107 protein-coding genes, 1 rRNA gene and 1 pseudogene (1 of these 109 cut by a window edge) are annotated in these 113866 nt (G+C 59.6%); 64 read left to right on the top strand and 45 right to left on the bottom strand.

Features of this window, described 5'->3' with window-relative positions; translation table 11 throughout:
* The 7 genes from AC1DVE_RS15010 to AC1DVE_RS14980 all read right to left on the bottom strand — a co-directional run.
* Positions 1–876: the 5' portion of a 2-aminoadipate transaminase gene (locus AC1DVE_RS15010; protein ID WP_223534443.1), read on the bottom strand. 375 nt of this gene lie to the left of the window's left edge; 876 of the gene's 1251 nt are visible here — the first part of the coding sequence; the start codon lies at positions 874–876; its stop codon lies off the left edge, out of view.
* A 247-nt stretch (positions 877–1123) separates the two neighbouring features.
* On the bottom strand, positions 1124–1462 hold the full coding sequence (locus AC1DVE_RS15005) for a HopJ type III effector protein (protein WP_223455604.1): 339 nt from the start codon (positions 1460–1462) through the stop codon (positions 1124–1126).
* Positions 1455–1751, bottom strand: a complete 297-nt coding sequence (locus tag AC1DVE_RS15000; RefSeq protein WP_223534441.1) for a DUF1244 domain-containing protein — start codon at positions 1749–1751, stop codon at positions 1455–1457. Before AC1DVE_RS15000 ends, AC1DVE_RS15005 begins: the two co-directional genes overlap by 8 nt.
* Before the next feature lie 96 nt (positions 1752–1847).
* The gene (gene folX / locus AC1DVE_RS14995) at positions 1848–2219 is read right to left on the bottom strand and encodes a dihydroneopterin triphosphate 2'-epimerase (RefSeq protein ID WP_007970304.1); all 372 of its coding nucleotides are present in this window, start codon (positions 2217–2219) and stop codon (positions 1848–1850) included.
* Positions 2220–2221: 2 nt separating this feature from the next.
* Positions 2222–2782 (bottom strand): GTP cyclohydrolase I FolE, encoded by a 561-nt coding sequence (gene folE, locus AC1DVE_RS14990; protein ID WP_223455605.1) that lies wholly within the window; start codon positions 2780–2782, stop codon positions 2222–2224.
* A 19-nt stretch (positions 2783–2801) separates the two neighbouring features.
* Positions 2802–3512, bottom strand: a complete 711-nt coding sequence (gene folM, locus AC1DVE_RS14985; protein WP_223455606.1) for a dihydromonapterin reductase — start codon at positions 3510–3512, stop codon at positions 2802–2804.
* Positions 3513–3617: 105 nt separating this feature from the next.
* Positions 3618–4187, bottom strand: coding sequence for an antibiotic biosynthesis monooxygenase (locus tag AC1DVE_RS14980; protein WP_223455607.1), 570 nt, complete (start codon positions 4185–4187; stop codon positions 3618–3620).
* 223 nt (positions 4188–4410) lie between these two features.
* On the opposite strand from AC1DVE_RS14980, the gene AC1DVE_RS14975 reads away from it, so the two are divergent.
* Complete coding sequence (locus AC1DVE_RS14975) at positions 4411–5370, top strand: MerR family transcriptional regulator (RefSeq protein ID WP_223534439.1); 960 nt, start codon at positions 4411–4413, stop codon at positions 5368–5370.
* A 3-nt stretch (positions 5371–5373) separates the two neighbouring features.
* Here the strand turns inward: AC1DVE_RS14975 and AC1DVE_RS14970 are convergent, their stop codons facing one another.
* Positions 5374–5979: a hypothetical protein gene (locus tag AC1DVE_RS14970; RefSeq protein ID WP_150727404.1), complete on the bottom strand. Its 606-nt coding sequence runs from the start codon at positions 5977–5979 to the stop codon at positions 5374–5376.
* Positions 5980–6033: 54 nt separating this feature from the next.
* Positions 6034–6510, bottom strand: a complete 477-nt coding sequence (locus AC1DVE_RS14965) for a PAS domain S-box protein (protein ID WP_223532675.1) — start codon at positions 6508–6510, stop codon at positions 6034–6036.
* Between the two features lie 102 nt (positions 6511–6612).
* On the opposite strand from AC1DVE_RS14965, the gene AC1DVE_RS14960 reads away from it, so the two are divergent.
* The 4 genes from AC1DVE_RS14960 (at position 6613) to AC1DVE_RS14945 (ending at position 10062) form a co-directional block, all read left to right on the top strand.
* Positions 6613–7068 (top strand): flavodoxin, encoded by a 456-nt coding sequence (locus tag AC1DVE_RS14960; protein WP_223455610.1) that lies wholly within the window; start codon positions 6613–6615, stop codon positions 7066–7068.
* Positions 7069–7293: 225 nt separating this feature from the next.
* Positions 7294–8076 (top strand): class II aldolase/adducin family protein, encoded by a 783-nt coding sequence (locus tag AC1DVE_RS14955; RefSeq protein ID WP_102701466.1) that lies wholly within the window; start codon positions 7294–7296, stop codon positions 8074–8076.
* Entirely contained in the window at positions 8076–8978 is a 903-nt protein-coding gene (locus AC1DVE_RS14950; protein WP_223455611.1) for an alpha/beta fold hydrolase, read from the top strand. The genes AC1DVE_RS14955 and AC1DVE_RS14950 overlap by 1 nt, the downstream gene beginning before the upstream one ends.
* 172 nt (positions 8979–9150) lie before the next feature.
* Positions 9151–10062, top strand: coding sequence for an SDR family oxidoreductase (locus AC1DVE_RS14945; RefSeq protein WP_223455612.1), 912 nt, complete (start codon positions 9151–9153; stop codon positions 10060–10062).
* Positions 10063–10135: 73 nt separating this feature from the next.
* On the opposite strand, the gene AC1DVE_RS14940 is transcribed toward AC1DVE_RS14945, so the two are convergent.
* Positions 10136–10906: an N-acetylmuramoyl-L-alanine amidase gene (locus tag AC1DVE_RS14940; protein WP_223455613.1), complete on the bottom strand. Its 771-nt coding sequence runs from the start codon at positions 10904–10906 to the stop codon at positions 10136–10138.
* Between the two features lie 570 nt (positions 10907–11476).
* On the opposite strand from AC1DVE_RS14940, the gene AC1DVE_RS14935 reads away from it, so the two are divergent.
* From AC1DVE_RS14935 to AC1DVE_RS14915, 5 genes are all read left to right on the top strand, one after another.
* Positions 11477–13270, top strand: coding sequence for a DUF1302 domain-containing protein (locus AC1DVE_RS14935; protein ID WP_223455614.1), 1794 nt, complete (start codon positions 11477–11479; stop codon positions 13268–13270).
* Between the two features lie 23 nt (positions 13271–13293).
* Complete coding sequence (locus AC1DVE_RS14930; RefSeq protein ID WP_223455615.1) at positions 13294–14664, top strand: DUF1329 domain-containing protein; 1371 nt, start codon at positions 13294–13296, stop codon at positions 14662–14664.
* A gap of 141 nt (positions 14665–14805) precedes the next feature.
* Complete coding sequence (locus AC1DVE_RS14925) at positions 14806–17352, top strand: LuxR C-terminal-related transcriptional regulator (protein ID WP_223532673.1); 2547 nt, start codon at positions 14806–14808, stop codon at positions 17350–17352.
* A 171-nt stretch (positions 17353–17523) separates the two neighbouring features.
* Positions 17524–18213, top strand: coding sequence for a hypothetical protein (locus AC1DVE_RS14920; protein ID WP_223455617.1), 690 nt, complete (start codon positions 17524–17526; stop codon positions 18211–18213).
* A 45-nt stretch (positions 18214–18258) separates the two neighbouring features.
* On the top strand, positions 18259–18570 hold the full coding sequence (locus tag AC1DVE_RS14915; RefSeq protein WP_223532671.1) for a hypothetical protein: 312 nt from the start codon (positions 18259–18261) through the stop codon (positions 18568–18570).
* Between the two features lie 56 nt (positions 18571–18626).
* Here the strand turns inward: AC1DVE_RS14915 and AC1DVE_RS14910 are convergent, their stop codons facing one another.
* Positions 18627–19424: an IclR family transcriptional regulator gene (locus tag AC1DVE_RS14910; RefSeq protein ID WP_223455619.1), complete on the bottom strand. Its 798-nt coding sequence runs from the start codon at positions 19422–19424 to the stop codon at positions 18627–18629.
* Between the two features lie 163 nt (positions 19425–19587).
* Between AC1DVE_RS14910 and hmgA the strand changes: the two genes are divergently transcribed.
* Genes hmgA through maiA form a run of 3 tightly spaced genes read left to right on the top strand, consistent with a single transcriptional unit; the run spans position 19588 to position 22848 of the window.
* Entirely contained in the window at positions 19588–20892 is a 1305-nt protein-coding gene (gene hmgA / locus AC1DVE_RS14905) for a homogentisate 1,2-dioxygenase (protein ID WP_223532669.1), read from the top strand.
* A gap of 3 nt (positions 20893–20895) precedes the next feature.
* Positions 20896–22200: a fumarylacetoacetase gene (gene fahA, locus AC1DVE_RS14900; protein WP_477784011.1), complete on the top strand. Its 1305-nt coding sequence runs from the start codon at positions 20896–20898 to the stop codon at positions 22198–22200.
* A gap of 12 nt (positions 22201–22212) precedes the next feature.
* A complete protein-coding gene (maiA, locus tag AC1DVE_RS14895) occupies positions 22213–22848 on the top strand; it encodes a maleylacetoacetate isomerase (RefSeq protein ID WP_223455622.1) in 636 nt (211 codons plus the stop codon).
* Positions 22849–22964: 116 nt separating this feature from the next.
* Here the strand turns inward: maiA and AC1DVE_RS14890 are convergent, their stop codons facing one another.
* Complete coding sequence (locus AC1DVE_RS14890) at positions 22965–23768, bottom strand: SirB1 family protein (RefSeq protein WP_223455623.1); 804 nt, start codon at positions 23766–23768, stop codon at positions 22965–22967.
* A gap of 183 nt (positions 23769–23951) precedes the next feature.
* Here AC1DVE_RS14890 and AC1DVE_RS14885 point away from each other — a divergent pair, with 183 nt between their 5' ends.
* A complete protein-coding gene (locus AC1DVE_RS14885) occupies positions 23952–24971 on the top strand; it encodes a Glu/Leu/Phe/Val dehydrogenase family protein (RefSeq protein ID WP_223455624.1) in 1020 nt (339 codons plus the stop codon).
* A 186-nt stretch (positions 24972–25157) separates the two neighbouring features.
* On the opposite strand, the pseudogene AC1DVE_RS14880 reads toward AC1DVE_RS14885, so the two are convergent.
* Positions 25158–25397 (bottom strand): annotated as a pseudogene (locus tag AC1DVE_RS14880) (YebG family protein); the annotation flags it as partial.
* 276 nt (positions 25398–25673) lie between these two features.
* Between AC1DVE_RS14880 and AC1DVE_RS14875 the strand changes: the two are divergent.
* Entirely contained in the window at positions 25674–26174 is a 501-nt protein-coding gene (locus AC1DVE_RS14875; protein WP_008000650.1) for a phosphate-starvation-inducible protein PsiE, read from the top strand.
* Here the strand turns inward: AC1DVE_RS14875 and AC1DVE_RS14870 are convergent.
* Positions 26171–26488, bottom strand: a complete 318-nt coding sequence (locus tag AC1DVE_RS14870) for a DUF3509 domain-containing protein (protein ID WP_223455625.1) — start codon at positions 26486–26488, stop codon at positions 26171–26173. The two genes, AC1DVE_RS14875 and AC1DVE_RS14870, sit on opposite strands and share 4 nt — an antisense overlap.
* 309 nt (positions 26489–26797) lie before the next feature.
* Entirely contained in the window at positions 26798–28174 is a 1377-nt protein-coding gene (locus tag AC1DVE_RS14865; protein ID WP_223455626.1) for an L-serine ammonia-lyase, read from the bottom strand.
* Positions 28175–28309: 135 nt separating this feature from the next.
* Between AC1DVE_RS14865 and AC1DVE_RS14860 the strand changes: the two genes are divergently transcribed.
* The 5 genes from AC1DVE_RS14860 (at position 28310) to AC1DVE_RS14840 (ending at position 34335) form a co-directional block, all read left to right on the top strand.
* The gene (locus tag AC1DVE_RS14860) at positions 28310–29257 is read left to right on the top strand and encodes a LysR substrate-binding domain-containing protein (protein ID WP_008046773.1); all 948 of its coding nucleotides are present in this window, start codon (positions 28310–28312) and stop codon (positions 29255–29257) included.
* Positions 29258–29470: 213 nt separating this feature from the next.
* On the top strand, positions 29471–29878 hold the full coding sequence (locus tag AC1DVE_RS14855; RefSeq protein WP_007970346.1) for an HPF/RaiA family ribosome-associated protein: 408 nt from the start codon (positions 29471–29473) through the stop codon (positions 29876–29878).
* Positions 29879–30130: 252 nt separating this feature from the next.
* The gene (locus tag AC1DVE_RS14850) at positions 30131–30703 is read left to right on the top strand and encodes an RNA polymerase sigma factor (RefSeq protein WP_223455627.1); all 573 of its coding nucleotides are present in this window, start codon (positions 30131–30133) and stop codon (positions 30701–30703) included.
* Complete coding sequence (locus tag AC1DVE_RS14845) at positions 30700–31689, top strand: FecR family protein (protein ID WP_223455628.1); 990 nt, start codon at positions 30700–30702, stop codon at positions 31687–31689. The genes AC1DVE_RS14850 and AC1DVE_RS14845 overlap by 4 nt, the downstream gene beginning before the upstream one ends.
* A gap of 216 nt (positions 31690–31905) precedes the next feature.
* Positions 31906–34335 (top strand): TonB-dependent siderophore receptor, encoded by a 2430-nt coding sequence (locus AC1DVE_RS14840; RefSeq protein WP_223459140.1) that lies wholly within the window; start codon positions 31906–31908, stop codon positions 34333–34335.
* Between the two features lie 55 nt (positions 34336–34390).
* Here AC1DVE_RS14840 and AC1DVE_RS14835 read toward each other — a convergent pair whose 3' ends face one another.
* The gene (locus AC1DVE_RS14835) at positions 34391–35266 is read right to left on the bottom strand and encodes a helix-turn-helix domain-containing protein (protein ID WP_223459138.1); all 876 of its coding nucleotides are present in this window, start codon (positions 35264–35266) and stop codon (positions 34391–34393) included.
* A 151-nt stretch (positions 35267–35417) separates the two neighbouring features.
* Here AC1DVE_RS14835 and AC1DVE_RS14830 point away from each other — a divergent pair, with 151 nt between their 5' ends.
* Positions 35418–36320, top strand: coding sequence for a DMT family transporter (locus AC1DVE_RS14830; RefSeq protein WP_223459136.1), 903 nt, complete (start codon positions 35418–35420; stop codon positions 36318–36320).
* A 26-nt stretch (positions 36321–36346) separates the two neighbouring features.
* On the opposite strand, the gene AC1DVE_RS14825 is transcribed toward AC1DVE_RS14830, so the two are convergent.
* Together AC1DVE_RS14825 and AC1DVE_RS14820 are read right to left on the bottom strand one after the other, a co-directional pair.
* Positions 36347–36856, bottom strand: a complete 510-nt coding sequence (locus tag AC1DVE_RS14825; RefSeq protein ID WP_223459134.1) for a DUF2165 domain-containing protein — start codon at positions 36854–36856, stop codon at positions 36347–36349.
* Between the two features lie 188 nt (positions 36857–37044).
* Positions 37045–38019: a 2-hydroxyacid dehydrogenase gene (locus tag AC1DVE_RS14820; RefSeq protein WP_223459132.1), complete on the bottom strand. Its 975-nt coding sequence runs from the start codon at positions 38017–38019 to the stop codon at positions 37045–37047.
* A 194-nt stretch (positions 38020–38213) separates the two neighbouring features.
* Here AC1DVE_RS14820 and AC1DVE_RS14815 point away from each other — a divergent pair, with 194 nt between their 5' ends.
* Positions 38214–38471, top strand: coding sequence for a hypothetical protein (locus tag AC1DVE_RS14815; protein ID WP_223459130.1), 258 nt, complete (start codon positions 38214–38216; stop codon positions 38469–38471).
* A 69-nt stretch (positions 38472–38540) separates the two neighbouring features.
* Here the strand turns inward: AC1DVE_RS14815 and AC1DVE_RS14810 are convergent, their stop codons facing one another.
* The 5 genes from AC1DVE_RS14810 to norR form a co-directional block, all read right to left on the bottom strand.
* Entirely contained in the window at positions 38541–39290 is a 750-nt protein-coding gene (locus AC1DVE_RS14810; RefSeq protein ID WP_223459128.1) for a YkgJ family cysteine cluster protein, read from the bottom strand.
* Between the two features lie 83 nt (positions 39291–39373).
* Entirely contained in the window at positions 39374–39700 is a 327-nt protein-coding gene (locus AC1DVE_RS14805; RefSeq protein WP_223459126.1) for a hypothetical protein, read from the bottom strand.
* 175 nt (positions 39701–39875) lie between these two features.
* Positions 39876–40361 (bottom strand): GNAT family N-acetyltransferase, encoded by a 486-nt coding sequence (locus AC1DVE_RS14800; RefSeq protein ID WP_223459125.1) that lies wholly within the window; start codon positions 40359–40361, stop codon positions 39876–39878.
* A complete protein-coding gene (locus AC1DVE_RS14795) occupies positions 40362–41264 on the bottom strand; it encodes a chemotaxis protein CheV (protein ID WP_223532662.1) in 903 nt (300 codons plus the stop codon). It abuts the gene before it with no gap.
* A gap of 223 nt (positions 41265–41487) precedes the next feature.
* On the bottom strand, positions 41488–43038 hold the full coding sequence (gene norR / locus AC1DVE_RS14790; RefSeq protein ID WP_223459121.1) for a nitric oxide reductase transcriptional regulator NorR: 1551 nt from the start codon (positions 43036–43038) through the stop codon (positions 41488–41490).
* 156 nt (positions 43039–43194) lie between these two features.
* On the opposite strand from norR, the gene hmpA reads away from it, so the two are divergent.
* Together hmpA and AC1DVE_RS14780 are read left to right on the top strand one after the other, a co-directional pair.
* Positions 43195–44376 (top strand): NO-inducible flavohemoprotein, encoded by a 1182-nt coding sequence (gene hmpA, locus AC1DVE_RS14785; RefSeq protein WP_223459119.1) that lies wholly within the window; start codon positions 43195–43197, stop codon positions 44374–44376.
* A 303-nt stretch (positions 44377–44679) separates the two neighbouring features.
* Entirely contained in the window at positions 44680–45189 is a 510-nt protein-coding gene (locus AC1DVE_RS14780) for a disulfide bond formation protein B (RefSeq protein ID WP_223459117.1), read from the top strand.
* Positions 45190–45740: 551 nt separating this feature from the next.
* Here the strand turns inward: AC1DVE_RS14780 and AC1DVE_RS14775 are convergent.
* Positions 45741–46001 carry a hypothetical protein gene (locus AC1DVE_RS14775; protein WP_223459115.1) on the bottom strand — a complete coding sequence of 87 codons (261 nt, stop codon included), beginning with the start codon at positions 45999–46001 and terminating at the stop codon, positions 45741–45743.
* Between the two features lie 27 nt (positions 46002–46028).
* Here AC1DVE_RS14775 and cyoA point away from each other — a divergent pair, with 27 nt between their 5' ends.
* The 7 genes from cyoA (at position 46029) to AC1DVE_RS14740 (ending at position 52888) form a co-directional block, all read left to right on the top strand.
* Positions 46029–46973 (top strand): ubiquinol oxidase subunit II, encoded by a 945-nt coding sequence (gene cyoA / locus AC1DVE_RS14770; RefSeq protein WP_223459113.1) that lies wholly within the window; start codon positions 46029–46031, stop codon positions 46971–46973.
* A 3-nt stretch (positions 46974–46976) separates the two neighbouring features.
* Positions 46977–49007 (top strand): cytochrome o ubiquinol oxidase subunit I, encoded by a 2031-nt coding sequence (gene cyoB, locus AC1DVE_RS14765; protein ID WP_223459111.1) that lies wholly within the window; start codon positions 46977–46979, stop codon positions 49005–49007.
* A 3-nt stretch (positions 49008–49010) separates the two neighbouring features.
* The gene (locus tag AC1DVE_RS14760; protein ID WP_477784010.1) at positions 49011–49637 is read left to right on the top strand and encodes a cytochrome o ubiquinol oxidase subunit III; all 627 of its coding nucleotides are present in this window, start codon (positions 49011–49013) and stop codon (positions 49635–49637) included.
* Positions 49638–49985, top strand: coding sequence for a cytochrome o ubiquinol oxidase subunit IV (cyoD, locus tag AC1DVE_RS14755; RefSeq protein WP_223459110.1), 348 nt, complete (start codon positions 49638–49640; stop codon positions 49983–49985).
* Between the two features lie 11 nt (positions 49986–49996).
* Entirely contained in the window at positions 49997–50884 is an 888-nt protein-coding gene (cyoE, locus tag AC1DVE_RS14750) for a heme o synthase (RefSeq protein WP_223459108.1), read from the top strand.
* Positions 50885–51106: 222 nt separating this feature from the next.
* Positions 51107–51298: a hypothetical protein gene (locus tag AC1DVE_RS14745; RefSeq protein ID WP_223459107.1), complete on the top strand. Its 192-nt coding sequence runs from the start codon at positions 51107–51109 to the stop codon at positions 51296–51298.
* 78 nt (positions 51299–51376) lie between these two features.
* Positions 51377–52888 carry a Fic family protein gene (locus AC1DVE_RS14740; RefSeq protein ID WP_223532690.1) on the top strand — a complete coding sequence of 504 codons (1512 nt, stop codon included), beginning with the start codon at positions 51377–51379 and terminating at the stop codon, positions 52886–52888.
* Positions 52889–52979: 91 nt separating this feature from the next.
* On the opposite strand, the gene AC1DVE_RS14735 is transcribed toward AC1DVE_RS14740, so the two are convergent.
* Together AC1DVE_RS14735 and AC1DVE_RS14730 are read right to left on the bottom strand one after the other, a co-directional pair.
* The gene (locus tag AC1DVE_RS14735) at positions 52980–53258 is read right to left on the bottom strand and encodes a DUF3077 domain-containing protein (RefSeq protein ID WP_015093561.1); all 279 of its coding nucleotides are present in this window, start codon (positions 53256–53258) and stop codon (positions 52980–52982) included.
* Between the two features lie 500 nt (positions 53259–53758).
* The gene (locus AC1DVE_RS14730; RefSeq protein WP_223459105.1) at positions 53759–55177 is read right to left on the bottom strand and encodes an aminotransferase-like domain-containing protein; all 1419 of its coding nucleotides are present in this window, start codon (positions 55175–55177) and stop codon (positions 53759–53761) included.
* Positions 55178–55325: 148 nt separating this feature from the next.
* Between AC1DVE_RS14730 and AC1DVE_RS14725 the strand changes: the two genes are divergently transcribed.
* From AC1DVE_RS14725 to AC1DVE_RS14680, 10 genes are all read left to right on the top strand, one after another.
* A complete protein-coding gene (locus AC1DVE_RS14725; protein WP_223459103.1) occupies positions 55326–56426 on the top strand; it encodes an MFS transporter in 1101 nt (366 codons plus the stop codon).
* Between the two features lie 42 nt (positions 56427–56468).
* Positions 56469–57749, top strand: a complete 1281-nt coding sequence (locus AC1DVE_RS14720) for an ATP-grasp domain-containing protein (RefSeq protein ID WP_223459102.1) — start codon at positions 56469–56471, stop codon at positions 57747–57749.
* Between the two features lie 48 nt (positions 57750–57797).
* Positions 57798–58292 (top strand): RidA family protein, encoded by a 495-nt coding sequence (locus tag AC1DVE_RS14715; protein ID WP_150727357.1) that lies wholly within the window; start codon positions 57798–57800, stop codon positions 58290–58292.
* Between the two features lie 83 nt (positions 58293–58375).
* Positions 58376–58861 (top strand): cupin domain-containing protein, encoded by a 486-nt coding sequence (locus tag AC1DVE_RS14710; protein ID WP_223459099.1) that lies wholly within the window; start codon positions 58376–58378, stop codon positions 58859–58861.
* 243 nt (positions 58862–59104) lie between these two features.
* Positions 59105–59749, top strand: coding sequence for a glutathione transferase (yfcF, locus tag AC1DVE_RS14705; RefSeq protein WP_223459097.1), 645 nt, complete (start codon positions 59105–59107; stop codon positions 59747–59749).
* A 32-nt stretch (positions 59750–59781) separates the two neighbouring features.
* The gene (locus AC1DVE_RS14700) at positions 59782–61122 is read left to right on the top strand and encodes a KamA family radical SAM protein (protein ID WP_223459095.1); all 1341 of its coding nucleotides are present in this window, start codon (positions 59782–59784) and stop codon (positions 61120–61122) included.
* A 31-nt stretch (positions 61123–61153) separates the two neighbouring features.
* Positions 61154–62026: a branched-chain amino acid aminotransferase gene (locus AC1DVE_RS14695; RefSeq protein ID WP_223534422.1), complete on the top strand. Its 873-nt coding sequence runs from the start codon at positions 61154–61156 to the stop codon at positions 62024–62026.
* A 21-nt stretch (positions 62027–62047) separates the two neighbouring features.
* Positions 62048–62806, top strand: coding sequence for a TauD/TfdA family dioxygenase (locus AC1DVE_RS14690; protein WP_223459092.1), 759 nt, complete (start codon positions 62048–62050; stop codon positions 62804–62806).
* Positions 62807–62873: 67 nt separating this feature from the next.
* Positions 62874–63833 carry a diiron oxygenase gene (locus AC1DVE_RS14685; protein WP_223459091.1) on the top strand — a complete coding sequence of 320 codons (960 nt, stop codon included), beginning with the start codon at positions 62874–62876 and terminating at the stop codon, positions 63831–63833.
* Positions 63834–63847: 14 nt separating this feature from the next.
* The gene (locus tag AC1DVE_RS14680) at positions 63848–64648 is read left to right on the top strand and encodes an N-acyl homoserine lactonase family protein (RefSeq protein WP_223459089.1); all 801 of its coding nucleotides are present in this window, start codon (positions 63848–63850) and stop codon (positions 64646–64648) included.
* Between the two features lie 24 nt (positions 64649–64672).
* On the opposite strand, the gene AC1DVE_RS14675 is transcribed toward AC1DVE_RS14680, so the two are convergent.
* The 4 genes from AC1DVE_RS14675 to AC1DVE_RS14660 all read right to left on the bottom strand — a co-directional run bounded on the left by AC1DVE_RS14675 (position 64673) and on the right by AC1DVE_RS14660 (position 69596).
* Positions 64673–66103 carry an aminotransferase-like domain-containing protein gene (locus tag AC1DVE_RS14675; RefSeq protein WP_477784009.1) on the bottom strand — a complete coding sequence of 477 codons (1431 nt, stop codon included), beginning with the start codon at positions 66101–66103 and terminating at the stop codon, positions 64673–64675.
* Positions 66104–66470: 367 nt separating this feature from the next.
* Positions 66471–67175, bottom strand: a complete 705-nt coding sequence (locus AC1DVE_RS14670; RefSeq protein WP_223459086.1) for a hypothetical protein — start codon at positions 67173–67175, stop codon at positions 66471–66473.
* 184 nt (positions 67176–67359) lie between these two features.
* Positions 67360–68880, bottom strand: coding sequence for a sensor histidine kinase (locus tag AC1DVE_RS14665; RefSeq protein ID WP_223538279.1), 1521 nt, complete (start codon positions 68878–68880; stop codon positions 67360–67362).
* Positions 68877–69596, bottom strand: a complete 720-nt coding sequence (locus AC1DVE_RS14660) for a response regulator transcription factor (protein ID WP_008000098.1) — start codon at positions 69594–69596, stop codon at positions 68877–68879. The genes AC1DVE_RS14665 and AC1DVE_RS14660 overlap by 4 nt, the downstream gene beginning before the upstream one ends.
* 151 nt (positions 69597–69747) lie before the next feature.
* On the opposite strand from AC1DVE_RS14660, the gene msrB reads away from it, so the two are divergent.
* From msrB to msrA, 3 genes are read left to right on the top strand one after another with little or no spacing between them, the layout of a single operon-like run.
* Positions 69748–70266, top strand: a complete 519-nt coding sequence (gene msrB / locus AC1DVE_RS14655; RefSeq protein ID WP_223459081.1) for a peptide-methionine (R)-S-oxide reductase MsrB — start codon at positions 69748–69750, stop codon at positions 70264–70266.
* Between the two features lie 33 nt (positions 70267–70299).
* Complete coding sequence (locus AC1DVE_RS14650) at positions 70300–72075, top strand: cytochrome c biogenesis protein DipZ (protein WP_477784008.1); 1776 nt, start codon at positions 70300–70302, stop codon at positions 72073–72075.
* A 29-nt stretch (positions 72076–72104) separates the two neighbouring features.
* Positions 72105–72812, top strand: coding sequence for a peptide-methionine (S)-S-oxide reductase MsrA (msrA, locus tag AC1DVE_RS14645; protein ID WP_223532656.1), 708 nt, complete (start codon positions 72105–72107; stop codon positions 72810–72812).
* 9 nt (positions 72813–72821) lie between these two features.
* Here msrA and AC1DVE_RS14640 read toward each other — a convergent pair whose 3' ends face one another.
* Entirely contained in the window at positions 72822–73739 is a 918-nt protein-coding gene (locus AC1DVE_RS14640) for a LysR family transcriptional regulator (RefSeq protein WP_223543384.1), read from the bottom strand.
* A 102-nt stretch (positions 73740–73841) separates the two neighbouring features.
* Between AC1DVE_RS14640 and AC1DVE_RS14635 the strand changes: the two genes are divergently transcribed.
* Positions 73842–75017, top strand: a complete 1176-nt coding sequence (locus AC1DVE_RS14635) for an aspartate aminotransferase family protein (RefSeq protein ID WP_223543383.1) — start codon at positions 73842–73844, stop codon at positions 75015–75017.
* A gap of 8 nt (positions 75018–75025) precedes the next feature.
* Here AC1DVE_RS14635 and AC1DVE_RS14630 read toward each other — a convergent pair whose 3' ends face one another.
* From AC1DVE_RS14630 to AC1DVE_RS14615, 4 genes are all read right to left on the bottom strand, one after another.
* The gene (locus AC1DVE_RS14630) at positions 75026–75280 is read right to left on the bottom strand and encodes a Txe/YoeB family addiction module toxin (RefSeq protein WP_015093589.1); all 255 of its coding nucleotides are present in this window, start codon (positions 75278–75280) and stop codon (positions 75026–75028) included.
* Positions 75277–75531: a type II toxin-antitoxin system prevent-host-death family antitoxin gene (locus AC1DVE_RS14625; RefSeq protein ID WP_223459208.1), complete on the bottom strand. Its 255-nt coding sequence runs from the start codon at positions 75529–75531 to the stop codon at positions 75277–75279. The genes AC1DVE_RS14630 and AC1DVE_RS14625 overlap by 4 nt, the downstream gene beginning before the upstream one ends.
* A gap of 206 nt (positions 75532–75737) precedes the next feature.
* Positions 75738–76229, bottom strand: coding sequence for a P-loop NTPase family protein (locus tag AC1DVE_RS14620; protein WP_223459210.1), 492 nt, complete (start codon positions 76227–76229; stop codon positions 75738–75740).
* Positions 76230–76424: 195 nt separating this feature from the next.
* Positions 76425–77408, bottom strand: a complete 984-nt coding sequence (locus tag AC1DVE_RS14615; protein WP_223533762.1) for a CgnE/CgnB domain-containing protein — start codon at positions 77406–77408, stop codon at positions 76425–76427.
* A gap of 465 nt (positions 77409–77873) precedes the next feature.
* Between AC1DVE_RS14615 and srmL the strand changes: the two genes are divergently transcribed.
* Positions 77874–79022 carry a PheS-related mystery ligase SrmL gene (gene srmL, locus AC1DVE_RS14610; protein ID WP_223459214.1) on the top strand — a complete coding sequence of 383 codons (1149 nt, stop codon included), beginning with the start codon at positions 77874–77876 and terminating at the stop codon, positions 79020–79022.
* A 119-nt stretch (positions 79023–79141) separates the two neighbouring features.
* On the opposite strand, the gene AC1DVE_RS14605 is transcribed toward srmL, so the two are convergent.
* Positions 79142–81064: an alkaline phosphatase D family protein gene (locus AC1DVE_RS14605; protein WP_223459215.1), complete on the bottom strand. Its 1923-nt coding sequence runs from the start codon at positions 81062–81064 to the stop codon at positions 79142–79144.
* Positions 81065–81268: 204 nt separating this feature from the next.
* Between AC1DVE_RS14605 and AC1DVE_RS14600 the strand changes: the two genes are divergently transcribed.
* The 7 genes from AC1DVE_RS14600 to AC1DVE_RS14570 all read left to right on the top strand — a co-directional run bounded on the left by AC1DVE_RS14600 (position 81269) and on the right by AC1DVE_RS14570 (position 87691).
* A complete protein-coding gene (locus AC1DVE_RS14600) occupies positions 81269–82249 on the top strand; it encodes a quinone oxidoreductase family protein (RefSeq protein ID WP_223448320.1) in 981 nt (326 codons plus the stop codon).
* A 13-nt stretch (positions 82250–82262) separates the two neighbouring features.
* Positions 82263–83111 carry a TauD/TfdA dioxygenase family protein gene (locus tag AC1DVE_RS14595; protein WP_007979208.1) on the top strand — a complete coding sequence of 283 codons (849 nt, stop codon included), beginning with the start codon at positions 82263–82265 and terminating at the stop codon, positions 83109–83111.
* A 114-nt stretch (positions 83112–83225) separates the two neighbouring features.
* Complete coding sequence (locus AC1DVE_RS14590) at positions 83226–84278, top strand: beta-keto acid cleavage family enzyme (RefSeq protein WP_223459217.1); 1053 nt, start codon at positions 83226–83228, stop codon at positions 84276–84278.
* 92 nt (positions 84279–84370) lie between these two features.
* The gene (locus AC1DVE_RS14585; RefSeq protein WP_223459219.1) at positions 84371–85702 is read left to right on the top strand and encodes an MFS transporter; all 1332 of its coding nucleotides are present in this window, start codon (positions 84371–84373) and stop codon (positions 85700–85702) included.
* On the top strand, positions 85699–86361 hold the full coding sequence (locus AC1DVE_RS14580) for a DsbA family oxidoreductase (protein WP_223459221.1): 663 nt from the start codon (positions 85699–85701) through the stop codon (positions 86359–86361). The genes AC1DVE_RS14585 and AC1DVE_RS14580 overlap by 4 nt, the downstream gene beginning before the upstream one ends.
* Entirely contained in the window at positions 86358–86684 is a 327-nt protein-coding gene (locus AC1DVE_RS14575; protein WP_057716326.1) for a Rieske (2Fe-2S) protein, read from the top strand. The genes AC1DVE_RS14580 and AC1DVE_RS14575 overlap by 4 nt, the downstream gene beginning before the upstream one ends.
* Positions 86681–87691, top strand: coding sequence for a YeiH family protein (locus tag AC1DVE_RS14570; RefSeq protein WP_223459223.1), 1011 nt, complete (start codon positions 86681–86683; stop codon positions 87689–87691). Before AC1DVE_RS14575 ends, AC1DVE_RS14570 begins: the two co-directional genes overlap by 4 nt.
* A gap of 139 nt (positions 87692–87830) precedes the next feature.
* Here AC1DVE_RS14570 and AC1DVE_RS14565 read toward each other — a convergent pair whose 3' ends face one another.
* Positions 87831–88865: an AraC family transcriptional regulator gene (locus AC1DVE_RS14565; RefSeq protein ID WP_150754899.1), complete on the bottom strand. Its 1035-nt coding sequence runs from the start codon at positions 88863–88865 to the stop codon at positions 87831–87833.
* Between the two features lie 355 nt (positions 88866–89220).
* Between AC1DVE_RS14565 and AC1DVE_RS14560 the strand changes: the two genes are divergently transcribed.
* The 8 genes from AC1DVE_RS14560 to AC1DVE_RS14525 all read left to right on the top strand — a co-directional run bounded on the left by AC1DVE_RS14560 (position 89221) and on the right by AC1DVE_RS14525 (position 101198).
* A complete protein-coding gene (locus tag AC1DVE_RS14560; RefSeq protein ID WP_223459229.1) occupies positions 89221–89787 on the top strand; it encodes an RBBP9/YdeN family alpha/beta hydrolase in 567 nt (188 codons plus the stop codon).
* Between the two features lie 124 nt (positions 89788–89911).
* Positions 89912–91915, top strand: coding sequence for a DUF1302 domain-containing protein (locus tag AC1DVE_RS14555; RefSeq protein ID WP_223459231.1), 2004 nt, complete (start codon positions 89912–89914; stop codon positions 91913–91915).
* A 41-nt stretch (positions 91916–91956) separates the two neighbouring features.
* Entirely contained in the window at positions 91957–93315 is a 1359-nt protein-coding gene (locus AC1DVE_RS14550) for a DUF1329 domain-containing protein (protein ID WP_223459233.1), read from the top strand.
* A gap of 155 nt (positions 93316–93470) precedes the next feature.
* Positions 93471–94562, top strand: a complete 1092-nt coding sequence (locus AC1DVE_RS14545; protein ID WP_477784007.1) for a WD40/YVTN/BNR-like repeat-containing protein — start codon at positions 93471–93473, stop codon at positions 94560–94562.
* Between the two features lie 16 nt (positions 94563–94578).
* Positions 94579–97098, top strand: coding sequence for an efflux RND transporter permease subunit (locus AC1DVE_RS14540; RefSeq protein WP_223459237.1), 2520 nt, complete (start codon positions 94579–94581; stop codon positions 97096–97098).
* A gap of 6 nt (positions 97099–97104) precedes the next feature.
* Positions 97105–98883, top strand: a complete 1779-nt coding sequence (locus tag AC1DVE_RS14535; RefSeq protein ID WP_223537610.1) for an acyl-CoA dehydrogenase C-terminal domain-containing protein — start codon at positions 97105–97107, stop codon at positions 98881–98883.
* 24 nt (positions 98884–98907) lie between these two features.
* On the top strand, positions 98908–100551 hold the full coding sequence (locus tag AC1DVE_RS14530) for a fatty acid--CoA ligase (protein WP_223459241.1): 1644 nt from the start codon (positions 98908–98910) through the stop codon (positions 100549–100551).
* A gap of 299 nt (positions 100552–100850) precedes the next feature.
* Positions 100851–101198 carry a potassium channel family protein gene (locus AC1DVE_RS14525; protein WP_046040256.1) on the top strand — a complete coding sequence of 116 codons (348 nt, stop codon included), beginning with the start codon at positions 100851–100853 and terminating at the stop codon, positions 101196–101198.
* A 45-nt stretch (positions 101199–101243) separates the two neighbouring features.
* Here the strand turns inward: AC1DVE_RS14525 and AC1DVE_RS14520 are convergent, their stop codons facing one another.
* The 6 genes from AC1DVE_RS14520 to AC1DVE_RS14495 all read right to left on the bottom strand — a co-directional run bounded on the left by AC1DVE_RS14520 (position 101244) and on the right by AC1DVE_RS14495 (position 108631).
* The gene (locus AC1DVE_RS14520; protein WP_223459243.1) at positions 101244–102284 is read right to left on the bottom strand and encodes a DMT family transporter; all 1041 of its coding nucleotides are present in this window, start codon (positions 102282–102284) and stop codon (positions 101244–101246) included.
* A gap of 203 nt (positions 102285–102487) precedes the next feature.
* The gene (locus AC1DVE_RS14515; RefSeq protein WP_223459245.1) at positions 102488–102709 is read right to left on the bottom strand and encodes a formate dehydrogenase subunit delta; all 222 of its coding nucleotides are present in this window, start codon (positions 102707–102709) and stop codon (positions 102488–102490) included.
* Entirely contained in the window at positions 102706–105588 is a 2883-nt protein-coding gene (gene fdhF / locus AC1DVE_RS14510; RefSeq protein WP_223459247.1) for a formate dehydrogenase subunit alpha, read from the bottom strand. Before fdhF ends, AC1DVE_RS14515 begins: the two co-directional genes overlap by 4 nt.
* Positions 105585–107147 carry a formate dehydrogenase beta subunit gene (locus AC1DVE_RS14505; RefSeq protein ID WP_223459249.1) on the bottom strand — a complete coding sequence of 521 codons (1563 nt, stop codon included), beginning with the start codon at positions 107145–107147 and terminating at the stop codon, positions 105585–105587. Before AC1DVE_RS14505 ends, fdhF begins: the two co-directional genes overlap by 4 nt.
* Positions 107144–107620 carry a formate dehydrogenase subunit gamma gene (locus AC1DVE_RS14500; protein WP_223459251.1) on the bottom strand — a complete coding sequence of 159 codons (477 nt, stop codon included), beginning with the start codon at positions 107618–107620 and terminating at the stop codon, positions 107144–107146. Before AC1DVE_RS14500 ends, AC1DVE_RS14505 begins: the two co-directional genes overlap by 4 nt.
* Positions 107621–108319: 699 nt before the next feature.
* On the bottom strand, positions 108320–108631 hold the full coding sequence (locus tag AC1DVE_RS14495) for a DUF3077 domain-containing protein (RefSeq protein ID WP_223459253.1): 312 nt from the start codon (positions 108629–108631) through the stop codon (positions 108320–108322).
* 694 nt (positions 108632–109325) lie between these two features.
* Here AC1DVE_RS14495 and AC1DVE_RS14490 point away from each other — a divergent pair.
* On the top strand, positions 109326–110462 hold the full coding sequence (locus tag AC1DVE_RS14490) for an ImmA/IrrE family metallo-endopeptidase (RefSeq protein ID WP_477784006.1): 1137 nt from the start codon (positions 109326–109328) through the stop codon (positions 110460–110462).
* Positions 110459–110956 (top strand): DUF4411 family protein, encoded by a 498-nt coding sequence (locus tag AC1DVE_RS14485; protein WP_223459257.1) that lies wholly within the window; start codon positions 110459–110461, stop codon positions 110954–110956. Before AC1DVE_RS14490 ends, AC1DVE_RS14485 begins: the two co-directional genes overlap by 4 nt.
* 83 nt (positions 110957–111039) lie before the next feature.
* On the opposite strand, the gene AC1DVE_RS14480 is transcribed toward AC1DVE_RS14485, so the two are convergent.
* Together AC1DVE_RS14480 and AC1DVE_RS14475 are read right to left on the bottom strand one after the other, a co-directional pair.
* Positions 111040–111369: a hypothetical protein gene (locus tag AC1DVE_RS14480; protein ID WP_223459259.1), complete on the bottom strand. Its 330-nt coding sequence runs from the start codon at positions 111367–111369 to the stop codon at positions 111040–111042.
* 682 nt (positions 111370–112051) lie between these two features.
* Positions 112052–112918, bottom strand: coding sequence for an OST-HTH/LOTUS domain-containing protein (locus AC1DVE_RS14475; protein WP_223533937.1), 867 nt, complete (start codon positions 112916–112918; stop codon positions 112052–112054).
* A gap of 872 nt (positions 112919–113790) precedes the next feature.
* Here AC1DVE_RS14475 and AC1DVE_RS14470 point away from each other — a divergent pair.
* A 16S ribosomal RNA gene (locus AC1DVE_RS14470) occupies positions 113791–113866 on the top strand; the annotation flags it as partial.

Below are 113866 nucleotides of genomic sequence, written 5' to 3'. Positions count from 1 at the left end.
ATTGCCGGAGTAAGTGCCACCGAGTCCGCCCTTGGGCAAGTTGTCGAGCAGCGACTTGCGCCCGACCACCGCACCCAGCGGCACGCCGCCGGCGATGCTTTTACCGAGCAGGATCAGGTCCGGCTCGATGCCCAGTCGCGAGAACGCGAAGCGCTGGCCAGTACGGCCGAAACCGGACTGGATTTCATCGGCGATCAGCACAATGCCCTTGTCGTCGCAGAACTTGCGCAGCGCTTGGGCGAACTCGACCTCCATGGCCAGAAAGCCCGCTTCGCCCTGCACCGGTTCGACGATAAAACAGGCGACGTCTTCAACATCAATCTCGACGCTGAACAGGCGCTCCATGGCTTTGAGGGCCTCGGTACAGGTGACGCCGTTGTCCTGGCTGGGGAAGGGCAGGTGAAACACCGGCCCCGGTAGCACGCCGACTTTTTGTTTGTAGGGTGCGACTTTGCCATTGAGGTTGAGGGTGGCCAGCGTGCGGCCGTGGAAGGCGCCGTCGAAGGCGATGACCGCGCTGCGTCCGGTGGCCCCGCGGACAATCTTCAGGGCGTTTTCCGCCGCTTCCGCGCCGCTGTTGGTGAGCATGCCGCTGACCGGGTAACCCACCGGCATGAACGCGCTGAGGCGATCCATCAGTTCGAGGTAAGGCACATGGGGTGCAGCGTTGAACGCGTAGTGGGTCAGTCGGGTGGCCTGTTCGCGAATGGCCTCGACGATGCGCGGATGGCAATGGCCGAGGTTCAGCACGCCGATGCCGCCGACAAAGTCGATGTAGCGTTTGCCATCGGTGTCCCAGACCTCGGCGTTTTTGCCGTGGCTGAGCGTGACAGGGTGAACGATGTTGATCGACTGGCTGATAGTTTCGCTGCGCATGAATGACCGGCTCGGAAGAAGGAGGACCTCTTTTTATCTAAGCCGTGAGCGGTGGTACGGGGCAAACGAAATAAAGTTGCCGGGTCAATCTTAAAAGTCTGGATGTATTTCTGATCAGTTCCGCGCCGTGAACGCAGAACCTGTAGGAGCGAGCCTGCTCGCGATGGTGGTGAACGATTACGCGTAAACCAGAGGCCCAGCAGTGCTCTTGAGTTTTTCGCGAGCAGGCTCGCTCCTACAATTTAAATCAGCGGCGGGTCAGCGGCTGTTGGGTGAAATTCACACCAGCCAGTCCATGGGCAATCAGCGCCCGAATGTTGCCGTGGTCGCTGCCTTCAGGCGTGGCAACAACCGAGCGGTAATGCTCGCCGAAAGCCAGCAGGGCTTCTTCATCGCTCAAGCCTTCGAGCAGCGCCAGACCCAGGGTCTTGCACGAGCCTTCGTTCTGCCCGGCCGCGTTTTCCACGCCACCATTGTTGAAAGCCTGAGGCTGGTAGTCGTAACCGGCGGCAATAAACGCCAGAGTGTTGGCGAAGGCGTGTTCACCGCTCTTGAGGCTGGCGCGCAGGGTGTTCAAATCACTCATTGGGTTTTCCTTTGGCGAACGCCGCTTGCTGGTCGGCGCTGGCTTCTTGCTGATATTGGGCTTTCCATTCGGCGTACGGCATGCCGTAAACCACTTCGCGGGCTTCGTCGAGGCTAACCTCGATCTGGCGTTCGTCGGCCGCGGCCTTGTACCACTTGGACAGGCAGTTGCGGCAAAAACCCGAGAGGTTCATCAGGTCGATGTTCTGTACATCCTTGCGGCTGTCCAGGTGGGCCACCAGCCGGCGAAAGGCGGCGGCTTCGAGTTCCATGCGTTGTTGATCGGTCATAGGTCTCTCTGAGACAGCTTCAAGCTGCAAGCCTCAAGCTGCAAGATGGATGTTCGGTGACCTGTAGCTTACCGCTTGAAGCTTGAAGCTTGAAGCTTAGCGGCTTGCCGCGAGTGTAATCGACACCGACTCGGCGAATCGCAGCGCGTGGGGCTTGTCGACCTCGACCTCGGCGTACAGCACCGATGCGTTGGCCATCACCAGGTCGAGAATTTCCTGGGTCAGGCGTTCGAGCAGCGCAAAGCGGTTGCCTTCCACATGGGCGATGATTGCCTTGGTAATGGTCCGGTAGTTCAACGCGTGATCGATGTCGTTGTCGCGTACCGCTTCCTGGGCTGCGTACAGAATGGTGAGGTTGATCAGCACATCCTGCTTGTTGAGGATTTCATCCTCGTTGATGCCGATGAAGGTACGCAGGCACAGGTCTTTGACCCGGATGCGTGCCATGCCTGGCTGAAGTTGTGGCATTGCTACTTGCTCCGTCCAATCAATTGCAGGAACTCCTGGCGGGTATTGCTCGACTCGCGGAAGGCGCCGAGCATCACCGAGGTGTTCATGGTCGAATTCTGTTTCTCGACGCCGCGCATCATCATGCACATGTGCTGCGCCTCGATGACCACTGCGACGCCTGCCGCGCCGGTCACTTGCTGCACCGCGTCGGCGATTTGCCGGGTGAGGTTTTCCTGGATCTGCAGGCGCCGGGCGAACATGTCCACCAGCCGAGCGATTTTCGACAGGCCCAGCACCTTGCCGGTTGGAATATAAGCCACATGCGCCTTGCCGATGAAGGGCAGCATGTGGTGTTCGCAAAGCGAGTACAGCTCGATGTTGTCGACGATGACCATTTCATCGTTGTCGGAGGCGAACAGCGCGCCATTGACGATCTCTTCGACACTTTGCTCGTAACCATGGCAAAGGTACTGCATGGCTTTGGCTGCACGCGTCGGCGTATCGAGCAAACCCTCGCGGTCGGGGTTTTCACCGAGACCGATGAGGATCTCTCGATAATTCTGGGGCAGGGATAACGTCATGGAAAATCCTCGCGGGACACTATTTGATGTGCCTTCCGCCGTTGACGGTCAGGGTGGTGCCGGTGACATAAGGGTTGTCGAGCAGATAGCGCAGGCTCTGGTAGACCACTTCGCTGCCGGGCTCGATACCCAGTGCGGATTTGGCCAGCACCTTGGCGCGGTAGGCCGCGTCGTCTTCAGGGTTGAACAGTAGCAGGGCTGGCGCGATCCCGTTGACCTTGATGGCCGGCGCGTACCTGGCGGCGAAGGACAGGGTCAGGCTGTCGAGTCCGGCTTTGCTGGCGCAATAGCCGATGTGCTTGCTGCTGCCCTTGCGGGTCACATCATCGCTGATGTGCACGATGTCGGCGGGGCTTGAGCGTTGCAACAGGTCGGCGCAATGCAGGTTGATCAGGTAGGGCGCCAGCATGTGCACGCTGAACATACGGGTGAATGCTGCTGCGTCGGTGTCCGGCGTTTCGGCCAGCCATTCGGAGGCGTTGTGGACAATCGCCCGTAAACAGTCGGTGTGGGTTTTCAGTTCGCTGATGAAGGCGAGGATCCCGGTCTCGCTGGCGAAGTCCGCGAACACCGCGGTGGCCCCCAGATCGCGCAGGGCTTGTACGCCGGGACGCTCGCTGCGGTAGCTGAAAATCACCCGATGGCCATCTTCCAGCAATCGCCGGGCGCAGTGCAGGCCGACACGCTGGCCGGCGCCGGTGATGAGGATAGGGGCTGCGGAAGTAGTCATGTACGGCTCGCGTCGCGGTGAGAACAAAACTATACCAGCGACGGGAGCGCTCTACCTATTGCGGGGGAAACAACTGTGGGAGCGAGCTTGCTCCCACAGGAGAGATCAATGATTCTGAGTGGAGGGTTCGGTACGCAATGGGCGTGTCGGCGTGCTGTTGAGCCAGCCGGCCAGCAGACGGGTCGACAACGGAATGAACAGGTAAACCATCAGCGGCGTCAGGCACAGGGTGCTGATGAATACCCGCGGCAGCAGGCTCATGTCACTCAACAGCGGCCCCAGCACAAAGTTGAACAGCAGCGAAACCGGAAAGAACGCCAGCCAGATCGCCACAGCCTGTTTCCAGCGCGGCGGGCGTTGACCGATGGCACCGAACCAGCCTTCGATACCGCTGACCCGATGTTCTGTCGGGTGGGCAAACAGGTCGCTGCCGCGTCCGAGCCAGGCGCTGCGCGAAGCGGAATGCTCCCAGGCGTGCAGGGTCTGCTCGTCGGCGAAGCGGAAGATTATCTGGAATTCGTCATCGCCGGGCGGCGGAGCAAGCACGCCGGAGCCGAGGTAGCCGGGAAAGTCGGTGGCCAGTTGTTCGCCTTCGCGCAACCAGGCGATCAGGTCCTGGTAACGTCCATTGGCAACGCGGCGCGCAACCATCAGCGTGACGGGAGGGGTAGACATTGTGTATCTCCGTAAGGCATTTGCGTCGCTCCGGATAGGAGCTTCGCCAGGCACAGCGCCGGGGTGGTGGGCTGCGACTCGAAACAAGCAAGGATTATTCCTGATTCCGCCCGTGGCGTCTGTGACGTTTATCCGTTCATTCGCGGTATCGATTTTTTACGGAAACTTTACGGGGCAGGGGCGTTAGAATAAGGCTCGGACGATACAGGGATGTTTCAACAGGATGCCCAGTCTTACAGACGTCGCTTCAGGCTCTACGCAGGCCGTCGCTCTCGAACAGGAAGAACTCTTTCCCATTCGCGAGGTGGCGCGACTGACAGGTGTCAACCCGGTCACGCTTCGAGCCTGGGAACGACGATACGGCCTGATTGTTCCAACACGCACCGATAGCGGGCATCGACTGTATTCGATGTCCGATATTGAGCGTGTCCGTAGCATTCTCGGCTGGATCGAGCGTGGTGTTGTGGTCAGCAGGATCGGCAAGATCCTGGCCAGGACCGAGCCGCTCCAGGCACTGTCCCACATCATCCCCAGCAACCTCGTGGAAGCCGATTACGCGCAATGGCAGCAACAGGTTCTTGCTGCGGTCAGTAGTTTTGACGACATTCGGCTGCAGCAGGTCTACGGGCAAATCTTTTCCAGTTACTCCCTGCTGGTGGTGTTCCAGGACATTCTGATCCCCGTCTGGAAGCAGTTGTTGCAACGCCAGGACCAGTTCGGTGGAACCAGCGAGTGGCTGTTCCTGGATGGTTTTCTGCGTTCCCGGGTGGTGCAGCGTCTGTTGTTGCTGCGCGACAAACAGCCGCGTCGCGTGGTCATCTGTGCCCTGGTTGGCCAATGCCGGGAGCTGGAGCTGCTGGTTGCCGCCCTGTTCCTGAGTTCCGGGCCAGTGGCCGTTCGCGTGCTGAACATGGGCCAGCCGTTCGAGGAGCTGGCGCTGACGTGTGAAAGGATCAAGCCCCTGGCGTTGGTGCTGTTTTCCAATCATGCGCCGACTGCCGAGTTGCCACGGCGCTTGAATCGCCTGGCCATGAGTCTGGAGTGTCGATTGTTGTTGGCCGGTGATGCTTGCGACCTGGCACAGGAGAGCCTGGCCGGGTCATCGATCGGTTGCCTGGGCAATGCAGGGGAGATCATGAGCCAGCGTCTGAAGCAGTTCCTGGCGGGTAATCTGGATACTTGAAGTTCAGAGATGCAGCGCGGGATGCGTCAAACGATGCTGTTGCAGGATGAACTGACGCAGACGCTCGGTTTCATCCGTATCGTTCTGGCTCAGCTGATAGGCAAAGAAACCCTGTTCGTTTTCTTTCTCGAAAGTGCCACGCAAGGCAATCCGCTCATAGCCTGACGGGCTGAACCATAAGGCGAAATGCTTCGGTGGCTTGGTCTTGTTGCGAACCTCCAGCAGAACCCCTTTGCACGACACTTCGTGTACCCACAGGGTGCCGGGTTGACCCTTGGCGTTTTCCAGCGCTACCGGTTCGTCCAGTACCAGGCGCCAAGGCCGGGCCATCGGCCCGTCTTCATAGATGCTCGGCACACCGAGGCGCAAATGCAGTGCATGAAACTCGTCTTCCACCAGGTGCAGGGGGAAGGTCATTTGCTGGTTTTCGAAACTGGCTTGAATGGTGACCTGCTCATGGGCCGCCAGGCGGGTGAGCAGGTCACGGATTTGCGACCCACCGTTGACGAGCAGGCTCGACGTCGCGTCCCGCACATTGAGTTGCGGGTTGTGTTGCATGGCTTGGATGAAATCCAGCTCATCCTGGGTCAGGAGCGCGTCGCGTTGCATGGCCAGCTCGAAAGATAGAGTTACAAAGTCATTGGTGATTGTAGTTACTGACCATTAATTCTGAATTTTGTTTTTGCCGTTCGTCGCCTTGAGCGCGGCAAGCTCGGCCTGGAGTTCAGCCAACTGCCCCTCCAGCTGGGCCACGCGCTGTTGCGCCTTGACCTGCACGGTGACGTCTTTCTGCACACCGACAAAGTAGGTTTGCCCGTCCGCCGGATTTTTCACCGTTGAAAGGGACAGCTCGTTCCAGAACGGTGTGCCGTCCTTGCGGTAGTTGCGCAGTATTTCCCGGCAGGATCCTTCACCGTTCAAGGCGTCGCGAATCAGCGGCAGGGCTTCCTGGTCGCGGTCCCCCGACTGCAGGAAACGACAATCCTGATAGAGGATTTCTTCGCTGGAGTACCCCGTCAGGCGTTCGAACGCGGGGTTGACGTAGATGAGGATTTTGTCCTGATCGCCTTCCTTTTCGGCAATCACGATACCGTCGTTGGAGGCGTTGATCACCATTTGCAGCAGCTGTGCATTAATCATCGGAGTATCCTTTCCTGATTGATTGTCGATTGCATTCTAAAAGAACAATCACGACCGTGCTGTTAATATCCGGGTCTTTTACTCGGATTCAGGATCAGATTGATGAAAGTCGCCATCATTTCCGGCTCGGTGTACGGCACGGCCGAAGAAGTTGCCCGCCACGCCGCCAGCCTGTTGCAAGCCGCCGGTTTCGAAACCTGGCACAACCCGCGTGCGACCCTCGCCGATGTCCAGGCGTTTGGCCCCGAAGCCTTTCTGGCGGTGACGTCGACCACCGGCATGGGTGAGCTACCGGATAACCTGCAACCGCTGTATTCGACCATTCGTGACCAATTGCCAGCGGCCTGGCGCGGTTTGCCAGGTGCGGTAATCGGATTGGGCGATGCGAGTTATGGCGATACTTTTTGTGGCGGCGGCGAGCAGATGCGCGAATTGTTCGGTGAACTGGGCATTCGCGAAATACTGCCAATGCTGCGCCTGGATGCCAGTGAAACGGTGACCCCCGAAACGGACGCCGAGCCTTGGCTGGCGGACCTGATCAACGCACTGCGCGCCTGACCGTTGCCATGGCACCCATGCCAGTCAGGGTTCTGACAGTGCGGTAAAAGCTGCCTGTCAGACCCTCGCGGGCGCCGGTCATTTGACATGGATCCAGGGCAGCACGGCGGCTGACTCGCTCGGCCATCAAGCTGGCTGCCAATGCAACTACACGAACCTCAAGGGCTGACTAGACTCGGTAAACATAGGAAACACTCCATCATAAAAACACCGAGGTTCCTTGCCGTGACTGTCGCTCCCGTCCAATCGCCACACAGTGTCAAAGACCAGGTCAGTGCTGCCGAGTGGCAAACTCGCGTCGACCTGGCGGCCTGTTATCGCCTGGTCGCCCAGCATGGCTGGGATGACCTGATCTTCACCCATATTTCCGCCAAGGTGCCCGGTACCGAAGATTTCCTGATCAACCCGTTCGGGTTGATGTTTCACGAAATGACCGCATCGAGCCTGGTCAAGGTGGATCAGGCCGGCAACAAGCTGATGGACAGTCCTTACGAGATCAATCCGGCGGGTTACACCATCCACAGCGCCGTGCATGAAGTTCGTCACGATGTCGTCTGCGTGCTCCACACCCACACGGCTTCGGGGGTTGCGGTGTCGGCACAGAAGCAGGGTGTTTTGCCGATCAGCCAACAGTCGTTGTTCGTGCTTTCCAGCCTGGCCTACCACGCCTATGAAGGCGTGGCGCTCAACCATGAAGAGAAAGTGCGGCTGCAGGCCGACCTCGGTGAAAACAATTTCCTGATGTTGCATAACCACGGTCTGCTGACCTGCGGCAGCACCATCGCCGATACGTTCCTGATGATGTTCACCTTTCAGCGTGCCTGCGACATTCAGGTCATGGCGCAAAACGGTGCCGCTGAACTGATCGCCATCGAACCGCAGATTCTGGCTGGCGCCAAAGCCATGATCGCGGGTGTCACCAGAAGTGCTCAAGGAATGGGCGGAGCGCTGGCCTGGCCGGCGCTGCTGCGTAAACTCGATAAACTGGACCCGGGTTATAAACTCTAATGGAACTCGCCGAGATCCCTCTGTGTGTCTGGCGCAAGCGCAGCCAGACGTTCATTTTTCGTGACCAGAGCATCCGTTACTGGACAGCAGGGCAGGGTGAGCCACTGCTGCTCATTCACGGCTTTCCGTCCGCCAGTTGGGACTGGCATTACCTGTGGCAGCCATTGACCCAGCGTTTTCGCGTGATCGCTTGCGACATGCTGGGCTTCGGCGATTCGGCCAAACCGGCGAATCACGAATACAGCCTGCTGGAGCAAGCGGATCTGCAACAGGCACTGCTTGAACACCTGAATGTCGAACAGCCTGTGCACCTGTTCGCCCACGATTACGGCGACAGCGTGGCCCAGGAACTGCTGGCCCGGCATTACGAGTCGCGGGTGGAGCTGGCGAGTTGTGTGTTTCTCAACGGCGGGTTGTTTCCGGAAACCCACCGCCCGGTACTTATGCAAAAACTCTTGCTCAGTCCTTTGGGCTGGATGATTGGCCGCGCCTTCAGCCGTGATGGCCTGGTGAGAAGCTTTCGGCAGATTTTCGGTCCGCAAACCCGTCCCAGTGAAAGCCAGATGGATGATTTCTGGAGCCTGGTCGAAAGTCATAGCGGGCCACGGATCATGCACAAATTGATCGCCTACATCCCGGAGCGACGCGTCTGGCGCAACCGCTGGGTGAGCGCGATGCAACGCGGTGAAGTGCCGCTGCGAGTGATCGATGGCGGGGTCGATCCGATCTCCGGCGCGCACATGGTCGAGCGTTACCGGGAGCTGATCCCGGAGGCGGACACGGTGGTGTTGCCTGACATTGGCCACTACCCACAGATCGAGGCGCCCTGCGAGGTGCTCAAGCACTACCTGGCGTTTCGCGATCAATTGCTCTTGCCGCCGCGCAAGGTGGCCTGCTCCTGATTCGCAGCGTTGAATCTGTTCTGCTTCTGTGGGATTACGTCATCCTGTCCGACGCGATCATCATCCCCCAGCCTTATCGCCCACCATTCAGCCTCCCCCGTGTTCATTGTGACCCGCTGCGCCGTGCCTGAAACTCGGACTCACTGTCCCCTGGCCTGCTGGAGTCCCCCCCATGAATGAGTCTGTGCGCTTCGAAGATAAAGTCGTGATCATCACCGGAGCCGGTGGCGGCCTGGGACGGGCGCATGCACTGCTGTTCGCCAAACAGGGCGCCAGGGTGCTGGTCAACGATCTTGGCGGCACGGCCCAGGGCGAGGGCGCCAACGCCTCGGCTGCCGACCGCGTGGTAGCGGACATTCGCGAGGCTGGCGGCATCGCCGAGGCCAACCACGACTCGGTCACTGACGGTGACAAACTGGTCCAGCACGCCCTGGACGTTTTCGGTCGCGTCGACGTGGTGGTTAACAACGCCGGGATCCTGCGTGACAAGACCTTCCACAAAATGGATGACGCCGACTGGGACCTGGTTTACCGCGTCCACGTCGAAGGTGCCTACAAAGTCACCCGCGCCGCCTGGCCGCACATGCGCGAGCAAAACTACGGCCGGGTGATTTTCACTGCGTCGACCTCGGGCATCTATGGCAACTTCGGCCAGTCCAACTACGGCATGGCCAAGCTCGGTCTCTATGGCCTGACCCGCACCCTGGCCATCGAAGGCCGCAAGAACAACATCCTGGTCAACGCCATCGCCCCCACCGGCGGCACGCGCATGACCGAAGGCTTGATCCCGCCGCAGGTCTTCGAACAGCTCAAGCCGGAACTGGTCAGCCCGCTGGTGGTGTACCTGGCCAGCGAGAACTGCCAGGAAACCTCCGGTCTGTTCGAAGTCGGCGGCGGCTGGATGGGCAAGGTCCGCTGGGAGCGCAGCCTCGGTGCCGGGTTCGATCCACGGACAGTTTTCTCCCCGGAAGACGTGGCGGCGCACTGGCAGCAGATTTGCGACTTCGAAGGCGCGGCGCATCCGAAAGACAACATCGAAGCGCTGAAGGAAATGATGGGGAATTTACATAAATATACGCTCTGATAGCGCCGGCAAGGTCGTATTGACTGACCTTGCCGGTTGTTTTATTTGTCGGCTGGAAGCCGTTTGCTAATGATCAGCGGGGAAAGTATTTGACTACCAGCGCCTTCAGATTGGCGGCGGTTTGTGCGTCCATTTTTCCATCGAAGTTATCCGGGCGAAAATGCATCTGGAATGCCCGCACCAACTGTTGAAAACCGCCTTCCGTTGACGCCCCCGAAACATCGTATCCATAGGATTTGAACAACCCCAGCAATTCGCTTCGGGCTGGAACGCCCGATGTGGTGTATTGGCGCAGATACTCGTTCCGAGTGGTTTCATCGAACCAGGCTCCGACGCCTTTCAAGTGCAGCGCCTGCCAGGGAAACATCGGCCCCGGATCACTTTTGCGGCCTATCGCAATATCGGAGTGGCCCAAAACCTGCGTCGGTGTGATATCCGGGTAGCGCTTGAGGATATTCAGCGCCAGTTGTTCAATCGCAGCAATCTGCTCGGGGTGATACGGCGGGAAGGTGAATTCGCCTTTGTTGTCGGTCGCCAGGTTGACGACTTCAATGCCGATGGACGTGTCATTCAGATTACTGCGGTTACCCCACTGACTGACACCTGCGTGCCACGCGCGATAGGTTTCATCCACCAGGCTGAATACATCCTGCCCGGTATGGCCGGCTTTCAGGTAACTGGGGTCAGTGATATCTGGAATCAGATAGTGCGCGCTGACACTCGGGCCGGTCAGGGCACTGACAGAACTTGAAAAGTTAGCGGCCGTGTAGTGAAGAATCAGAAAGCGTATTCGACTGTTGAAGCTTCGGGTTGAGCGATACTGGTTGTAGTTGATGGGTTTCATGGTTGCACTCGCAATAAGTAAGTTTGAAGCCGGACGAAGATAAAAGTCGTTCGCCGACTTGCTGTTCAACTTAATGGCTCGAGTGCTATTGGTGTTTACCTATGGTTGTAGGCGCTTTCTGAAAGAAATGTAGGTATTCGAAGTTTTGCCTGGCAGCTGTTACTCATCAAAAACCATCGCCCATAAAAAAGGCCGCTGCAAACGCAGCGGCCAAGGTAAGACGTTGGATCAGGAGCTACAAATCAACGTCAGTGAACACGGGGCGATGAACCGAATCCTCAATTCATCTGAAATCTTTCAGTCACGGCGCAGGCCGGTACAGGGTGCCTGCGGTGGTCTACTGTGACAGCCAGGCAAGAATAAGCCCTTGCTGTCGTAGGAAAAATACCAATTACGGACATGCACTGTTGCAGCCCCGGCAACAGTCAGGATTCGGGTGCTTGTCGTCTGGGTGATGACCCTGTGCCAGTCATCCTTTAGAGGTACACCACGAATACCTCCTTGGTGCGCTTATCGACCCCGATGCCCGGCAGTAGGGTGAGGCCTTCTGTCACTCACCGGGGAAGACGCATGACAAAAACAACAATGCGCGCCATCTTCACACCGCAGGCGTTGGCGGCTGCGGTCGCCTTGGGTTGCTGTGCCCAGGCGCAGGCCATTTCGTTCAACATCGGGGAAATCGAGGGGACGTTCGACTCCTCGCTGTCGGTCGGCGCGAGCTGGGGTATGCGTGATGCGGATAACGCCCTGGTGGGCACCGTCAATGGCGGTTCCGGCCAGTCTTCGACCGGTGACGACGGGCGACTGAACTTCAAGAAGGGTGAAACCTTCTCGAAGATCTTCAAGGGTATTCACGACCTCGAACTGAAGTACGGCGACACCGGTGCGTTTGTGCGTGGCAAGTACTGGTACGACTTTGAATTGAAGGATGAAAGCCGCCCCTTCAAGGACATCAGCGATCACAATCGCAAAGAAGGCGCCAAGTCTTCAGGCGGGCAAATTCTCGACGCCTTCGTATATCACAACTATTCCCTCGCCGATTTGCCGGGCACTTTGCGCGCCGGCAAGCAGGTGGTCAGTTGGGGCGAGAGCACCTTCATCGGCAACTCGATCAACAGCATCAATCCGGTGGACGTGTCCGCGTTCCGTCGTCCTGGTGCCGAGATCAAGGAAGGCCTGATTCCGGTCAACATGCTGTTTGCCTCCCAGGGCCTGACGGACAAATTGACGGTCGAAGGCTTCTATCAACTGGAGTGGGACCAGACGGTCGTCGATAACTGCGGCACTTTCTTTGGTGTCGATGTGGTGGCGGACGGTTGCAACAAGGGCTACACCGTCGCCAACCCGGCCATTGCACCCTTGCAGCCAATTGCGGCTGCTTTTGGCCAGGGCTTCGAGGTCAGCAAGGAGGGCGTGATCGTTCCCCGTGGTGGCGACCGCGATGCCCGGGATTCCGGGCAGTGGGGTACGGCGTTGCGCTGGCTTGGGGACGACACCGAGTACGGCCTGTACTTCATGAACTACCACAGCCGTTCGCCGAATGTCGGGACCACCACTGCCAGCCTCAGTACGCTGGCGAGCATTCCGGGGATCGTTGCCGCCGCCAACCGCATCGCGCCCGGCAGCGGTTCGGGCCTGGCCCAAAGTGTGATGCTCGGTCGCGGCCAGTATTACCTCGAATACCCGGAGGACATCCGCCTCTACGGCGCAAGCTTCTCCACCACCTTATCCACCGGCACCGCGTGGAGCGGGGAAATCAGCTACCGCCCCAACCTCCCGGTGCAGGTCAACACCAATGACCTGACCCTGGCCATGCTCAATCCGATTGCAGGCGGTGCGGCATCACCCATTGCCACTTCACCCGGGGCTGACAACAAAGGTTATCGCCGCAAGGAAGTGACGCAGATCCAGAGCACCCTGACGCACTTCATCGATCAGGTCGCAGGTGCGGATCGCCTGACCCTGGTGGGCGAGGCGGCGGTGGTTCGGGTCGGTGGTCTGGAAGCACGTACCAAACTGCGCTACGGCCGCGATTCGGTGTATGGCCAGTATGGTTTCGGCGGCGACACCGGCGGCTTCGTGACCTCGACTTCATGGGGTTACCGCGGCCGGGCCATCCTCGACTACAACAACCTCATCGCCGGGATCAACGTCAGGCCCAACCTCTCGTGGTCCCACGATGTCTCCGGCTATGGCCCCAACGGTCTGTTCAACGAAGGCGCCAAGGCCGTCAGCCTCGGTGTCGATGCGGACTATCGCAATACCTATACCGCGAGCCTCAGTTACACAGACTTTTTCGGCGGGGACTTCAACGTCCTCACCGACCGTGACTTCGTGGCGTTGAGCTTTGGTGTGAACTTCTGATCTGGCTGAAAAGGATGAATTCAATGCGCAAGATGATTCTGCAATTGGGCACCGTTCTGGCCCTGAGTCTGTTGGCCGCCAACGTGATGGCCGCGGTGTCGCCGGAGGAAGCTGGCAAGCTCGGCACCAGCCTTACACCGCTCGGTGCCGAGAAGGCTGGCAATGCCGATGGCTCGATTCCGGCCTGGACCGGCGGCATCCCGAAAAACGCTGGCGCAGTGGACAGCAAAGGTTTCCTGACCGACCCGTTCGCCAACGAAAAGCCGTTGTTCGTGATCACCGCAGCGACTGTCGACAAGTACAAGGACAAGCTCTCCGACGGCCAGATCGCGATGTTCAAGCGCTATCCCGAGACCTACAAGATTCCGGTCTATCCCAGCCATCGCACCGTGGCCCTGCCAGCGGAAATCTATGAGTCGGCCAAGCGCAGCGCGCTGAACGTAACACCGATCAATGACGGTAACGGCCTGGCTAATTTCACCGGCAATCGCTACTACGCATTCCCGATTCCAAAGAATGGCGTGGAAGTGATCTGGAACCACGTCACCCGTTACCACGGCGGCAATCTGCGCCGCACCATCACCCAGGCAACACCGCAGTCCAATGGTGACTTCACCGTGATCCGCTTCAAGGACGAGGTCGCCGTGCCGTCGTTGCTCGGTGATCTGAAACCGGGCAACGACGATAACGTCCTCAACTACTTCAAGCAGGAAGTGACCGCACCGGCGCGGCTGGCGGGCAACGTGTTGCTGGTTCACGAGACCCTCGACCAGGTCAAGGAACCGCGCAAGGCCTGGATCTACAACGCTGGCCAGCGCCGGGTACGGCGTGCGCCACAGGTTGCTTATGACGGCGTCGGCACCTCATCCGACGGCCTGCGCACCACTGACAACTTCGACATGTTTTCCGGCGCGCCGGATCGCTACGACTGGAAACTGGTCGGCAAAAAGGAGATGTACATCCCCTACAACAGCTACAAGCTCGACTCGCCAGACCTCAAGTACACCGATGTGATCAAGGCCGGGCACATCAATCAGGACCTGACTCGCTATGAGTTGCATCGGGTCTGGGAAGTCGTCGCCACGGTCAAGTCGAGCGAGCGGCATGTGTACGCCAAGCGCCACATGTACATCGATGAAGACAGCTGGCAAGTGGCGCTGGCCGACCACTACGACGGGCGTGGCCAGCTCTGGCGCGTCGCCGAAGGGCATGCCCAGTTCTACTACGATCACCAGGTGCCGGCCTACACCGTCGAAGCGCTGTATGACTTGATTGCCGGTCGCTATATCGCCCTGGGAATGAAGAACGAAGAGAAGCGCAGCTTCGAATTCAACATCGATGCAAAAGCGGGGGACTACACGCCAGCAGCCTTGCGTAGCACGGGGGTTAGGTAGGTTTCCTACAGGCTCCTACACAAAAGGGTGACTCAACGGTCACCTTTTTTATAGCGGTCGATCAGTGTGTTGAATACTTCTTCAACAAGCGCTCGGGAGGGGTCTAGGGTGGCGCCAGAATTATAAAAAAGGCGCATCACTATGACTGCAATGACGCACTGTCTGGACCGCCCTGGCTTCCTGCCCCGACTGTCGTCCCATCATCTGTCCCGTGAGCGGTTGATTGAGCCCATGCTGGTTTCGACCGCGCGGGTGAAGTTGCTTTGCGCACCGGCCGGTAGTGGCAAGAGCGCGTTGCTCACCGAATGCCTGCTGCGGGCGCCGGAGCACTCTCGGGTCTGTTGGTTGCCGCTGGCGGGGGAGTCGTTGGGTGCAGCCGATTTTCTGTTACGCCTGACTCAAGCGCTGGGTCTGCCCTCGGCGGATGAGCCCGGGCTGCTGGCGCATCTGGCCCGATTACAGGCGCCGACCTGGCTGTTTCTGGATGATTACTGCCGAGCACCCAACCCGGAACTCGACCGGGTGCTCGATCGCCTGTTGGCCGTCGCCAGCCCGGCGCTGACCTGGTGGCTGAGCTCCCGACGACGACCACCCTGCAACTGGCCGCGGTTGCTGCTCGATGATGAGTTGTACGAGTGCGAAGGCCGGGCGCTGGCGTTTACTGAGGCCGAAGTCGGGCAGTTGCTCGGTCATGTCGAGCCGACCCTGGCGGCACAAACCGCCAAAAGGGTAGTTGAGCGCAGCGGTGGCTGGTGCGCTGGCGTGAGGATCGCGTTGCTCAATGGTTGTCCATGGTCGGGTGAACAGGGGCGTTCGGCAACATTGCTCGATTATCTGCAACACGAGTTGTTCAACAGCTTGCCGCCGGAATTGGTTGAGGTCTGGCAGGTGTTGGTTCATCTGCCACGCTTCAACGCCAGCTTGTGCGAGCATCTTTTCGGTACAGGTGAGGGCGCGCAGTGGCTGCACGCGTTGCAGGAAATGGGCTGCTTCATTGAACCCTGGGAAGACTCCGTCGAGTGGCTGCGGATCTTCGAGCCATTGGCCCGGGAGATGCGGGAAGAGCCGACTCCGGCCGGGCGATCCTGGCATCGCCGTGCGTGCCAATGGTTCAGCGCCGAAGAAGACTGGCAAGGTGCGTTCGAGCAGGCTCTGTTGGCGCAGGAGTTCGAAGTTGCGGTCAGCTTGTTGCAACACTTCAGCATTGAGCATCTGTTCAAGCGTCAGAACGTCAGCTGGTTACTCAAGCTGCACGAGCAGTTGGGTGAACAGTTGACCCTGGGCACGCCGCAACGGGTAGGGTTGATCACCGCAGCGTTGCTGATTGCCGGGCGTTTCGGGCAGGCGGCCGCCTGCATCGGGCAATTGTCCCGATTTGCCCCGCAACCGACGGCATCCTTGCAACGGCAACTGCTGGCGCGTTGGCAGGCGCAACAGGGTTGGTTGCTGCATTTGCAGGGACGCCTGCCGGCGGCACGGGCGCATTTTATCGAGGCACTGGACGAACTGGCGGCCGAGGCGTGGCCCGCACGGTTGCTGTGTCTGTCCGGGCTGACCCAGCAAGCGCTGCTCAACGCCGACCTCGATGCCGCCCAGGCCTTCAATCGTGACGCCCTGTGCCTGGCGCGGGCACAAGGCTCGTTGCTGTTTGAAGGCTTGCTCGAACTCGACCATGCGCAATTGCTGGAGCAGCGGGGTGCACCGCGGCGAGCAGGGCAGTTGCTGGCCGACATCCATGAAATGCTCGGACGCCAGGCTGATCGACCGACGCCGCTGCTGGGACGAATCGCCCTGCGGCGTGGGCGGTTGGCCTTGTGCCAGGGCCAGGATGAATTGGCCGGTGAGTGTTTCCAGGCGGGACTTGATGACTGCCTGCACAGTCAGGACAAGCACGTGTTGTACGGGTTTCTCGGGCAGGCGCAACTGGCGGCCAATCAACGTGATTACGCCCTTGCGTTTGATCGTCTGCGCGAGGCCGAGCGGTTGATGCAGCAACGGCAGATCCCCGACACGGTGTATCGCGGGGTGCTGCTGCAAATCAGCAGCCATTTCTGGTTGCAACAAGGGCGCCCGGAGTTGGCCCGGGAAGCGCTGACCCGGGTCTTGCGTCATTATCGGGGGGCCCACGCACGCCAGGCACCGCCGGCCACGCTGCAGCTGATTGCGCGTATCGAATACCAGTTGGTGTTGGCCGAGACTCAACTGCAACTGGCGCAACGCCCATTGGATCGGCTCAAGGCGTTACTCGAGCACGCGCAACAACACGCCATGCTGGCGCTGGAAACGGAGCTGCAATTGGCAATCTGCGAAGTGGCGGACCTGACGGGTGAGCCGGACATGGCTCACTCGGCACTGGAGGCCGGTCTGGCATTGGTGAAGCGTTGTCAGGGGCAACAGGCATTGCGTGATTTGAACTTGCGCCAGCCGAACCTGATCTGTCGTTTACAAGGCGAGGAGACGGTGACCGCGCTGGCCCTGGATGTCAGCCTGCTGAGCAGTCGGGAACTGGAAGTGCTCGGCCTGATTGCCCAGGGTAATTCCAATCAGCAAATTGCCGAGCAGCTGTTCATTTCGTTGCATACGGTGAAAACCCATGCCCGGCGCATTCACAGCAAGTTGGGTGTGGAGCGGCGTACACAGGCAGTTGCCATGGCGAAGAAGTTGGGGTTGATAATGCAGGTTTGGTAGTTGTTGGTTTTTCGTTTGGAAATGAATTAAAACATACTGTCGCGTGCATAAATAACTGTGTCGATTAGTATGCTCCTCGGCGCTGACAAGTAAGCAATTAGTTGCGTTGTCAGTACAATGGTCGACAGGTCGAGCAGGATGCTCGGCTCTTTAACGTGACAGGAAGTCTGTATGAGTGACAGTTTTTTTTCTAACAGTAAGATTTTGCTATTGAAGCGTATTCGTGCGGATTTCGCAGTCGGGGTGCTGTTGGCTGAACGCTTGGGGAAACTCGGGGTCAACCCGTTCAAGACCTATCTGAATACGCTGGTTGATATTGTTGGCACTGACGTCAGCGAGTCCAGGACGTTATTCGATGAGACACTGGAGTGGGTTGAGAAGGAGTCACTGCCTGATTATGTCCAGGTTATCAATGGCATCTTCAATCGGCGGTATTCTTTCGAGCCGGAGCATAAGGTTAAAGGGCTGGACCTGATAGAGTTTGAAAGAATAGTATTTGATATCGTCCGTTGGTTGACCGATGCACCCTCAATCAACCTTTCAAAGCGCTCGATCAAAGTTTCTGGCATCGAACAGGTCCACGCAGCATTAAAGTATCAGATCCCGGAAATCAATATTGATAACGTGTACTTGACCAGTTTTGTGACGGAAGCGGACGGGCGAAAGATACTTCAATCCCGAAGTCTGGCCGAAGATGTCTTTGCTTATTTTCAACATGATGAAATTCCTTACTATCACGGCGAAGGACAGGGCGTTTATTCGATCGCCTACAGTTCCCGGGAATCTGATGTGCACCCGCAACTCACGATCAAGGACATCAGTGATCTGGTGATAGAAATTGCTCCGGATTTCCTGATCTGATATTCAGGGACTTTCGTAGCCCATTCAATTATGGAGTTTTAAGGCATGGAACAACTGACAAAGGAGTTGGTGCGGGCCAAGTTGCACGCAAGGCTCAGTAGGCGCGGTATTGATGTCGATAAGGTTTATATCAATGCAGTTGCGTCGGCTAACGATTCTACGGTTATTTACTCTCAGTCACTGGTCTCGGCATTTTTTCTTAAGTTGCAGGATGGTGAAGTTCCAAAATTCGCCAGTGAGAATTTGGGGGTCTTTTCCGAGCCGTACACGTTTGACCAGAAATATCGTTTCGATGGTGTGAAACTTGATGAGCTCAATGAAATGGGTGCAGCAATTGCCCGGGATTTACTGAGCTGATTGGTGGTTCTATCAAAGTAGTTGTGCCAACCCCTTGGTTGGCACAGTTGCCGCAATCAGGTTGCGGATACGGCGGGTTCAAAACCCATGCGCCAGCTGACCGCATGGCTGGCGGATAACAGGCGCTGCGCCGCCGGACCGTTTTCATCGGCATGGAACAACGATGTCGGCCCCACCACCGTCAGCACGGCAACCACTCTGCCCATCGCGTTGAACACCGGTGCCGACAAGGCATCCACCCCTGGCAGCAGCAAACCATGTACATGGTGCAAACCGCGTGCGCGGATTTGTTCGCACTGGGCCGCATAGGCCTGATCGTCTGCCAGCGTGTGGGCTGCGTGGGACTGCAATTCCTGCACGCGCAGATCCTCGGTTTCGCGTTTCGGCAGGTAGGCGCCAAACACCAGTCCCGTCGAAGAACTGAGCAATGGCAACACCGAGCCCAGTTGTGTCACCACCGTCACCGCACGCACCGCCGGTTCGATATGCACCACGGTCGCGCCCTGATTGCCCCACACCGCCAGAAAACAGGTTTCGTTCAAGTCATCGCGCAATTCGGCCAAGGGCAGGGCGGCGACTTTCAGCACGTCCATGCTGTTGAGTGCCGCCAACCCTACGCGCAAGGCTTCGCGGCCCAGGCCGTAATGGTTGGTAGCGGCGTTCTGTTCGGCGAATCCGCTGGCGATCAAGGCCTGCAAATAGCGGTGAACCTTGCTCGCCGGCATCTGCACGTGTTCGGCCAGGCGCGACAGCGAAGTCGAGGGCGACAACTCGGCCAGAGCCTTGAGGATGTCGGTGCCAACCTCGGCCGAGCGGACTTTTTGTTTACCGTTGTTGTCGCTGGTTTTTTCCATGGTGGCTGGGATCCCGGGACGAATGGGCGTCTTTATAGCTTGACGGTCAATACCAATCAAATTACGTTATGCGTAATCAAATTACGATAAAAACAACCCGGACGTGCCTCGACCTCTGCAACAGAGCGAGCGGCCACTGTCGACTCCCTGTTCAGGAGGCTCCATGAACCCCGATTCAACGACGCCAGCGCTGGCCTACCTGTCAGGCTTCGGCAACGAATTCAGCAGCGAAGCGTTACCCGACGCACTGCCTGTCGGCCAGAACTCCCCGCAAAAAGCCCCGTACGGCCTTTACACCGAACTGTTCTCCGGCACGGCGTTCACCATGGCGCGCAGCGAAGCGCGGCGGACCTGGATGTATCGTATTCAGCCGTCGGCCAATCATCCGGCATTCGTCAAACTGGATCGGCAACTCGCCGGCGGCCCGCTGGGTGAGGTGACCCCCAACCGCCTGCGCTGGAACCCGCTGGAAATTCCCGCCGAGCCGACCGATTTCATCGACGGCCTGGTGAGCATGGCCGCCAACTCGGGCGCAGAAAAACCGGCCGGGATCAGCATCTACAACTACCGTGCCAACCGTTCCATGGAGCGCGTGTTCTTCAATGCTGACGGCGAGATGTTGCTGGTGCCTGAACTGGGGCGCCTGCGCATTGCCACCGAACTCGGCGTGCTTGAACTCGACCCCCTGGAAATTGCCGTACTGCCACGCGGCCTTAAATTCCGCATCGAACTGCTCGACCCGCAAGCCCGCGGTTACGTCGCCGAAAACCATGGTGCGCCGCTGCGGCTGCCGGACCTGGGGCCGATTGGCAGCAATGGCCTGGCCAATCCGCGGGACTTCCTGACCCCGGTGGCGGCCTACGAAAACCTGCAACAACCCACCACGCTGGTGCAAAAATTCCTCGGCCAGTTGTGGGCCTGCGAGCTCAATCATTCGCCGCTCAACGTGGTCGCCTGGCACGGTAACAACGTGCCGTACAAATATGACCTGCGCCGTTTCAACACCATCGGCACCGTCAGTTTCGATCACCCCGATCCGTCGATCTTCACCGTGCTGACCTCGCCGACCAGCGTCCACGGCCTGGCCAACCTCGACTTCGTGATCTTCCCGCCACGCTGGATGGTGGCCGAGAAAACCTTCCGTCCGCCGTGGTTCCATCGCAACCTGATGAACGAATTCATGGGGTTGATCCAGGGCGAATACGACGCCAAGGCCGAAGGCTTTGTGCCCGGCGGTGCTTCGTTGCACAGCTGCATGAGCGCCCACGGTCCCGACGGAGAGACTTGCACCAAAGCGATCAACGCTGATCTCAAGCCGGCGAAAATCGACAACACCATGGCGTTCATGTTCGAGACCAGCCAGGTGTTGCGCCCAAGCCGTTTCGCCCTCGATTGCCCGCAACTGCAAAACACTTACGACGCCTGCTGGGCTACGCTGCCCGCCACTTTCGACCCGACCCGGAGATAACCCATGACGCAGACTTCCATCACTCGCAGCTGGGTTGCTTCGGCCAACGGCCACGCGGATTTCCCCCTGCAAAACCTGCCGCTGGGCGTGTTCAGTCTCAACGGCTCGGCACCGCGCAGTGGCGTGGCCATTGGCGAGCATATCTTTGACCTGCAAGCGGCCCTGGAGGCCGGGTTGTTCGATGGCGCCGCGAAAGCAGCGGTCGAAGCGACCCATGGCGGCCAGCTGAATGCGTTCTTTGAACTGGGCCGCGAGGCTCGCGTCGCGTTGCGCGAGCGTTTGCTGGAACTGTTCGCCGAGGGCAGCACCCTGCACGGCAAGATCGAAGCCCTGGGCGCAAAACTGCTGCCGCTGGCGGCGGATTGCGAAATGCACCTGCCGGCGAAAATCAACGATTACACCGACTTCTACGTTGGCATCGAGCACGCGCAGAACGTTGGCAAACTGTTCCGTCCCGACAACCCGTTGCTGCCGAACTACAAGTACGTGCCAATCGGCTACCACGGTCGTGCGTCGACCATTCGCCCGTCCGGTACCGATGTACGCCGCCCGAAAGGCCAGACCTTGCCGGCCGGTCAAACCGAGCCGACCTTTGGCCCTTGCGCACGCCTGGATTACGAACTGGAGCTGGGCATCTGGATCGGCCAGGGCAACGACATGGGCGACTCGATTGCCATTGGCGACGCCGCCGATCACATCGCCGGTTTCTGCCTGCTCAACGACTGGTCGGCACGGGATATCCAGGCCTGGGAATACCAGCCGCTGGGGCCGTTCCTGTCGAAAAGCTTCATCACCAGCATCTCGCCGTGGGTGGTCACCGCCGAAGCGCTGGAGCCGTTCCGTCGTGCCCAGCCTGAGCGTCCACAAGGCGATCCGCAGCCGCTGCCGTACCTGCTCGACAAGCGCGATCAGGCCGCTGGCGCATTCGACATCGAACTGGAAGTGTTGCTGCTCACCGAGGCCATGCGCGAACAGAACCTGCCAGCCCATCGCCTGACTCTGAGCAACACCGGGCACATGTACTGGACTGTGGCACAAATGGTCGCGCACCACAGCGTCAACGGCTGCCAGTTGCAGGCCGGTGACTTGTTCGGTTCGGGCACCTTGTCGGGGCCGGAGAGCGGTCAGTTCGGCAGCCTGCTGGAAATCACCGAAGGCGGTAAAAAACCGATCGAGCTGGCCTCGGGCGAGGTGCGCAAGTTCCTTGAAGATGGTGACGAAATCATCCTGCGCGGCCGTTGCCGCCGCGACGGTTTTGCTTCCATCGGTTTCGGCGAATGCCGCGGCAAAGTGCTGCCGGCGCGCTAACAGGAGCGGGGCATGGAACTCTATACCTACTACCGTTCGACGTCCTCGTACCGGGTGCGTATCGCGCTGGCGCTCAAAGGCCTGGATTATCAATCCTTGCCAGTCAACCTGATCGCACCGCAGGGTGGCGAGCATCGACAGCCGCCTTATCTGGGCATCAACCCGCAGGGTCGCGTGCCGGCCTTGCGCACCGATGAAGGCGAGTTGCTGATCCAGTCTCCCGCGATCATCGAGTACCTGGAGGAACGTTATCCACAGGTGCCACTGCTGTCCAAAGACCTGGCTACCCGTGCTCACGAGCGCGGCGTGGCGGCAGTGGTCGGCTGCGATGTGCACCCGCTGCACAACGTCAGCGTGCTCAATCGGCTGCGCCAGTTGGGTCACGACGAACCGCAGGTGGTGGAGTGGATCGGTCACTGGATCGGCCAAGGGCTGGCCACGGTCGAGCAGCTGATCGGTGATGACGGTTATTGCTTCGGCCCCGAGCCTGGGCTGGCGGACGTCTACCTGATCCCTCAATTGTACGCGGCCGAGCGTTTCAATGTTTCCCTTGAAGCTTATCCACGCATCCGGCGAGTGGCGGCATTGGCGGCGACGCACCCGGCGTTCATCAAGGCGCATCCGGCGAATCAGCCAGACACGCCATAACGATTCACACCGTCCCAATGTGGGAGCGAGCCTGCTCGCGATAACGGTGTGTCAGCCACGTTGATGTGACTGACACTCCCTCTTCGCGAGCAGGCTCGCACACAAGGTTTTTGTGATCAGTGAACGATGGCGTTCGGCGGCAAATGCCCCAGCCGTTCCGTCAGGCGAATCCGCTGGATCGGGTCGTCGCTGAGCAGCAACGCATGTTCCAGGTCAAAACGCTCGGCGTTCGGGCAGTCCAGCCGTTGGTACAGGCTGGCCCGGGCCAGATAGTCGGCGGCACTGGCATTGCCCAGTTCCAGGACGCGCTCGGCGTCGATCAGGGCATTGATGCAATCGTCGTGGGACAGGTACAACTGGCGCAGGTTGCGCGACAGCCGTTGCAGCATCTGCGCCGGCTCGGCGGTTACCAGGTGCTCGGCGCTGAGCTTCATGTTCGGGCCATACTGGCGGTGCAGCAGTTCCCGACAATCGTTCGGATAAAGCCGGCGGCCGCCGCAGGGGTCGAGCAAATGATCGGCGCCCGGAACCCGCAGCAGGAAATGCCCGGGGAAGTTGACCCCGACCATGGGAATTTCCAGGCCCTTGGCCAACTCCAGCGCAATCAGCCCCAGCGTCAAGGGTTGCCCTCGTCGGCGCTCCAGTACTTTGTCAAGCAGTGCCACTTGCGGGCGCAAGGGTGTGAAGTCGTCCTGGGCATAGCCAAGGTCGTTCATGCGCCGCAGCAGCGGCTGGGCCAGTTCACTGACCGGCAGCATCGGCAAGCCGCCACTGACCCGTTGTTGCAATGCCTGGAAATCGGCCAGTAGTGCTTGCGGCTCCACCTCGCTGTCGTGCTCGGCCGCAATCCACAGTGCCGCCTCGAACAGCGCGGGCGGTGAACGTTGCAGGCAGGCGAAGAACGATTGGCGCGGGGTCATCAAAATCTCCGGGCAATGCCTCGTTTTAGCCCCCTCTCCGGCATTCGTCCAGTGCCGCACAAGGGCGATCACAGGTTATTTCCGAAAGCCTGCATCGGGGCCGTTCTTATTCCGGTGCGCTTCTGCAATTTTTGGGCGCAAGCCTATACTGGCGTCTACAAGAAGTGATTCGGGAGCCTTACGATGTTCGCTCTCATGCAAAGCACTCGCCTTGAATCGCTGCATCTGAGCGTTGACTCGGTCACCGGGTTGAAGGCGGTCATTGCCATTCATAACAGCCGGCTGGGGCCTGCTCTGGGTGGTTGTCGTTACCTTGCCTACCCCAGCGACGAATCAGCGGTCGAAGACGCTGTGCGCCTGGCCCAAGGCATGAGCTACAAAGCCGCGTTGGCCGGCCTGGCCCAGGGCGGCGGCGTGGCGGTGATCGTGCGTCCGGCCCATGTGGAAAACCGCGCGGCACTGTTCGAAGCGTTCGGACGCTGCATCGAACAACTCGAAGGCCGCTACATCACCGCCATCGACAGCGGCACTTCCGTGGCGGACATGGATTGCATCGCCCAGCAAACCCAGCACGTCACCAGCACCACCTCGGCGGGCGACCCTGCGCCACACGCGGCGATGGGCGTGTTCACCGGCATCCGCAGCACCGCCATGGCCCGGCTCGGCAGCGACAACCTCGAAGGCCTGCGCGTGGCCATCCAGGGCCTCGGCAATGTCGGGTATGCATTGGCCGAACAGTTGCACGCCGCTGGTGCCGAACTGCTGGTCAGCGACATCGATCACGGCAAGGTGCAACTGGCCATGGAGCAACTCGGCGCGCACCCGATTGCCAACGATGCGCTGCTCAGCACACCTTGCGACATCCTCGCGCCTTGCGGGCTGGGCGGTGTGCTCAACAGCCATACCGTGTCGCAATTGCGCTGCTCGGCGGTGGCCGGTTCGGCGAACAATCAGCTGACGCATCTGGATATCGCCGACCAACTCGAACGCCGCGGCATCCTGTACGCACCAGATTATGTGATCAACGCCGGTGGGCTGATTTACGTGTCGCTCAAGCACCGCGGCGAAGAACTGTCGACCATCACCGCACACCTGTCGAAAATCAGCTCGCGCCTGACCGAAGTGTTCGCCCACGCCCAAGCGGAAAAACGTTCCCCCGCACGGGTGGCCGATGAGTTGGCAGAGAAAGTGTTGTACCGGTGAATCAGATGAGTTTTCCACAGGCATGAAAAAGGCCCTGAGCCATTTGACTCAGGGCCTATTCAATTTGGGCTTTGCTTACTTGGCGGCTTTGGGGGCCTTGGCAGGCTTGGCCGGGGTGATCGGCTCCACGGCCTCAACGACCTCGACCGCTGCAACAGGTTGTGCGACTTCAACCGGTGCGCTGAGCAGTTCGGACAGGGCGTCCGGCTGGCTCTTGAACGCCTTGGCGAACACATCGCGATTCTTCGCCATGTAGATCCCGGCTTCTTCCACTTGCTGCTCGGTCAGGGACGGAACGGCTTTTTGCAACACTTCAGCCAGCAGTTCGGCCAGTTCGAGCATTTTGTCATGACGGTCAGCTTCGGCTTTATCCATGAACAAGCGCTCCAGATCTCGGCTGCTGCGGTATACCACTTCGACGGCCATTCACCACCTCACATGCCTTCACATTGGTTGTCGATTTCGACTACTGTATCTATATACAGCTAAAGGATAAGCGAATCCCTGTCTTTTGGATAGTGGCTTTTCAATGTAGACCGGTTTCGGCATTTGTCAGGTGAGGCGCTGCACGGGTGCGACCAAACGCCACGGCGCGCGATCCAGAGCAGCTCGCCATCATGGGCTGGCCTTTTTTCTGCATGCAGAAAAACCGTCACGTCCAACCCGCATCATCCGGTCGAAGCGACCTAAGGAAGCAGCATCGTGAAAATCAACTGGGCCGAAAAACTGCGGCAGAACGTGCATGAACTGGCCGAGTCCCTGGGCAACCTGTTCGTCGAAACCTTTCACTACCTGGCACTGTTCGCCATTGGTGCGGTGACTGCGTGGGCGGCGGTGATGGAGTTTCTCGGGATGATCGAAGAGGGGCACATCAAGATCGATGACATCTTGCTGCTGTTCATCTACCTGGAACTGGGGGCGATGGTCGGGATTTACTTCAAGACCAACCACATGCCCGTGCGCTTCCTGATCTACGTGGCGATCACCGCGCTGACGCGGCTGCTGATTTCAAACGTTTCGCACCACAACCCGCCGGACCTGGGGATCATCTACCTGTGCGGCGGGATTCTGCTGCTGGCGTTTGCGATTCTGGTGGTGCGTTACGCTTCGTCGCAATTTCCTTCGGTGAAGATCGAGAACCCGCACCGCAAGACAGGTGCGGGCTCCAGTGAACATCCGGAAGTAGAAAAGGGCGAGCTTTAAAGCCCCATGGCGGGTCGGGGCCGGCCATTGGCTGATGGTGGCGGCAGGCTGCGCGTGTCGCCATCGGTCATGGATTCGAGGATGGCCACGGCACTGTGGCCCTGCTCGATGGCAATGCCGAACTGAATGCTTTGCACCAGTCGTTTCAGGCGCTCGGGGTCATTGCGTTGTTCGGCGCTGATCATGCGCTTGGCCACCACGCGGCCACTGTTGGATAGGGTCAGCATGATGCTGCCGTCCAGGCCCTGAATGCTCAGGTTGATCTGGTAATCCGCTGCAAAGGCATCGGTAATGAGCTGGAAAGGGTTGTCCATGATGCGTCACCGCCTGATTGAACGTGCAGTTGTTGACCGGCCGTGATCGGGTTGGTTCGCAATGCCTGACCACCGGCCATCTCGCCATCATTGTTCCAACCAGGATGTAGCAAGGGGCGTGCCGACAAAATTGTCGGACAAAAAACACGTTCTGTAGGAGCGAGCCTGCTCGCGATGGTCGTGAACGATAACGCGTCAAACCAGATGGTTTGCGGCGCCTGAGGGTTTTTCGCGAGCAAGCTCGCTCCTACAGGGGCCGCGTTTTCTGCACGTTTCAGGGCAATAAACCTCGACGTGCCTCCAAAGCGATCAACATTCCACCCAGTTCACCGCCAGTCCGCCCCGCGACGTCTCTTTGTACTTGTCGTGCATGTCGGCCCCGGTGTCGCGCATGGTGCGGATCACCCGGTCCAGGGAAATGAAGTGTTTGCCGTCGCCGCGCAGGGCCATTTGCGTGGCGTTGATGGCCTTCACTGCGGCGATCGCGTTGCGCTCGATACACGGCACTTGCACCAGTCCGCCCACCGGGTCGCAGGTGAGGCCGAGGTTGTGTTCCAGGCCGATTTCGGCGGCGTTTTCCAGCTGCTCCGGGGTGGCGCCAAGCACCTCTGCCAGGCCTGCGGCGGCCATGGCGCAGGCGGAGCCGACTTCACCCTGGCAGCCGACTTCGGCCCCGGAGATCGAAGCGTTTTTCTTGCACAGGATGCCGACGGCCGCTGCGCCCAGGAAGAACGCGACTACGTCGTCGTCAGACGCATCAGCATTGAATTTCATGTAGTAGTGCAGCACCGCGGGAATGATCCCCGCCGCGCCGTTGGTCGGTGCCGTGACCATGCGCCCGCCGGCGGCGTTTTCTTCGTTCACGGCAAGGGCGTACAGGTTGACCCATTCCATCGCTGACAAGGTGGACGTAATGACGTTCGGCTTGCCGATTTCCTGCAGGCTGCGATGCAGTTTCGCCGCTCGACGTGGAACATTCAGACCGCCGGGCAAGATGCCTTCGTGGCGCAAGCCCTGCTCGACGCATTCGCGCATCACCGACCAGATATGCAACAGACCCTGGCGGATCTCTGCGTCACTGCGCCATGCCCGTTCGTTGGCCATCATCAGTTCGCTCACCCGCAGCCCGTGCTCATTGCACAGCTTGAGCAGTTCGGCGGCGCTGGAGAAATCGTAAGGCAGCACCACATCGCCGGCCGGTGCGACCCCGGATTCGGCTTCGGCCGCTTCGATGATGAAACCGCCGCCCACCGAGTAATAGGTTTGCTCGAACAGTTCGCCGGTTTCACCGAAGGATGTCAGGGACATGGCGTTGGGGTGGTAGGGCAGGCTCTCGTTGAGCAGCAGGAGATCGTGTTGCCAGTCGAAGGCAATTTCCGCAACGCCTGCCAGGCACAATTTGCCGGTTTCGCGCAGGGTGTGAATGCGCCTGTCGATGGTGGTGGGATCGATGCGGTCGGGCCATTCGCCCATCAGGCCCATGACGCAGGCGCGGTCCGTTGCATGGCCGACGCCGGTCGCTGAAAGAGAACCATAGAGGCGGATTTCCACGCGTCGCACCTCCGCCAGAAAACCGTGATCGACCAGCGCTTGGGCAAAGGTTGCGGCAGCGCGCATCGGACCGACGGTATGGGAACTGGAAGGACCGATGCCGACTTTGAATAGATCAAAAACACTGATAGCCATGCTAAAGCCTGTACATGCAATGGAAGGGAAGTCGCTGCCATTTCTGTAGGACAAGCGCAATTTGGGCGATACTGCCTGTCACGATCCTGCGTGACCAACGAAAATTCCTAAGACATCCTTTAGCAGGACTAAACGATGAGCCGTCAATTACACGCCCAGACGTATGTCTGGCTGAACGTGTTTGCCTGTGCCGCGCGGCACCTGTCGTTCACCCGGTGCGCCGAAGAACTGCACATCACACCAGGGGCGGTCAGCCAGCAGATTCGCCAGCTGGAAGAGCGCCTGGGCTTTCGCCTGTTTCACCGCCGCGCCCGCGGGGTGGAGCTGAGCGCTGAGGGCCAGCGCCTGGCCATTACCGTCAACGAGGCCTTTGGCAGCATCGACGCGGAATTGCGGCGACTGGATGCGGGCATGATCAGCGGAATTCTGCGGGTGCGTTCGATTCCGTCGTTCCTGAGCAAATGGCTGACGCCGCGCCTGCCGCGTTTGCAGCAGCGTTTTCCGGACATTCAGTTGCGCCTGGTGGCCGAGGACAGCAGCGTGCCGTTGCATGAAGGCGATTTCGACCTGGCGATCGACCTGAACGACGGCAGTTATCCGGGCCTGTTATCCACAGCCTTGCTGGATGAACAGATTTTTCCGGTGTGCGCGCCGAGCCTGTTGCGTGGTCGTCCGCCGCTGCACGGTCCGGCAGACCTGATGCACTTTCCCTTGCTGCACGACATCACCGCCTGGCGCGGCAGCTACGAGTACGCGGAATGGGAGTTTTACCTCAATGCCATCGGCTTCGAGGGGGCGGATGTGCGACGCGGCCATACCTTCAATCGCAATCACCTGACCATCGAAGCGGCCATCGCCGGGATGGGCGTGGCGATTGCGCGACGAACGTTGCTCAATGATGAGTTGGAGCGTGGTGCCTTGATCGTGCCGTTTGGCTTGGCGGTACCCAATCACAAGCGCTACATGCTGCTTTACGCACCGGGGGCATTGAGCCATCCGGGTGTGCGCGCGGTGCACGATTGGTTGGTGGAGGAGGCGGGTGCATTTCGCAGCCTGCACCCGTTGGGGGAGCGGCAAATGTGAGCAATTATTACGTAAGAGCAGGGCGACCCAACTCCCGACCTTAACAGCGCTTTTGCTCGTTGTCCGGCTTTTTTTGCGATTGAAAATTTATCTTTTTTAGGGGTTGAATTGTTCAGCGTACAGACCGATTGTGTAAGTAAGAGGTCACGGTGATGACGCCCAAGGGCTTAGCTGACCGGCCTCTCGCGAGCTAGCTGAAATAAGGGATGAACTATGCAAATCCAAGTCAATAGCGATAACCATATTCAAGGCAGTAAACGACTGGAGGAGTGGGTACGTACAACCATTGAGAGCACGCTCGAACGCTACGAAGAGGACCTGACACGAGTCGAGGTTCACCTGCGGGACGAGAACGGCGACAAGCCGGGTCCCCACGACATGCGCTGCCAACTGGAGGCGCGGCCAAAAGGCCATCAACCGGTTTCCGTCACCCATAAAGCCTCCACCATGGAGCAGGCGATCGACGGAGCGGCTACTAAACTTGAACATGCGCTGGAGCATATGTTCGGCAAATTACGCGGCAAACGAGCCAATGTGGTGCCCATCGAGAGTGGCGCCCATGCCGACCAGCTGCTGGAAGAAGAGTTTCTGGAAAACGAACAGGCGGCGCTTAACGGCTGACACCTGATTCACTTTTTACCTTCCCATTAGAACGGGCCTGCATTGCAGGCCCGTTTTCGTTTCGGTGGCTTTTGGATTTCATGGTCATTGGCTGGCTGTGGGGACAGCCAGGTTTACGGTGCAACCAACGGGCTTGATAGCGGGCTGCACCCGAACTTTTTGCATATGAGAATATTTATCATTAATATTGTGGCCTTGCCGGCCCCCTGACGCTGTCGTGGCCTCACCGGTTTTCAGGTCGAAACATGAACGATGATCACTCTGCCCCCCGACCCCCACGATAACGAGCGCGATCAACAGCGCGACGACCGTGCGCATTTTCTCCAGGTGTTTCTCTCCCAGCGTTCGCAAATGGAAGCACTGGTGAGTCGGCGTGTCGGTTGCCGGGCGACAGCGGCTGACCTGGTACAGGATTTGTTCCTGCGTTTCTGGCGGCGGCCGCTGGTGCAAGTCGAGGAACTCAGCACCTACCTGTTGCGCTGCGCCGGCAACATCGCCATCGACCATTTGCGCAGTGAAGGCACGCGGGTCCGGGTCAGTGAAGGCTTGATGGTGGAACCACCGGACAGCCATGGCCGCGGACCGCAAGGGGCGCTGGAGGCGGGCAACGATTTGCGTCATGTCGAAGCGGCGTTGCGCGCCTTGCCGGAGCGTACGCGGCAGATCTTTTTGCTCAATCGCATCCATGGCCGTAAATACGCCGAGATCGCCAAGGCCATGGGCTTGTCCCAAAGTGCCGTGGAAAAACATATGATGCGCGCCCTCGAAGCCTGCAAGGCCAGCCTTCGGGAACCCGAACCGCGTACGCCAGGGAAAGCACCGTGAACCACCTCGAACGCGTCACTCCGACGCCCGCGCAGGAGCAGGCCGCGCTGGCCTGGCTGAGCCTGTTGCATGACCAGCCCAGCAGCGGTGACCAGGCGACGTTTAGCCAATGGTTGCAAGCCGACCTCGCCCATGCCGAGGCCTATGCCCAGGCGCAGGTAATGTGGGAGTTGAGCGAAGGGCCGGCGCGCACGCTCGCCGATGAAGACGCTTTTGCCTTGCAGGGGTATCTCCACGCCATGGACAAGCCGCGGCGCAACACGGTCGGGCGTTGGTCCGTTGCGCTGGCGATGGCCGCGTGCCTGCTGTTGATGATCAGCCTCGGCACAGGCTGGCAGCCGATGCGCTGGATGGATGACCTGGGGGCGGATTACGTCTCGGCGCCGGGGGAAATCCGCACCGTCACCCTGGCCGATCAGTCGCAGGTGACACTGGATGCCGACAGTGCCATCGCCGTGGATTTCAGTCGCGGTGAGCGGCACGTGCAACTGCGTCGTGGCGCCGGTTTTTTCAGCGTGACACATACGGAGGAACCCTTTGTGGTGGACGCCGAGAAAGGCCAGGCGCGGGTCCTGGGTACGCAGTTCGAAGTTCGATTGCAGCCCCACGGTGCACAGGTGACGGTGTTGTCCGGTCGGGTCGGCGTGACGGCGCAGCAGAACGTCGAGCAGCAAATCCTCACCGCCGGCCAGCAAGTGGCCTATGGCGAAGGCACAGCGGAAAAACTTCACGCGGTGGACAGCGAAGAGCAGTTGGCCTGGCGCCAGGGCTGGCTCAATTACTACAAGGCGACATTGGCCGATGTGGTAAACGACCTCGGTCGTTATTACCCAGGTCGGATAGTGATACTCAATGACGAACTGGCGACGCGGCGGGTCAGTGGCAGCTTTCCGAGCAGGAGCCCGCAGGCAGTGTTGAGTTCGTTGCAGGGGGTGTTGGGGTTTGAGCAGCATCAGGTGTTGGGACGTCTGATTATTCTGCGTTGAGGCGACTGACCTCTTCGCGAGCAGGCTCGCTCCCACAGGGAAATGCATTCCAAATGTGGGAGCGAGCTTGCTCGCGAAGTCGGTGGGTCAAACGCCACTTTTCTTTCAATAAAAATATTTTCAAATTTTTGCTGAGGTAAACCCGATTGCCATCCGTGTAGTGACTGAAACTGCGAGTCATTCGCATCCGTTGCGGTTCTACACAGGTCATGAGTCATGAAGTCCAGGGCAAAATCGGGTTCGGTCAAACAATGGTTGGGTGTGTCTGCGTTGAGCTTTTCGGCAATGGCGTTGTTGCCGCTGAGCGTGGCGCTGGCCGCAGAGGCGGGCAGCAGTCAGTCGCGTGGGCCATTCAATTTCGCGCTGGCCGCCAAACCGCTGCCCCAGGCCCTGAGTGATTTCAGCCGGGTGACCGGCATCAGTGTCGTCTACACCGATGAAGCGCCGTACGGCCTCAATGCGCCGGCCATCAATGGCCAGATGAGCGCCGAACAGGCCCTGCAACGACTGCTCACTGGTTCGGGCTTGACGTTCCGTCGCACCGACGGCCACACCATTGCACTGGAGCCACGGCCGACTGAAGGTGCGTTGAACCTGGGCGCGACCACTATCACCTCGGTGATGGATGACTCCATGAGCTACCAACCGCCACCCACCACTTCAGTGATGCGCTCCTCGGCCCGGGTTCAGGATATCCCCCAGACCATCAACGTCGTCCCGGCCCAGGTCATCCGCGACCAGGCGCCGCGCAATCTCGATGACGCCCTGGCCAATGTCAGCGGCATCACCCAGGCCAACACCCTGGGCAGCACCCAGGATTCGGTGATGGTCCGCGGCTTTGGCGACAACCGTAACGGCTCGATCATGCGCGACGGCATGCCGATCGTGCAGGGCCGTGGCCTTGACGCCAGCGTCGACCGGGTCGAAGTACTCAAGGGCCCGGCCTCGTTGCTCTACGGCATCCAGGATCCGGGCGGCGTGGTCAATATGGTCAGCAAGAAGCCTGAACTTGAGCAGTACAACGCCTTGACCGCGCGCGGTTCGAGTTATGGCGACGGCAAGAACGGCAGCGGCGGCGGTCTCGACAGCACCGGAGCCCTCGGCGATTCCGGGTTGGCCTACCGCATGGTGCTGGACTACGAAGATGAAGATTACTGGCGCAACTTCGGTGTGCATCGCGAGAGCCTGATCGCGCCATCCCTGGCCTGGTACGGCGAAAGTACCAAGCTGCTGTTCTCCTATGAGCACCGCGAATTTCTCACACCGTTCGACCGCGGCACACTGATCGATCCACGCACCAACCATCCGCTGGACATCTCGCGCAACGAGCGTCTCGACGAGCCGTTCAACAACATGGAAGGGCGTTCGGACCTCTATCACTTCGAGGCCGATCACGAACTCAACGACAAATGGAAAGCCCATTTCGGCTACAGCTGGAACCGCGAAACCTACGATGCCAGCCAGGTGCGCGTGACCGCCATCGACACCAAAAAGGGCACCCTGACCCGCAGCATGGACGGCACCCGGAATGCGATCAGTACCGACCGTTTCACCACCGCCAGCCTCGAAGGCAACGTGAACGTGCTCGGCATGCAGCATGACCTGCTGTTCGGCATCGACGACGAATACCGCAAGATCTTCCGCGAAGACCTGATTCGCCAGAAAAGCCTGACCACATTCAGTTACGTCAATCCGGTCTATGGTCGGGAAGTGGCGGGCACCACCGTCAGTGCGGCCGACAGCGCGCAGACCGATGAACTGCGCAGCGATTCAGTCTTCCTGCAGGACTCCATCCACCTCACCGATAAGTGGATTCTGGTGGCCGGTGCGCGTTTCCAGGCGTACGACCAGCACGCCGGCAAAGGCGTACCGTTCCACGCGAACACCGACAGCAACGGGCAGAAATGGGTACCGCGCGCGGGCCTTGTGTACAAGTACACCGATGCCTTGTCGTTCTACGGCAGCTACACCGAGTCGTTCAAACCCAACTCGACCATCGCACCCTTGAGCGGCAGCAGTACCGTGCTTGACGGCGGCATCGCGCCGGAAGAAGCAAAGTCCTGGGAGCTGGGTGCCAAGCTCGATCTGCCGGGCCGCGTCACCGGTAACATCGCACTGTTCGACATCAAGAAACGCAATGTGCTGGTGTCCAACGCCGAAGGCCCGACCACGATTTACAGTGCCGCCGGCGAAGTGCGTTCCCGTGGCCTGGAAGTGGACTTGAGCGGTCAACTCAGCGATCACTGGAGCATGATCGGCAGCTATGCCTACACCGATGCCGAAGTCACCGAAGACCCGGATTACCAAGGCAATCAACTGCAGAACGTGGCGAAGAACAGCGGCTCGCTGTCGGCCGTCTATGACTTCGGCAGCGTCATTGGCGGTGATCAACTGCGGGTCGGCGCCGTGGCGCGTTATGTGGGGGAGCGCGCGGGCAACGCGGTGAACGATTTCGATCTGCCGAGCTACACCGTGGCCGATGCGTTCGCCACCTACGACACCAGGGTCGAAGGGCAGAAGGTCAAGTTTCAGCTCAACGTGAAGAACCTGTTCGACCGCACTTACTACACCTCGGCGGCGAGTCGGTTCTTTGTTTCCATGGGGGATTCGCGGCAGATTTCGCTGTCCAGCACGCTGGAGTTCTGACGACAGACCGCGTCATCGTTCTTCGTCGGCAATTGAGGCGCAGAAAATCCAGGGCTTAGCGCAAAAACGCCTGCCGATACTCACCGGGCGTCCCGCCAAGTGACTGGCGAAAGCGGTTGGTGAAATGGCTGGCACTGGAAAAACCGCAAGCCAGTGCAATCTCCCCCAGTGGTTGTGAGGTCGTGCGCAGCAACTCTCGCGCCCGGTCAAGGCGCCGCGCCAGCACGTACTGGTGGGGTGGCAAGCCGAAGCTCTCGCGGAACATCCGCGCGAAGTGGTATTCGGACAACGCGCACAACGCCGCCAACTGACCGAGGCTGATGGCCTCGTCCAGATGACTGTCGATGAACTCCACCAGATGCCGACGCTGATGCGCGGCCAACCCACCTTTAAGGCGCAAGCCCTGACGCACGTTGACCTGGCTGAGCAGGGCATGGCTGAGCAATTCGTGAGCCAGGCTGCTGGTGAGCAGGCGCTCGCCCGGTTCGTCCCAGTTCAAGGTGATCAACTGCCGAAAGCGCAGCGCCTGCTGCGGATCATCAAGAAAGGTCTGCTCGCGCAGCTGCATTTCCCGTGGCTCGCGATCGAGCAGGGTGACGCAGCCAAGGGCAAATTGTTCGGGGCTGAAATACAGGTGTGCCAGGCGAATATCGCCGTTGATCACCCAGCCTGACTGGTGATCGGCCGGGAGGATGCACAGTTTGTCCGGACCACCCTTGTTATCGGGCTGGTCGCGGCGAAAGGTGCCGGTGCCGCCGGCGAGGTAACAGGACAACGTGTGGTGGCTGGGCGCTTCGTATTCCTGGGCGTCGTGGTGATTGCTCCACAAGGCTGCAGACAAGCCGTCACCGAGCTCGGCACTGTGCTCGAGGCGAGCATTGGGCGAGCGGTTGAGGGCTTGAAAGACTTGTAGGGTATCCAGTGCAGCCATGATCGTTGCTCTCTAACACCTGCATCCAACGCCTTGCATCCTACTCCGTAGACGTGCGCATGCCAGCCTGCCGCCAGACAAAAGCGCAAGTTTATGCAAGTGTGCCCAGGCATGGTGCCGGACACTGGGCTCCTATCGAGGAGCCTTAGCCATGAACCTTTCGTTGTACCTGCTGACCGTGCTGATCTGGGGCACCACCTGGATTGCCCTGAAATGGCAGCTCGGTGTGGTGGCCATTCCCGTGTCGATCGTCTATCGCTTCGGCCTCGCCGCGCTGGTGCTGTTCGTGATCCTGCTGCTCAGCCGGCGGCTGCAAGTGATGAACCGCCGCGGGCACCTGATCTGCCTGGCTCAGGGCTTGTGCCTGTTCTGCGTCAACTTCATGTGCTTCCTCACGGCGAGCCAATGGATCCCCAGCGGACTAGTGGCCGTGGTGTTTTCCACGGCCACCCTGTGGAATGCCCTCAACGCGCGGGTGTTCTTCGGTCAGAAAATCGCCCGCAATGTGCTGATGGGCGGTGCGCTGGGCCTGCTTGGTCTGGGCCTGCTGTTCTGGCCGGAGCTGGCCGGGCATACCGCGAGTCCGGAAACCTTGCTCGGTCTCGGTCTGGCCCTGTGCGGCACCTTGTGTTTCTCGGCGGGCAACATGCTTTCGAGCCTGCAACAGAAGGCCGGTCTCAAGCCGCTGACCACCAATGCCTGGGGCATGGCTTACGGGGCGGCGATGCTCTCGGTGTGGTGCCTGGTCAAAGGCATTCCCTTCGACATGGAAATGAGCGCGCGTTACATCGGGTCACTGTTGTACCTGGTGATTCCGGGATCGGTGATAGGTTTCACCGCCTACCTGACGCTGGTCGGCCGCATGGGGCCAGAGCGGGCTGCGTATTGCACGGTGCTGTTCCCGGTGGTGGCGCTCAACGTATCAGCGTTCGCCGAGGGTTATCAGTGGACGATGCCGGCGCTGTTGGGGTTGGTGTTGGTGATGTCGGGGAACGTTCTGGTGTTTCGAAAACCCAAAGCTCCATTAGAGCTGGGCAGCGGAAAACTGGCCTGACAGGGTGACGTCGAGTGCCGATACTCTCAGCGCTCGACTTTCATTGCGATGAAAATCAATAGCGGAAAGAGGAAGCCGACAATATGCCGGGCCCAGTCCTTGTAGTTCCATGTTTCCGACCTGTCCATGTTGAACCATTCGGTACCTATCACTTGAAAGCCGAAGTAATAGAGGAAAAGTGCGATCAGTAATCCGATTAATGCAGGTTTTTTGGCATCGTGAAAAATCTTCGGGCTAGCGCTGATGCTTTTAAAAAGGTGATAGGTGCCGAGCAGGCAGAAGAGGGTGTAGACCACTTCAAGTGTAATGATCACCCAGTAGATACGGTGTTGCAATAGGGTTGAAGTAATGGCCCTGTCACGGTATTTGTGACCATCACTGGTGGTGTCCATGCTCAGGATATGGGCGAGGTATTCAAAGTTTGTCGTGTAGTCGGTGAAGTTACTGTATAGCACAAGCAATCCAAAGAAACTGAAGGATAACATCAGTATGGCTTTGCTGAACCGAATGATTTGGCTTGTTGTTAGTGGGTTCAAGTTGTTGATCTCCGTTATTGCTCCCGTTGTGTTCGGGTAAGTAGGGAGAGTCTATCGCGTGGTTTTATTATTTGTTTATTGACTGAATTTCAGAGTGTGTATTCAGTGAGTTGCTTAACAGGATGCAAACGACTTTTTTGTTGTTTTTTCTAAACGGGCAGGCGCCTGCAACGCCTGCCAGCTTTACATTAACCCCTCCAGACTTGCGGGTTGACCAGGTCCTGCGGTCGCTCGCCCAGCAGGGCACTGCGCAAGTTGGCCAGGGCACGGTTGGCCATGGCATCGCGGGTCTCATGGGTGGCCGAGCCGATGTGCGGCAAGGTCACGGCGTTTTTCAGCTGGAACAGGGGCGAGTCAGCCAGCGGTTCTTTTTCGTACACGTCCAGCCCGGCACCACGAATGCGGTTGTTTTGCAGCGCTTCGATCAGCGCCGGCTCGTCTACCACCGGGCCACGGGAGATGTTTACCAGAATGGCGCCCGGCTTCATCAGCGCCAGTTCGCGATGGCTGATGAGGTGTTTGGTCTTCTCGCTGAGCGGTACCACCAGGCACACGAAGTCGGCTTCGGCCAGCAATTGATCGAGGCTGCGGTACTGTGCGCCGAGTTCCTGTTCCAGCCCGGTCTTGCGGCTATTGCCGCTGTAGATGACCGGCATGTTGAACCCCAGGCGACCGCGTCGGGCGATGGCCGCACCGATATTGCCCATGCCGACAATGCCCAGGGTCTTGCCGTGCACATCGCAACCGAACAGCTGCGCACCGACAGTGGCTTGCCATTGCCCGGCCTTGGTCCAGGCATCCAGTTCGGCGACGCGACGGGCGCTGCTCATCAACAGGGCAAACGCCAGGTCGGCGGTGCTTTCGGTGAGCACATCCGGCGTGTTGGTCAGCATGATCCCGCGTTCGTTGAAGTAGGCCAGGTCATAGTTGTCGTAGCCCACCGAGACGCTGGACACCACTTCCAGGCTGGCGGCGTTCTCCAGCTGCGCACGACCGAGTTTGCGGCCGACGCCGATCAGGCCGTGGGCATTGGGCAGGGCTTCGTTGAACTGGGCGTTGATGTCGCCGTTTTTCGGATTCGGCACGATAACGTCGAAATCCTGTTGCAGGCGTTCAACCATTTGTGGAGTGACGCGGCTGAATGCAAGGACGGTCTTTTTCATGGGGGACGGGCTCGTCGGGCGGTGAAGAATGATGAGCACGCTAACATTCTTCACGGGATTTGTGCGAGTCGTCAGGCGGTCAATGCAAGCTTGCAGCTTGTCGTGCTCCATCCAGTTATACTGCCGCACTTCTTATTCTGTGGCATGCGGCCCACTCACCGGGCCCGACATTTCATGCACCACCCGGAGCTTTCATGACTTCCCCGAAACAACCGCCGATCGCCGACGCCCTGAGCGACGTTCAGGCAGAGCTGCCAGACAGCGTCGACTCCAGCGCCGACAGCGAAACCAAAGCCGAGATCCCGGCGTTCAAGTTCCCGTTCAAGCCGGGTGATCTGGCGGCCGCCAAGGGCTCCAACCAGCCGTGGTACAAGAACGGCGCCAAGAATGGCCACACCAAGACGCCGGGCATGGCTCCGCCGGGGACTCGTCGGTCGATGGGCAAGCGCTAAATCCGGACTTTGCGATGACCGTGCCGCCGTCATCGCGGGCAAGCCATTCAAGGCGATACAATGTCCTGATCAAACCGCCCGCAACGAAATGAACGCATAGTTCGCCGGCGCATCCGTTACCACCTGTGCGCCAGCCGCCAGCACTTGCCCGGCAATGTCATCGCCGGACACATGAAACAGCCATTCGCTGCCCCACTCAGGCAAGGTTTGTCCCGCCAGGTCGTCGATGATCGCGGCAAATTCCGCCATATCCGGCAGATAAGCAGTAAACCCATCACCCTTCAGGGCTGTCGTGCGGATGCCCAGCAATGCGCAAATTGCATCCTTCATCTGAATATCGTCACGATCCGCCTCGCGTGAGCGCTGGATCAGTTGCACCAGCTCCTGATCGACCAGATTGCCGCCGACGATCAGCTCCGGCCCTGTTTCCCATGACTCTGGCGGGCACTCCTTGGCGGCGGTGTTCAGCTCAATGTGCGGATTGATTTCCATCGGATAGATGCGGCACACCAGCGGCCGGCGTTCGTAGATGCGGCAGAGGCTGTCTTCGTCAAGATTTCGGCAGGGGCCGACATTGTAGGCGGCGAAGGTAATGGCCACGTACGTCTCGGATTCGCCGCTGCGCACCGCCGCCGAACGGCGTTCGGCGTGTTCCCGTTGTTGCTCCGGCAGACCCAGGCCATTGCCCAGAAACGCTTCCACCAGCACGATCACCTGACCACCGTCGGCTGCCCACATCCGGGCTTCGCCCAGGGTCAGGGGCACATTGTGGTCGTTGCAGCATTTGCCGCAGCCTACACAGGAAAACGTTGTATTCATCGAGCGTTCGTTCGCATCACAGTGCATGAAACGGCGACAGAATGCCGCCGCAAAAGCCGCTATCGAAGCAAATTATGCGCCACTCAGTTTTCCTTGCCAGCCGGGCGGATGGAGTCCCATTCGGTGACGTACGCGGTTTTGCTCTTTTTGTTGTACAGGCACAGTTCGGTGCCTTGTGCGCCTTTCATGTGCTTTTGCGGGTACTGGCCCTGGAGCAGGAGCGCGGTGTAACCGACCCGGTCATCGAACTGCGCGGCGGTGCCGACCGGTTTGCTGTCCTTCAGGCCGCTGGCCTTGGTGCAACTGGCAAGTACGGCTTTGTCGTAGGTGGCCCAGGCGTCAGGGCTGGAGGCATGGGCTTGGGTGGCGAGGGCGGTGAGGCAGAGGAGAATCAGGGGCGCAGCTTTCATGGTTCAGGCTTCCTTGGGCTGAGTGGCCAAGGCAGGAGTATGCCTGAAAGGTTGATAGTGACTTTGCTGGCCTCTTCGCGGGCAAGCCCGCTCCCACAGTTGTGTGTGTCGGGCGCAGAATCTGCGTACACCCTCGAACCTTTGCAGGAGCTGGCTTGCCAGCGAAGGCGGCATGTCAGAGTGGAACCGGCTCCCGGCGGACCGCGCGCATCCCGACGCTTTCATACAAGCGCCGCGCGCGAAGGTTGTCTTCACGTACCTTCAGGTCCACGAAACCCTCACGCCGCTGCTGGAACATCTTGAATGCCTGCAACAACAATGCACGCCCCAACCCTCGGCCCTGAAACCGCGGGTGCACCACCAGGTTCTTGATATAGGCACTGGTCCAGCACTGGCAAACGCCCACCACTTCTCCGGCATCCAGGGCAATCAAGCACAGGGCCGGGTCATGTTCCGGATCGGTTTCGAACTGCCGTTGCCACATCTCCAGCGCGGCTACGCGACCACCGCCGTCGAGATAACCGAACTCCATCAACCGGTGTACGGCGGCACCCAGTTCGGGACGGTACTCACTCAATTGCAGGCCGGCTGGCCATTCGGGGGACGGCGCGACGACAGAGAGGTCGCGCCGCATCAGCCAGCAGAATTCTTCTGTCAACATTCAATAACCCTGTTCGGCGACAGCCTTGGCCGCGGTGATCAGGCACTGGGTCAATTCCGGCGAAGAGAATTTGGTCAGCACCGCGTTCGCCCCCGCCAGTCGTGCTTTCTCGGCGTTCATCGCACTGTCCAGCGAGGTGTGCAGCAGTACATAAAGATGCGCGAAATCCGGGGTTTCCCGCAGGGTGCGGGTGAAGGCGTAGCCGTCCATCTCCGACATTTCGATGTCCGAGACGATCAGGTTGATCTGCTGCGCGGTGCCTTGCAGATCCAGCAGGCAGTCGATGGCTTCCTTGGCGCTGCGGGCGGTACGGCATTGCAGGCCAAGGTTACGCAGGGTGTGCACGGATTGCTGCAAGGCGACCTGGCTGTCGTCGACCACCAGGATGCGCGCGTTGCCGAGCAGTTCGGCGTCTTCCATGCTCAGTTCGGTCGGCGCCATTTCGATTTGTGCCGGGGCGATGCCATGGATGACTTTTTCGATGTCCAGCACTTGCACCAGGGTGCCATCGACCGACGTCACGCCGGTGATGTAGGCGCGCAAACCACCGGAGCCAAAGGGCGGCGGGCGGATGTCGGTGGTCAGGCAATGGACGATCCTGCTCACCGCCTGCACGTGCAGGCCCTGCTTGGAGCGGCTGACGTCGGTGACAATCAGACAGCCGCCGTTGGGGTCTTCCAGCGGACGCTCGCCAATGGCACGGCTAAGGTCGATCACCGACAGCGAGGCACCGCGCAGGGTGGCAATGCCTTTGACGTGGGGGTGCGACTCCGGCAGCCTGGTCAGCGGTGGGCAGGGAATGATTTCACTGACCTTGAGCAGGTTGATCGCCATCAGCTTGCCGCTGCGCAAGGTAAACAGCAAAAGCGAAAGTGAGTCTGCGCGGGCTTTGGTGGAGGACATATGAACCTTCTCTGGAAAAAGGTGACGGGCAATCCCGGGATCGCCAATGACTTCGATGCCGGGTTATCGACTTGTCGGGGGCAGGCTTTAGTAATTCAGTGAGTGGTAGAACGCCATCGTCGGAACGCCGCCCGGAGCAAGCTCGCTCCCACAGGTGGCCGAGGTGAACACAAATGTTGTGTCCACTGAAATCCACTGTGGGAGATTGCTCGCGATTGGGTCATCACTTCATGCCGAGCCGCTTGGCCATCCGCCCCAGGTTCGCCCGATCCAGGCCCAGCTCACGGGCCGCGCTTGCCCAATTGTTGTTGTGCCGCTCCAGGCAGGCACCGATCAATTGACGCTGATAACGCTCGGTGGCCTCGCGCAAGTCGCCGGTGACCGCTTGAGTGATGGCGGCGACGGGTTGCTCGGCAGCGGCTTCAACGCTGGCATTGGGCAAGTCCAGGTCGGCTGCGCTCAAACTGAGGATCTTCGGCCGTTCCTTGCAATTGCCCAAGGCCTTCAAGGCGCTGCGGCCGATCAGATGTTCAAGCTCGCGCACGTTGCCGGGCCAGTCGTAGGCCAACAGCGCAGCCTGGGCGTCGCTGTTCAGGCGCAGGCTGTTGAGGCCCATGCGCGAGCGGTTCTGCTCCAGGAAGTAACCGCTGAGCAGTAGCACATCACGCCCGCGATCGCGCAGGGCCGGCACCAGCAGCGGATAAACGCTGAGGCGATGGTAGAAGTCGGCGCGGTAACGGCCGCTGCGCACTTCTTCGGCGAGGTCGCGGTTGGTCGCCGCGATCAGGCGCACGTCGACCTGATGCTCCTTGTCCGAACCCAGTCGCTGCAGTTGACCGCTCTGCAACACCCGCAGCAACTTGGCCTGCACGGTCAGCGACAACTCACCGACTTCATCGAGAAACAGCGTGCCGCCATTGGCCAGCTCGAACTTGCCACGGCGGTCGTTCATCGCCCCGGTAAAGGCGCCGCGGACATGGCCGAACAACTCGCTTTCCACCAATGTGTCGGGCAGCGCGGCGCAGTTGAGGCTGATGATCGGTTTGTCGGCGCGGGGCGAGGCGGCATGGATGGCCTGGGCCACCAACTCCTTGCCGACCCCGGTTTCGCCAGTGATCAACACGGTCAGGTCGCTGCCGCCCACCAGGCTGATTTCTTCGACCAGACGCTTGTGGGCCTTGCTCTGGCCAATCATCTCGCGATTCTGCTGGCCGCTGGCCTGGCGGTAGACCTCGGCGCGTTGATGCTCATCTTCGACCCGGTTGTTCAAGCGCTCGATGCGTTCGGCCGCGTTGACCGTGGCAGCTGCGAGGCTGGCGAAGGCTTGCAGGGCATCCAGTTCGATCGGTTCGAAGCGCTCCGGGTCGAGGGCATCGAGGGTCAGCAGACCCCAGGGACGCTCGTCGATGAACAATGGGCAACCCATGCAGTCGTGGACTTCCAGATGATCATCCAGGCCATCGACCAGGCCGTCATAGGGGTCAGGCAAGTCGCTGTCGGCAGCGAAACGGGTTGGGCCGGGGCCGCTGAGCAGTGCTTCGAAACGTGGATGCTCGCTGACCTTGAAGCGCCGACCGAGGGTGTCGGTACTCAAGCCGTCGACGGCCAGCGGCACCAGCCATTCACCATCAAGACGCAGCAGGGCGGCGGCGTCGCACGGGAGCAGGGCGCGCATGGCTTCCAGCAGGCGGCGATAACGCTCACCCTCGGGCAGTTCGCGGGACAGGTCGGAGACCAGGGGCAGCAGGGCGGTGAGCAGGGATTTTGCAGTCATAGTGACTCCGTGTAGTCGGTATGACTATAAATCAAGGGGTGTCTAAATGACTATTAAGTTTTTAACTAATTGATTTATAACGATTAAATAGTTGGCACGGAAGCTGATAAGCATAGGGTAATCCGTTAGCAACCCAAGAAGACCAGGAGTCACCTTATGCTGAGCGCTCAAGACCGTGCCATCGTCAAATCCACCGTGCCGCTGCTCGAAAGCGGTGGTGAGGCGCTGATCACGCACTTCTACCGCATGATGCTCTCCGAATACCCGGAAGTCCGCCCGCTGTTCAACCAGGCCCACCAGGCCAGTGGTGATCAGCCGCGTGCCCTGGCCAACGGCGTATTGATGTATGCGCGCCATATCGACCAGCTGGACCAGTTGGGCGACCTGGTGGCCAAGATCATCAACAAGCACGTGGCCCTGCAGATTCTGCCAGAGCACTACCCGATTGTCGGCAGCTGCCTGCTGCGGGCCATCGCCGAAGTATTGGGCGAAGAGATCGCCACCCCGGAAGTGATCGCGGCCTGGGGCGCGGCCTACGGGCAACTGGCGGACATCCTGATCGGTGCTGAAACCAGCATCTACGACCAGAAGGAACAGGCACCGGGCGGCTGGCGCGGGGCGCGGGAATTCATCGTGCTGGACAAGGTCGAGGAGAGCGCCGAGATCACTTCGTTCTACTTCGAACCTGCGGACAAAGGCCCGATCCTTGAGGCAGAACCCGGCCAGTACATCGGCATGAAACTGATCCTCGACGGTGAAGAGATCCGTCGTAACTACTCGCTGTCGGCGCTGGCGAACAAAGGCCAGTACCGTATCAGCGTCAAGCGTGAAGCCGGTGGCCGCGCTTCCAACTACCTGCATGACCAGTTGCATGTCGGCGCAAGCATCCAGTTGTTCCCGCCATCGGGCGAGTTCACCCTGACCGCCAGCGACAAGCCACTGGTGCTGATCAGCGGCGGCGTCGGCATTACCCCGACCCTGGCGATGCTCGAAGCGGCGCTGGAGACTCAGCGGCCGGTGCATTTCATCCACTGCGCGCGCAACGGCAGCGTCCACGCCTTCCGCGACTGGATCGACGGCCTGGCCGAGCGTCACCCGCAGCTCAAGCGCTTCTACTGCTACGCCGAAGATGACGGCGTGAGCCCGGCGGCGCACAAGATCGGCTTGTTGAGCCAGCAGCAGTTGAATGCATGGCTGCCGGAGCAGCGTGACCTGGATGTTTACTTCCTGGGGCCGAAAGGTTTCATGGCCGCGATCAAGCGTCACCTTAAAGCCCTGGGTGTGCCGGAGAAGCAAAGCCGTTACGAGTTCTTCGGGCCGGCTGCGACGCTGGAGTAAGCGGTTGCGGCGGCTCGGGAAACCGAGTCGCCTGCTTCGCGAGCAAGCCCGCTCCCACATTTGAGCTTTGTCGTTCACAGAATATGTGTTCGCTGGAGATCCAGTGTGGGAGCGGGCTTGCTCCGGGCGGCGCTCCGGCGAATGCCACACCTCGGTCCTGAACTGAAAAAAGCCAGAAAGTTAATCCCTCCTTAACCGCCTTATCGTCTATTCCCCCCGAATCCCCCTCACATGCTCCAGACTCTCAAAGGTCCGGGCCAGCGTGTAGACTGGCGGGCAATCGAAATTTTCAAGGGAAACGCGATGAGCGAAGAATCCATGCGGTTGGGGCGTGAACGGCGCTACCTGGTGTTGTTGGGCATCATTTGCCTGGCGCTGATCGGCGGGGCGCTGTACATGCAAATTGTTCTGGGCGAGGCCCCTTGCCCGCTGTGCATCCTGCAGCGTTATGCGTTGCTGCTGATCGCGATCTTCGCCTTCATCGGCGCAGCCATGCGCAGCCGTCGCAGCATCACGGTGTTCGAAACCCTGGTAGTGATCTGCGCACTGGCAGGCGTCGGCGTTGCCGGGCATCACGTCTATACGCAGTTCTATCCGGCGGTCAGCTGTGGCATCGATGTGCTGCAACCGATCGTCGATGACTTGCCGCTGGCGAAGATCTTCCCGCTGGGTTTCCAGGTCGACGGTTTCTGCTCCACGCCATACCCGCCGATCCTCGGTCTGTCGCTGGCGCAGTGGGCGCTGGTCGCCTTCGTGCTGATCGTGGTGCTGGTGCCGTTGCTGACCTCGCGTAACCGCAAAGCGCTGCGCTGAGGCCATCTGCCGCCGCGCATTGTCGGACAAAAAAGCCCCGGTCCTCGAAGAGAGGGTCGGGGCTTTTTTTGTCGTGCAGAGCACATTTCAGAGGCCGGGTAAAAAGACCGTGACGGGCGGCAATCAAGGGTGCGACACATGTGCGACATGTTGTCACAGAGTCAGTGTCGCAGGGCGTTCGAGGAAGCCGGATTGGTACATGGAAACGTAACGAAATTGGGCTGTTTTGCAGGCTTGCGGTTTTTTCCATTCCAAACGCGAGCAGGCAGTTTTAACAGGGGCTGGCGAATGGCCGAAGCCCCCGTCATATCGGGCTTCGGGCAAGGTGAAGGGCGGTGAGGAGGGGCCCGATACTGTCTGAACTGTGGGTGGAAGACCTACTTATTGTGGTGTTTTTGTTGAGAATTAATTTCGATAAGATGCGCCACTTTTGCGAAAACGGTTAATGATTGTTGCCGGTTCGGATAAAAATTATTTCGGGATGAGACATGGTTTATACAACGTTACATATCTACAATCGCCCGCACTGAATCCCCGGCACTGCTCAAATCTTAACCAGACGTGAGCAGAAACAGGGTGTCGAGAGGTCTGGTGGCTTCATGCGATGCCCAGGTGTCGGAGTCTCCAACTACCCGCACCAAATGGAATTGGTCTGTAACAAGGCCTTTGACCACGAATTCGAATAAGAACTCACCGCAGGCCAGGGATTTGTCGTACAGCGTCTGACGCACGACGGGCATGCCCTTATTCAATCCAAGAAAAATGCCAACCCTTGGCAGGGTGAAGTGTTGGCGATCAAAACCCAACTGCATTGCGCAAGCTGCTTTAGAGGTCGTGAGATGAGTAAAAACAGGTACCCCAGACTACTAGGCTTATTGCCGCTGATCGGCACGTTGTTGCTGTCAGGCTGCAACATGACCTTGCTCAATCCCAAGGGCCAGGTTGGTCTGGACGAGCGAAACCTGATCATCACCGCAACGCTGCTGATGCTGTTGGTCGTGGTGCCGGTCATCGTCATGACCTTCCTGTTCGCCTGGAAATACCGCGCGTCCAACACCAACGCCACCTACACCCCGAAATGGAACCACTCCACCAAGATCGAGATCGCGGTGTGGGCTGTTCCGGTGCTGATCATCATTGCCCTGGGTTACGTCACCTACAAGTCGACCCACGCCCTTGACCCGTACAAGCCGCTGGAATCCGACGTTAAGCCGGTGACCATCGAAGTGGTCGCGCTGGACTGGAAGTGGCTGTTCATCTACCCGGAACAAGGCATCGCCACGGTCAACAAGATCGTGTTCCCGGCGCACACCCCGATCAACTTCAAGATCACTTCCGACGCCGTGATGAACTCGTTCTTCATCCCTGCGCTGGGTGGCCAGATCTACGCGATGGCGGGCATGCAGACCAAGCTGCACCTGATCGCCAACGAGAACGCTGAGATGGACGGTATCTCCGCCAACTACAGCGGCGCGGGTTTCACCGGTATGAAATTCAAGGCGATCGCCACTTCCCAGGAAGATTTCGACGCCTGGGTAAGTGAAGTCAAAAAGGCACCTAAACAGCTTGAACAAGTTGAATACGCAGCCCTTGCCAAGCAGAGCCAGAACAACCCAGTCGAGCTCTACTCCTCGGTGACGCCGAACCTGTTCCAGACCATCGTCGACAAGTACGAAGGCATGAAACCGGGTCCGAAAGTGAAGCACGAGAAAGAAGAGAAAGAAGTGGCCGCTACGCAAGGAATGGACATGAACGCGCATTCAGCTGCCGGGGCAGAGGAGTAAACGATGTTTGGTAAATTAAGTTGGGAAGCGATCCCGTTCCACGAACCGATCGTGATGATAACCATCTCCATGATCGCGCTCGGTGGTCTGGCGCTGTTCGCTGCAATCACCTACTTCAAGAAGTGGACCTACCTGTGGACCGAGTGGCTGACATCGGTCGACCACAAGAAAATCGGCGTGATGTACATCGTCGTCGCCATGGTCATGCTGCTGCGCGGCTTTGCCGACGCCATCATGATGCGTACCCAGCTGGCCATGGCCACCGAGGGTTCGCCTGGCTACCTGCCACCTGAACACTATGACCAGATCTTCACCGCCCACGGTGTGATCATGATCATCTTCATGGCGATGCCATTCTTCACCGGCCTGATGAACCTTGCAGTGCCGCTGCAGATCGGCGCGCGTGACGTTGCCTACCCGTTCCTGAACTCCCTGAGCTTCTGGCTGCTGGTTTCCGGTGTGGTGCTGATCAACCTGTCCCTGGGTGTCGGCGAATTCGCCAAGACCGGCTGGGTTGCCTATCCGCCGCTGTCGGGCCTGCAATACAGCCCTGGCGTGGGGATGGATTACTACATCTGGGCGCTACAGCTATCCGGCCTGGGTACGACGCTGACGGGGGTCAACTTCCTGGCCACCGTGCTGAAAATGCGTACCCCTGGCATGAAGCTGATGGACATGCCGATCTTCACCTGGACCTGCACCTGGGCCAACGTCCTGATCGTGGCTTCGTTCCCGATCCTGACCGCTACCCTGGCACTGCTGACGCTTGACCGTTACATGGATTTCCACATTTTCACCAATGAACTTGGTGGCAATCCGATGATGTACGTGAACCTGTTCTGGGCCTGGGGTCACCCTGAGGTGTACATCCTGATCCTGCCAGCGTTCGGTATCTTCTCCGAAGTCATCTCGACCTTCACCGGCAAGAAACTGTTCGGCCACCACTCGATGGTCTACGCATCGGGCGCGATCTCGATCCTGGGCTTCATGGTTTGGCTGCACCACTTCTTCACCATGGGTTCGGGTGCCAGCGTCAACGCCTTCTTCGGTCTGGCGACGATGCTGATTTCCGTCCCGACGGGTGTGAAGCTGTTCAACTGGCTGTTCACCATCTACCAGGGCCGTCTGCGCTTCACCAGCCAGGTGATGTGGACCCTGGGCTTCATGGTGACCTTCGCCATCGGCGGCATGACCGGCGTACTGCTGGCCATCCCGGGTGCCGACTTCGTTCTGCACAACAGCCTGTTCGTAATCGCGCACTTCCATAACGTGATCATCGGCGGCGCGGTATTTGGCTACATCGCCGGTTTCGGCTTCTACTTCCCTAAAGCGTTCGGCTTCAAGCTGCACGAAGGTTGGGGCAAGGCCGCATTCTGGTTCTGGATCACCGGCTTCTTCGTCGCGTTCATGCCGCTCTACGTACTGGGCTTCATGGGCATGACCCGTCGTCTGAACGCCACCACCAACCCAGAGTGGGTGCCGTACCTGTACGTTGCCATGTTCGGTGCGGTGATGATCGCCGTAGGTATCGCCTGCCAGTTGATCCAGCTGTACGTCAGCGTGCGTGACCGCAACAAGCCAGAGAACATGTGCGAACACGGTGACCCGTGGAATGCACACACTCTGGAATGGTCGACCTCGTCGCCACCACCGTTCTACAACTTCGCTGTACTGCCGAAAGCCGATGGCGTCGACCCGTTCAGCGAAGCCAAGGAAAACGGTACCGCATACAAGGCTCCGGCCAGGTACGAACCGATCCACATGCCAAACAACACCGCGACCGGTGTGGTCATGGGTGCTCTGTTGACCGTGTTCGGTTTCGCGATGATCTGGCACATCTGGTGGCTGGCAATCGCTGGCCTGGCCGGCACCGTGATCTACTTCGTGATCCACGCGGCCCGTGATGATCAAGGCTATATGGTGCCGGTCGACGTGATCGAGCGCATCGAAGCCGAGCAGCACAAGCGTCTGGTAGCGGCAGGGAAAATCCCGGCCACCGCCACCCGTGTTGAAACCTCGTTGGAACAGGCTTAAACCATGTCGAACTTAGTGACCAATGCTGGACACACCCATGTCGATGGACATGGGCATGATGACCATCACCACGACTCGGGCGAGATGACCGTATTCGGTTTCTGGCTCTACCTGATGACCGACTGCATTCTGTTTGCGTCGATCTTCGCGGCGTACGCGGTACTGGTTAACAACGTAGCGGGTGGCCCGTCGGGCCACGACATCTTCGAACTGCCATACGTACTGGGCGAAACCGCTCTGCTGCTGCTCAGTTCGATCACCTACGGCTTCGCCATGCTGGCGTTCTTCCGTGGCAACAAGAAGCAGGTCCTGGGCTGGCTGGCCCTGACCTTCCTGTTCGGTGCCGGCTTCATCGGCATGGAGATCAACGAGTTCCACATGCTGATCTCCGAAGGCTACGGCCCTAGCCGCAGCGGCTTCCTGTCCGGGTTCTTCACCCTGGTCGGCACCCACGGTCTGCACGTGACCAGCGGTCTGATCTGGATGGCGATCATGATGTATCAGGTGCAGAAAAACGGCCTGACGGCGACCAACAAGACCCGTCTGAGCTGCCTGAGCCTGTTCTGGCACTTCCTGGACGTCGTGTGGATCTGCGTATTCACCGTTGTTTATCTGATGGGGACTATGTAAATGGCTAACGCAGCTCATTCCCAAAATGGCCATGACAGCCACGACGCCGGTCACGGCAGCGTCAAGTCCTACGGCATCGGTTTCATCCTGTCAGTGATCCTGACCCTGATTCCGTTCGGTCTGGTGATGTACCCGACGCTGCCGAAGTCGATCACTCTGATGATCGTCGTCGCGTTCGCAGTCATCCAGGTGCTGGTGCACCTGGTGTACTTCCTGCACCTGGACCGTTCGGCCGCGCAGCGTAACAACGTGATTGCGTTTGTTTTCGCCGCGATCGTGATCGTCCTGCTGGTTGGCCTGTCGCTGTGGATCATGTTCAGCATCCACACGTTCATGATGGCGAAGTGAGGTAAGTCCGCATGTCCCTCAAGCACTTTATCCAAATCACCAAACCGGGGATCATTTTCGGTAACGTGCTTTCTGTGGCAGGCGGATTTTTCCTGGCCTCCAAAGGGCATGTCGATCTGGCCATCTTCCTGGCCGCCATGATCGGCACGTCCCTGGTGGTTGCCTCCGGTTGCGTGTTCAACAACTGCATCGACCGCGACATCGACCTGAAGATGGAACGCACCAAGAACCGGGTGCTGGTCCAGGGCTTGATCTCCCTGAAACTGGCCCTGATCTATGCGACCGTCCTGGGTGTCGCCGGCGTTGCCCTGTTGTACAAGGTGGCCAACCCGTTGGCCGCGTTGTTCGCGGTGATCGGCTTCGTGATCTACGTCGGCTTCTACAGCCTGTACCTCAAGCGCAAGTCGGTTCACGGCACGCTGGTGGGCAGTCTGTCGGGCGCCATGCCGCCGGTGATTGGCTACGTCGCAGTCAGCAACACCTTCGACATGGCCGCGCTGACCCTGCTGGTGATGTTCAGCCTGTGGCAGATGCCGCATTCCTACGCCATCGCGATCTTCCGCTTCAACGATTACCTGGCCGCATCGATTCCGGTGCTGCCAGTGAAGCGCGGCATCCAGGTGGCCAAGAAGCACATCCTGATCTACATCCTGGCCTTCCTCGTGGCGACCTTGATGCTGACCTTCAGCGGCTACGCCGGCATGAGCTACCTCGCCGTCGCCGCGGCCATGGGCATGTACTGGCTGTACATGGCCTGGACCGGCTACAAGGCAGTGGATGACACGGTCTGGGCACGCAAGCTGTTCGTGTTCTCGATCTTCACCATTACCGCGTTGAGCGTGATGATGTCCCTGGACTTCAAAGTGCCGAGCGAGTTGCTGCTGACGTACGCGCCTTAAGCGTCGGATGCTGAATCGAAAAGCCCCGCCTTCGAGAGAAGAGCGGGGCTTTTTGTTGGGGGGATTTTAGTCATTTCGGAAAACGGAGTATGGCATTTGGGAAATGTCCTAACGCCGGCACCTGCATTGCTCGGGTAGGGTCTCTATCCACCCATTAATAGATCAGTAGGGCAGACAACATCGGCGACGTATACGTCTTCGATGACATTAGAGGAGGGATGAATGAGAGAACGGAACCTGTTTGACGAGTTGATACAGGGCGTTGAAGAAATGAGAGTTCAACGCGAAGCCATGTTTATGAAGGGCCGCAATGCGGTGGAAGACTTGCAAATCGCTGATATGGGTACGCAAGAACTCCAGGCGCATGCGCTTCCAGGCGACAAGCATTTAAACTGCGACTTAAGAAAAAATTGAGATAATCTTGGAATATTAAGATTTTATTGGCCGACTAAAGAAAAAATGTCCGGCCTGATCAAAAGGAGGATCTGCGCGATGAGTTCAGCTGGGTACGCATGCCTGCAAGACACGCTGCAGCTTTCAGCCTTTCCTTTGCGCCAGCCCGCCAAGGTGCAGCCCGTTACACGTCTTGAGCGAATCGGTGACACATTGGCAGTTCCACCTGGGATTGCCCCTGCTTCAGACGATCTGTTGGGGCATGTGCTCTTCGCCTTGAAGCATGAAGGCATCAACCTCACCATTCTAGCCCAAGCGTTGCCTCAGATTCCGGCACAAGCACTTGAGGCCGAATTGCAAAAAGCTCCGAACGGGATCTACATCCGCAAGGCTTGTTTCCTTTACGAAGCGTTCACTGGCGAAGGCTTGACTCAGCACTCTCCAGTAAAGGGTAGCTTCATCCCTTTATTCGACCCGAAACAGTATTTGACGATGCCAGGGGAGCGCAACTCTCGCTGGCGTGTGGAGTTCAACGGTATTGGCACTTTGGCTTACTGCGCGACAGTTGAACGGACACCTCAAATCACTGCTCTGCTAGAGCACGATATTCTTGCGCGCGCCCAGCAATTCATTCAGAACCTGCCATCAGGAATGATGGATCGAGCGATCAACTGGGCCTACCTGAATGAAACCCGGGACTCGTTTGCCATCGAGAAGGATTCGCCGAGCGAGGAAAAATCCAGACGTTTTATTCAATTGCTCAGACAGGCGCATGAACGCATTCCATTGAGCGAGGATTACTTGGTGACCCTCCAGAATGCGACGATTTCCAATCCCTATGATATGGCTGCTGCGTTCCGCCATGAGCAGAACCACTTGGCAAATGGTCTGCAAGGTGCTGCGGGTGTAACGTTTGTTCCGCCTGCACCTGATCTGTGTCGGGAGCTGATGGATCAGCTTATGGCTTTGGGAAATGAAGCGACAAAGCACATTGACCCACTAGTTGCCGCCGGAGTCATTTCATTCGGTTTCGTCTTCCTACACCCTTTCATGGATGGAAATGGTCGACTTTCTCGCTTTCTCATCCATCAGACACTGTGCCGTGCAGGTGCTTTGGAAAACGGCTTTCTGCTCCCCGTATCGGTTGCAATGAAGCGAGAAGAGCGTCTGTATCTGGAAACCTTGCAGGAGTTCTCTCGTCCTGCGCGTGAGTTCTGGGACGTCCGATGGATTGATCAAGGAAACTTGTCGTTCAACTTCACGGGGCATCCGGCAATCTATCGTTTCTGGGATGCTACGCCAGGTGTGCGGTTCACTCTGGAAATGGCCAAGCGAGCGCTTGAAGTTGAGTTGCGTGAGGAGACTGTTTTTCTCGAAAACTACGACAAGATCGTCAAGGCAGTCGATGAGCGCTACGACGTCAGGGGCAGTGACTTGTCCAACCTGGCGATGATGTGCCTAGCGCAAAATGGCATGGTGTCGAAGCACCGCCGTAAGCAATTCAAGTACTCGGTTCAGGAAGAAGTATTTGACTACATCGAGCAGGTTACGCAAGCCTTGCTTAGGGCGCAGGAAGAGGAAAAACAACAAACTGAAATTGCTGTCGAGTAGCGACTAGAGTGCTGCACTAGTAAGTATGATTCAGGGCACGACACGAACATTCAAAGCCCCACGTTTCTCTAGAAACGCGGGGCTTTTTCATTTAGGCGCGGTTGTTACACGGTGCGTCGAGCACTTTCACCACGTCATCGATGATTGCCTTGCTCATGTCCTGCAAAAAATGCGAGGCCCAGGCATGTCGGTCGGAATCGCGAACCATGGCGGCGTCTGAGGCGAGCAGTTTTGCGAGGTGGAGCAGGTCGGAGGCGTGGTAGAGGGCTTCGATCACCGGGACACCGGCATTGATGCGGAACAGTGGTTCGTTGGCGTGGTAGGAGAACGGGGTGAGGCCGATGGTTTTGAGGTCTTGGGGATTGGTCATTGGGCTTCACCTCTTACTGGGCTGGAGGTGGAGGGGTATGACTGGTGTAGCAGACGGATCAATAGCGTTCATGAGTAAAACTCCCATATCAAGTTGAGAGCTACCACGTTCGTTATCAGGCGAAGGGTGGCAGCTATGCGTGGGCTGATAAACCGGAGATACAGGAAACCGGCAGACCCGAAGGTCTCCCACGCACAGCCGCCATTGCACGAGTGTGTAGACACAAAAAAGCGCCGGCAATCGTGATTGATGGCGCTTGTGCGCCCGTATCTTACCCGGGTTATCAGGCCCGGTCGCTGAATTGGCAGCGACCGGGCGAAGTTAGCCGGCAAGGATGAGGTCGGCAATCGTAGCGATCTGGTGGCCGGGGATGGCCGGGACACCGCAGACCCTGTGGGAGCGGGCTTGCCCGCGATGGCAGTGTGTTAGGCGACATTGATGCTGGATGTGACGGCCCCATCTCGGGCAAGCCCGCTCCCACAGGATTTGAGGCGTGTCGGTTATTTTTGGGCAGTGTCGAGCAACCGGAAAAACCGCTCCCGCACCTGCAAGCTGTCGCTGTGAGCCACGTTGAATCGCAGGAACTGACTGGCATCCGGCCCTTTGCTCAGCAACGTGCCCGGCGCCAATACCATATTGTTCTCCAGCCCTTGGCGAGCCAGATTCTCGGCGTGCAAGCCCTCCGGCAACCGTGCCCAGATAAACACACCTTCGCCGGGCAACGAGGAAAGCGAGCACCCAGCCTCCGCCAACCAACTCGCCACACGGCTATTGGATTCATACAACCGATCCACCGTACGCCGCGCATGTTTGGCATAGCTGCCGTCGCTGAGCATGGTGCAGGTGATCTGCTCCGCCAGCTCCGACGTCACCCCGCCGCAGGCCATTTTCAGGGCGACCATGCGTGCCGCCAATTGTGGCGAGAGCACGGTGTAGCTGACGCGGCTGTTGGCGGTCAGGGTCTTGGAGAAGCCCGACACATAGCTCACGTTGTCCAGCCCGCTGGCCGCCAGGCGTGGGGTGCGGCGTTGCTGGATGTCGCAGTACAGATCGTCTTCGACGATGTGCAAGCCATGGCGGTGGCTCAGTTCCAGCAAGCGGTAGACCTGAGCCGGGGTGAACGAGTGGCCGGTGGGGTTATGCAGCGTGCTGTTGGTCATGTACAGCACGGGTTTGTGGGCTATCAGCAGTTGCTCGAAGGCGTCGAGGTCCATGCCGTCGCAATCCCGGGCGATGGTGATGACTTTGGCCCCGTGCAATGCCAGGTTGGCGTGCATGTTGAAGTAGCAGGGGTCGTCGAGCAGCACGGTGTCGCCGGGTTTGACCAGCAGGCGCATCAGCAGGTCGATGGCCTGCATGGTGTTGGCGGTGGTGATGATCTGGTCCACCGGCGCTTCGATGCCGAAGGTCGCCAGTTTGACCCGCAGGGCCTGGCGCAACGGCACGTAACCGCCGGCCACGCCGTACTCGCCCATGCGCAACGACGTTGCTCGCAGGGTACTGCGCACGGCTTTCTGCAATTCTTCGGCGGGTAGCCACGAGGTCGGCAGAAAGCCGCAGCCGGGGCGCAGCGTGCCGTTGTCCAGCAGCAAGGCGCGACGAATCACGCTGAGGGTGTCCTGGGGTTGCAGGTCTGGGCCGGTGCCACTTTTCAGCGCCGCTTCGGAGCGATGCACGTAATGCCCGGAGCCCTGGCGCGACACCACCAGCCCCTTGGCCCGCATGCGGTCCAGGGCATCGACCACCGTGGATTTACCCACGTTCATCAAGTCGGAGAGTTCGCGAATCGGCGGCAGCTTGGCGCCGTGGGGTAGGCCACCCGTGCTGATGGCCTGGGTCAGTTGATCGACGATCTGCTGCACCAGCGGCACGCCGGGCTGGAATTCAATGGCGGCAATGACTGCACGTTGAACCTGCATTTTACTGGTCTCTCCGGCAGTAAAGTTCGTTGGATTCTATACGAACTTGCTCTGATCAGGACAAGCCTCTCTCTCTACCATGCCCTTACAGACTTTTCTGAATGTCGGCCTTTGTCGGCGGGCATTCACCTGGTTCCTGAGGTGTTGCATGGGTGTCGAAACAACGGTCGCGGTAGCCAAACCGGTCATTAACCTGCGGTTATTCACGATCCGGATCATCACCGCTGTCTCGCTGTTTGCGGTGCTGGGCAAGGCCAACGTCTGGCTCGACACGGCCACCAACAGCATCCTGGCCCTTGGATATCGCGCCTTGTTGCTGCTGTTGCCCCTGACTTTACTGGTGCTTGGCCGCCGTTCCCTGAGCGTCACCCTGCTGTGTGCCGGGCTCGGCCTGGTGCTGCTCGCGCTGACCAGCCATCAAGGCATGGTGATGTTTGCTGCCGCGTTGTTTGCCTACGGCATTGCCATCGCCGGTTACCTGATCAAGAGCGAAGCGGCCCAGACCAAGGAAGGCGCGGCTTACAACCGCGTGGCCATGAACATGGGCAGCCTGGTGGCCGGTTTGATCCTGTTGTCGCCGCTTCTCACGCCTACGATGTTTTTCCTCGGTGCGGCGGCGTTCGTGTTGCTGTGCCTGCCGATCGCCCTCGGCGCAACCTTCACCACCGAACCGGTGCTGGCCCGCCCGGCCAGTCAGGCCGGCAGCAACTGGGGCAACAAACTGCCCTGGGTGATCGCCGGCATCATCATGGGCATCAAGCTGTTCGGGGTGTTCTCGATCCTGCCACAGGCGATTCTGCTCAAGACCGGCGAGCTGCCGGCTTGGTACGGCTTGATGCTGATCCTCAACAGCGCCGTGGTGGTGTTCGCCCAGGTGCCGGTGATGAAGCTGATCGAGCGCACCGGGCGCTTCAAGGTCGTGGCGGTGATCGGGATCATCGTCGGCGGCTTTGCCGTTCTGTCTTCGCCCGCCGCGTTCCACGTCGAAACCCTCGCCGGGGCGCTGGTCTGGGTGGCGCTGCTGTCCATTGCCGAGTGCGCCTTCAGCTACCTCGACTACTTCTCGGTCAAGCAAAACAACATGTTCGTCAAGGAAGTGTCCCTGGGGGTGGGGGCCGGGCTGACCGTGTTGATCATGCGGGTGGTGCCGGCGCCGTACAACGCGCTGGTGCTGGCCGCCATCGGTGCCGCAGGGATCCTGGCCTGGTATTGGCTCAACCGTAAATCCAATGCGTCGTTGCATGACTGAGTCATCGCCGTTGCGGTTTTCACTTTGCAGGTCGGGGGCATTATGAATACGACTTCATGCGTAGTAGTGGTCGGTTACAACGGCAATCGGGTTCACGACATCCAGAAACTGCGCGAGCTGTGCAAGTCGCTCTACAACGCCAGGCTCATCCTGCTGGTCGAGAAAATTCAGCCCCATGACGACCAAGTGGCCGATCACGTCTGCAGCACTTCGCTGGCCGAGAAAGACGTGGCGGCGTCCCTTGAACTGGTGGTGGGGTGCCTGAATGCCGATAGCTGGAAGCTGATCGGCGTACTGCCGTTCTCCGATCGCGGCGTGCTGCTCGGTGCAGCGCTGGCCACTCACTTCGACCTGCCGGGCATTACCCCAGGCGAAGCGCGGGCGGGTCTGGACAAGCAGATCTTCCGTCGGCTCGAAGCGGCGGCCAGCACCTCCCCCGGAGAATACCGACCGGTGTTTTCCGCGCGGGTCGAAAGCCTGTCGGAACTGCGCCAGCGTGTCGTCGAACTGGGCGGAAAAGCCTTCATCAAGCCGGCCTGCGAAGGCGCGAGCCGGGGCTGTCGCGTCATCCATCACCCTTCGGAATGCGATGACGCCTGGCTCGCCCTGAAGCCTTACCGCGAAGGCGGCATCGTCCTTGAAGCGCTGGTGCAGAACGCCCGCGAATACAGCTGGGACTGCGTGGCCGGCAGCACCTGGGTGACTGAAAAAACCACCACCGAAGGCGCCTACCGCGCAGAGATCCAGCAAGTTGTGCCCGCACCGCTTGCGGCTGAGGTTCAGGCACGTTTGATGGCTGCCGGTCGGCATATGTCGGGTTTGGTATCCCAGGCCAATGGTGCCTGGCACAACGAAGTGTTCCTGCGCAGCGACAACCTGACCTCCGCCGTGGAAACCAACATGCGCCCCGGCGGCATGCACATCTGGGACCTGGCCAAACGCGCCTTCGTCAATTTCGACCCATGGGAACGTTGGGTGCGCTGGGCGGTGGAAGGGCAGACCGAACAGCATGAGCCCGTGGCCCGCGGCTATTGCGGCATTCGACTGCTCAGGGCGCCGGCCGGCGGAATCCTGCGCGCGACGCCCGACATCAAGGCCTTGGCCCGCGCCCTGCGTATCGAGCTGGTGGAGGGCCAGTACGCCAAGCGTATCGGCGACTCCGTCAGCGCGTTAGTGAAAGACAACTTCTCATTCATCGGCCACATCGTGTTGTTCAACGAACACTACGGGCAACTGAGCAACGACCTGTTGCGTCTGGCCGAGGCGATTGAGTCACGCATTGAGGTGACTTGCCTGGCACCGGCGACCCGCGCCGTGTGTTGAGCCTGCAAGCACCCGTTTTTTGCATTACTGATTAAGAGGGTTCGATCAATGATCCAGCACATGACCTGCGATGAACGCTTCATCGCCCTGGCCAAAGAGTTTGGTTATGACATCTACGGCGAAAACACCGCAGGCGGGCATTACGCACCGCTGATCCGTCATCACGATGAGCTGTACATCAGCGGCCTGGTGCCGCGCATGAACGGCAAGATCCATTACCCTGGCCGCGTCGGCCTGGACCTCAGCTTGGCCGATGCGCAAGCGGCCGCCAGCATCAGCGCGATGCGTGGGCTGGCGTTGATCGTCGATGCCATTGGTTCGCTGGACAAGATCAAGTCATTGATCCGGGTAACGGTCTATGTGAAGTCCACGGCGGACTTTGTCGATTTGAGTGAAGTGGCCAACGGCGCCTCGGATGTGTTCAGCCATGTGCTGGGTGATGCCGGTAAACATACCCGCACCACGGTGGGTGTTTATCAGTTACCCAAGAATGCCGCGATAGAAGTGGACATGATCGCCGCCTTGCGCCCATCGGTTTTGTAAGTTGTTTCCCGACTTTACAGCGCTGAACCGTTAACTTAAGGTTTAGCGCTAAAGTATGGGTAATAAAAAGAAAGGACGTGCGAATGGATAACTTTCAAGGTGCGTTTTTTTCATATAAGGACTTTCGTCAGAGCCTGCACCATCGACCGCCAAGTCCCAAGGTATGGAAAGGCACTGAACTGGCGGGTATGCGTCAGACCCTTGAAGCCGGCGACGTTGATATTGTCGCGTTGGCTCACGACAAAAGCATTGAGGGCTGTGAGGTGACGCCTGGCATGGCGATCGCCATGCAATGGCTGAACCCCGGTGTGACGCTCAACGGCCATGCCCATTCCTGGTGGCATCTGTTTGTCATCCAGTGCGGCAGGGGCGTGTTGACCCTCGGCGATGCCGATGGGGTCAACGTCAGCAGCGGCGATGTACTGCTGGTGCCGGCATGGACCAGGCACGGCTTCGTCAACACCAGTAATCACGAGCCTTTGGCGATGCTGAACATGAGCAATATGCCGCAAATGGCACTGCTTTCGAACTTCGCCGACAGCCATGGCCTGATCACCACCCAACCGTAATTTCCCACCGCATCAGCCCAGGGAGCCCACTTTCGTGGGCTCCCTTTTTTTTGTTTTTCAGACCTGCTCCGTATCGCCTTTTGCAGCGTTATTGCCGGGGTTTTGGCTGCGTATCTGTCGGTGTAAATCAACTTTCTGTATCGATTGAAACGGACAAATTCTGTATCTATTCAGCCTTCATTCAACTAACTACGATCACTTCCAATGCACGTCAATTCCTGCAGTTGGTCAATGGAGTGTTCTATGGAAAACAGGAAGCTAAAATTGTATGTCGGTGCCGATCATGTCAGCGCTTTTGCGATGTCGGCTTTTGTGGCACTCAAGGAAAAGCAACTTTCATTTGAACTTGTTACGGTTGATCTAAAAGCACGCGAAAACTATCTGGCGAGTTATCGCGATCTTTCGCTGACCTGCAAGATTCCAACGTTAGTTCACGACGATTTTGCCTTGTCGGAATCATCGGCGATTGCCGAATACCTCGATGAGCTCTCTCCCGGGCATAAAAAACTATATCCGCAGGACATCCAGCTGCGCGCCCGTGCTCGCCAATTGCAGGCCTGGTTGCGCAGTGACTTGCTGGTGGTACGCAAGGAGCGCCCGTTTGACCTGGTGTATTTCGGCAAGAAAAACACTGCGCTGTCCGACGAGGCCCAAGCTGCCGTCGAACGCTTGTTCTTCGTCGCCGACCATTTGCTGGAAGAGGGCGCCGAGCATCTGTTCGGTGACTGGAGCATTGCCGACACCGACCTTGCAATCATGCTCAACCGACTGGTTGCCAACGGCGATCCGGTACCGGCGCGGCTCGCGGCGTATGTGCGTCGCCAGTGGGATCGCGACAGCGTCCGGGCGTGGATGGACATAGAGCGCAAAGCGCCGGCCATCGCGTAACAACACTCAGGGCAATCACCAGGAGCGCGGCCATGCAAGGACTGTCGGAGCACGAACGCTACAAACCCTATAACTCACGCACCATCCGCGACACACCTTACTGGCACAAGCTGACGCCGGCGTTGCAGGAGGCCATGACCGTGGTGGCGCGGGTCATGCCGTTTCGCACCAACGAATACGTGCTGGGCACGCTGATCGACTGGAACAACATTCCGGACGATCCTGTTTTCCGTATGACCTTTCCCCACAAGGACATGTTGCTGGCGGAGGAATATGCCTCGCTCAAGCAATTGATCGAGCTGGATGACAGCGCAGCGATCAAGCGTCGGATCGAGGCGATCTGGCGGCGCATGAACCCGCATCCGGCCGGGCAGTTGACCCACAATGGTGTCACCCTCAACGGCAAAATCCTGCCGGGCATCCAGCACAAGTACCGCGAGACCGTGCTGTTTTTCCCCGGTGCCGGTCAGACCTGTCACGCGTACTGCACCTTCTGTTTCCGCTGGGCGCAGTTCATCGGCGAGGAAGAACTCAAGTTCAACGCCCGCGAGTCCCAGGAACTGGTCAGTTACCTGAGGGTGCACAGCGAAGTCACGGACGTGCTGATTACCGGCGGCGACCCGATGATCATGAACACCCGCTCCCTGGCCGGTTACATCGAGCCGCTGCTGGCGTTGCCACACCTGAAGAACATCCGTATCGGCACCAAGTCCGTGGCGTACTGGCCGCAGCGTTTTGTCAGCGACAAGGATGCGCCCGAGTTGCTGGAGCTGTTCCAGCGCATCGTTGCGGCGGGGAAAAACCTGTCGATCATGGGCCACTACAACCACCCGGTGGAGATCCGTCAGGCCATAGCCCGCCGGGCCGTCGAGCGCATTCGCTCGACGGGCGCGACGGTGCGCATGCAGGCGCCGCTGATCCGCCATATCAACGAAAACCCCGCCGATTGGGCCGCGCTGTGGACCGAAGGGGTGCGGCTCGGGGCCGTGCCTTATTACATGTTCGTCGAGCGCGATACCGGCCCCAGCCATTACTTCGCGATGCCGCTGGCCCGGGCCTTCGAGATCTTCCAGGCGGCGTACCGCACGGTATCGGGGCTTGCGCGAACGGTGCGCGGGCCGTCCATGAGCACCTTCTACGGCAAGGTGTTGATCAACGGCATCGAGACTGTCGCCGGGGAAAAAGTCTTCGTCTTGCAGTTCCTTCAGGCACGCAATCCGCAATGGGTGTTGCGCACGTTCTACGCGCGCTTCGATCCGCAAGTGACCTGGTTCGATGACCTGCAACCGGCCTTCGGCGAGCGGGCGTTCTTCTTTCAGACCGAGCTCACCGCCGTGCCGGAATTGATACCCGTGTTGCTGGAAACGGCGTAGGAAAAATCATGAACAATGGGGAGATATGGATATGAGCAGTATCCCGTTTGATCAGCGCGAGGGCGTTATCTGGCTCGACGGCGAGTTCGTCGAGTGGTCCCGGGCACAGTTGCATGTGCTGACCCATGGCCTGCATTACGCGAGCACCGTGTATGAAGGCGAGCGGGTTTACAACGGCAGAATCTTCAAGCTGCGCGAACACAGCGAGCGCTTGTATCGCTCGGCGCAACTGATGGACTTTGCCATCCCCTATGCGCTGGCTGAACTGGAGGCGGCCAGCCACGAACTGCTGCAACGCAACAAGGTCGTCGATGGCTACCTGCGCCCGGTGGCCTGGCGCGGCAGCGAGATGATTTCCACCTCGGCGCGTTTCAATCGTGTGCATGTGGCCATCGCGTGCTGGCAGTGGCCGAGCTATTTCGACCCGGCGGCGCGCATGGCCGGCATCCGCTTGAAAACCGCGACCTGGCGCCGCCCGCCACCGAGCAGCAGCCCGTTCGAAGCCAAGGCCTCCGGGCATTACCAGATCGCCACACTGAGCAAGCACGACGCCGAGAACACGGGTTACCACGATGCGCTGATGCTCGACTGGCGCGGCCACGTCGCCGAAGCCACCAGTGCCAATGTGTTCTTCGTCAAAGGCCGGACGCTGCACACCCCGGCAGCGGATTGCTTCCTCAACGGCATCACCCGCCAGACGGTGATCGAACTGGCCAAGGCGCTGGACTACCAAGTGGTCGAACGCACGATTTTGCCTACAGAGCTTGGCGACTTCGACGAGTGTTTTCTCACCGGCACCGCCGCCGAAATCACCCCGGTGCAGAGCATCGATGAACAGCACTACCGACCGGGCGACGCCTGCCACGACTTCATCGCCGCTTACACCTCAACCGTAAACGCCTGATCACCCGCCAGGAATCTCACCATGTCAGACCAAGGGATTGTTGCGTCTCAACCTTGCATTTCACTCGGCCATCGTCACGAAGAACTGTCGACGTTGGGCTGGACGGTGCTGACCCCAGACGAATTTGCCGATGATGTCGTAGGCACCTTGCGCGAATTCGGCCCGATCATTCCGCAGTTCAACGGCCAGATGGCCTTTCCCATTACCCGCAAGCCGGGTTACGAAGACTTGCCGTATTCCCAGAGCATGAACGGCATCGGCCCGCACACTGAAGCGCCGGTCTATGGGCCGCCGCCACGTTATCTGGCGTTGCATTGCCATAAACAGGCCACGTGCGGTGGCGGGCACACCGGGTTGGTGGACGGCTACGAGTTTCTCAAGTCCCTGGAACACAGCGAGCCGCAACTGCGTGAGTGGCTGGATGACACGCCGGTAGAATTTATCGCCACCGCCAAACCGGGCGAACCGGGACAGCGGCGGGTCAAGGAGTACATCCTCACGCCTACGGAAGACGGGGATATTTTCCGCTTCAGCTACAACCAGTTTCACTACGGCGACGTGAATCCGTCCAAGGAAGCGTTGCAGCAATCGCTGGTTGCCAACAGCACCTCGCCACTGGCCAGGTTTGCCGTGCTCGGCGAAGCGTACTTCGTCGAGCACAACGTTCCGGTGCTGATTCCCGACGGATGCCTGCTGATTTGGGACAACTGGCGAATGATCCACGCCCGCAGTCGTTACACTGACCCGGCGCGCAACCTGACCCGCTATTGGCTGGCCTGATTTTTCCGGCGCCCTTCATTCTTTTGGCGTACCCCTTGGCGGGTACGCGCCTTACAGGTATCGCGTCATGCAAACAGCAATCGAGATCGCCCAGGTCGATCATCAACTGATCGTGCGGCTCAACCAGGCCTGGACCAAGCGCGCCACGGTGTGTTCGCCGGACAGGGCCCAGGTCAACGAAGCATTCGACCCGGCGCGCCCGGATTACCCGGAGTGCATGGTGCCGTTCTTTCACCATCCGAAATTCCAGGCCTTGAGCGACGAGCTCAAGAGCAGCGTGGTGACCTGGGGGTGGATCGGCTACAACCTGCGCACCGTCACTGCCGAGGAACATGTGGTCAATCCGGCGCTGAGCGTCATCGCCAATCAGTACCTGGGCAAGGATGACTGGCATTTTCGCGAGGCCATGCAACAGACCCTGATCGACGAGCACTACCACACGCTGATGCACCTGCGCGCCATCGAGCGGACCAAACTCGACCGGGCGCTGGATCAGGATCTGGACTTGCCGCCGTCCGTCACTTACCTGCGCCTCAAAGCCCAGCGTGAAGCACTGCCCGAGCAATGGCAGCGGGATCTGGCGGCGATCACCTTTGCGGTGGTGGCCGAAATCAGCGTCAACGCCTATCTGGACCTGCTGGCGGACGACCAGACCATCCAGCCGCAGAACCGCCGGGTGGCCGAGCTGCACAACCGCGACGAATACGCCCACAGCAAGGTGCTGGCCGAAGTGGCCAAGGTCATGTACGCGAACATGCAGCCCATCCAGCGGGAATTTTTCGCACGCAACCTGTCGGTGGCGCTGAGTGCTTTTATCGCCCAGGACTACTCGATGTGGGAGGCGATTCTGACGCAGCTCGGGGTCGAGGATGCGGCGCTGATCATTGCCGATACCCGCGAGAGCAACAAGAACGCGACCATCATGCGCGACTACAGCGGCCTGCATAAGCTGGCTCAGGACCTGGGCATCAGCGACCAGATCGATTTCGATTTCCGCCCGACCCTCAAAACCACGGCGGTCGCCTGAACCCGGAGGTGTCCATGTCTGCTCCTGTGTACGAAGTCTTCGCTATTCGTGTCGGCGCAAACGCCCAGCGAACCGCCAGGGAGAACTTTCTCTACGACGCCTGCTGCGGTGATCCGAATGCGCCGATGCCGCTGGACTACTACTTCTGGGTCATCCGCAACGAGCAGCAGGTGGTCGTGGTCGACACCTGTTTCCAGCCGTCCACGGCGGACCGGCGCAATCGCCAGATGTATCGCCTGCCGGAAGAATCCCTGCGGCAACTGGACATCAATCCGGCCCGGGTCGAGCACCTGGTCCTAACCCATTTGCACTGGGATCATGCCGGCAACCTCGGGCTGTTCCCGAAGGCGACGGTGCATTTGCAGGAAGCGGAACTGCGTTTCTGCACCGGGCCGAAAATGGCCCATCGCACGGTGAACAAAACCTACGAGGTCGAGGACGTGATGTCGGCGCTGCCGCCGCTGTTCGAAGGGCGGATGCGTTTGCACAACGGTGTTGTCGAGGTAGTTCCCGGCGTGACCCTGCACCCGGTGGGCGGGCATACGCCGGGCAGCCAGGTGGTGCGGGTCAATACCGAGCGCGGCTGGATTGTGCTGGCCTCGGATGCAGCGCATTTGTGGGTCAACATTCGTCAGCGCAGTCCGTTTCCGATCCTTGATGACCTGGCGCAAACTCTCGAAGCCTTCACCGAGATCGACCGCCTGGCCGACAGCGAAGACCACGTCATCCCCGGCCACGACCCGCTGATCGCCGAGCGTTTCCCGCACTGGAATGACGACCCGCATATCATTTGCCTGCACCAGAATCCGCTCTGAAAATCACCCCCACAGGGGGTAGTGTTAGCCCTGATTTTTCAGGATGCGCCCCAACGTCTGCAGTGCTTCATCAATCCGCGGCGAATACGGCGCGCCACAGCCAATGCGCACAAAGTGATCGAAGCGATTGGCATTGGAAAAGATATCCCCAGGCGAAATCTGGATACCGACGTTCAACGCATCATGAAAAAACGCGATGGACGAATGCCGGCGAGGCAGTTCAACCCATAACAACGTGCCGCCCTGGGGGTTGGTCACGCGGGTGCCGAGGGGGAAGTAGCGAATAATCGCCTCGCTCATCTGTTGACGTTGTTGGGTCAGGGTTTTCCTCAACCGCCGTAGGTAGCGCTCGTAGGAGGGTGTACGCATGAATTCGCTGGCCGCCATTTGCGATAACGCCTCGCACCCGCGCGACTGCGCATGTTTGAGCATCTCCACGCGGTCGTGCCATTTGCCGGCGCTGATCCAGCCCAGGCGCATTCCCGGTGCCAGGGTTTTGTTCAACGAAGCGCAATAGATCACGTTGTCGGTGCTATCCCAATGTTTGAGCGTGGACAGCGGCTGCTCGGTGTCCACCAGGTCGCCGTAGGTGTCGTCCTCGATCAGCACGGTGTTGTGCTCTGCACACAGTTTCACCAGCCGGGCCTTGTTGGCGTCGGGCATGATGCTGCCCAGCGGGTTTTGCAGGTTGGGAATGACGATCAATGCCTTGACCCGTTCGGGGCCTTGCAGCAGCCGTTGCAGGGCCTGCAGATTGAGCCCGGTGTGGGCCGAGGCCGGGACTTCCAGCGCGCGCAGGTTCAGGCTTTCGAGAGTTTGCAGCAGACCGTAGAAGGTCGGCGACTCCACGGCCACGGTGTCGCCGGGGCGGGTGACCGCACGCAAGGCCAGGTTGATCGCTTCGGTGGCGCCGTTGGTGATCACGATCCGCTCGGGGGCCAGGTGGGTCTTGCTGGCCAGTGCCCGCCGGGCCAGGATGTTGCGCAATGCGCTGTTGCCGCAGGCGCCGCCCGCGGTGCCGAACAGGCAGGCGTCGTAACGCAGGGCCTTGATCATGTTGTCTTGCAAGGTCTTGAGCGGATAAAGCTCAGGCGCGCAGTAGGCGCTGGCAAAATTGACCTTGATCGTCGCGCGCTGACTGGCCTTGAGCACCGCGCAGACCTGTTCATGAATGCCGACATACGCGCGGGTGTCCGGCGCTGGTGCCAGGGCAATCGGGGCGGGCCTGGGCAGGGTGTCGGGCTGGCGAATGTAGTTGCCGGAACGCGGCCGGGCTTCCAGCACACCGTAGTCTTCCAGTTCCCGGCACACCTGCACGGCGGTCGACAGGCTGACGGCGTGTTTTTCCATCATCAACCGGATCGAGGGCAGGCGTTCACCGGTTTTCAGGGTGCCGCTGCGGATAGCGTCCAGGTAGTGGTTGGCCAACTGGCGATACAAGGGGGTCGTGTTCATGATGACCTCGGCAGTTGCACCACTGAGGTCTGGGCTGGAAAGTGAGTTGACGCTCCCCGCAGGCGGACCCGTGGTGCTCATGGGTGAAGGGAAGTGTGGTTCTGCGTCGATACTGGAAGAGTAATCGCGGTTTTGCCCGAATCACGGGCAATAAAAAGCCCCGCTCTGATGGCGGGGCTTTGGGTGTTACATTCTTAAAGGTATTACGTGACGGATCTGTGGCGAGCGAGCTTGCTCGCGCTGGACTGCGTAGCGGCCCTAAAAACCTGACAGCAATTGCCGATTTTTTTTGAGTGCTGCGCACTCAAGCGCGAGCAAGCTCGCTCGCCACAGGCAGTCTTCTCACCACAGATCAGGGTGGGGCGCCTTACTGCGCTGCGATGCTGTACCCATCGAACGCGGTCTGCTGCTGCAGGGCGGTGATGATGTTCTTGCGGTTGACCGCTTGCTCGGCGCCGCTGTTGTCCAGGAACGTCTCGCTTTCCAGTTCTGCCTCTTCGCCTTCACCAACGAAGGTGAAACCGAGGAATTCCAGGGCTTCACGGTCGACGTTCAGGCGCGAGCGCGGGGTGCGCAACGGCAAGGTGACGCTCATGCCGTCCTTGCTGATGGTGAACACTTCGACTTCTTTCTTGGCCTTGGCGGCTTTGCTCTTGCCGCTGCCCGGGTTGCTGATGGCCTGGTGGGTCTGGTTCAGCACTTTCAGGGCCAGGCCGTAGACGATTTCCTGGAACGCCGGGTCGTCCTTGAAGCTGGACAGGATGCGGCTGATCGGGAATTTGCTGCTCAGGTCTTCGAGGGCGGCGATGTCGGCGGCCTCGACGTCCTTGAGCTGCTTGAGCTGGCCCATCAGTTCGTAGGCTTTGTCATCGTCGAAGCTGTCGTGGGCCTGACGGATGGCGGCACGCAGTTCGCGGATCTGGTCGCTTTCGCGGGTGGACTGGAAAGCGTCCAGCACCATCTCGCTGATGGTCTTGGCCTGGGGCACGTGTTGTGAAAGATTGATGGAGTTTTCGTATTCCGCTTTGGACGACAAGGTGACTACGGTTTCAGCGGTATTGGAATCGGACATTGAAATTTCACTACTTCTATAACTTGAATTGGGGCGAGAAAGCCCGGGGGCTTTTTCAGGTCGCCTAATCTATTGGACCGGGGCGGCGTTGTCACGGATCAACGGGCGGCTGGTCATTTTTTTGCTCCCCTGTAGGAGCAGCCGGTCGACGCTCGAATGCTCGCGATGCAGGCGCCTCGGACTGTTAGGCCTGTCTGGGTGTATTGAGGTTCATCGACCGCACCGCCAACGCAGTCGCCGTTTCCTCATCGATCGGCAAAGAAAACCGAAACGTCGCCCCCCGCCCCGGCACATCGATCAACTGTATCTCGCGCCCATGCAATTGCAGGATGCGATGCACAATCCGCAGCCCCAACCCGCCATCACGCCGTGCGCCGCCGATATTGAACGGACGCAGGAACAACCCTTCGCGCAGTTCCGGGGCGATGCCGGGGCCGGTATCGCTGACGGTGACTTCGATAAACGATCCTTGCGGGCGCAGGCCCAGTTCGACCTCGCCACCGGCCGGGGTATGGCGCAGGGCGTTGTCGAACAGGTTGGTCAGCACCCGTTCAATCAATCCGAGGTCCGCACAGGCCGCCGAGGCATTAGGCGCGAAGGTGGCCTTGAGTTTGACTTTGCGCGCCTCGGCGGTGAGCTCGAATTTCTGGAAGATGTCCTGGGCCAGGTCGGTCAGGGAAAAGCGTTCCAGCACCGGCTGCACGAAGCCGTGCTCCAGCCGCACCAGTTCCAGCAGCGACTGCGCTAGACCACCGACCTTGCGGCTCTGGTCCAGCGCGATGCCCAGATAGCGACGGCGGTCGGCAGGGGACAGCGTAGCGTCCTTGAGCGACAGGGTTTCCAGATAACCGTGCAACGAGGCCAGCGGCGTGCGCAAGTCGTGGGAGATGTTCGCCACCAGTTCGCGGCGCTCCTGGTCCTGGCGGGTCAAAGAGCGCCATTGCTCGCCCAGGCGGGTCTGCATCTGCCGGAACGCGGCATCGAGCACGGCGATTTCATCGTGACTGGCGGCTTTTTCCACCGCGACGGGCAGGGCCGGGGTGACTGGAACGCCATCGATGTCGAACTGGCTGACGGTTTCAGTCAGGCGGCGCAACGGCCGGGTAATCAGGGCAAACGCCGTGAGACCGGCGATCAGGCACAGCAGCGCCACCAGGCCGATGGACAGCAGCGCTGTGTTGAGTGCCGCGCTGGTCGCACCGCGCTCGGCCAGGCGGTCGTGATCCTCACCGAGCAGCACCACGTAGAGATAACCGGCCGGCTTGCCGTCGACCTTCAGCGGCGCAGCGCTGAACACCTTGCGTGCATCGACGCTGCGCGGGTCGTCGCCGAGAATCGGCAGGGCATCGCCCCGCAACAGGCGCTGGATTGGCGCCAAGTCGATCCGCTCACGACGGATCCGGCCCTCGGGCGCGGCGCTGCCGACAATCTTGCCCTCGGTGTCGAGCAGGTACACCTCGACGCTCGGGTTGACCTGCATCAGTTTGCTGAACAGGTCACGCACGGCATTGGGCATCAGGCCTTGGGTGTCCATCAGCACCGTGTCACTGGCGATGTGCTGCGCCAGGTCCCGGGACAAGCCTTGCACCACTTCCTGCTCATGCATCTGGTTGGAGCGCACCTGCAACCACGCCGACGTGCCGCAGCACACCAGCAGCAGCACGGCGAACACCAGGGACAGGCGTTGCGTCAGGGTCAGCCTCATGGCTGCGGCTCCTCGCCTGTGGCGAACTTGTAGCCGCGGCCCCAGACCGTGAGGATGCGCACCGGTTGCGCCGGGTCCGCCTCGATCTTGGCGCGCAGGCGGTTGATGTGGGTGTTGACCGTGTGCTCGTAGCCTTCATGGCTGTAGCCCCACACGGCATTGAGCAGGTCCATGCGCGAAAACACCTTGCCGGGCTGGCGGGCGAAGAAGTACAGCAAGTCGAATTCCCGGGGCGTGAGGTCCAGGCGCCGTCCGTCGAGGGACACTTCGCGGGTGATCGGGTCGATGGCCAAGCCATCGGTGAGCAGGCTGCCGGCGTCCATCTTCAGGTTGCGCGCCATGGCATCGACCCGGCGCAGCAGCGCCTTGACCCGGGCCACCAGTTCAAGCATGGAAAAGGGCTTGGCCAGATAGTCGTCGGCACCCAGCTCCAGGCCGAGAATCCGGTGCACTTCGCTGGAGCGCGCGCTGGTGATGATGATCGGCGTGTAGCGAGCCATGGCGCGGGCGCGGCGGCAGATTTCCAGGCCGTCGACACCGGGCAGCATCAGGTCGAGGACCAGTGCGTCCCAGTTGCCTTGCTGCAGCAGGCGCATGCCTTCATCGCCATCGGCGCTGTGCACCACCTCGAACTGCTCATCGCGAAGATGCAGGCAGATCAGGTCGGCGATATGCATATCGTCCTCGACCACGAGGACGCGTTTGGTCTGTTCCATACAGCTCAATCCTTCGGCGCAATGGACGCATTGTGCGGGTTTTTCAGGGCCCGAGTTATCACGAATTGTTTAACTTCCCGTGAGGATTTGGCGATCACCCAAAGCCTAGGCTGTGTTCCATGAAACACCCCTGGATTTTTTGGAGACGAGCATGTTTTCACGACGGCAATTTCTTCTAGTGAGCGGCGGACTGGGGGTGGCAACACTGGCGATCGGCCTGTTGCCGAAGTTTTCCACAGGCACCGCATTAATCAGCGAGGCCAGCGCAGCGGAGGCATTCGAAGTGACCCACAGTGACAAAGAATGGCACGCCATCCTCAGCGATGAGCAGTACGACATCCTGCGCGAAGAGGGTACCGAACGGGCCTACAGCAGCCCGCTGAACAACGAGCACCGCGATGGCACCTTCGCCTGCGCCGGTTGCGACCTGCCGCTGTTTTCCTCAGCGACCAAATTCGACAGCCGCACCGGTTGGCCGAGTTTCTGGGCACCCCTGGACAAGGCCGTGGCCACCCGCCAGGACCGTGCGTTCGGCATGGTCCGCGAAGAGGTTCACTGCCGGCGCTGCGGTGGGCATCTGGGCCATGTCTTCGACGACGGCCCGAAACCCACCGGCCTGCGTTACTGCATGAACGGCCTGGCGATGAAATTCGTGCCGAAGACGGTGTGATTCCCCTCCACTCACTTTTTGCAGGTAATCGCCATGTGGCTGCTGGTCCTCGCTTATCTCGGTGGTGTGCTGACGATTGTCAGCCCGTGCATTCTGCCGGTGTTGCCGTTTGTCTTCGCCCGCACCGGGCAACCCTTCGTCAAAAGCGGATTGCCGCTGCTGGTGGGCATGGCGCTGACCTTCGCGCTGGTCGCCACGTTGGCGGCGGTGGGCGGTGGCTGGGTGGTGCAACTCAACCAGTACGGGCGCTGGCTGGCGCTGGTGTTCGTGGCGTTGTTCGGTCTGACGTTGTTGCTGCCGCAATTGGCTGAACGCCTGACCCGGCCACTGGTGGCGGCGGGCAGTCGTTTGTCGGAGGTGGCGGGCGCCGATTCGCGGCCGCGTCCTGGCGCTTCGTTTCTGATCGGCGTGGCCACCGGCCTGTTGTGGGCGCCCTGCGCCGGACCGATCCTCGGTTTGCTGCTGACCGGTGCGGCGCTGCAAGGCGCCAGCATTCAAACCACCTTTTTGCTGCTGGCGTATGCCGCCGGTGCTGCCACGTCCCTCGCGCTGGCCTTGTTGCTGGGCGGCAAAGTCTTCGCCGCGATGAAGCGCTCGATTGGCGCGGGTGAATGGCTGCGTCGCGGTCTGGGCGCTGCAATGCTGGCCGGTGTGGCGGCGATTGCCCTGGGGTTGGATACGGGGGTTCTGGCGCGGTTTTCCACGGCGTCGACCGGCGGAATCGAGCAAGCGTTGGTGGAGAAACTGTCCGGCAAGTTACCGCGTAACAGCGGGGCGATGATGGCGCAAAACACGACCTCCGCGGGCGCGGTGCAAGTGGCCGAGAAATCCCCGGGCACCTTGCCGGTCGAAGGCAACCTGCCGTCACTGGAGGGCGCCGTGCAATGGCTCAACTCGCCACCCCTCGATGCCCAGGCCTTGAAAGGCAAGGTCGTGCTGGTGGATTTCTGGACCTACTCCTGCATCAACTGCCTGCGTTCGCTGCCCTATGTCAAAGCCTGGGCCGAAAAATATCGCGATCAGGGCCTGGTGGTGATCGGCGTGCATGCGCCGGAGTTTGCCTTCGAGCGCGACGTCAGCAACGTCACCAAGGCCATGAAAGACCTGGGCATCAACTACCCGGTGGCCATCGACAACGAGTTCAAGATCTGGCGCGCCTTCAACAACGAGTACTGGCCGGCGCATTACTTTGCCGACGCCCAGGGACGCATTCGTTATCACCATTTCGGCGAAGGCGCGTACGCCGAGTCGGAGCGGGTCATCCAGCAATTGCTGCGCGAGGCGGGGGCGGCCAAGGTCGCCGACGGGCTGATCAGTGCCAAGGCCGACGGCGTGCAAATGGCCCCGGACAACGACGCCGTGCAGTCGCCGGAAACCTATGTCGGCTACCAGCGCGCTGAGCATTTCGTACCGGAAACCGCGCTGGTGCCGGACAAGGTCGCGGCCTACAACCCGCCGGCGCAACTGGCCCTCAACGACTGGAGCCTGGGTGGCCAATGGCATGTCGGCCCGGAGCGAGCCACCGCCAGCGCACCGGCCAGCCGCATCGTCTATCGCTTCCACGCCCGTGATTTGCATTTGGTGCTCGGCCCTGGCGCCGATGGCAAACCGGTGCGCTTCAAGGTGCTGATCGACGGCAAGGCGCCGGGCAATGACCACGGCATGGACGTGGCCCCCGATGGCAGCGGCACCGTGACGGACCAACGCTTGTATCAACTGGTGCGCCAGAGCGGCGGCGTGACCGACCGGACCTTCAGCATCGAGTTTCTTGATCCGGGTGCGTCGGCTTACGCCTTCACCTTCGGCTGATTACTTCCAACGATTCAGGAGTTCGCCCCATGAAAACACTCTTTACCTGGCGCCGTACCCTGCTGGGGCTGGCGGCTGCCGGCATCATCAGCCAATGCTCGGCGTTCTCCTTCGGTGGCGCCGAAGAGGGGGTCATCCTTCCACCGCCGGCCCTCGACGAAACCACCCAGGCCCGCAGCGAAACCGCGGTGTTCGCCGGCGGCTGCTTCTGGGGTGTCCAAGGGGTGTTCCAGCATGTCAAAGGCGTGAAGAACGCCGTCTCCGGCTACGCGGGCGGGGCGGCCAATACCGCGCAATATGAGCGCGTCAGCAACGGCAATACCGGCCATGCGGAATCGGTCGAAGTGACCTTCGATCCTGCTCAGGTCAGCTACGGCACCTTGCTGCAGATCTACTTTTCGGTGGCGCACAATCCGACCGAACTCAACCGCCAGGGGCCGGACAGCGGCACCCAGTATCGCTCGGCGATCTTTACCAAAAGTGCCGAGCAGCAGCGGGTCGCACAGGCCTACATCGCCCAGCTCGACGCCGCCCATGCCTTCGACAAGCCGATCGTGACCAAGCTCGAAACCTTCAACGGTTTCTACCCGGCGGAAGAGGAGCATCAGGACTTCCTGACCGAACATCCGACCTATCCGTACATCGTGATCAACGATTTGCCAAAGGTCGCGCAGTTGAAGCAGCTGTACCCCAATCGATATCAGGAACAGCCGGTGCTGGTGAAGGCGGGGATGTAAATGCATGGCCTATTCGGCCGACGGGTGCTTGCCCCACATCTGCACGGCGAATTCGACGAAGCGCCGCAGTTTCGGCAAACGGTGGCGATCCTGGGCGTAGACCAGGTGCATCGGCCGACTGGGCGGGCAGTAATCGGGCATCAGGGCCAGCAGTTTTCCGTCCTTGAGGTCTTGCTCGACCAGGGCATCGGGCATCATCACGATGCCCATGCCGGTGCGCGCCGCTTGATGCAACCCCGCCGAACTGTTGATCAGCATCGGCCCGCCGACCCCTACGCTGACTTCGCCATCGGGACCGGCCAGGCGCCATTCCTTTTGCACCGATTGCCAGTCATCCCCGGCCGGATAGGCAAAGGACAGGCAATCGTGGTGTCGCAGGTCTTCAGGCGTTTGCGGTGTGCCCCGCCGGGCCAGGTACTCCGGTGACGCGCACATGGTCAGGGTGTAGTCGATCAGCGGGCGGGCGATCAGGTTGGAGGGCTCAAGCGCCCCGAGGCGAAACGCCACATCGAGGCCGTTTTCCAGCAGATCCGGGCGTCGGTTGGTCAGGACCACGTCGAGTTTCACCCGCGGGTTTTGCCGGCTGAACTCACTCAGTGCCGGCGCCAGGCGCTCGGTACCGAAGGTCAAGGGCGCGGTGATGCGCAAGATGCCGCTCGGTTCGTCCAGCGCCTGCTCGGCCAGTCGCTCGGAATCGGCCACCAACCCCAGCACTTCCAGGCAGCGCTGGTAATACGCGGCGCCGAACTCGGTCAGCCGCTGGCGCCGTGTCGTGCGGTTGAGCAGGCGCACACCCAGCCGTTGCTCCAGGGCCTTGAGGTGGTTGCCGACCATGGTCGTGGACATTTCACACTGCAAGGCGGCGGCGGTCATGCTGCCGGTCTCCACCACTTTGACGTAGACGGTCATTGCCTGGAACAGATCCATTATCAAGCTCTGCTTTTAAATGATTGAAGTTTTACAGTGTTTATCCAGCTCGGGTGGCTAACCATACTGCAAAAACACCGACCCCTGCTGGAGCTTGATGTCATGACCGCCGCCTGCCTGATGAGCACTTACCAACCCTTGGCCTTGAGTTTCAACAAGGGCCTGGGCACTCGCCTGTGGGATCAGGCCGGTCGCGAATACCTGGATGCGGTTGCCGGTGTGGCGGTGACCAATGTCGGCCACTCCCACCCGAAAATCGTCGCTGCCATCACTGAACAGGCCGGGTTGCTGCTGCACACCTCGAACCTCTACAGCATCGACTGGCAACAGCGGCTGGCGCAGAAACTGACGCGGCTGGCGGGCATGGACCGGGCGTTCTTCAACAACTCCGGGGCCGAAGCCAACGAAACCGCACTGAAAATCGCCCGGCTGCATGGCTGGCACAAGGGCATCGAGCAGCCGCTGGTGGTGGTCATGGAGAACGCATTCCATGGCCGCACCCTCGGCACCTTGTCGGCCAGCGATGGTCCGGCCGTGCGCCTGGGTTTCAACAAGCTGCCGGGGGATTTCGTCAAAGTGCCGTTCGGCGACCTCGACGCGCTGGACAAGGTGCAACAGGCCTTTGGCTCGCGGATCGTGGCGATCCTGATGGAGCCGATCCAGGGCGAAAGCGGTGTGCAACTGGCGCCACCGGGCTATCTCAAGGCCGTGCGCGAACTGTGCAACCGGCGCTCATGGCTGATGATGCTTGATGAAATCCAGACTGGCATCGGCCGCACCGGCCAGTGGTTCGCGTTCCAGCACGAAGGCATCGTCCCGGACGTCATGACCCTGGCCAAGGGCTTGGGCAACGGCGTGCCCATCGGCGCTTGCCTGGCCCGTGGCAAGGCAGCCGAACTCTTCACGCCGGGCAGCCACGGCAGCACCTTTGGCGGTAATCCGCTGGCCTGCCGGGTCGGTTGCACCGTGCTGGATATCGTTGAAGAACAAGGGCTGCTGGAAAACGCCCGGCTTCAGGGGGAGCGCCTGCTCGAAAGATTGCGCACAGAACTGGCGGGCAACCCGAACGTCTCGCAAATCCGCGGCCAGGGCCTGATGATCGGCATCGAACTCAAGCAACCGATCCGCGACCTGAGCCTGATCGCCGCCCGGGATCACGGTTTGCTGATCAACGTCACGCGGGGCAAGACCATCCGCCTGCTACCGCCGCTGACTATTGATGAGCGGGAGGTGGAGATGATTGTCAGAGGGGTGGGTCGGGTGGTGAAAGCGGGCTGAAGTTCTGCTCAGTAATGGTATCTGCACATCACGACGCGTATTTCGCCGTCTTCAACGGCGTAGACCAGTCGATGTTCAGCCGTTATCCGGCGTGACCAGAATCCGCTCAGGTTATGCTTGAGCGGTTCGGGTTTTCCCAGACCGTCGAAAGGCTCACGCTGGATAGCTTTGATCAACAGGTTGATACGTTTGAGCCCGGCCTTATCGTTCTGCTGGAACCAGAGATAATCGTCCCAGGCTTCAGGGGTGAACTCGATATTCATTCTTCAATCAGTTGCCTGGTTTTTGTTTTGCCCGCTCGCAGGCTACTGATTGATTTGATCAGGCGTTCAGCGTTGGCTGGGGAGCGCAGCAGATAGGCTGTCTCTTCGAGTGCGTTGTATTCGGCCAATGACATCATCACTACCGGCTCGCCTTTCTGGCGGGTTACCAGTAGCGGGGCGCGATCTTCATTCACCCGGTCCATGGTTTGCGCCAGGTGTGCCCGAGCGTTGGTGTAGTTGATGGTTTCCATGTGATTGTCCTCGCTTGATGCAGAGAACGTACAGAAATGAGTACATGTTAGCAAGGCGATACCTACGAGTGGTTGTTACGTGGAAAGTGCATCCACGCTTGTATCGAGTATCGCCGAATGTTCCTCAGGACGTTTCCGTGACTGATGTAATCCCATTCTGAGCTACACGCCATCCATCAGGATTGTCCGACCACAGCTGCAAAAATTTACGAGTGATGAACCAGCGCCGCGATTTCCTCCCGATCCCGCAGACGGATTTTCCCACCGCAAAACTCCTCGAACAGTCGCTGATGCGCCGCAAATCCACTTGACCCCTGCCGCTGGCGATAACTGCCCGCCCACTCCAGCAAGTCGATCAGCAACAGGTCCTGCTCATCGCGCCCGGCCTCGCGTTGTCGAATGTTGGCCACGCAATCCTCGTCCCCGACGCTCAGCCAGATCAGCGCAGTCGCCCGTGGCAGGAGTTCGCAGGCGATCCAGCCATACACGCCTTCGATCACCCAGCGCTCTTGTTCGGCCGCGATCCGCGCCATGGTCAATGCTTCGGCGCGGGGGCGGGGGATGCTGTGTTCGTCGGACAGCCAGTGAATCCAGTCGAGATCGGTCCAGGGCACATGCAGTTGCTCGGCCAGCCGCTGCGCCAGCCAGCTCTTGCCGGAACCGGAGTTGCCGATGATCAGGGTGCGGGTGAGGTCCATGAGCGACTCCGATCAATTGTGGGTACGAACCTGCTCGCGAAAGCGGTGCTTCAGTCAGCATTGATGTTGGATGTGCTGGTCTTACCGCGGGCAAGCCTACAGGTACACCAGAATCCGCCGGCCTGCGCGCCTTGAGGTCTATCGGTAACTTGCCGTGCGTCACTGCTCATCATTTCTGTAAGCCCTTTTATAGTGTCATGTTTTAGACATTGCCGTGATGTGGGAGGCTGTAGTAAGGGCGATCAGGTTGGCTCTGTTGTGAGTCGGGCTTACCTTTACTGTCGGGCTCAGGAAATCTATGTGATAACCAGAAGAACCGTCCCCGATTGCTATATGAACGCCATTAATCCCTTCGTTTAATTGAGAGTTGATTTTGTAGTTAATGCTATTTGCGATTGTGTCGTTTACTCCAATAGCAAACTCAGTCAGCTTGAGGCCTCTAGGCCCTGCTGCAAGATCCAATAGTTTTATGTGTTCATTGCCATTTATTTTCAGTGAGGTGATTGTGTTGTCTTCAATGGTCAATAGTGCACCTTCTTCAGATATGCGATCGCTCAACCATTTTAAAGAAATATTTAAGCCTTCTGGTAAAACAGGGTTGGGTCTTCTAAGAACTGTAAGTATTCCGGCTATTTTCAAGGTTCCGTGAAAGGAAAATGGACTCGGATCTTGTGGATTCATGTGAGCATAATGAACTTCAAAAAACTCCGCCACGGAATGAATGAAATCGTTTTCTATATCCTCCGTAATAAAAGCATAAGGCTGAGCGTGAGGGGCTATCGTTATTTGCGCGTCAGCGTCATTTCCAGTCAAGAAAAATGAGTTGTGTGAATTGAGCATGTTCAGTACATGTCTTTGTGTGCTTAGTGCTCGTTGAAAGTCGCTTACCAATAATAGATTGAAACTATAAAGTGCTGCTTTTAAAGTAGGCTCGAATACTTGTGTTGCGCAAAAGATGCTTTTTTTGTGTTTGGTGTTTTTCGCAATTTCAAATGTCTTTTTCGCTGCGTCATTAGTGAATGAAAAGATGATGCTATTTTTGGGGAGACTGTCGATGTCAGAGATGTTGAGTGTCTTGAATCCTAATTTAGAGCACTCTTGGAGGAACTCCTCAAAGTCCGCAATTATGGAAGGCTCTTCTTGACCAAAGAGCGTTGTTATCATCGATCTGGATAACATTGGTACCTCCTTTTTTGTCGGTGGGCGGCAAGAGTGATCTTGACGCCCATTTTCATCGTTTACTCTTCAGTATGAGCCCAAGCTAACGGCGCCCAGCCAAAATTTTCCGGGCCGGAAGTTATGCGGGTGAGCTTTTCTTTAACGACATTTTTCTTTTTCATTTGATCATCCTTTTTCATTTTGTTGGTTTTGTGCTCCCAAGTGGTCTTGAGGGGGCGAAATAATTAATACAGATTTTTTTGATGTATTAAATAGGCTGCTTGAGGTTTTTTTAGAATTAATGATGCTCGTGAGGCGTCTTGTAAGAAGCTCTTGGTTATTTGTGTAAGTAGTGGCTGTAGTCCTCTTCTGAAAATTTAGTTTTTCACCGAATTTGGTTGTGATGGACGATCTTAAATCGTTAGGTTGGTCTATGGGGCTCTTTTTGCGAGGGGCTACATTCAATTGTTAATAAGGGGTTGTGTAGTGCAGGAATCAAAGAAATATCTGACAGAGACATCCGTACACCAAGCCTTGTTACTGGCTGATCTAACTGAGCCCGCTACACCCGATCACGCCATTCGATTATTGCTCAAGGAGGTCCTTCAAGGGTTAACGGATAAGGGCTGGCCACAAGCGCAAGTGCAGACGGGGCCGAGAATTGTTTCCGCTGAAGAAAACTACGGATTGCTTGGTTATGACCCATCTGAGATTACGCTTGGAAGTGCACACACTCGATGGGTTGACGAGTGGTCTCTGTTACGGACGCAAACCACTAGCCAAATTCCGTCTGCGCTTCAGCGAGCGGCCAAGCTACGACAACCGGGGCAGTCAATATTATTGGCCGCGCCTGGTATCACTTTTCGTCGCGACAGCCGGGATCGTTGGCATTGTGCGCAGCCGCATCAGATGGATATCTGGGTGCTCGGTGATCCTGATTTGTCGACGCATGAGCATTTACTTTGCCTGGTCGGCGATATCCTCAAATCCGCCGTGCCTGATATGCCTTGGATCTACAGTGATAGTCCGCATCACTACACTGAGGGCGGGATCGAAGTAAATCTGTTGAATGACGGCGTCCCTGTAGAGGTTCTGGAGTGCGGTCGAATTGCCAAATCATTATTGGAGCGACTGAAGATCGATCCTTTGCGTCATGGAGGTCTGGCGCTGGGAATGGGATTGGATCGCTTGACCATGCTGCGCAAAGGCATTCCGGATATTCGTTTGCTGCGTGATCAGAACGAACGAGTACAGGCACAGATGCATGATCTGGATCCGTGGAGCGCCGTCTCTCGGTTGCCTTCGATTACTCGTGATATTTCGTTAGCGGTAACGCCGGGGCTGAGGGAGGAAGTGTTGACTGAAAGGATGTTGCAGGCAGCTGGCGATTGTTCAGATTGGATCGAGGAAATGCAGATCAAAGGGCGCTGGGCGTTCACAGAACTGCCTCTGCAGGCCATTGATCGCCTCGGATTGCTGCCGGGGCAGGAGAATGTGCTGCTACGTGTTGTACTGCGTGATTGTTCGCGATCAATCACCACTGCTGAGGCGAATGCCTTGTATTCGAAAATTCAGGTGGCACTCCATGAAGGTTCGCCGGGTGCGGGTTACAGAATGGATTCCCCCAATATTTAACTGACCTCTTCGCGAGCAGGCCCACAGGATCTGGAAAGAGTACATGCCAGAAATCCAGTGTGTGCGAGCCTGCTCGCCGCACCGTCGCTCCCACAGTTTTTTGTGGTGTCTTCTTTACCTCAATCATCTCCTTCCGGCGCAATCATCCGGGTCTTCGGCGAGCCGTTCGAGTTGTGCTGATAGATGGTCTGCGGCTGCCCCAGGTCATTAAAGAACACCTGCCCGATCCCCGCCGAGTTCCAAAGCCGCTCACCGGCTTCGGCGTGTTCGGGCACGTGGGGCACGATGCGCATGCGGCGACGCTTGGTCAGCCAGTTCAACGGTGAGCGTGGCGAGTACAGCCAGCGGTTGAGGCGGTCGAACCACTCGAGCAGGGTGGCGGGGAATTCGTTCTTGATGCCGCTGCTGGTGATCTGCCAGATGCGCGGCCCGGCCTTGCGATGGCGGATCAGCACTTCGTAGACGAAGGAATAGTGCACATCGCCCGACAGCACCACGTAGTTACCCGGCGTGCGCGAGTGGCGGAAAATGTTCAGGATCACCTGTGCCGCACCGCGATGGGCCATCCAGTTTTCCGCGTCCACCAGAAGTGGATAACCGCACCAGCTGAATACCCGCTGCACGGTTTCAATCAGCTTGACGCCGAAGATCGGCGCCGGTGAAACGATGATCGCGCTCGGGTGGTCCAGCAGTTCCTGTTGCAGTTCGCTCAGGGCTTCCCAGTCGAGCAAGCCGGAAGGTTGCTTGAGGTTCATTTCGCTGCGCCAGCGCCGGGTGCGGGTGTCGATCACCACGATGGCCGGGGTGGTCGGCAGCACGTAATGCCAGTGCTGAAACTTCAGCAGGTCATCGATCAAATCATCCTGACCCGTGCTGTCGAGGTGACGGTCGCGTGCGCTATCGCTCAACGCGCCGGCCTTATCCAGCACTGCGGCGAAAGCATCCGGATTGTTGCCCCAGCCCTGGCACAACATGTACGCCAGCAGCGCGTTGCCGATGATGCGCCGGGAGAACGGATGGCCGTAGGCCGTTTCCTCCCATTGCGCGCTAAGGTTCCAGTCATCGGTGATGTCGTGGTCGTCGAAAATCATCAGCGTCGGCAGATGCGCCAGTGCCCGTGCGACGTTGCCAAGGCCTGCCTTGAAGGCATCGATACGCGTCTGTTCAAGGGCGTAGCGCTTGAGCCGTTCCGGCGTCAGCGTCGGTGCCTGGGGCGCGATCAGGGTCCAGGGCACTGGCGACCAGACCAACAAGTACATGGCCATGACTTCGGCGAAGGTCACCAGGTGATTGTCGGCACTGCTGCTGGTGAAAATCGGCTTGCGCGCGCCACCGAAAAATCGCTCGCGCAGGGTTTCATTGCTTTGCAGTGCCGGCAGCAGATCCGCACGGTGGTAGTAACTGGCCGGATGCTCGTAAAGCCCGGCGCTGTCGCTGACCACGGCGCCTTCGAGGTGTTCCCCGAACAGGCCCAGGCGCTCGATCAAAGCGTGAATCGCCCGCAACATCGGCCCCGCGACATCGTCGGCGTAGACCTGATCGCCCGTCATCATCAGCAGTGCCGGGCGGTCCTTGGCCGCGTGTTCCTGCGCCAGCAGCTGGTCGACGCACAGCAAGCCGTCTGTCGCCGGGTGATGAGGCTTGCGGCAAGAGCCATGCAGCAACTGGTCGACCCGTGCGCGCAGGACGAAGTTCGGGCAACGGGCGTCTCCATACAGCAGGTGCGGCGCCCAGTCGGCGATGCCTTGTTCTGTGTCATCGATCAACAGGTCATAGTCGATCGACTCATCGCAGGGCAGGGCGCAATCGAGGTGCACATCGATCAAGTGCACAAAGGCATGAGCACCCACCGCAATCACCGTGCATTGCCCGGCATCGAGACGGATATCGCCGACGCCCTGCAAGCGCAAGGTCAGCGCCAGCGCCCGGGAACCCACCAGCCACAGCACCAGCCGCGTGGGCTCAAGACGCCGCAACAGCGGGCCCGCCAGGACCGGCGGCAAGGCTTGGTGATCGTCGGGCAGTGGCAGCGTGTCGGGCATCCGGGTTCAAGACTCTTGGGGGATCGAGGCGGGCGATGATAGCGCAGGTGGCGGCGGGACCGGCTAGACGATCCCGTTTCCGCCTGTCACCAAATGAAAAGCCATTGTCGTCTGATGAGAAGCGTCTCAACAGGCCTCGTCCTACAGTCCAATCAGCGCAATTCGATGCAACACGCCCATATTGCAGATTGGAGAATAAGAAAAATGGCCAAAGCCGTACGCTTCTACGAAACCGGTGGTCCCGAAGTTCTACGTTATGAGGACGTCGAAGTCGGCGAACCCGGTCCCGGCCAGGTTCGGCTTCGTCATGTGGCAGTTGGCCTGAACTATGCCGACACCTATTTCCGCAACGGCACCTACCCGATTCCGATGCCCAACGGCATGGGCGTCGAGGCCTCTGGCGTAGTCCAGGCCGTTGGTGAAGGGGTCACCAATGTCGAGGTCGGTGATCGTGTCACCTACACCGGTTTTCTCAACACCCTCGGCGCCTACAGCACCGAGCGCCTGATCCCGGCCGCGCCGCTGATCAAGCTGCCGGAAACCATCAGCTTCGAGACCGCTGCCGCGATGACCATGCGTGGCCTGACGTCTTCGTACCTGATGCGCCGCATCTACGACTTCAAGCCGGGCGACAGCATCCTGTTGCATGCCGCCGCTGGCGGTGTCGGTCTGATCGTTTCGCAGTGGGCCAAACTGCTGGGCCTGAACGTGATCGGTACGGTTTCGACCGAGCAAAAGGCGGAAATCGCCCGGGCTCACGGTTGCGACCATACGATCAATTACAGCCATGAAGACGTCGCCGCTCGAGTTCGCGAATTGACCGACGGTGTGGGCGTCAACGTGGTGTTCGACAGTGTTGGCAAGAACACCTTCATGGGTTCGCTGGATTCGTTGAAACCCCGTGGCCTGATGGTCTGCGTGGGTACCGCATCCGGACCGATCCCGGCGTTCGACCCGGTGATGCTGGCGATGAAAGGTTCGCTGTACCTGACCCGTCCGGCCCTGGCCAACTACATCAGCGACCCGGCCGAAAAAGCCGCCCTGGCTGGCGAGTTGTTCGACCACGTCGGCAGCGGCCGGATCAAGATCGAGATCAACCAGCACTACGCCTTGCAGGATGCCGTGCAGGCCCACCGCGACCTTGAATCTCGCAAGACTACCGGCTCGTCGATTTTCGTCATTTAAGGAGCGGCCAGCCATGAAAGTCGAACAATTGACCTGCAGCATTGGCGCCGAACTGATCGGCGTCAACCTGGCCGACGCGGTGCATGACGACGGTCTGTTTGCCGAGATTCGTGCCCAGTTGCTCAAGCACCGCGTGGTGTTCCTGCGTGATCAGGACATCACCCGCGCCGAGCACGTGGCCTTCGCCCGACGCTTCGGCGAGCTGGAAGATCATCCGGTGGCCGGCAGTGATCCGGATCATCCGGGTCTGGTGCGGATCTACAAGAATCCGGACCAGCCGATGGACCGCTACGAAAACGCCTGGCACACCGACGCCACCTGGCGCGAAGCACCGCCGATGGGCTGCGTGCTGCGTTGCGTGGAATGCCCGCCAGTGGGCGGCGACACCATGTGGACCAACATGGTCCAGGCCTATGCGAACTTGCCGGAAGACGTAAAGGTCAAGATCGCCGACCTGCGTGCCCGCCACAGCATCGAAGCGAGCTTCGGTGCCGCCATGCCGATTGAAAAACGCCTGGCGCTCAAGGCGATGTACCCGGACGCCGAACACCCGGTGGTGCGCACCCATCCGGAAACCGGCGAGAAGGTGCTGTTCGTCAACGCCTTCACCACCCACTTCAGCAACTACCACACCCCTGAGCGGGTGCGTTTCGGCCAGGACGCCAACCCCGGCGCCGGCGAGTTGCTGCGTTACCTGATCAGCCAGGCGTACATCCCTGAGTATCAGGTGCGCTGGCGCTGGAAGCCCAACAGCATCGCCATCTGGGACAACCGCAGTACCCAGCACTACGCCGTCATGGATTACCCGCCGTGCCATCGCAAGATGGAGCGTGCCGGGATTATCGGCGACAAGACGTTCTGATCGAACGCCACCTGCATTCGCATTCGCAGCATTCGCACTCGTAAACACGTCTGCCCGGCACGACCCCGGGTGGGCGGGACAATCATAAGAACTGGCATAAGAACTGGAGTAACCATGCAATTCTTCGACGATTCCCTGCACCCCGAAAACATGGAAAAGGTAGTCATTACCGTGGCCCCGTACGGCCCGGAGTGGATGCCCGAAGACTTCCCGGAAGACATCCCGTTGACCATGGATGAGCAAGTCCAGAAAGCGGTCGAATGCTATGAAGCCGGCGCCACCGTGCTGCACCTGCATGTGCGCGAACTGGACGGCAAGGGCTCCAAGCGCCTGTCGAAATTCAACGAGCTGATTGCCGGTGTGCGTGAAGCCGTGCCGGACATGATCATCCAGGTCGGCGGCTCGATTTCCTTCGCTCCGGAAAGCGATGGCGAAGCGGCCAAGTGGCTGTCCGACGACACTCGCCACATGCTGGCCGAGCTGACGCCAAAACCGGATCAGGTCACGGTCGCGATCAACACCACGCAAATGAACATCATGGAGCTGCTGTATCCGGAATACCTGGAAGGCACCTCCCTGGCCAACCCGATGACCCAGGCTGCCTACAGCGAGATGACCGTACCGGCAGGTCCGGCCTGGGTTGCCGAGCACCTCAAGCGCTTGATGGACAATGGCATCCAGCCGCACTTCCAGCTGACCGGCATGCACGCCATGGAAACCCTCGAGCGCCTGGTGCGCAGGGGCATTTACAAGGGCCCGCTGAACCTGACCTGGATCGGCATCGGCGGCGGTTTCGACGGCCCGAACCCGTTCAACTTCTTCAACTTCATCCACCGCGCGCCGGACGGTTGCACCCTGACCTCCGAATCGCTGCTCAAGAACGTCATGCCGTTCAACACCATGTCGATGGCCATGGGCATGCACCCGCGTGTGGGCAATGAAGACACTATCATTGACCACAAGGGCGACCGTTTCGGCTCGGTTGCACAAATCCAGCAAACCGTGCGCATTGCCCATGAACTGGGCCGTGAAATCGCCACCGGCAAAGAAGCCCGCGAGATCTACCGCATCGGCGTGCAGTACGAAACCATCGAAGAAACCCTGTTGGCCAACGGCATGGCCCCCAACCGCAAGGCTGGGCAGAAAGGTACTCCGCAACGCGGTTGACCGTGGGTCGGGACGAGAGGCCGTGACCTCTCGTCCGCCTGACCGTTACACGCTTGATAACAAAAATAAAACAAAGCTCTTGAGGAGGCTGCATGGCCTTTCACCCAATAGCCGCTGACGATGACGACTCCAGCGGAGTCGGCGTTGCGCGCCAATATGCCTGGATCGTCTTTGCCTTGACGTTCGGTCTGTTGATTTCCGATTACATGTCGCGTCAGGTGCTGAACGCGGTATTCCCCCTGCTCAAGACTGAGTGGGTGTTGAGCGACGGACAGCTCGGTCTGCTCAGTGGCATCGTTGCCCTGATGGTCGGCCTGCTGACGTTTCCCCTGTCGTTGATGGCTGACCGTTTCGGCCGGGTCAAGAGCCTGGCGCTGATGGCGTTCCTGTGGAGCGTGGCGACCCTGGGTTGCGCGTTGGCTCAGGACTACCAGCAGATGTTCATCGCGCGATTCATGGTCGGCGTCGGCGAAGCCGCCTACGGCAGCGTGGGCATCGCCGTGGTGATCTCGGTGTTCCCCAAACACATGCGCGCCACCCTGGCCAGCGCCTTCATGGCCGGCGGGATGTTCGGTTCGGTGTTGGGCATGGCTTTGGGCGGTGCGATTGCCGCCAAGCTGGGCTGGCGCTGGTCGTTCGCCGGCATGTCGCTGTTTGGCCTGTTTCTGGCGGTGCTCTATCCGCTCATCGTCAAGGAGGCGCGCATTGCGCCACAACGTGCCGCGCAGATTGCGAACAAGACGGCCGCCGCGGTCAAGCGTCCGCTGCGCACGCTGTGGTCCAGCCGTTCGGTGGTAGCGACCTACGTCGCCAGCGGTTTGCAGTTGTTCGTCGGCGGTACGGTGATGGTGTGGATTCCCAGCTACCTCAACCGCTACTACGACATGCCCACCGACAAGGCCGGTGGCATGGCGGCGATCATCGTGTTGTGCAGCGGCGCGGGGATGATCCTGTGCGGCATGCTCAGTGATCGGCTGTGTCGCAACTCGCCGGAGCGCAAGGTCAGCCTGGCTATCGGCTTCTGCCTGGGCAGTTGCCTGTTGCTGTCGGCGGCCTTTGCCTTGCAGGCAGGGCCAGTGCAACTGCTGCTGATCTGCCTGGGCATGCTGATTGCCACCGGTACCACTGGTCCCGCCGGTGCGATGGTCGCCAACCTTACCCATTACTCGGTGCACGGTACGGCGTTCGCCACGCTGACCCTGGCCAACAACATGCTGGGGCTGGCGCCGGGGCCGTTCATCACTGGCCGGGTGTCGGACCTCATCGGTCTGCATGCCGCGTTTCAACTGGTGCCACTGGTCAGCCTCGCGGCGGCAGCGGTGTTCTTTTATGCCAAGTGTCATTATCACAAAGATATTGCCCGCCTTCAGGGTCAGAGCGTGCCTGACCCTATCGGTGAAGCCGGGATAGAGGTGAAGTTGTGAGTCGTCGTTTACGTATTGATGTGTTTTTCGATTTTATCTGCCCCTGGTGCCTGATCGGCAAACGTCAACTGGAGCATGCGCAGGTACAGTTTCGTAGTCGTCACCCGGATGTGCAGATCACCACGGTGTGGCATGGCGTGCAGCTGTTGCCTCAGATACCGGTAGAAGGTGAACCCTTCGCCGATTTCTACCGCAAGCGTCTGGGCAATGTCGACGCCGTGGCCATGCGCCAGAACCAGGTACAGCAGGCTGCCGGGGCAGTTGGATTGGCCATTGACCTCAGCCGTATCGAGACGATGCCCAATACCGCAGACGCCCATCGTTTGTTCGAACGTGCCAGCGCACTGGGCAATGCCAGTCAGCGTGAAATGTTGCTCGAACGACTGTTCGCCGCTTATTTCCTAAGACGCGAAAACCTCGGTTGCCGTGAGACCTTGCTTGCCATTGCCCGCGCCTGCGGCGTCGCCCCGGACGGGGTGCTCGATTGTCTGAAGGGCGATGCCACGCCGTTTGAAGGATCCCCCGGCGCGAGCAGTGGCGTGCCGAGTTTTCAGTTCGACCGCCGCATGACGGTCGTGGGCGCGCAACCTGCCGAGGCATTGCTCGCAGCCATGAACCAGGCACTGAAAGAAAGTGATCACGAGCGGCAGCCAGCATGACCCGGCGCATTCCCGTGCCAGCCGGCAAGCACCCGCAGGCCGGTGGCCGGGCGCTGTTCGAGTTTGAAGACAAAAGCCTGGCGCTGTTCAACGTCGACGGGCAGTTGTTTGCCATTGACGACAGCTGCCCGCACCAGGGCTCTTCGCTATGCGGAGGGCGTCTTGAGGGTCGGGTGATTCAATGCCTCGCCCATGGTTTGCGCTTCGATTTGCACAGCGGCTACCTGCTCAATTCCAGGCAGGTCAAAGTCACCAACTACCCGGTCGAGATCATCGACGGCCAGGCGTTTATCGTCATCGCATCCGAGGAGTCCGCGCCATGAGCGCCATTGCTCTTACCCGTATCCACAGTCGCACGCGCGAACTGGCACCGGGGTTTATCGTCAGTCTGATTGTCGCGGCCGCCGCGTCGTTCTTGTCCGAGCACTACGGTGCGCCGGTCATGCTGTTTGCCTTGCTGCTGGGCATGGCCCTGAATTTTCTCGCCGATGACGGCCCCTGCAAGGCCGGTATCGAGTTCACCGCCCGCACGGTGCTGCGCATTGGCGTGGCACTGCTGGGCATGCGCATCACCCTGGAGCAAATGGCGGCGCTGGGCTGGAAGCCGATCGCGCTGGTGGTGATCCTGGTGGTAGTGACCATCAGCGTGTCTGTGATCGCCGCCAAGGCCCTGGGCTTCCAGCGCCTGTTCGGCATGCTCACCGGCGGCGCGACGGCCATCTGCGGCGCCTCGGCGGCCCTGGCATTGGCTGCAGCGCTGCCGAACCATCCGCAGAAAGAGCGCGCCACACTGTTCACGGTCATTGGCGTGTCGGCGTTGTCGACGATGGCGATGATCATCTACCCGATGATCGCCAACTGGCTGCAGTTGTCACCGCAGGTGGCGGGCGTGTTCCTCGGCGCCACGATCCACGACGTGGCCCAGGTGGTCGGCGCCGGCTACAGCATGTCGACCGAGACCGGCGACACGGCCACGGTGGTCAAGCTGATGCGCGTTGCCATGCTGCTGCCGGTGATCGTCACCGCGGCGATGATCACCCGCATGCAAGGCGCCGACCCGACCGGCAAACGCCCGCCGCTGTTGCCGTGGTTCGCCGTCGGCTTTCTGATTCTGGCCTGCATCAACAGCACCGGATGGATAGCGCCTGCAGTGCAAGGATCGGTCAACGAACTGTCGCGCTGGTGCCTGGTGATATCCATCAGTGCCCTGGGCATGAAGACCCGGCTCAAGGAGCTGGCGGCGGTCGGGATCAAGCCGATTCTGCTGATGGTCGGGGAGACGGTGTTCCTGGTCGTGCTGGTGCTGTTGTTACTGCACTGGGGCCTCTGAGCGCGTCACCACTCGTTCGTTTTATGGCAGGGCTGCACGGCGTTGACTCCTCATGCCGTGGGGCTCCAGACCGGTGCTACAAACACCGGTCTTTCGCGGCGACTGTACCAGCAGTCGCCGTTTTTTTTGTGCGGTCGATTCAGAGATCTTTCGGGCCTGCGACAGGTTTTGCTGTGGATTGTTTTTGCGCACGCCATGAAGCCGGCGGCATACCGAACTGGCTAATGAACCACCGCGTAAACGAACTCGCCATCGAGTAGCCAAGCATGTCGGCAATGCGGCTCAGCGGATAATTCGGGTTGTCCAGGTAACGCAGCACCAGGTCGCGGCGCACGTCGTTGATCACGTCGTTGAAGGCGCAGCCGTCGTCCTTGAGGCGGCGTTGCAGAGTGCGCACGTTCATGCCCTGGCTCTGGGCGACCTGTTCGATGGTGGCGCGCCCCATGGGCAGCAGCAGGTAGATGGCCTTGCGCACCTCGAACAGCATCGAGGCGCCTTCGTGGTTCTGCAGCGAGTCGAGGTAGCTCTGGGCGTAGCGGGCCATGGCCGGGTCGGCGTTGGGGTTGGTCACGTCGAGGCTGACGTCAGGGCAGACGATGCCGTTGAACTCGCTGCCGAACTCCAGGTTGCAGCCGAACAGCCGGCGGTGCAGGTGCAGGTTGTCCGGTGGCTGGTGCATGAAGTTGACGCTGTAGGGGTGCCAGTGTGAACCGAGCAGGGCCGAGCACAGCCGGAACATCACGCCGATGGCCAGCTCCGTGGCCTGGCGGCTGGGCATCGGCGATTCGGTGACCACCTCTTCGCGAATGATCACCATCTTGCCGGCCTCTTCAATGAAGATGGCCAGCGAGTCGTTCATCAGGTGCCGGTAATCCACCACGACCTGCAAGGCATCGCGCAGGGTGCGCTGGTGGCTGAGCAGCAGGCTGACCACGCCGAAGTCCGAGAGCTGGCGCGACTCGGCCATGCTCAGGCCGAAGGTCTGGCAGCCGCTGGCGGTGGCCGAGTCTTCCAGCAAGCGGACGGCGGCATCGATCTGGATACGGTGTTCAGGGGCTTGCAGTTGGGCCCTGCTCAGGCCGACAGCGGCCAGCACGTCGCGCGGGTTGAAACCCAGGTACTGGGTGACCTCCAGGTAGTTGGTCAAGACGGCGGCGCGAACAAGCTTGGTCATGCAAAGTCTTCCTTGGGCCGATGGCGATTGGCGTGAGCGTGGCGACTATATCCAGCGTATCAACAGTTGAACAGTTGTCATGTCGTTGATGGTTTTCATGCTGATCGGTCACCCATCCTCTACGCTGCATGGAGCCATCAGCGCTCATCCGTTGATTACAGTGACCTTGCGCCAACCTGCGGGATTTTTCGACCAGCGGTCGCGCTGTCCTGCTGTCTGACAATTTGTCATCAAAAGAAAAGTGCCTGACGTCCAATGTAAAGCGCTTCGGGTGGGCGCTCTTTAATGTCGACCCTACAAAAAGCCTCTGGCGAAAACAGCCAGTCGAGTTATCGAGAAAGCGAAGGTGTTGACCGTGGACAAACTGCAAACAGCCGCCACTATTCTGATCGTTCCGGGTCTGCGCGAGCACGTGGCCGAACATTGGCAAACTTTGCTTGCAGCCAGGCTGAGCAACGTGCGCAGTGTTGCGCCGCTGGAGACCGACAAGCTCGATTGCATGGCCCGTGTGCGGGCGATTCAACACGAACTCGAACAGATCGACGGGCCCGTGATTCTGGTGGCCCACAGCGCCGGCGTGCTGATGGTCGCGCACTGGGCTGCGCACTACAGCCGTCCGATCAAGGGCGCCTTGCTGGCCGCGCCACCGGACCTCGATGCGGTCTGGCCGTCAAACTATCCATCTTCCGAGACCCTGCGTAGCCAGGGCTGGAATCCTCTGCCACAAGGCCCGCTGCCATTTCGCAGCATCGTGGCCGGCAGCACCAACGATCACCTGGCCAGTCTTGCTGCGGTCACCCGCATGGCAGAAGGCTGGGGCGCCGAATTGCTCAACCTGGGCGATGTCGGCCATCTCAATCCGGCCGCAGGATTTGGCCATTGGCAGCAAGCCGAGGCACTCATCCAGGAGCTGGATCGCTAGTACAAGGAGCTGGACTGGCAGTACGCCAACCGGCATTTGCCCTCATTCCTTAAACGCAAACCCGAAGAGGTTTGTGCGAGGGCGGCTGCGCTTAAAACAAATACAAAAAGGCGGAGACAACGCAATGCACAACAATAAGAGTCACGGCTTCACCGCTCCACGCTGCACCTTGCTGGCCTCAGCCATTCTCGCGGCAACCGTACCGGTGGCCCATGCGGCCGAGATCGAGACGGGGAATCCGGACTGGAACGTACGTGTGGATAACACCATCAAGTACAACTACGGCGTGCGCACCGAAAGTGCCGACAAGCGCATGTTGGCAACGCCGAACAACAACGACGGCGACTACAACTTTCGCAAGGCCGGTACCAACATCACCAATCGTATCGACCTGTTGACCGAAATGGATGTGGTCTACAAGAACGCCATGGGTTTTCGCGTCAGCGCCGCCAGTTGGTACGACAAGGCCTATGACAACACCGGCTCCAATTCCAACCCGTTCGTCAACGGCAACGATGCGCGTTCGGGCCTGATCGCCAACGACCCGCGCCTGGCCGGGGTCACCCATGACAACGTCGGCAACGGCAGCCCGCACCTGAGCAACTATGCCCAGCGCTACTACAGCGGTCCTTCGGGCGAAATCCTCGATGCCTTCGTGTTCTACAGCACCGAAGTGGGCGAGGAGTCGATGTTCAGCGTCAAGGCCGGTCAGCACAACGTGTTCTGGGGCGAGACCATTCTCAACCCGGTGCACTCGGTCAGCTATGGCCAGTCCGGCCTCGACCTGGCCAAGCTTGCCGCGTCGCCGGGCACCGAAGCCAAGGAACTGTTCGTTCCGCGTAACCAGTTGTCGATGTCGTTCACCGTCAATCCCGAGCTGACCGTCGGTGCCCAGTACTTCCTCGATTGGGACGCCGCGCGTCTGCCGGAAGCGGGCACTTATTACGGTGGTTCCGATCTGATCGGCTTTGGTGCGCAATCGTTCCTGCTCGGCAACACCAACGCCGTGGTGCCTGGCAGTCCGCTGGGTTGTGGCCTGGCGCCGTGCAACGCGTTGACCAACGTGCGTCGCGGACATGACCTGACACCGGGCAGCAGCGGCGACTGGGGCGTCATGGCCAAGTGGTCGCCGGCCTGGCTGGATGGCACCCTCGGCGTTTACTACCGCGAAACCTCGGAAATCCTGCCGCAAGCCTTTCTGGACGCCAGGGGCATTACCTCGGCCAACCCGAACGGCACCCGTCCGGCGGGACAAGTGCCTGCGGTGATCAACACCCTCAATTCGCTGGACACCGCCACCTATCAACTGGCCTATGCCGACAACATCAAGATCCTTGGCCTGAGCTTGTCCAAGGACGTGGGTGGAGTGAGCGTGGGTTCGGACCTGAACGTTCGTCACAACATGCCGCTGGCCAGTATCCCGGCGATCGTCAGTACCCGCAGCCCGCTGGGCCTGGGTCAAGGGCTTGGTCTGCTGCCTGCACGTACGGACGCCACCGGTGTGGTCTATGACACCCCGAGCCGCGGCGACAGCATGAGCGCCACCGGCGACACCTTGCACTGGACACTCAACGGTCTGATGACCCTGCCGAAAACGCCGGTGTTCGATCAGGCCACTGTGCTTGCCGAGCTGTACTACAGCAACCTGCTCAAGCTCGATAGCAAGAACGAAGCGCTCTACAAGGGCAAGGGCAGCTATCGCGGTATCGACGCGCCGACCCGTGACAACTGGGGTCTGGCAGTCAACTTCACACCGACCTGGTACCAGGTATTCCCGGGTGTCGACCTCAACGCGCCGATGTCGGTCAACGTCGGTCTTGCTGGTGTGTCGCCGGTCTCCGGTGGCGGTGCCAAGGACACCGGTAACTATGCCGTGGGCGTCGGTGCCGTTGTGTACAACAAATACTTTGTCGACCTGAAGTACGTGGACTCCTTTGGCCAAACCGACAAGTGCAACACCAGCGGTGTGAGTACCGGCCCGACCGGTGGTGACGGCTCCACCCCGAACGCCTTTAGCGGCAACGAAAACTACGCCTGTTTCGCCGGCGGCTACTCGTCCTTCTCCGGAGGTGGTGCCACGACTGAGGACCGTGGCGCCGTGTACCTGACGATGAAAACAACATTCTGATTCACCACTGATTTGCTCAATGCAAGCAGGAGAATAACAAGATGAAATTTGTAAAAACCGTGTTGGCCGCTTCGCTGGCCATGGTCCTTGCCGCTCAGGCACAGGCTGCTGTTTCAACTCAGGAAGCTGCCAAGCTGGGCACCAGCCTGACACAGGTAGGGGCTGAAAAAGCCGGGAACGCTGATGGTTCCATTCCTGCCTACAACGGTGGCTTGACCACTGCGCCGGCCAGCTTCAAAGCCGGCGACAGCATGCGCCCGGATCCGTTTGCCAGTGAAAAGCCTGTGCTGGTGATCGACGGCAAGAACGTCGAGCAGTACAAGGGCATGCTCACGGCGACCACGGTAGAACTGGCCAAGCGTTTCCCGACGTTCCGTGTCGACGTGTTCCCGACGCACCGCACCGTGTCGCTGCCTCAAGCGATTCTGGACAACGGCGTGAAGAACGCCAGCGGCGCCAAGTCCCTGGAAGGTGGCCTGGCCATTGACAACGTGCTGCCGGGCATTCCGTTCCCGATTCCGCAGTCGGGCAACGAAGCGATGTGGAACTTCCTGTTGCGTTATCAGGGCGTGAGCATCAGCTCCAAGTACGACTCCTGGAACGTCGACTCCGCGGGCGTTCCTAGCCTGGCGACCACCGGGCAAGCGAACATCTCCTACCCGATCTACGAAAACCTCTCGCAGCCGATCAGCAGTTCCGATGTGTACTACCAGATGAAGCTGGCATACACCGGCCCTGCGCGCCGCGCCGGTGAGGCGATCATGCTCAAGGACGCCGCCAACCCGTTGCAGCAACCGCGTCGCGCCTGGCAGTACTTGCCGGGGCAGCGTCGGGTAAAGCTGGCTCCGAGCCTGGCCTACGACACGCCTAACCCTGGTACCGCTGGCGCGGGCACCTACGATGACGTGTTCGTGTTCAACGGTGCACTGGATCGCTACGACTGGAAACTGGTCGGCAAGCAAGAAATGATCGTGCCCTACAACACCTACAAGCTGACCTACGTCCAGGATCCGAAGTCGCTGACCACCGCCAATCACCTGTCGCCTGACTTCGTACGCTGGGAAAAACACCGTGTATGGGTCGTCGAAGGCAACCTCAAGGCCGGTGCCCGTCACATCTACGCCAAGCGTCGCTTCTACCTCGACGAAGACAGCTGGACCGCTTTGGCCTCGGATCAATATGACGCCCGTGGTCAGCTCTATCGCGGTTCCTTCGCCTTCCTGAGCCAGAGCTATGACAAGCAGGTTCCGGATTCGACGCCCTTCATGATCTACGACCTGGTCGGTGGTTCATACAACATCAACGGTGTAGTCGGCCCGTACGGCGGCATCAAGTACATCGAGCCGCTCTCCAAGGCCCAGTGGTCTTCGGAATCCCTGGCCGGCGCCGGTATTCGCTAAGCCAACCGCATTGTGGGAGCGAGCCTGCTCGCGATGGACGTTAACGATGACGCGTGTTTTCTGGATGCCCGCGTCGCCCACTCGTCCTTCGCGAGCAGGCTCGCTCCTACCAACGGCATGACTTGCAGGGCGCGGTTTTCCGAAGAGGACGCAGTATGTGTTCGTATAAAAATAATATGTTGCAGTTGGCGTTTGGCGTTGTGCTTTGCCTGTCGCAGGGCATCACCCAGGCGGCCGATTACGTTGATGTGCTGGACCTGCCCGCCAGAGTCAGTGCCTTGGCCATCAACAGCCCGTTGTCCGGCATGACCCGTGCCGGCGGGCGCGTGATTACCGTCGGCCAGCGTGGCCATATTCTGTTTTCCGATGATTCGGGAAACCATTGGCAACAGGCTGCCGTACCGGCCAGTGCCGACCTCACTGCGGTGAATTTTCCGACCACCACCCAAGGCTGGGCGGTGGGTAATGACGGCGTGGTGCTGCACAGCAGCGACGCCGGCGCGACCTGGCAAAAGCAGCTCGACGGTCGTCAGATCGGCGCCTTGCTGGTCAAGCATTACACGGCGCTGGCCAGCGCCGAACCGGGCAATGAGCAATGGCCGCTGCTGGTCGCCGAGGGCCAGAGGCTAGTCGATCAGGGCGCGGACAAACCGCTGCTCGACGTCTGGTTCGCCAACGACAAAACCGGCTATGTGGTCGGGGTATTCAACCTGATCCTGCGCACCGACGACGGTGGCCTGACCTGGACGCCATTCCAGGACCGCACCGACAACCCCCAGGGTTTCCACCTCAACGCCATCGCCTCTACCGGCGACGGTCTGTACATCGCTGGCGAGCAAGGCCTGTTGCTCAAGTGGGACGACAGCGCCCAGCGCTTCAATGCCGTGCCGACGCCTTATCAAGGCAGCTTCTTCGGCGTGCTCGGCAAGCCTGGCGAAGTGCTGATCTACGGCCTGCGCGGCAACGTGCTGCGCAGCACCGACGGCGGCCAGAGCTGGACCGCACTGGACAGCGGCCTGCACGTCAGCATCACCGCGGGCCTGATCGATGCCCGTGGCGATTATCGCTTGTTCACCCAGGGCGGGCAGATGCTGGTCAGCCAAGGGACGGGCGCGCAGTTGCATCTGGTGCGGCAACCGGCACCGACCCCGGTCGCCGGTGCCACCCAGTCCGCCGCTGGCGCGTTGGTGGTAGCGGGCAGCCGTGGCGCCCGGACGCTGTCCGCCGATCCAGCCCTCGAACCCTAAGAGCGAGAACCCAGACATGGGCAATATCAAACAAGACGCCATGCCGGTGATCCGCGAACTGCGGGATTTCGACCAGCGCTCCGGCAACCTCCTCGAACGGCTGGTATTCAACTACCGCCCGCTGTTCATGTTGCTGATGGCGCTCGCCACCGTGGTGCTGGGCTTCATGGCGGTGACTCGCCTGGAGTTGCGCCCAAGCTTCGAAAAAATGATTCCGCAGAGCCAGCCCTATATCCAGAACTTCCTGGAAAACCGCCAGTCGCTGCGCGGTCTGGGCAACTCGGTGCGCGTCGTGGTCGAGAACACCCAGGGCGATATTTTCGACCCCGAATACCTCGACGTGCTCAAGCAGGTCAACGACCAGCTGTTCCTCACCGAAGGCGTCGACCGCGCGTGGATGAAGTCGCTGTGGAGCCCGGCCGTGCGCTGGACCGAAGTCACCGAGGACGGTTTCCAGGGTGGCCCGGTGATGCCCGACAGTTATCAGGGCTCGCCCTCCGACATTGAACAGTTGCGCCAGAACATCTCCCGCGCCGGCCTGGTGGGCAGCCTGGTGGCCAGCGACTTCAAGTCGACCATGCTGATCGTGCCGCTGATGGACAAAGCCGCCGCCGGTGGTCAACGCATCAACTACCACGCGTTCTCGCAGATGCTCGAAGAGCAGTTGCGCGACAAGATCGAATACGCCGGCGACAGCGCTGCGCGTAAATCCGGGGTCGAAGGCACCGGCCATTACAAGGTGCGGGTGATCGGCTTCGCCAAACTCATGGGCGACCTGATCGACGGCCTGATCCAGGTGATGATGTTCTTCGGCCTTGCCGTGGTCACGTCGCTGATCATCATCTACGCCTACACCCGTTGCGTGCGCAGCACCCTGCTGGTGGTCGGCTGCTCGCTGATCGCAGTGGTCTGGCAACTGGGCATCGTCGCCTGGCTCGGCTACGCCATCGATCCGTACTCGGTGCTGGTGCCGTTCTTGATCTTCGCCATCGGCGTGTCCCATGCCGCGCAGAAGATGAACGGCATCATGCAGGACATCGCCCGTGGCACCCATAAACTGATCGCTGCGCGCTACACCTTCCGCCGTCTGTTCATTGCCGGCGTCACCGCGTTGCTGGCCGATGCCGTGGGTTTCGCCGTGTTGATGCTGATCGACATCCCGGTGATCCAGGACCTGGCGATCACCGCCAGTATCGGTGTCGCGGTACTGATCTTCACCTCGCTGTTGCTGATGCCGGTGGCGCTGTCCTACGTCGGCGTCGGTGCCAAGGCCGCCGAGCGTGCGCTGAAAATCGACAACCGCGCAGAGAAGCACAAAGGCTTCGGCAGACTGTGGGACACGCTCGATCGCTTCACCACCGCCAAGTGGGCCACCGGCGCGGTAGTGGTCGCGGTGTTGATGGGCATTGGCGGTTACATGGTCAGCCTGAACCTGAAGATCGGCGACCTGGACAGCGGGGCGCCGGAGTTGCGCGCCGACTCGCGCTACAACCGCGACAACGCCTACATCACCCAGCATTACGCGCTGTCCAGCGACCTGTTCGCGGTGATGATCAAGACCGCGCCGGAAGGCTGCCTGAACTACAAGACCCTGGTCCTCGCCGACCGCCTGGCCTGGGAACTGCAGCAGTATCCGGGCGTGCAGGCGACCGCGTCCTTGGTCAACGCGGTACGCCAGATCACCGCCGGCACCTACGAAGGCAACCCCAAGCTCAACAGCATCCAGCGCAACCAGGACGTGCTGAACTACGCCGCCCAGCAAGCCTCGGTCAACTCGCCGGAGCTGTTTAACACCGACTGCTCGCTGATGCCGGTGATTACCTTCCTCAAGGATCACAAGGCCGAAACCCTGGATGCGGTGGTGGCGATTGCCGACAAGTTCGCCAAGGAAAACAGCACCGCGGATCGCCAGTTCCTGCTCGCCGCCGGCACAGCCGGTATTGAAGCCGCGACCAACATCGTGGTGCGCGAAGCCAACCGCACCATGCTGCTGTACGTGTATGCGGCGGTGACGCTGTTCTGCCTGATCACCTTCCGCAGCTGGCGCGCCACGCTGGTGGCCCTGTTGCCGCTGGTGCTGACCTCGATCCTCTGCGAAGCCTTGATGGTGGCCATGGGTATCGGCGTGAAAGTCGCGACCCTGCCGGTGATCGCCCTCGGCGTGGGCATCGGCGTGGACTACGCCTTGTACCTGCTCAGCGTGCAGTTGCACTTCCAGCGCCAGGGCTTGCCGCTGTCCGAGGCCTACCGCAACGCCGTGTCCTTCACCGGCCGCGTGGTCGGGCTGGTGGGCATCACCCTCGCTGCCGGCGTGGTGTGCTGGGTCTGGTCGCCGATCAAGTTCCAGGCCGACATGGGCATCCTGCTGACCTTCATGTTCCTGTGGAACATGCTCGGCGCGCTGATCCTGATTCCGGCCCTGTCCTACTTCCTGCTGCGCGAACGGGCCCCTCAGCCCGGTTCTGTCGCGGCAACCGAAAACGCTGAATCCACTGAACGTCCCGGCATGCCCCATGCCGTGACCACTTCCGAGTAAGCCAAGATGTCTGATTACAAAGCTCCCCTGCGCGACATGCGCTTCGTACTCAACGAGGTTTTCCAGGTGTCCCGGCTCTGGGCGCAATTGCCCGGCCTGGCCGACGTGATCGATGAAGAAACCGCCGCCGCCATCCTCGAAGAGGCCGGCAAGATCAGCGCCGAAGTGATCGCGCCACTGAACCGCGCCAGCGACGAACAGGGCTGCACCTGGAGCAATGGCTCGGTCAGCGCCCCGGATGGTTTTGCCGAGGCCTATCAAGCCTTCGCCGAAGGCGGTTGGGTGGGTGTCGGCGGTGATCCGCGGTACGGCGGCATGGGAATGCCCAAGGCGATTTCGGCCCAGGTCGAAGAGATGGTCAACTCGGCCAGCCTGTCGTTCGGCCTGTACCCGATGCTGACCGCCGGTGCCTGCCTGTCGATCAAGGCCCACGCCAGTGAAGAACTGAAAGCGGCTTACTTGCCGAACATGTACGCCGGCACCTGGACCGGTTCGATGTGCCTGACCGAAGCCCATTCCGGTACCGACCTGGGCCTGATCCGCACCAAGGCTGAACCCCAGACCGATGGCAGTTACAAGGTCAGCGGCAGCAAGATTTTCATCACCGGCGGTGAGCACGACCTGACCGAAAACATCATTCATCTGGTGCTGGCGCGTCTGCCGGATGCACCGGCCGGGCCGAAAGGCATCTCGCTGTTCCTGGTGCCGAAAGTGCTGGTCAACGCCGACGGATCGCTGGGCGAAAACAACGCGCTGTCCTGCGGTTCCATCGAACACAAGATGGGCATCAAGGCCTCCGCCACCTGCGTGATGAACTTCGACGGCGCCACCGGCTGGATTGTCGACGCACCGAACAAAGGCTTGGCGGCCATGTTCACCATGATGAACTACGAGCGTCTGGGCGTGGGCATCCAGGGCCTGGCGCAGGGTGAGCGTTCGTACCAGAACGCCGTCGCCTACGCCCGTGACCGCCTGCAAAGCCGCGCACCGACCGGCGCGCAGCACAAGGACAAAGCGGCCGACCCGATCATCGTGCACCCGGACGTGCGCCGCATGCTGCTGACCATGAAAGCCTTGAACGAAGGCGGTCGTGCGTTCTCCAGCTACGTGGCCCTGCAACTGGACATCGCCAAGTACAGCGAAGACGCACCGACACGCCAGCGCGCGCAGGATCTGGTATCGCTGCTGACCCCGGTGGCCAAGGCCTTTCTCACCGACATGGGCCTGGAAACCACCATCCACGGCCAGCAGGTCTTCGGCGGCCACGGCTACATCCGTGAGTGGGGCCAGGAGCAACTGGTGCGCGACGTGCGCATTACCCAGATCTACGAAGGCACCAACGGCGTCCAGTCTCTGGACCTGGCCGGGCGCAAGATCGTCGGCAGCGGCGGGGCGCTCTACCGCTTGTTCGCCTCGGAAATCCGCAGTTTCACGGCCACTGCCTGCGCGGACCTCGGCGAGTTCACCCAGCCGTTGAACGCCGCCGTGGACACCCTTGACGAACTGACCGCGTGGTTGCTCGACCGGGCACAAAACAACCCGAATGAAATCGGCGCGGCCTCGGTCGAGTACCTGCACGTGTTCGGCTACACCGCGTACGCCTACATGTGGGCGCGTATGGCCAAGGCCGTCATGAGCGGCGATGCCGAAGACGATTTCTACACCAGCAAACTGGCCACCGCGCGTTTCTACTTCGCCCGGTTGCTGCCGCGTATCCACTCGTTGAGCGCATCGGCCAAGGCCGGCAGCGACTGCCTCTACGAGCTGCAAGCCGATCAGTTCTGATCGAAAGGACAAGGAACCTTAATCATGATGGCGACAAAAATAATCCCGCCCGCCGACGGCGCTTATGTCTATCCCTTGCTGATCAAGCAATTGCTGCTGTCCGGCGTGCGCTACGAGCCGGGCCGGGAAATCGTCTACGCCGACAAGCTGCGCTACAGCTACCAGACCCTCAACAAGCGTATCCGCCGACTGGCCAATGCGCTGACGGCGGCCGGGGTCAAGGCCGGTGACACTGTGGCCCTGCTCGACTGGGACAGCCACCGCTACCTGGAATGCTTCTTCGCCGTGCCGATGATCGGCGCGGTGCTGCACACAGTGAACATTCGCCTGTCGCCGGAGCAGGTGCTGTTCACCATGAACCACGCCGAGGATGACCTGGTGCTGGTGCATGATGATTTCCTGCCACTGGTCGAGCAGATCCACGGTCGGCTGGAAACCGTCAAAGGCTACCTGCAGCTCACCGATGACGAGGCGACCACGACCTCGTTGCCGGTGCTGGGCGAGTACGAGCACCTGCTGTCCCTGGCCCCGGACCAGTACGACTTCCCCGATTTCGACGAGAACTCGGTCGCCACGCTGTTCTACACCACCGGCACCACCGGCGACCCGAAAGGCGTGTACTTCAGCCACCGGCAACTGGTGCTGCACACCCTGAATGCCGTCGGTACCCTGGGCGTCTATCAGGGCCAGCCGCTGCTTCGTTCCGACGATGTGTACATGCCCATCACGCCGATGTTCCACGTGCATGCCTGGGGCGTGCCGTATGTCGCGACCCTGATGGGCATCAAGCAGGTGTACCCCGGCCGCTACGAGCCCAACAGCCTGGTCAGGCTGTACCGCGAAGAGAAGGTGACCTTCTCCCACTGCGTGCCGACCATTTTGCAGATGATCCTCAACTGTGAAGAAGGCAAGGCGACCCGTTTCGACGGCTGGAAAATGCTCCTGGGCGGCAGCGCGCTGACCCTGGGCGTGGCCAGCGAAGCCAATGCCAAAGGCATGGTGGTGCACGCCGGCTACGGCATGTCCGAGACCTGCCCGTTGCTGTGCCTGACGTACCTGCGGGATGAAGACCGCCAACTGTCCGCCGAGGCCCAACTGCCGACGCGCATCAAGACCGGCACGCCGGTGCCGATGGTCGACCTGAAGATCATCGACGCCGAGGGCAACGATGTGGCCCACGACGGTGAGTCCCTCGGTGAAATCGTCGTCCGTGCACCGTGGCTGACCCAAGGCTATTTGAAAGAGCCGGAAAAAGGCGCTGAGCTCTGGCTAAACGGCTGGCTGCACACCGGCGACATGGCCTCGATCGACCCACTCGGCGGCGTAGAAATCAAGGACCGCATCAAGGACGTGATCAAGACCGGCGGCGAGTGGATCAGCTCACTGGAACTGGAAAGCCTGATCAGCGAGCACCCGGGAGTCATGTCCGTCGCCGTCGTGGGCATCGTCGATGAACAGTGGGGCGAACGCCCGATGGCCATGGTCGTCTGCGAACCAGGGCAATACCTCGACCGCAAGATTCTGGAGGTTCATTTGCAAGCCTTCGTCGACGGCGGGCGCATCAACAAATGGGCGATCCCCAAGCAGTTCAAGTTCGTGACCGAAATCCCCAAGACCAGCGTCGGCAAGATCAACAAGAAGCTGATCCGGGAAACTGAAGCGAACTGAGGGATAAACCCGCCACTGTTGTTGTAGGAGCGAGCCTGCTCGCGATGGACTCGAGAGCGCCGCGTTTAACCGGTAAACACCCGTAATCGTTAACGACCATCGCGAGCAAGCTCACTCCTACAAGGAATTTAGCAGCAGGCGGTTTCTGGATAGTTTGCGGGGCGTCATCTTTGTCATAGTCCTCGGCAAAGATAACGCCCCGTCGGTCGCAGTTTTCAGCGCTTGTGCCAAGCTGAACGGGGTATTGAACCGCCGTGCATTCAATTGCCGGTCAGGCAAACCCCACGGAAGCCCACGACATGAACTTCACCCGTGCATCCAACGTCCGCAAAGAGTTCTACAAAGCCGTCTGGTTCTATTTCAAAGTGGTGTGGCCGATCTTCTCGATACTGCTGTTAGTGATCGTTGCGATTGGCCTCATCATCGCCCAGTTGGAGGGGTGGAGCCCTGATGACGGTGTCTACTTTGCCTTCGTGACGGGCCTGACCATTGGCTATGGAGAGCTGGTGCCAAAACTGGGTGTGTCGCGAGTGCTGGCGATCCTGCTGGGTTTCAACGGCGTGCTGATGACCGCGACATTCGCGGCGATCAGTGTCCGGGCGATTGAAGTGACCGTGACGGCGTCGCGGCAGAAGGACGTCGAGTAGGGCGGTGATGGCCACGGCCATTTAAATGGCCGCAGCCTCCGGGGCTCAATGCGAGTGCCGGTGATGGATGTCGGGAAAGTGCGGATGACTGTGGACGATCGGTGAGTGTTGGTGAACATGGCGGTGCGGTTGTACACCATCCCACTCAAAGTCATGTTCATGCTGATGATGCTCATCATGGACGTGCTTGTGGTCATGGATTTGCGGTTCGTGCTGATGCTCGTGTAAGTGACTCTCGGTCAGATGAATCCAGACCCCAAGCCCCATCAGGCCGGCAGCGATCCAAAACACCCAGGTCACGGCTTCACCGAAAAACAGGATCGCTATCGCGGCTCCCAGGAACGGCGCCGTGGAAAAGTACGCCCCGGTCCGCGCCGTACCAAGCCCCCGCAGCGCCAGGACGAATAGCACCAGACTAACGCCATACCCCAAAAAGCCCACCAGCAGGGTTGGCCCAAGAAGCGACCACTCTGGCAAGTGCATACCCAGCGCGATCCCTAGCGTGCAATTGACGGCCCCTGCCACCAGCCCTTTGGTGCCAGCAATAAACAACGCATCCGACGCAGACACCTTGCGGGTGAGGTTGTTATCAATGGCCCAACAAAAACACGCCACCGCCACCGCGACAGGCCCCAACCAGCCATGAACCTCTGCCGAAGTGCGAGGCCACGCCAACAACACGCCCCCGGCAACAATGGCCACCATCCCCGCAACAATGCGCCGGTCAGCGTTCTCCCGGAACACCACCCACGCCATCAGTGCGGTCAACACGGCTTCCAGGTTCAGCAACAGTGATGCGGTGGTGCCAGAGGTGAGGGTGAGTCCAAACATCAATGAAACCGGGCCCAGTACGCCACCGAACACAATGGCCCCGATGAACCACGGCCATTCAGGGGCTGTCAGGCCTGTCGGCCGCCAGCCACGATCACGGATCAGGCGGGTTAGCGTCAGCCCGACGCCGCTGCCCAGGTAAAGCAGGCCGGCCAGGAGGATGGGGGACACGTTCAAGCCTAGCCACTTGGCCAAGGGCGTGCTGGCGCCGAACAAGGCAGCAGCGCCCAAGGCGTAGAGAATGCTTTTGGTCATTGTGGTTCCGGGGCTCAGGGAAGGCAGTTGTGAACAGGATACGCTTAGTGCAGCAAATGAGCGCCTGTGGCCTGTCCACACAACACAACCCCCCTGCTCGCGATGGCTGCGTAACATTCAGCATTTGTGCTGGCTGATACACCGCTATCGCGAGCAGGCTCGCTCCCACAGTTGTTTAGCTGTTCAGTCGGGATCGTCCAAGGCTAAGCCTCCCAACCCGCCCCAGTCACCGCCGCCTGCACCAGCGGGTGCAAGTCTGCCCCCTGATGCTCCGTCTGCCAGGTCAGCAACTCCTTGCGCATGCTGGGCGCCCAGTACATCTGCATATGATTGCGCACGCTGAGCACCGCCTGTTGCTGGTCCGGCTGGCTGGCAAAGTACTGGGCGATCTGGTTGGCCATCTTGATCAGGTTGTCGGTACTCATCGGCGCACCTCGGCTTTGGTCCCACGTTCCTGGCGACGAGCGTCAAGCAGGCGCTGTTGTTCGTCGCTGAATTCCTGGAAGCGCTTCTGCCACTCCGAAGGGTGATAAACGCGGCTGACCTCCACGGCGGTGACCTTGTACTCCGGACAGTTGGTGGCCCAGTCGGAGTTGTCGGTGGTGATCACGTTGGCGCCCGATTCCGGGAAGTGGAAAGTGGTGTACACCACGCCCGGGGCGACCCGTTCGGTGATCCGCGCACGCAGCACGGTCTGCCCGGCGCGGCTGCCGATGCCGACCCAGTCACCTTCGTTGATGCCACGGCTCTCGGCGTCGGTCGGGTGGATTTCCAGGCGATCTTCGTCATGCCAGGCCACGTTGTCGGTGCGCCGGGTCTGGGCGCCGACGTTGTACTGGCTGAGGATGCGCCCGGTGGTCAGCAGCAGCGGATAGCGACTGTTGACCTTTTCCTCGGTCGGCACGTAGCCGGTGAGCATGAAGCGCCCCTTGCCGCGCACAAACTCTTCGATGTGCATCGTCGGCGTGCCGTCCGGTGCCTCGGCGTTGCACGGCCATTGCAGGCTGCCGTGGCGATCCAGTTCGGCGTAGCTGACGTTGGTGAAGGTCGGCGTCAGGCTGGCGATCTCATCCATGATTTGCGACGGATGCTGGTAGTTCATCGGGTAGCCCAAGGCATTGGCCAGGGCCACCGTGCCTTCCCAGTCGGCCTTGCCGCCCAGCGGGTCCATGACCTTGCGCACCCGGGAGATGCGTCGCTCAGCGTTGGTGAAGGTGCCGTCTTTTTCCAGGAACGAGCAGCCCGGCAGGAACACGTGGGCGAACTTGGCGGTTTCGTTGAGGAAAATGTCCTGCACCACTATGCATTCCATGGCCGACAGAGCCGCGGTGACGTGCTGGGTATTGGGGTCGCTCTGGGCGATGTCTTCGCCCTGGCAATACAGGCCCTTGAAGCTGCCGCCCAAGGCTGCCTCGAACATGTTGGGGATACGCAGGCCCGGGTCGGGTTGCAGGGTGACGTTCCAGGCCTGTTCGAACTGCGCTCGTACCACCTCGTTGGAGACGTGCCGGTAGCCGGGCAGCTCATGGGGGAAGGAACCCATGTCGCAGGAGCCCTGGACGTTGTTCTGCCCGCGCAGCGGGTTCACGCCCACGCCTTCGCGGCCGATGTTGCCGGTGGCCATGGCCAGGTTGGCGATGCCCATCACTGAGGTACTGCCCTGGCTGTGCTCGGTGACACCCAGGCCATAGTAGATCGCTGCATTGCCACCGGTGGCATACAGGCGCGCAGCGGCACGGATGTCGGCAGCGGGTACACCGCAGACAGGGCCAAGGGCTTCCGGCGAGTTTTCCGCACGGCTGACGAATTCACTCCAGACCGCGAAATCACTGCCCTCGCAACGGGCGTCGATAAAGGCCTGGTTGAGCAGTCCTTCAGTGACAATCACATGAGCCAGCGCATTGAGCATGGCGACGTTGGTACCGGGGCGCAGGGCCAGGTGATACTCGGCGCGGGCATGCACCGTATCCACCAGATCGATGCGTCGCGGATCGATGACGATCAGCCGCGCGCCTTCACGCAGGCGGCGTTTGAGTTGGGAGGCGAACACGGGATGAGCGTCGCTGGGGTTGGCGCCCATCACCAGGATCACGTCGGCCTGCATCACCGAGTCGAAACTCTGGGTACCTGCGGACTCGCCCAACGTTTGCTTCAGGCCATAACCGGTCGGCGAGTGGCAGACCCGCGCACAGGTGTCGACGTTGTTGTTGCCGAAGGCGGCGCGCACCAGTTTTTGCACCAGATAGGTTTCTTCGTTGGTGCAGCGGCTGGAGGTGATGCCACCAATGGAATCGCGGCCATATTGTTGCTGCAGCCGACGGAATTCGCTGGCGGCGTAGGTCACCGCTTCATCCCAGCTGACTTCCTGCCAAGGGTCGCTGATGTGCTTGCGGATCATCGGTTTGGTGATGCGATCCGGGTGGGTGGCGTAGCCCCAGGCAAAGCGCCCTTTGACGCAGGAGTGGCCGTGGTTGGCCTGGCCGTTCTTGTCCGGAACCATGCGCACCAACTGGTCGCCTTTCATCTCGGCACGGAACGAGCAGCCCACCCCGCAATAGGCACAAGTGGTGATCACACTGCGTTCGGGCTGGCCCAGTTCGACCACGCTTTTTTCCATCAGGGTCGCGGTGGGGCAGGCTTGCACGCAGGCGCCGCAGGACACGCATTCCGAATCGAGGAAGTTCTCGCCACCGGCGGCGGCCACGCGGGATTCAAAACCGCGCCCGGTAATGGTCAGGGCAAAGGTGCCCTGGGTTTCTTCGCAGGCGCGCACGCAGCGGTTGCAGACGATGCACTTGCTCGGGTCGTAGTCGAAATAGGGGTTGGAGGTGTCTTTCACGTCCTCCAAATGGTTCTCGCCTTCATAGCCATAACGCACTTCCCGCAGGCCAACCTGGCCGGCGACGGTTTGCAGCTCGCAGTTGCCGTTGGCCGAGCAGGTCAGGCAGTCCAGCGGGTGATCGGAGATGTACAACTCCATGACGTTGCGGCGCAAGGTGGCGAGCTTTGGCGTCTGGGTGTGTACGCTCATGCCTTCGCTGACCGGCGTGGTGCAGGACGCCGGATACCCGCGCATGCCGTCGATCTCCACCAGGCACATGCGGCAGGAGCCGAAGGCTTCCAGGCTGTCGGTGGCACAGAGTTTGGGAATGGTGGTGCCCAGCAACGCAGCGGCGCGCATCACCGAAGTGCCTTCGGGCACGCTGATGCTGCGGCCATCGATGTTCAGGGTGACTTGCACCTGGCTGTCGCGGGCTGGCGTGCCGAGGTCGATATCGGTTTTCGGGTCGAAGAGAGTGATCATTGTTCGGCCTCCGAGGCTTGCAGACCGAAGTCAGCGGGGAAGTGCTTGAGGGCGCTGGTCACGGGATAAGACGTCATGCCGCCCAACGCGCACAGCGAACCGTATTGCAGGGTGTCGCACAGGTCCTTGAGGATGATCACCTGCTCATCACGACTGTTCTGGTCCGGCGCAGCCAGCAGACGGTCGATCACCTCGACGCCCCGGGTCGAGCCGATGCGGCACGGCGTGCATTTGCCACAGGACTCCTCGGCGCAGAACTGCATCGCGAAGCGCGCCATGCGGGCCATGTCGAGGGTGTCGTCAGCCACCACCACACCACCGTGACCGAGCATTGCGCCGATGGCCATAAAGGCTTCGTAATCCAGCGGCGTATCGAATTGCGAGGGCGGAACCCATGCACCGAGAGGGCCACCAACCTGCGCAGCTTTCAGCGGACGACCACTGGCGGTGCCACCACCGTAGTCTTCCACCAGTTCGCGCAGGGTCAGGCCAAAGGCCCGTTCCACCAGACCGCCATGACGCACATTGCCCGCCAGCTGGAAGGGCATGGTGCCCAGGGAACGGCCCATGCCGTAATCGCGGTAGAACTGCGCACCCTTGGCCAGAATCAGCGGCACCGAGGCCAAAGTCAGCACGTTGTGCACCAGCGTCGGCAAGCCGAACAAGCCCTGCAACGCGGGAATCGGCGGCTTGGCGCGGACGATCCCGCGCTTGCCTTCGAGCGAGTCCAGCAGCGCGGTTTCTTCACCGCAGATATAAGCCCCGGCCCCGACCCGCACTTCCATATCGAAAGCCTGACCGCTGCCGCCGACATCGGAGCCCAGGTAACCGGCTTCTCGGGCGATGTTCAACGCCTGACGCAGCGTGGCCACGGCATCCGGATATTCCGAGCGGACATAGATGTAGCCGAAGGTGGCGCCGACGGTAATGCCGGCAATCGCCATGCCTTCGATCAGCAGGAAAGGGTCGCCTTCCATCAACATGCGGTCGGCAAAGGTGCCGGAGTCGCCTTCGTCGGCGTTGCACACAATGTACTTTTGCGCAGCCTGGGTGCCGCGCACCGTGCGCCACTTGATCCCGGCCGGGAAAGCCGCGCCGCCACGGCCACGCAGGCCCGAATCGAACACCGCCGTCGCGGTCTGCTCACCGCCAATGGCGATGGCCTGGGTCAAACCCTCGAAACCGCCGTGGGCCCGGTAATCCTCCAGGGACAGCGGCCGGGTAATGCCAGCACGGGCGAACAGCAGGCGTTGTTGAGTCTTCAGATACTGCAATTCCTCCACCAGCCCCAAGGCCAGCGGATGAGCGGACGGCTCGCTTTGCAGCGCATCGAGCACCGACGGCACATCAGCCGCCGTCAGCGGCCCAAAACCGATACGACCTTGCGCGCTGTCCACTTCCAGCAGCGGTTCCAGCCAATACAAACCGCGCGAACTGGTGCGCTGCAACTCCAGCGGCAGATTGCGTTCCCGGGCCTGAGTGATCAGCGCCACCGCCACCTCATCGGCACCCACGGCACGGGCAAGGGAATCACAAGGCAGATAAAGAGTCGGCATCATGCGTCCTCCCGGCAAGCATCGAGCAATGCATCCAGACGCTCGGCACTGAGCCGCGCATGCACCCGGCCATCCAACTCCAGAGCCGGCGAACAGGCGCAGGCACCCAGGCAATACACCGGCCGCAAACTGATGCTGCCATCGGCGCTGCTGCCGTGATCGTCCAGTTGCAGACGCTCGCGCAACTGCGCGGCAAGCTGCTCGGCACCACGGCTCTGGCACGACTCGGCCCGGCACAGACGCAAGATATGTCGCGCGGGAGGCGCGGTACGGAAGTCATGGTAAAAACTGATCACCCCGCGAACCTCGGCCTGACTCAGGTTGAGGGCATGGGCAATCTCGGGGACGGCGACATCGGGGATATAACCGATGCGCTCCTGAATATCATGAAGAATGGGCAACAGCGCACCCGCAGAGCCCTTGTGGCGCTCCAGCAGACTGTTGACCACAGGCAGGTGCAACTTCTCATCAGGCATTCAGCAATCCTCACGGTCACGGACAAACCAGAAGGTCGTCGGTTGTCCGAAAGTGTCGGCTGCGGCATTCACACCACGTCACGGTATCGTGGCATCTACAGACCGTCGGCCAGGGCACCCTGAGCGGGCATCTTGTTGCGCCCGGCACGGTCTTCGCCGCACCTCAATAGGGGCATAAAAGCCAGATTGCCACGCGGCCCTTGATTCGGCCGCACCAGAGCGACGTGTTTGGTTCAGTCTACGACCTTGTATTGAGTCTAGAAGAATGAGGCGGGAGGCGCCGTGCCAGAGGGGAGCTTGCTGGAGTTATGCACAGCGGATTGCCTGTGGAGAAGGTGACGAACAAGCCCACTGGAAGGACTCGGAGGCTGGAAAAGCCGAGGCAACCACCGTTCCTGCTGGCGACGTTGACATTGCCATTAGGCTACGACAGCATTAATCCCAATCGCGCCCGATCCTCTGGTGCTGGCTCAGTCCGGCATTACGTTCGGGCCTTCTTGTTTATGGAACATGGAGGTTGCCTACGCCAGCCCCTCCGAAGCTTTCCTTACGAAACCATCGGGGCTAATCCCAAATACCACTAAACACACAAAACCGCTGTAGGAGCGAGCTTGCTCGCGATAGTGCCAGCCCAAACAACATAAATGCTGAATCAACTACCACCATCACAAACCACCTACACCCCACAGGCCTCAACCACTAAGCCTCAGCCTTCGCCCCCGCCCGCTTGGATACCGGCGCACAAGTCCGATCCCGAGTCAGCACCTTCACCGCATCATCCACCAACGCCTTACTCATCGAAGTCAGATAATGCGCAGCCCAGGCGTGACGATCAGTGTCTCTGGCATAAGCGGCATCTTCAGTGAGCGTTTTGGCCAGGAACAGAAAATCGGAGGCCATGGATAACGCATCGCCGAGAGGGACACCGCGAGTGACATGGAACAGCGCTTGATCCGCGCAGTAGATGGCCGGTGTCAGGCCGATGGTTTTGAGTTCAGGTTGTTCGGTCATTGGCCACCTCCGAGGATGGAGAGGCAATGGGGGAGGGGGTTACGCGATCGGGAATTGCGTAGAGGGGAAAGCCAAATTTCAAACGGATTGATACTGCGCATTATCCAACTCCTTGATATGAGGAGCTGCCACGTTCGTTACCACACGAATGGGTGACAGCTGTGCGCAGGGTGGTAAACCGGGAATCAAGGAAACCGGCACGCCCGAGGGCGTCCCACGCACAGCCGCCATAACTCACGCCGCAGGCATAAAAAAAGCGCCTGATGACGTGATTGGGGCGCTGTTGCGCCTTGAATAACTCGGGTTACCACACCCGGTCGCTGAATTGGCAGCGACGGTGGGAGGGTATCGTGTGGTCCCTTTTCCTGCAACCTTCGAGAGCGCTGAGCAATGATGTGGTCAGTCACCGCAGATATCCGCGTGATGAAGGCGCGGCGACGCTCTGGAAAAAGGGCAATGCCATCTGTCCGCGGGTTACATATTTGCGCTTCGGGTCGTTGCGGATTTACCTCATACTCGCCCGCTTCTACCGTCGGTAGCTCCGCTTCTCTACTAATCTGTAGACGCTGTTACCAGATATTCAATAGCCAAGGAGAAAGGCAATGCCAGATAGCGGGAACCAGCTTCAGTCGGACGCATCTGCCAAGGATGCTCTTGAACGGTTACTGGACCCATCTGATTTGCCTGCGACCCTATGAGTCAAGCCGCCTTCGTCAATCCAAGCCTGCTCACCTGGTCTCGTGAGCGCGCAGGTCTCTCCACTGAGCAGGTTGCTAAAAAGCTGCCAGTGAAGCCTGATCGAGTACATGAATGGGAGGCTGGCGAGACCAAGCCAACATTCCTTCAGGCTCAAAAGTGGGCGAGTGTCGCTCACATCCCTTTCGGATTCCTGTTTCTACAGCAGCCTCCCGTCGAACAACTGCCTTTACCTGATCTGCGGACGGTGGGAGGGATTGCTCCTCAACGTCCCACTTTGGAACTGTTGGACACCGTAAGGGATGCCATACGTAAGCAGGACTGGTACCTGGAGTATTTGCAACACCAGGAGCATCAACCGCTGGGATTTGTAGGTCGCTTCAGTAGTCGATCTCAAGTCGGAGAGGTGGTCGACGATATTCGCCGGGTCCTCGGCGTGAACCCTGACATTGCTCGATTGGATTACGAAAAATACAGCCGTGCCTTGATCGAAGCTGCTGAGGCGGCTGGCGTTTTGGTTATGCGCAGTGGAATTGCTTTTGGGAACACTCACCGCAAACTTGAAGTGAGCGAGTTTCGGGGGTTTGCCATCAGTAATACCTACGCCCCAATTGTATTTATCAACAGTTCCGACGCCCCCACCGCCAGGCTGTTCACGTTGCTTCACGAGCTTGCCCATATCTGGATTGGTAGCAGTGGCGTGTCTGACGGGAATTCCGCAAATGGTCGAGACGAGGAGCGTTTCTGCAATACAGTTGCAGGTGAGTTTCTGGCTCCCGAAGCCCAATTCCGTGCCCTTTGGAACGCAGATATTGACTGGCAAGACAATTTAGCTCCGCTAGCCACTCGGTTTCATATCAGTAAATTAGCTATCGGTCGCCGCGCATTGGATCTTGGATATATAAGCCAAGCCCAATACAGCGCCTACTATCGAGTGATCCTCAAGGCTTTCCAGGATGAAAAAGGTGGGGCGGGTGACTATTACCGTAACGCCACCGCGAAAAACAGCCCTCGCCTAAGCAAGGCAGTGCTGACTGAAGCAATGAGTGGCCGGATGCTGCTGCGCGAAGCGGGACACTTGCTCGGCGTGCAACCTGCCAAATTAAGGACTCTCGCCAGCAAGATTACGGAATGAATCATTTACTCGACGCTAACACCCTGATCGAAGCGAAGAACCGTTACTACGGGATGGCTATCTGTCCTGGCTATTGGCAATGGCTGTTGTTGAAAAATAAAGCGTTAGATTTAGCCAGTATCGCACCTGTTAAGGATGAGTTAACTAAGGGGCATGACGAATTGGCGGAGTGGGCGAAGGAAAATCAAGAGTTCTTCCACTCAACCACCGATAAAGCTACGCAAATGGCGTTTGCTCAGATTGCAGGGCTTGTGGCAAATCAAGCGCCGAAAATGAAAGTAGGTGCTATGGACGATTTCTTAGCCGGTGCTGACCCTTGGTTAATCGCAAAAGCTATGACTACGGGGGCTACAGTCGTTACTCATGAAGTGTTGAATCGTGAAGCCAAACGAAAATTCATCATTCCTAATCTTTGTGAGCAGCTAAACATTCCTTTTTTGAATACGTTTGAGCTGCTGCATAGGCTTGAAGCAAGGTTTGTGTTACCTGCTTGATAGATTAGTTAAAGACCAGAATAGGCTTGTAAGAAAGTTGGCGTTAGATATGTCGAGATGGGAATTAGCCAGAAAGTCATCTCTTACAATATGTCTTTCAAGTATTTTTTGATCGCGATCAGTGGCGCATCAAGCTGCTCCATCGTTTGCGCATTGCCAAAACTAATCGCCAACCTTTTCAGCTCACGCCCTAGCGGTTTCTCAATACCGCCGACGGCATCCAGTGCCAATGCCAGACACTCATCCACTTTGAGCTGGATCGCTTCGACATCACCCCGGCGTACCAGTATGCCAAACACATCCCGCTGATAGTCGCTCATGACCAGGTCGTCCCGCAAAATCGGACTCTGATCCGCTGACTCATAAGCCAGCTTCAGCGAGAAAAGCGCGACTGTTTCCAGTGGGGTTTCCATGGGGATGGTCCTTGTGCAGTGTCCAGCGTGTCTGGTGAAGGAGGGTCAAAAGATCGCAGCCCGCGGCAGCTCCTACAGAGGGCAGCAATGTGGATCACTTTTCTATGGACGAAAAAAAAGGCCTTGCAAAGCAAGACCTTTCTTAATTTTGGTGCCCGAGGGGGACTCGAAGAATAGGTTAAGCATTTGATTAATATCTATAAAAGCACATGTACACTTTTTAATATACGGAAAAGTGTAAATTTGAGTGATTTATATCAATGGAACTTGGTGGATGGAAGATTCCAGATTTCGCCTTTCTGATTTCCGACGAGATGCATGTTGTGTGAGTCATTGCTGTCAACAAAGCAATCGGGTTCGGTGGAGTCTGGCCTGCCGCTATAGGCAACTGTCGACCCAAACATGTCTGTCATGACAGGCAGAAAACGACCGAGGCTGTGTAAAAACGGTTTAGAGCAGGTTTGACAGTCAGAACCAGAACGAAAATCGCGTTCCTACACAAATTTCAGGTCCCCGCTGATACACCAATCATTGGCAGATTTTACGTAGCGACACAGACTTCAAGACAGTGTCTTTGTTTTTACACAGCCTGGACCCAAAGCTGACGGTAGTGACAGGCAGAAGTCGGCTAGGAGCAGTCACTCAGCGCGCTTGCAAAATGAAGGAGGATTCAGTTTCCCATTCAACTGACCTTGCTGCGATACCAGACGGCAGTAGGTTCGTTATCAGCTTGGGATTTTCGTATTTCGAACTGCCGTGATTCGTACAGGGCATGCCTCCAGCTTTTGCAACCGTAGCGCTTGGGCGTCTGCTCTGGATAGGTTCCACCAATCCAGCAGATGGCTGCTTCCAGTCGAGTCCAGCCATCTTCGGCAAGTGTGTTTTCTGCTTCACGTAAACAGCGGCATATCCCACTGCCAGGCCAAAAGACTGAACCGTCCTCCCTGATACCGTCGATGAGCGCATCTTCAAATGCCTGGCTCTGCATAAGCGAAGCCAGTTTAGCTCGTGCCTCACTCATATGTTTGGCCCAGGATTGCAGATTTAGGCAATGCCGATTGATGGTTTCGTAGCTTTCCTCCAGAAAACCAACCGCCGCCTGGCAGCCTGATTCAGACCAGAGATCGAAACGCTCAATAAAGTGGTGAACCACTTCATTGCGCAGGTCAACCAGCTCCTTGAGGTCGGCCTTCATTGCCTCATAGTTCTCGGCTGTCATTTCCAACTGGTATCGATACCTGAGCCAGATCTGGTCACCGAGATCGGCTTCCGTCTGTGACTCTTCTTCATTTGGGAGAAGCGGGGACAGAAAGCTTTCGGTCAACATCCCCATCAACGTGCCCATCGTCTTGTTCTGGGCACGTGCGACCTTCTGCTCACGGATGATAGGCAGCCGATCCGCAGGACGGCTCAGCTCACCATGCGCGACAATGGCTTTCAGCTGCCGTTCGTATTGTTGCAAGCGCAACAGACAGCGTCCGAGTTTGCGCTGCACTATATGTTGAATAGCAGGTACATCATCCGAGGGCATGGTAGTGACGTCCTCCATGATTAACGACTCAGGCATAAGTGGTAGGGCTGGAGCGATTCACAGCAATACTCTCGCCCTGCTAGGAGGGCGAGCAACGCGTAAATCGGACGCTTTTCAAGCTCAGTGTAGGTTGAGTCAATCCGCTCGGACTTTTTCAACAGAATCGGTCGACAGCTGCCGCTGGCAGGTGACAGCTATGGGGCGAGGCTGTGTAAAAACATTTTAAGGCAGATGCGGCAATGAAAATCGGCGCGAAAAACACGCACCTACGCAAAATCCAGGTCTGCTAACTAACCGGACGTTTGCAGATTCAACGTAGAAGCGAGGACTTCAAAACGGCGTCTGTGTTTTTACACAGCCTGGGTCGTTTTCAGCCTGTCGCGACAGGCGGCAATCCACAGCCAAAAGCGGTCAGTCAGCGTCTACGAAATAAGGGGCGACTTAGTGACGACGTGGTCTGGGTACTCTGCTGCCCTGATGTTTTGTACAGACCTTGGAAGTTTTCATAGTGGCAACCTAGGCTCTTTGGTAAGGGAAAAGAATTTCTAGACAGGGGTTGACCACGTATTTTAATGCTGTAGTATTCGCCTCCCGCTAACGAGCAGCTTGATGCTGGTTTTGGCTTAAGTAGTTGATTTTATTATTAAAATCAGAAGCTTTTAAGGGTGCTGCTTAAAGGGGTTTGCTGTAGAGTGCACGCCTCGGTTGAGATGAAAGATCTTAACCAACCGCTCTTTAACAACTGAATCAAGCAATTCGTGTGGGTGCTTGTGGAGTCAGACTGCTAGTCAACAGATTATCAGCATCACAAGTTACTCCGCGAGAAATCAAAGATGTAACCAACGATTGCTGAGCCAAGTTTAGGGTTTTCTCAAAACCCAAAGATGTTTGAACTGAAGAGTTTGATCATGGCTCAGATTGAACGCTGGCGGCAGGCCTAACACATGCAAGTCGAGCGGATCGGAT

Source organism: Pseudomonas sp. P4_B4, assembly GCF_056402255.1.
Note: the sequence above shows the minus strand (reverse complement) of the source record. Positions and strands in the feature narration are given on the sequence as shown.

Coding starts and splice junctions, on each gene's coding strand:
- AC1DVE_RS15005 (WP_223455604.1), bottom strand. CDS start 1,462: ATGAGTGATTTGAACACCCTGCGCGCCAGCCTCAAGAGCGGTGAACAC.
- AC1DVE_RS15000 (WP_223534441.1), bottom strand. CDS start 1,751: ATGACCGATCAACAACGCATGGAACTCGAAGCCGCCGCCTTTCGCCGG.
- folX (WP_007970304.1), bottom strand. CDS start 2,219: ATGCCACAACTTCAGCCAGGCATGGCACGCATCCGGGTCAAAGACCTG.
- folE (WP_223455605.1), bottom strand. CDS start 2,782: ATGACGTTATCCCTGCCCCAGAATTATCGAGAGATCCTCATCGGTCTC.
- folM (WP_223455606.1), bottom strand. CDS start 3,512: ATGACTACTTCCGCAGCCCCTATCCTCATCACCGGCGCCGGCCAGCGT.
- AC1DVE_RS14980 (WP_223455607.1), bottom strand. CDS start 4,187: ATGTCTACCCCTCCCGTCACGCTGATGGTTGCGCGCCGCGTTGCCAAT.
- AC1DVE_RS14975 (WP_223534439.1), top strand. CDS start 4,411: ATGCCCAGTCTTACAGACGTCGCTTCAGGCTCTACGCAGGCCGTCGCT.
- AC1DVE_RS14970 (WP_150727404.1), bottom strand. CDS start 5,979: ATGCAACGCGACGCGCTCCTGACCCAGGATGAGCTGGATTTCATCCAA.
- AC1DVE_RS14965 (WP_223532675.1), bottom strand. CDS start 6,510: ATGATTAATGCACAGCTGCTGCAAATGGTGATCAACGCCTCCAACGAC.
- AC1DVE_RS14960 (WP_223455610.1), top strand. CDS start 6,613: ATGAAAGTCGCCATCATTTCCGGCTCGGTGTACGGCACGGCCGAAGAA.
- AC1DVE_RS14950 (WP_223455611.1), top strand. CDS start 8,076: ATGGAACTCGCCGAGATCCCTCTGTGTGTCTGGCGCAAGCGCAGCCAG.
- AC1DVE_RS14945 (WP_223455612.1), top strand. CDS start 9,151: ATGAATGAGTCTGTGCGCTTCGAAGATAAAGTCGTGATCATCACCGGA.
- AC1DVE_RS14940 (WP_223455613.1), bottom strand. CDS start 10,906: ATGAAACCCATCAACTACAACCAGTATCGCTCAACCCGAAGCTTCAAC.
- AC1DVE_RS14935 (WP_223455614.1), top strand. CDS start 11,477: ATGACAAAAACAACAATGCGCGCCATCTTCACACCGCAGGCGTTGGCG.
- AC1DVE_RS14930 (WP_223455615.1), top strand. CDS start 13,294: ATGCGCAAGATGATTCTGCAATTGGGCACCGTTCTGGCCCTGAGTCTG.
- AC1DVE_RS14925 (WP_223532673.1), top strand. CDS start 14,806: ATGACTGCAATGACGCACTGTCTGGACCGCCCTGGCTTCCTGCCCCGA.
- AC1DVE_RS14920 (WP_223455617.1), top strand. CDS start 17,524: ATGAGTGACAGTTTTTTTTCTAACAGTAAGATTTTGCTATTGAAGCGT.
- AC1DVE_RS14915 (WP_223532671.1), top strand. CDS start 18,259: ATGGAACAACTGACAAAGGAGTTGGTGCGGGCCAAGTTGCACGCAAGG.
- AC1DVE_RS14910 (WP_223455619.1), bottom strand. CDS start 19,424: ATGGAAAAAACCAGCGACAACAACGGTAAACAAAAAGTCCGCTCGGCC.
- hmgA (WP_223532669.1), top strand. CDS start 19,588: ATGAACCCCGATTCAACGACGCCAGCGCTGGCCTACCTGTCAGGCTTC.
- fahA (WP_477784011.1), top strand. CDS start 20,896: ATGACGCAGACTTCCATCACTCGCAGCTGGGTTGCTTCGGCCAACGGC.
- maiA (WP_223455622.1), top strand. CDS start 22,213: ATGGAACTCTATACCTACTACCGTTCGACGTCCTCGTACCGGGTGCGT.
- AC1DVE_RS14890 (WP_223455623.1), bottom strand. CDS start 23,768: ATGACCCCGCGCCAATCGTTCTTCGCCTGCCTGCAACGTTCACCGCCC.
- AC1DVE_RS14885 (WP_223455624.1), top strand. CDS start 23,952: ATGTTCGCTCTCATGCAAAGCACTCGCCTTGAATCGCTGCATCTGAGC.
- AC1DVE_RS14870 (WP_223455625.1), bottom strand. CDS start 26,488: ATGGACAACCCTTTCCAGCTCATTACCGATGCCTTTGCAGCGGATTAC.
- AC1DVE_RS14865 (WP_223455626.1), bottom strand. CDS start 28,174: ATGGCTATCAGTGTTTTTGATCTATTCAAAGTCGGCATCGGTCCTTCC.
- AC1DVE_RS14860 (WP_008046773.1), top strand. CDS start 28,310: ATGAGCCGTCAATTACACGCCCAGACGTATGTCTGGCTGAACGTGTTT.
- AC1DVE_RS14855 (WP_007970346.1), top strand. CDS start 29,471: ATGCAAATCCAAGTCAATAGCGATAACCATATTCAAGGCAGTAAACGA.
- AC1DVE_RS14850 (WP_223455627.1), top strand. CDS start 30,131: ATGATCACTCTGCCCCCCGACCCCCACGATAACGAGCGCGATCAACAG.
- AC1DVE_RS14840 (WP_223459140.1), top strand. CDS start 31,906: ATGAAGTCCAGGGCAAAATCGGGTTCGGTCAAACAATGGTTGGGTGTG.
- AC1DVE_RS14835 (WP_223459138.1), bottom strand. CDS start 35,266: ATGGCTGCACTGGATACCCTACAAGTCTTTCAAGCCCTCAACCGCTCG.
- AC1DVE_RS14830 (WP_223459136.1), top strand. CDS start 35,418: ATGAACCTTTCGTTGTACCTGCTGACCGTGCTGATCTGGGGCACCACC.
- AC1DVE_RS14820 (WP_223459132.1), bottom strand. CDS start 38,019: ATGAAAAAGACCGTCCTTGCATTCAGCCGCGTCACTCCACAAATGGTT.
- AC1DVE_RS14815 (WP_223459130.1), top strand. CDS start 38,214: ATGACTTCCCCGAAACAACCGCCGATCGCCGACGCCCTGAGCGACGTT.
- AC1DVE_RS14810 (WP_223459128.1), bottom strand. CDS start 39,290: ATGAATACAACGTTTTCCTGTGTAGGCTGCGGCAAATGCTGCAACGAC.
- AC1DVE_RS14805 (WP_223459126.1), bottom strand. CDS start 39,700: ATGAAAGCTGCGCCCCTGATTCTCCTCTGCCTCACCGCCCTCGCCACC.
- AC1DVE_RS14800 (WP_223459125.1), bottom strand. CDS start 40,361: ATGTTGACAGAAGAATTCTGCTGGCTGATGCGGCGCGACCTCTCTGTC.
- AC1DVE_RS14795 (WP_223532662.1), bottom strand. CDS start 41,264: ATGTCCTCCACCAAAGCCCGCGCAGACTCACTTTCGCTTTTGCTGTTT.
- norR (WP_223459121.1), bottom strand. CDS start 43,038: ATGACTGCAAAATCCCTGCTCACCGCCCTGCTGCCCCTGGTCTCCGAC.
- hmpA (WP_223459119.1), top strand. CDS start 43,195: ATGCTGAGCGCTCAAGACCGTGCCATCGTCAAATCCACCGTGCCGCTG.
- AC1DVE_RS14780 (WP_223459117.1), top strand. CDS start 44,680: ATGAGCGAAGAATCCATGCGGTTGGGGCGTGAACGGCGCTACCTGGTG.
- AC1DVE_RS14775 (WP_223459115.1), bottom strand. CDS start 46,001: ATGCAGTTGGGTTTTGATCGCCAACACTTCACCCTGCCAAGGGTTGGC.
- cyoA (WP_223459113.1), top strand. CDS start 46,029: ATGAGTAAAAACAGGTACCCCAGACTACTAGGCTTATTGCCGCTGATC.
- cyoB (WP_223459111.1), top strand. CDS start 46,977: ATGTTTGGTAAATTAAGTTGGGAAGCGATCCCGTTCCACGAACCGATC.
- AC1DVE_RS14760 (WP_477784010.1), top strand. CDS start 49,011: ATGTCGAACTTAGTGACCAATGCTGGACACACCCATGTCGATGGACAT.
- cyoD (WP_223459110.1), top strand. CDS start 49,638: ATGGCTAACGCAGCTCATTCCCAAAATGGCCATGACAGCCACGACGCC.
- cyoE (WP_223459108.1), top strand. CDS start 49,997: ATGTCCCTCAAGCACTTTATCCAAATCACCAAACCGGGGATCATTTTC.
- AC1DVE_RS14745 (WP_223459107.1), top strand. CDS start 51,107: ATGAGAGAACGGAACCTGTTTGACGAGTTGATACAGGGCGTTGAAGAA.
- AC1DVE_RS14740 (WP_223532690.1), top strand. CDS start 51,377: ATGAGTTCAGCTGGGTACGCATGCCTGCAAGACACGCTGCAGCTTTCA.
- AC1DVE_RS14735 (WP_015093561.1), bottom strand. CDS start 53,258: ATGACCAATCCCCAAGACCTCAAAACCATCGGCCTCACCCCGTTCTCC.
- AC1DVE_RS14730 (WP_223459105.1), bottom strand. CDS start 55,177: ATGCAGGTTCAACGTGCAGTCATTGCCGCCATTGAATTCCAGCCCGGC.
- AC1DVE_RS14725 (WP_223459103.1), top strand. CDS start 55,326: ATGGGTGTCGAAACAACGGTCGCGGTAGCCAAACCGGTCATTAACCTG.
- AC1DVE_RS14720 (WP_223459102.1), top strand. CDS start 56,469: ATGAATACGACTTCATGCGTAGTAGTGGTCGGTTACAACGGCAATCGG.
- AC1DVE_RS14715 (WP_150727357.1), top strand. CDS start 57,798: ATGATCCAGCACATGACCTGCGATGAACGCTTCATCGCCCTGGCCAAA.
- AC1DVE_RS14710 (WP_223459099.1), top strand. CDS start 58,376: ATGGATAACTTTCAAGGTGCGTTTTTTTCATATAAGGACTTTCGTCAG.
- yfcF (WP_223459097.1), top strand. CDS start 59,105: ATGGAAAACAGGAAGCTAAAATTGTATGTCGGTGCCGATCATGTCAGC.
- AC1DVE_RS14700 (WP_223459095.1), top strand. CDS start 59,782: ATGCAAGGACTGTCGGAGCACGAACGCTACAAACCCTATAACTCACGC.
- AC1DVE_RS14695 (WP_223534422.1), top strand. CDS start 61,154: ATGAGCAGTATCCCGTTTGATCAGCGCGAGGGCGTTATCTGGCTCGAC.
- AC1DVE_RS14690 (WP_223459092.1), top strand. CDS start 62,048: ATGTCAGACCAAGGGATTGTTGCGTCTCAACCTTGCATTTCACTCGGC.
- AC1DVE_RS14685 (WP_223459091.1), top strand. CDS start 62,874: ATGCAAACAGCAATCGAGATCGCCCAGGTCGATCATCAACTGATCGTG.
- AC1DVE_RS14680 (WP_223459089.1), top strand. CDS start 63,848: ATGTCTGCTCCTGTGTACGAAGTCTTCGCTATTCGTGTCGGCGCAAAC.
- AC1DVE_RS14675 (WP_477784009.1), bottom strand. CDS start 66,103: ATGAACACGACCCCCTTGTATCGCCAGTTGGCCAACCACTACCTGGAC.
- AC1DVE_RS14670 (WP_223459086.1), bottom strand. CDS start 67,175: ATGTCCGATTCCAATACCGCTGAAACCGTAGTCACCTTGTCGTCCAAA.
- AC1DVE_RS14665 (WP_223538279.1), bottom strand. CDS start 68,880: ATGAGGCTGACCCTGACGCAACGCCTGTCCCTGGTGTTCGCCGTGCTG.
- AC1DVE_RS14660 (WP_008000098.1), bottom strand. CDS start 69,596: ATGGAACAGACCAAACGCGTCCTCGTGGTCGAGGACGATATGCATATC.
- msrB (WP_223459081.1), top strand. CDS start 69,748: ATGTTTTCACGACGGCAATTTCTTCTAGTGAGCGGCGGACTGGGGGTG.
- AC1DVE_RS14650 (WP_477784008.1), top strand. CDS start 70,300: ATGTGGCTGCTGGTCCTCGCTTATCTCGGTGGTGTGCTGACGATTGTC.
- msrA (WP_223532656.1), top strand. CDS start 72,105: ATGAAAACACTCTTTACCTGGCGCCGTACCCTGCTGGGGCTGGCGGCT.
- AC1DVE_RS14640 (WP_223543384.1), bottom strand. CDS start 73,739: ATGGATCTGTTCCAGGCAATGACCGTCTACGTCAAAGTGGTGGAGACC.
- AC1DVE_RS14635 (WP_223543383.1), top strand. CDS start 73,842: ATGACCGCCGCCTGCCTGATGAGCACTTACCAACCCTTGGCCTTGAGT.
- AC1DVE_RS14630 (WP_015093589.1), bottom strand. CDS start 75,280: ATGAATATCGAGTTCACCCCTGAAGCCTGGGACGATTATCTCTGGTTC.
- AC1DVE_RS14625 (WP_223459208.1), bottom strand. CDS start 75,531: ATGGAAACCATCAACTACACCAACGCTCGGGCACACCTGGCGCAAACC.
- AC1DVE_RS14620 (WP_223459210.1), bottom strand. CDS start 76,229: ATGGACCTCACCCGCACCCTGATCATCGGCAACTCCGGTTCCGGCAAG.
- AC1DVE_RS14615 (WP_223533762.1), bottom strand. CDS start 77,408: ATGTTATCCAGATCGATGATAACAACGCTCTTTGGTCAAGAAGAGCCT.
- AC1DVE_RS14605 (WP_223459215.1), bottom strand. CDS start 81,064: ATGCCCGACACGCTGCCACTGCCCGACGATCACCAAGCCTTGCCGCCG.
- AC1DVE_RS14600 (WP_223448320.1), top strand. CDS start 81,269: ATGGCCAAAGCCGTACGCTTCTACGAAACCGGTGGTCCCGAAGTTCTA.
- AC1DVE_RS14595 (WP_007979208.1), top strand. CDS start 82,263: ATGAAAGTCGAACAATTGACCTGCAGCATTGGCGCCGAACTGATCGGC.
- AC1DVE_RS14590 (WP_223459217.1), top strand. CDS start 83,226: ATGCAATTCTTCGACGATTCCCTGCACCCCGAAAACATGGAAAAGGTA.
- AC1DVE_RS14585 (WP_223459219.1), top strand. CDS start 84,371: ATGGCCTTTCACCCAATAGCCGCTGACGATGACGACTCCAGCGGAGTC.
- AC1DVE_RS14575 (WP_057716326.1), top strand. CDS start 86,358: ATGACCCGGCGCATTCCCGTGCCAGCCGGCAAGCACCCGCAGGCCGGT.
- AC1DVE_RS14570 (WP_223459223.1), top strand. CDS start 86,681: ATGAGCGCCATTGCTCTTACCCGTATCCACAGTCGCACGCGCGAACTG.
- AC1DVE_RS14565 (WP_150754899.1), bottom strand. CDS start 88,865: ATGACCAAGCTTGTTCGCGCCGCCGTCTTGACCAACTACCTGGAGGTC.
- AC1DVE_RS14555 (WP_223459231.1), top strand. CDS start 89,912: ATGCACAACAATAAGAGTCACGGCTTCACCGCTCCACGCTGCACCTTG.
- AC1DVE_RS14550 (WP_223459233.1), top strand. CDS start 91,957: ATGAAATTTGTAAAAACCGTGTTGGCCGCTTCGCTGGCCATGGTCCTT.
- AC1DVE_RS14545 (WP_477784007.1), top strand. CDS start 93,471: ATGTGTTCGTATAAAAATAATATGTTGCAGTTGGCGTTTGGCGTTGTG.
- AC1DVE_RS14540 (WP_223459237.1), top strand. CDS start 94,579: ATGGGCAATATCAAACAAGACGCCATGCCGGTGATCCGCGAACTGCGG.
- AC1DVE_RS14535 (WP_223537610.1), top strand. CDS start 97,105: ATGTCTGATTACAAAGCTCCCCTGCGCGACATGCGCTTCGTACTCAAC.
- AC1DVE_RS14530 (WP_223459241.1), top strand. CDS start 98,908: ATGATGGCGACAAAAATAATCCCGCCCGCCGACGGCGCTTATGTCTAT.
- AC1DVE_RS14525 (WP_046040256.1), top strand. CDS start 100,851: ATGAACTTCACCCGTGCATCCAACGTCCGCAAAGAGTTCTACAAAGCC.
- AC1DVE_RS14520 (WP_223459243.1), bottom strand. CDS start 102,284: ATGACCAAAAGCATTCTCTACGCCTTGGGCGCTGCTGCCTTGTTCGGC.
- AC1DVE_RS14515 (WP_223459245.1), bottom strand. CDS start 102,709: ATGAGTACCGACAACCTGATCAAGATGGCCAACCAGATCGCCCAGTAC.
- fdhF (WP_223459247.1), bottom strand. CDS start 105,588: ATGATCACTCTCTTCGACCCGAAAACCGATATCGACCTCGGCACGCCA.
- AC1DVE_RS14505 (WP_223459249.1), bottom strand. CDS start 107,147: ATGATGCCGACTCTTTATCTGCCTTGTGATTCCCTTGCCCGTGCCGTG.
- AC1DVE_RS14500 (WP_223459251.1), bottom strand. CDS start 107,620: ATGCCTGATGAGAAGTTGCACCTGCCTGTGGTCAACAGTCTGCTGGAG.
- AC1DVE_RS14495 (WP_223459253.1), bottom strand. CDS start 108,631: ATGACCGAACAACCTGAACTCAAAACCATCGGCCTGACACCGGCCATC.
- AC1DVE_RS14490 (WP_477784006.1), top strand. CDS start 109,326: ATGAGTCAAGCCGCCTTCGTCAATCCAAGCCTGCTCACCTGGTCTCGT.
- AC1DVE_RS14485 (WP_223459257.1), top strand. CDS start 110,459: ATGAATCATTTACTCGACGCTAACACCCTGATCGAAGCGAAGAACCGT.
- AC1DVE_RS14480 (WP_223459259.1), bottom strand. CDS start 111,369: ATGGAAACCCCACTGGAAACAGTCGCGCTTTTCTCGCTGAAGCTGGCT.
- AC1DVE_RS14475 (WP_223533937.1), bottom strand. CDS start 112,918: ATGGAGGACGTCACTACCATGCCCTCGGATGATGTACCTGCTATTCAA.